This is a genomic window from Streptomyces sp. NPDC052496 (genome assembly GCF_040679095.1).
Classification (GTDB): domain Bacteria; phylum Actinomycetota; class Actinomycetes; order Streptomycetales; family Streptomycetaceae; genus Streptomyces.
Window position 1 is genome coordinate 1 of record NZ_JBFAUH010000001.1, and the last position, 110,328, is coordinate 110,328.

Here is a 110,328-nt window from a genome sequence, read left to right on the forward strand (position 1 = left end):
GTCCCGATTCCCGGGACGCTGAGGGCCCTCAGCGTCCCGGGAATCGGGACGCTGAACCGCCTTCTCAGTGTCCCGAAAACCCTGACACTGACCCGTCTCAGTGTCAGGAAACCCGGGACGTCAGTGTCCCGGAATCCGGGACGCCTACTCCTCTATACCCCTCCTCTACTACCCCCTCTAGCAAGCAAGAGGGGCTGCGGAGCCAGCCCGCCGACGTCACGTTCGGCATCCCGCCCGATGCTCGCCCCCTCACCGACGCCATCCGCGCCGCCGGCCTCAACGTCAGGTGGCCGTTCAAGGGCAATGGCTGGTTCCCCGTCCTCGCCCTGATCAACAAGGTCGGCGTGCACGCCATGACCGACTACGCCGTCACCGTCGCCCAGCGCACGCGCGTCGAATCCGCGAAGTACTTCCTCAAGGGCTGGGCCGAGCTGGCCCCCCTTCCCGCAGCCGACACCCCGCGGCCCGCCCTGCGCGCCATTCCCGGTGGCGGCTGGCAGCCCTACCGCAACCCCGCAGACCCGTCCGTGTATGAGAACGGATTCTGACCATGCCCTACAAGATCGACAACGCGGCGGCCATGGCCCGACTGCGCGCCGGCCTTGCGCAGCGCGGCCTGTCCACTGTCCCGCCGGGCCCGACCGACATCGCGCCCCGCCCCGACGAGCCGGGCCACCCCGAGTACCACCGCCGCATCCGAACCGAGTGGGCGCTCGCCCGCTGGGAGACCGCGACCCCGCCGCGCTACCGTCGCGCCGTCGCGGACCACCCAGCCGTCATCGCCTGGGCGGACCAGACGGCACAGGCCCCCGAAGAGGCCACGGCCCTGCTGCTGACCGGCACCACCGGCACCGGCAAGACCCACCAGGCGTACGGCGCGCTTCGCCGCATAGCCGAGTCCGGCCCGCACCAGTACGAGGTCATCGCGACCACGGCGGCGGACATGTACGGCCTGCTCCGCCCCAACGGCAGTCCCCGAGGCCCGGAAGCCGAGCTGCGTCGGCTATGCCGGGTGCCGCTGCTGCTCCTCGATGATCTCGGCTCGGCCAAGGCCACCGAGTGGACAGAGGAAGTCACCTACCGGCTGATCAACGAGCGGTACAACCGCTGCCTGCCGTCGATCTTCACGAGCAATCTGCCACCCCGCGTGTCCTGCGACGAGTACGGGCAGCCCACCGGCCCGGACCTCGCCAGTGTGCTCGGCGAGCGGATCGTTTCTCGCGTCGCCGAGATGACGACCGTCGTCGCGATGACCGGCGCCGACCGGCGCCTGACCTCACGCCAGGAGGACCAGCCGTGACCCGTCGCATCCCCGGCGCCCCGATGCCCGACGTCGTACGCCACGCTCTCCGCGCCCGGCAGCACCCGGCCCGCGCCGTCGAGTGCCCGCACTGCGGCGCCCACCCGCACCGGCCGTGCACCACCATCTCCGGCCGCCGCCGACTTCCCCAGCCGCACCCGAAACGGATCGCGGCCTGGGCCCGCACCGTCGCGTGCTGCCCCACCTGCCAGGTCGAGCCTGGCGTCCCCTGCCACCGCGACGGCCGCCAGCTCCCCGGCGGCACCGTCCACGCCCGCCGGTACGCGGAAGCCGAGACCGCGGCATGAGCGCGCTGGAGCGGTTGCTCGCCGAGGAGTTGCCGACCGGCCGGTTCGGTGACGCCCTGCCCCCGCGGCCGCCCGCCGTACGGCCGGCCCGCCCGTGGCTGCCCGCCGAGCAGGCCGCGCACTACGCCGCCCTGGCCGCCGCCGTCGGCGAACCGCACCTGACCCTCCTGCCCGCCCCTGACGACCGGAGCGCCGCATGAACTGCCTTGCCTGCACTCAAGCCCTCGACGGCCCCGGCCGCCTGTGCCCCGGCTGCACCCGCGGTCTCGACGCGCGGCTGGCCGACCTGCCCCGCCAGTACCTGCTGCTGGGCCTGGCCGAGAACCTGCAGCGCCGCCGCAGCGGCGACGGCGGCCCGGTCGCCGTCGTACGCGACGCGCCCCTGCCGCTGTCCGAGGCCGCGCTGACTCTGCGTGCGGAGGGCGGCATCGTCACCGTCCTCGAAGGATGGCGCCGCCAGATGCAGGGCGCGCGCGGCTGGGGCCCGCCGGCCGAAGGCGGGCCGTACGCCCAGCGGGTGCGCGATGCGGCGCGCGGGCTGCGCATGAGCCTGGAGTGGATCGCCGGCGAGTGGGACGACGCCGGCGACCTGGCGCACGAGGTCCGCGACCTGGCCGCGCGGTGCCGGGCGGTCACCGACCCGGCCGATCCGGCGCAGCGCGCGCGGCTGCTGGGGTGCTGCGTCGCGCCGTACGGGGACGGCTCTCCGTGCGGCGGCGAAGTGCGGCTGTCTCACGGCGAGAAGGTCGCTGAGTGCCGGTGGTGCGGGTGCGCGTATCCGTCGGCGACGTGGCTGGGCCTGCGGGCCGGACAGCCCGAGTTCGTTGATGCGGCCGGGACGGGAGAAGCCGCATGATGCCGCGAGGGGCTCTGTACGCCCCGTTGACGGCCGTACGGGTGATCCTCCGGCTCACCGGACGTCAAGCGCGCCGTGAAGCCGCCGTACAGGCGGAGAGAGTCGCACGCCCCCGCCGCCCGGCTGAAAGGGCGCCGCTGCTCACCGCGTGCTGCGAACGGTGGTGGCTCACCCGGGGCCGCGCGCACGAACGCACCTGCCGGATCATCACCGAGGGGATCGACCAGTGAGCGCCTGCATCACCCTGCACTGCGATCAGCAGTGGCAGTACGGAACGTGCGCCACCGTCCTCTGGACAGGTGCCCGTGCGGTCGACGATGCGCACGCCGCCGGCGCACGCATCGGCTGGCGCATCCTCCCCGATGGCCGCACGTACTGCCCTCCCTGCTCCGGCTACCAGCCGACCACTCCGCCCGTCGTCCGCCTCCGTTCAGCCAAGGGAGCCGACCGTGCCTGAACTCACCGAGCAGCAGCGCACCAAGCGCCGTGTCCAGGCGCTCGCCGCCATCGAACGCGGCCTCCGCGAGAACCACCACCTGTGGCACCAGGCCCCCGCCCGCCTCGACTGGGCCGCCGCCTACGCCCTCGAGGCACTCGGCGATCTGGCCGCCGAGATCCTCACCGACGGCACCCTGATGAAGAACCTCAGCATCAAAGACGGCGTGGTCACTCTGGAACTGGAGCCCGCGCGCGAACTGCTCCTGGCCCTCGTCGCGTCCATGCGCACGATGCTCGACGGGTACGGCGCGCAGAACTACCTCGAAACCGAGATCACTGGTCCGCCCCCGTCGGTCTCCCTCGACCTGCGCGACGGCCGGTGCCCGGACGAGGCGTACACCGTCACCATCCAGCGCCGCACCCGCCCCACCCCGCACGCATTCCGGCAGCAGGCCGAAGCGGCACGCGACGAGGTACTGCGCATCGTCTCCGCCTGGTGCGTGAAGGCGAACGAGGTGGGCGGCGTGGACGCCGGGGACCTGGCCTGGCGGCTGGAGCAGGCCGGCCACTGCCTGCCGAGCGGAGACGGCAGCTGATGCACCAGGTGCTCCTGCTCAGCGCCCTGATCTGGATATGGACCAGCGCTCTCGTCACCCCGCCCAACCGGTCCCGCCTCACCGGGCGGTTCAAGGAGAAGTTCCGCGATGACTGACCACCGCCCCATGCCGCCGTCCCACAGTACCTGCGAGTGCTGCGACTCCATCACCAGGAACGACGGCGGCGCCCCATCGTCACCATCCCCGGCCCCGACACCTGGCCCCGCCCCGGAGGAAACGACTATGCCCACTGACCCCGTCCACGAGATCGCCCGCGCCGTCGACCAGCTGATGACGCAGGTCAAACACATCGCCGACCACCTGGCGCCGCCCGTCATCAACGTGTCGCCGGACACCGCCGTCGTCACCGGACCTCACGCCGACGCCCCTACGACGCGGGACCGCTGCGATGCGCCGGACGACACCGCGACCCGCGACGCGCTGCTGGTGCTCCTGTCCCGCGCCGCCCGCGGCGTCCTAACCCCGGATGAGGGGCTGCTCCTTCGTCAGCATGTGGAGCACCTGCTCCGCGACCGCTGCGCCGAGGATGCGCACCACCATGCCGAGCAGGCTAAGGCCGAGCGTGACGGGGCGTACCGCGAGCGCGCGCAGCTGCTCGCCTGGCTCGCCACCGCACACCCCGCCGTCCTCGCCCCGGCCCCCGACGTGGACGAGCCCGGCTGGCAGATCCTGTACCTCGACGCGCCGTGCGGCCAGCTCTCCTGGCACATCGCACCCCGCGACGCCGAGCTCTTCGGGCACGTCGAGCGCGTGCCCGCCGATGACCCGCGCGCCCAGTGGGACGAACACACCACCGAAGAGAAGTACCAGCGCATACGCGCGGCGATCAGCACGGCCGCCACCCACCCGGCCGCCAGCGGGGCCCCGACCGCGTGACCTCTGTCCGGGGGACGCCCGCAGCAGCACAATCGACCACCACGAAGGGGAGGACACCCATGACCACCTATAAGACCTCGGCCGTGCCCGGCCAGCTCCTGCCGCCCGCGCCGCTGGACCCCCAGGCCGTGCGCCAGCTCGCTCGGCACGCCCTGGACGTCCTGATGCCCGCGGCAGTCGGGCCCGAGGCCGAGACGCTGGGGGAGGCCGCCGGGCAGCTCGCCATCGCGCTGTGCGCGTTCGCCCGGCTGGTAGAGGCCAACGCCGATGACCAGCTCGCTGAGGGCGAGGACGTCGTGGAGCGGCTGCGCAGGGCCTCGCTCCACGTCCACGAGCACATGGCCGCCAAGGTGCCGGCCTCCGAGCTGGAAGCCCGCACCACCGGGTTGGTCGACAGCAGCCTGGAGGGCCTGCCGGTGGTCGGGGCGCTTTCGGCGGAGTTGCTGCTGGCGGACGGCCGGTCCTCCACCGTGCGGCTGACGCACGAGACCGCGCACCAGGACGTCGAGCTGGAGGACGGCCGCACTGCCCAACTGGCCGCCGCCGATCACCTGATCGTCCGCGACGGGCTGCATGAGCTGGCACGGCTGCTCGCCCCTCTGGCCCAGGAGAGCAGGCCCGGCGGCGGGCAGTAGCAGACGTCGGCCGCCTCGTCGTCGCCCAGATCGCCACCATCCGCTGAACGCCGAAGCCCCCACCCAACGATGCCGACTGGGTGGGGGCTTTCTGCTGCTCACAAATCGCACCGCTACAACCCGAAGGGATCAACCGATGCCCATCATCGGCCCCGGACCCGACGACCCCGAATACGACAACCACGACCCCGCCTGGCGACACCAGGACACCCCGTTCCGAGCCTGGCTGGTCGAAAAGCTCACCGCAGCCAACTTCCCCCACGCCGCCGACATCGCCATCGGCTACGCGCCCGCCAACCGGTACCACGGACTCGACGACCTGGAGATGGGCACCATCGCCCTTCTCACCGACACCAGCTTCGACGAAGTCCGCGCCGCCCACAAAGCCGATATCGCTGCCTGGATGCGTGAACAGCAACTGTACGATCACCCCGATCTCGCGGTCGTTGACGCCGACCTCAACCGGATCGCCGAACGACACTGAGCAGCAGCAAGCCCCGCCCGATCACCGAGCGGGGCTTCTGATGCTCTCAGGCGGCGAGGGCGGCATAGCGCGCGTTGCTGTGCCGAGCATCCCGCACACCGACCTGCCGCTCCCACAGGCGGCACGTACCCGTGACGAGCGCCTGAACGGCCCGCGGGTCCGCTGCCTCCCAGCTGGGGAACTGCGCCGCCCACTCCAGCGCTTCGCCCGCCGGGCAGTCGGCTTCCATCAGCCGCACCGTCGTGTACGCGACGTCCACCCACGCCGGGCCAGCTGCGGGCATCGCCCAGTCCACCAGCCACGCCCGGTCGCAGCCGACAAGGAGGTTGTGCGGGTTCGTGTCCGTGTGCAGCAGCACGTCACCGCGCAGCAGCCCCAGCTGCTCGGGGGGCAGGACGTCGGCGAACCGGTCGGCGAACGACGGGAGGCCCTCTGGCGCCCGGGCGGCCTGAGCCGCGCGCAGCACGTCGGCTACCAGCACCAGGTCCGCCGAGCCGGCCGCCAGGTCCGCATGCCGACCCTCGACGTACTCGAAGCCGAGCAGGTCCCAACCGCCGGCCGTGACCTGCCACAGCAACCGCGGACCCACGCCGCACACCGCCGCGTTCACCACGGCCTCCATCGCCTGCGCGGCCCGACCGCGCGCGTCACCGGCCGGCACACCCTTCATGAACACATGACCCGCCTCGGTCGACAGGACGGCCGCCGTCGAGCACGTCAGGCCGTCCGCGACATCCCACGCGCCGGTCACCGGCCCCATGCGCTCTTCGACGGCCGCCCATACCCCGGCCGACAGCTCCCACCACCCACTACGCGACATCCGACCCCTTCAGACGAGAAGAGGGGCCGCAGGCGCGACCCCTCACCAGCTCAACGAGCAACTTAGCTCTGTGTGGCGCCGCATTTGCGGCAACGCTGAGCGCCGCTCCACTGCACCCACTCGTGATCACATTCGGCCATCGTGCACCCCTTCCGTCCTCGTTCGACCGTGCGCCAGACGAGGTGGGCCGGCGACGGCGCACACGACGCGCACGGAAGCGTCGTACGGCGTAGACGCTGACCATCCGCACGGAGACGCCCCGCTGTGAGGACTCCTCAGGGGGTACGGTTTTCCCGTCGCATGCTCCGCAGGGGAGGCCACCGTGACACCACCGTCGGATGCCGAACACCGGCCCGACTACCCGCCGAAAGCCCCGCCGCCCCCGAAACGACCGGTCGAACCCCCGCGCCCCAACGAGCCGAAGCACGCGCCAGCGGCCCGGCGTCGGATCAGCATGGCGAACCGGCGCGGCGCGAACTGGCCGCTGGAATCCCAACCGTGGGCCTCGGGCGGAGCCCGCAAACGCGTCGTAGAGCAGCTGGAGGAATGGGGGTACCGGCCCGACGGCGAGGCCGTGGGTGCCGTGGTCCCCCTCATGGTGGAAGCCGCGGTCAGCGACGGCGGCCGACGCATCAGCCTTCACCTCGCCGATCAGAGCCAGCAGGCCCTCGTCCTCGTACTCAGCCACCAGCCCGACCCCGCACCCGACGAGACCATCCTGCCCCGCCTCGCCGAGCTCGGCGCCTCCAGCTGCGGCACCGACAACGCCCCCGACGGCCGCCGCCTGTGGGCCTTGCTGGACTTGTAAGTGCACCAGGCTCTTACCGATTTCGAATGACGACGCACCACAAATCCATTAACCACCCGTTACGAGGACTCAGAGCCCAACCACCCTCACGGCTCCATCAAGCGGCTTCGCCTTCAGTAGCGGACCTTGGTTCATCGACCTTCAATATCGAGTAAAGCGAGTCACCCCACTCTGACCATTTCTTAAGAGTCTGACGATCCACTAGGTGAATCTTCTGCGACCGGGCGAACTCGCGCGCCGGCTTAGAGAAATCCCCACTAGTGACCATAACAACCTCGTCAGCTCTGTGAACCGGTCGCGCAGTGCCGTTCAAGCGCTGCACCGCCGCAGAGTCCACCGAACGCCGCCCACTCGTATGCTTACACTGAAAAACGAACCTGCGCCCATCGGGCGCCTCTGCAATAACATCAGCCCCGAGGTCGCCCGCCCCACCAGTCCGCCAAGACTTCATACCATCACGTCCAGCGAGCCACGCAACGAGCACTTCGAAATTTTTATGGTCGAATGAGTCCACGTTGGCGAGAGTGTACTTCTTGCCCACCTTAGAGAACTCACTCCGCCTATCATTCAGCCTACGCACATCACCCAGTGCCGCATCAAGCTCTTTGCAGACCTTTTGCGCCTTCTTCCGCAACTCCAACGCGCCATCCCAGGCAACAGCAATAGCTTCAAGGGGTGAATCCTGCTCGCACCCCCGGCGCCACAGCGCAGTATGCGAATCGGTACCGAACTGCGAACGCATTTCGTCAACAAGAGCCTGCACCTCGCGTAGAGCGTCGCCCATTTTCCAGTGCAGGGATTGGAGTTTCCACAGGGCATCTTGTATGACCTTTTTGTACTCCTCCTGCGCAAAGGGAAGGGCTTTCAGGTTCTCATCGTTTTGCAGCTGGATGCCCAACGTTGAGCGCCAATCTTCCACCTGTTCAAGGACATTCGCTATCGCCCTGCAGGCCGATGAACCGATCCGCCCCTCCTGCGCCCAAAGAAAGCAAGCCAGCAAATCGTCAGGACTGGCCTTGCCGATGAGGTCTCCCATCATCTGGCGCAATTCCTTGTCCTTGTAGCGCCGCGGGGCTACCTGGGAAGTGGCGTCAATGATCACTGCGGGAGAGTACCGACCTCCCCTTCAATTCCCAAATTGACGCATCGCCCATCAAGATCAAATAGCCCCCTCGCTCCAGCCATGCACTGCTGGCGATCAGTCATGTTTGAACGTCACGGGCGCAGTTGAAGGGAGAGCGTCCTGCGCTTGCAACCTCAACAGGCAAGCAAAGCAAAGAGGGCATAGCTCGATTCGAAGCGCCGCACGGACTCCCGCTCACCACGGGAACCTCACGCGGAGCACCTCGCACCCTCCCAGCCGAAAGAAGCGGCGAGGGAACGAGAGTACAGGGCGCCATGAGGTTCCTACAGGCAGTGACGGCCTGACGCTGCATGCACGACGTATCTCTCGCCCGGATCTCCGCGCTTATGCCGGAATGCCACTTTTGGGCAACTATTCGATCGACCTTCGCAGATCAGTGCGCTGCCCCTGCTTCGACTTCCGCTTCGCGAAGTATGGACGGGCTGCCCGCCAGTCAACCGCCTTGGACCGCCCCACCTGCACGACAGGCGGAAAGTCCGGATCATCACGACTCAGCTGGCTCACACGCTGGTGGCTGATTGACGCGACGACGCCTTCAGCCACGAGTCGCCGCGCCAGTTCGCGGAACGACAGCATCTCGGCAGGCCCTCCTCCGACGTCGTCGGCCATGGATACCTATCTTCCCAACTTCCTAGCCATATGGCTAGGAAGTTGCTACGCTCGATCGGGCAACGACAACGGCCCCGGCCGGCAGTGCGAATGCCATATGGCCGGGGCCAGACCAACTCCTCAGCGACAAGGAGCGGTCCGCCATGGATCGTATCGCCCGACCTCCCACCCAGATCAGCCCCGCGCAACACCCCACCCGCCGCCTCCTGGCCGCCGGAATCCTCGGCCGCCGCGCCGGACGCACCATCGCCACCATCCGCACCGCCGACGGAACCACCGGCCACATCACCCCGCGCCACCAAGCCGCGCCCCTCGTGCTGCTCCTCACTACGGCCGCTGACCGGCTCGCCGCGCACAACCCCGACACGACCCTCACGCCCGAGCGGCTGCTCACCGAAGCTCACGTCACCGTGTGGGACTGGCACGGCACCTACACCTATACCGACACCGCGCCCGTACGCTCCGACCTCGACGCCCTCACCCGCGCCCTCGACGAGCTGCCCCTCGACGGCGCCACCCGCGGCGAGTACGCCACCCGCCTGCGCCTGGCTGCGAGCGGGGTGACGCTGTGAACGCCACGACCGCCGAGCAGCAGCTCGCCGCCGCCGTCCGCGAGCTGGAGAGCCTGCTCCCTCACGAAAGCCTCCTTGCCGGGCAGATGCTCATCGCGCGCATCGTCTCCATCATCGAGGAGCGTGTCGACGCGCGCCCGGCCGAGCCCGGCCCGCTCGGGGCCCTCGCCTCCATGGCCCGCCACCTCAACGACGCCCTCACCCACCCCGAGGTCTGGCCAGCCGCCGGTCTTGGCCTGCACTGGACCGCCAGCCAGTACCTGCTCGGCGACCACGCCCGCGTCACCCTCACAGCCCGCATCACCGACACGGGCGAGGCAGGTGAGCAGCGGTGACCACCACCGAGGAGCGCACCACCACGGACCAGACCCGGCAGACGCGCCACGCTCTCACCGCCCTCGTCCGCACCAGCGCAGGAAGGCAGCGCCTCATCCGGGACTGCGCAGAGCGGTACCTGGCACAGGTCGACCGGCGGTGGCTGCCCGCCGGGTACAGCCACCCGATCGACGACGACCGCGACAACCGGATCGATGCCTTCCTGGAACGCAGGGGGGACCAGCTCGCCCGGATGCTGGGGCTGGCCCTCCGCCCGGACGACGAGCACCTGCCCGCCACGGCCCGCGCGGTGATCGCTGCCTGCGACGAGCCCGTGATCGCCCTCACCGAAGCAGCGCACCTCAGCGGCGACCCGGTCGGCATCGCAGTCGCCTACGTCGTCGCCGGCACCCTCGCCCCCTCTCCCCTGGCGTACTGACCCGCCCCATCCGGCCGGGCCCGCCAGCTCCAGCAGCGGGCTCGGCCCCACCCCGGAGACATCGTGGACCTCACCGACGAGGCGATCCGGTGGGCGTACGCCAACCCGTACCCCGCCGCCATTGCCACCGCCACCATCACCTCCGCGTTGGCCGTCGCCGCCTGGCGCGTCGGCCGTGCGCTGAGCACCATGACCCGGCCGCCGGCCGCGGTCCTCATCGCGTCCTTCGCCGCTGCGGCCTGCACCGCTTACAGCGCCGATACATCGTGGCGCTTCGCCGCGCACCGCCTCGGCATGACCGACCACAGCGAGCGCCTCGCGATGTTCGCCGCGGCCGAAATCGCTCTGCTCGCCTGCGGCCTCCTCGCCCGCGCCAACAAGAAGGCCACCGGCGTCGACGGCACCGCGGGGACTCCCGGCACTCCCGGCGTCCTCGTGTGGGTCATCACCGGCGTGCAGATCATCCCGGCGTACGCCGAGTCCGGCGTCGTCGGCGGCACCGTCCGCGCCGTCATCGGCCCCGTGCTCGCCGGCCTGCTCTGGCACTTGGCCATGGGGCTGGAGGTGCGGATCATCCGGCCGGGCGCGCTGTCCAGCGGCCTGCCCGCGCAGATCGCCCGTGCCCTGCGCGAGCGGCTGCTGTCCCGGCTCGGTCTCGCCGTGCGCGACCGTACCGCCGAACAGATCACCCGAGATCGCGCCCTGGCTCGTGCCGTACGGCTCGGCTCCCGCCGCCGTCTGCGCGCCTGGGGCAGCCGCCGTCTCGCCGCCGCCGTCGCCCGCGCGCACGTCGCGACCGATCCGGTCCAGCGCCAGCGGCTCATGCTCGAACTCGCCGCCCGGCGTGGCGCCACCGAACTCAACACGATCAAACTGCCGTCCGCCTGGGATCCGCCGCAGCCGCCCGCGCAGCCGCGCACCCCGGCCGCGCTCGCCCGCCAGCAGCTCACCGAGATGCACCCCCTCGACGCCATCCGGCGCGTGCACTCCGCGCATCCGGATGCGCATCCCGCCGCACTCGCCAGCCTGCTGACCGAACACGGCGTTGTCGTCTCCGAGCAGCAAGTTCGCGTCGCTATCAGGGCGGGCAACCCGCCCGCCGCACCCCGCCCTGATGCGCACGTGACCGCCGCCGAACAGCCAGGCACGCTCGTCCTCGACGTCGCCACCGCACCCGAGGTGCACCCCGACGTGCGCGCCCCTGCGCTCGCTATCGCCGCAGGCCAGCGTCGAGATGCAGTCCATGCCCGTATCCCCGAGTGCGCATCCGACACGGGCCGATCACATGACGATGAGACCGAGCAGGAGGCCCCCGGCACTGGCCAGCCGGGGCCGTCGGCGGGGGAGAGCGGCGGCGCCCCGGATGCGCAGCCGGATGCGCTCCCCGCCGACCTCATCGAGCGTGCCCGCGCTCTTGGCCGCCCCGCTCCCCTGCGCACCCTCCAGCGCGAACTGCGCATCGGCCAGGCGAAAGCGCAGCGGCTCCAAGAAGCGACGAGGGAGAGCTGAGATGCGCGCACTCGCCGCGATCACCTACGGCACGCTCACGCTGCTCGCCGCACTCGGCCTCGCCGCCATCGGCCGCCGCGAGCCGCGCCCCGTGCTGCTGCCGGTCGTACGCACCACTGCCCTGATCGTCTGCGTGGCCGCCGTCGCCGCCGCCCTCCTCCGCCTCTGAGGACGCCATGACCGACAACCAGAAACCGATAACGCCGACCCGGATCATCCCGGCCGCCGGCCAGCCCTGGCCCCCGTTCCGGCAGCCGTCCGCCGCCCCGGCATCGCCGCCCGTACCGCCCGCACCACCCGTGCCTCCGGTCTCGCCTCCCGCCCCGCCTGGGGGCGGAGGGATGACGCCCTGGCTACCGCCGCAGGCGCCGGCCCCGTGGAACGGTCCGCAGCAGATCGACCTGCACGTCACCGTTCACCCCCCGGTGCCGGTAGAGCCGGACCTGCGATGGTGGCAGCGCCTCGGCCGGGCCGTCCCGTACCGGGTCTCGCCGCTGGTCGCGGTCGCCGCCGTCGCGGCCGCGAGCATCCCGGTGCCGCGCGTCGGCTACGGCGTCGGCCGTATCTGGGGATCGCTGCTGGACCACCTCGGCACGGGCGTCCACCCCGCGGCGTCCCACGCCGCGGCGGCCGTCGCGCTGGCGGTGGTGGCCGCGCGCATCCACCGGCCCTGCCGCCTGCGGACCAACCTCGCCGGCGACCTGGTCCGCCGCTTGAACTGGCTCGACGCGTTCGGTGTGGCCGTGACCGTCATCGGCGGAACCTGGGGTGTGCTCTGGCCCGACCTGGTCGCAGCAACCACAGGAGTCCGCGCATGAACACCGTTGCGATGACCGTCGCCGGAGCGGTCCTCTCCGTCGTCATCTTCATCCTCAACGTCCGCAGTTGGTGGAAGGGCAACCGCGAGCTGAAGGCGCTCATGCCGTTCGGCGGCGGGTTGATCACCGGCGCAGGCTGGACCATGTGCGTCGGCGGCATCTTCGGGTGGGTCGCCACCCAGGCCGTCGAGGCGAGCAACAAGATCGGCGACAAGGCCGTCAGCACCACGACCGGCGCCAAGGGCGGCGGCGGCCTGGCCCATGGCTCCCTCGGATCACTCACCTACCCGGGGGCCTGCGCGGTCCTGGTGGCTGCGCTGATCGGCGCGGTCGTCCTGAAGGCTGCCGGGAAGGCTGACACGAAGCGGATGCTGGGAGGGCTGTTCACGGGGCTGACGCTGTGCGCGACGGCCGGTTTCGCCCAGGGCATGCAGTGGGTGCCGGACCTGTACAACTGGCTCGGCGACAGTGCCGTGAGCATCTTCGACGGGAAGGTGTCGCTGTGAGCGCCGACACCACGCCCGAGGCCGACGCTCTCGCCAGCCGCGCCGACGAGCTGAAAGCGAAGGCGGCGCAGGCGCAGGAGAAAGCCAAGGCCGCCAGCGCCTGGGCCATCCGCCTGATGAGCACGCTGGGGGAGGGGACCGGCCTGCTGGGCAGGCGCCTTGCCGACCGGCTCAAGGGCTGGTGCCTGGAGGCCCACCGCTCCGACCTCAAGGGTCTGTCGGCCGACCTGGGCATCTACATGCGCGGCGCGCTGCTCCTCGGCGCCGGGGCGGGTCTGTGCTGGCTGGTCTACCGGCACAACGCCCTGATGTGGCCGCTGGCCGTCGGCTGGTCGCTCGCGGCCCTCCGCACCAAGGTCAGCGCCGACAAGGCGAAGGCCGCCACGGAGGCCCCGGCCGACGGCGGGCCGGAGGACGCTGGCAAGCGGGCTCCGGGGCCCTCCCCGGAGGCGTTCGTGCACCTCCTGCACGACCTCGTCCAGGAGCACTCGGAAGGGGCCCGGCCGACCCCCGGTCTGCACTGGTCTCAGGTGGTCGCCGGCCTCTCCTCCCGCTACCCCGGCGGGGGGTCGTCCGGGGGGTGGTCCGCGGCCGACTGCCGGGCCCTGTGTGAGGCCGCCGCGGTGCCCGTCTCCCGGGGCACCCGGGCCCGCGGTCAGGGGGCCCGCCCGGGGGTCTCCACAGGGGTCCGCACTCAGGACCTCCCGGCCCGCCCGCCGACCCCCTCCCCTGGCCCCTCTTCGGAAGGGGCCCCGGCCCCGGGCGTTGCTGTTGTTTCCGCAGGTCAGATCGAGCAACAGGGCCAGCAACAACAACAGCAACGCGACGGCAGCAACACGGTCGCGTTCGTCCAGGACCAGCACAACCCCGCGCGCTGGCACGTCGCCTGAGGCTGCCTGTCCGCCCCGAGCCAGTCGGCCCGGAGCGGGCGGGGAGCAGTCAGGCGACTGCCCCACAACAGCGCGGAGCGGCCGCCCCTACCGCCAAGCAGATGCGACCGCCCCGCTCCCATCTCGCAGGAGACAGGAGCACCATCATGGCACTGCCCTCCATGCCCACCCGCGCCCCCGGACGCCCCGGCGAGCGCCCCGAGGACGTTCGCGAGTACGCGAGCAGCACCGGCGGCTGGACCACCAACCCGAACGAGAAGCCGGTCCCTGGCACTCCGCAGGAAAACCGGCGATGAGCGAGAAGCCGTGCCCCGGCTGCGGCGAAAGCAACGAAAGCGGCGCCTGCAAGAGGTGTGGACTGCCGGTGCCCGTGGTCGGCGTGCCCGTACCCGTACTCGCAGGTCAGCGGCCGTGATCTGCAACGAGCAGTCGTGCCTGCCAGGTCAGCAGCGCCGGCGAGCAAGCCGGTCCCCGGCTTCCCGAAACAGCACGACTGATCGCCTACCCTGCCGAGACTTCTGAGGGGCGGCCCAGACCGACTGGCGGGCGCGGCTGCCCCAACGGAACCCACCGATACGACACTGAGAGGACGAAAGATCATGAGCGAGCGAGTAGCCGTGAAGGTTCTACTACTGGTCGGCGACCAGGCCGAGATCGTGGCTGACGCCGACGACGCGGCAGAGCCCGTGCGGTACCCGGCGGCGGAGATCGCAACGGCCGTCAACCTGCCGGAGAAGCATCTGCCGGGCACACGCCTTACCGCTGAAGTCGGCCCGGGCGACCGGCTGAGCGGATGGCAGATTGCCTGATCGTTGAAGCCCCGGGCCCAAGCGGATCCGGGGCTTCCATTGCCGATAGGTGTTGTAAAAGGATGCGTGGCGCCTTACGATGGAGACGCGAGGCCGGGGCCGCAAACCCCGCACCTCACCACCAATCACCCACCGGAAGGGACCAACCGTGTCAGATGAACGCGAGCGCACCACCGAAGAGTTGACGACCCGCCTGGCCGTCCTCTACATCGGCATCAGCAAGGTGTGCGAACAGCTCCCCGTCCCGATCGCCCTGCCGCCCGCCAGCGGCACCGTCGGCGGACTGATGGGCAGCATCGACCGTTGCTACAAGATCGCCCCCGATCAGCCCATCCCTGCCGAACAGGTCGCTACGCTCCAAGTGGCCTGCCTGTTCTGGCTCATGGCCGCCGACATGATCGGCCTGTACGACGCGGAAGCCGCAGGTACCACCATTCGGAACGAGGCAGCCCAAGCCGCCATGTTCCACACGGAGGCATGCATCGGCGACCTGATGCACTGGCTCCGCGACGCCTGACCTGCCAGCCACCGCCCCCCCCGGGAGCCATCCGGGGGGCGGTTCGCCTTTCCATGCAGCGGGGCGTTGCAATTAGGTGCCTGCTTGTTGTAAAGTGATGCACGCAAGGAAGGGGCCGCAAACCCCAACCACCACCAACAGGAAGGGCAAGCAATGTCCGACTACCAGGACGAGCAGATGGGCGACATCGCCCGAATGCTGGGCCAGTCGTACGCCGCACTGGCGACGGTCTGCCTCAACCTCCCCGTCCCCGTCACCCTGCCGACCGGGGCAGTCAACAGCGAGGACGCCGCCCCCGCCGTCCGCCGGGTCGTGGAGATCGTCAAGGAGATGCCCATGCCGGAGCGGACACAGGCGGACCTGTTCTCCGCGTGCGTCTACTGGCTCGGAGCGCTCGACATCTACTCGATCATGGCGAGCGACTACCACTCGGTGCGCGGCTACTCGGCGGTCGCCAACATTCTCGCAGCCGAGAGCGCCCTGCAGGATCTTGCCGAGTGGCTGCACGACCAACAGCACCCGGGCGAGCAGCAGTAACCACCCAGCGCGCCCGCCCGGCAGTCAGCCGGGCGGGCGCCCCACGGGTGTTGCGAATAGGTGCCTACGTGTTGTAAAGTGGTGCACGCGAGGGAGGGGCCGCAAACCCCGAACTCACCACCAACAACTCCAGAGAGGACGGACCACATGTCCGACGAATACGACGACGAGGTCTACGAGCTCGGCAGCCACCTCATGAAGGCTTACCAGCGCCTCGTGAAGGTCTGCGCACTGCTCCCCGTACCGATCACCCTCCCCGCAGGGCCGGTATACGACAGCCGCCAGATCATCCCGGCGGTCAACCGGATCGTCACCATCATCGATGACCAGCCGGTACCCACGGAGGTTCGATCTGGCATCTGGGGCAGCTCACTCCACTGGCTCTCAGCGGCGAACCTGTACACCCAGTACATCGCCACCGAAGGAGACGAAGTCCTGGCCATGCAGATCAAGCTCAACGCGGCCACAGCAGGTGAAATCCTCCACTACATGGAAGAACTGCTGACGGACGACGAGTAACACCCACCACGCCCCCGGCAGCCAGCCGGGGGCACCCCCATACGCAAAAGACCGGCGAGGGCCGGGCCGAAACCCACAGGCACCCGAAAGTACCCGTCGCAAAACCCTCGCCGGTCACCACCAATCCAGAAAGGACTGGAACCCCCCATGATAGACGCACCCGCCAGCGGCGAAACGATGGAAGAGATCGCCGCCCGCCACGGCCGCTCATACAACACCGTGCGCAACAAATGGTCCCGCCGACCCGACTGGCCCGCCCCCAAAGGCAAGCGAGGCCACCACAACGTCTACGACCCCAAAGAGGTAGACGACTGGGTCCGAGACCACCTCAGCCGCTCCACACCGGGCCTCCAGCCGAACCGGCTCTACACCGGAGCCGAGATCGCCACGGCCGCCGGCATCTCGCCGGCCACCATCCGCGCCGACCGCAACCGTGGCCGCTGGCCCGAGCCAGACGACACCCACGGCGGAGTCAACCGCTGGTACGGCCGCACCGCCACAGCCGCGCTCGCCAAACGACGCGGGTACCGTCGCTCGACCACGGCATGAGCTACCAGAAGCAGCCCGCTGTCAGACCTCAGCCCTACTGTGGGTGCGTCCCTATTCGAGCTGCTGGCACGCTCTCGGACCCGCGTCGCCCCGCCCCGGTGCTTCATCACCGGTGGCGGGGCGATGCCGCATCATGGGCCACATGCGCCCCGTGATCACCGACATATACGCCGCCGCCGCGCACAGCGGCATCAGACCCGGCACCCTCCGCCAGCGCCTCCGACGCGGCACGCTCACCCACCACGGCTATGACCGCCACGGCCGCGCCCTCGTCGACCTCAACGAACTCGTCACCACCCCGACCAACGAGCAGCACACCGACGCTGCTTGACCACCGCCCCGACCTGCTGTAACACTGAGGGCGCGTTCAGCGTGTCCGCATACCGTTGAACACCAGGCCCCAGCCGCAACGGCGGGGCCTTTGCCGTTGCAGCTCACGCCACGCGGAAGATCAACAGAACCATCGGGCGAGCGTGAGCCGCCAGCGCAGCCGCCTCCACCCGATCCAGATGCCATCCCTGGCTCTCCACCTGCTCGATCACGTCCGACAGATCAGGTGCAGCGCCTGCCCGCGCACTCTCCAACTCCACCACCACCGAGTACACGTGGCTGCCTCTCGCCCGCCGATCAGCCGCCTCCGACGCTGCCTGCTCTGCCGCTCGCGCACCGAACCGCATCGCTCCTCCTCCGCCTCGTTGAGGCGATCACCGTACGAGAGGAGGCAGGCCATGCCCAGACGTACGGCCTGGCGGGTGTGCTCCGTCCCCGGCTGCCCCGAGTACACCGACCAGGGCGGACGATGCGAGAGCCACCGGCAAGAAGCCGAGCAGCGGCGCGGCAGCGCACGGCAGCGCGGGTACGGGCGCGAGCACGAGCAGCGGTTCCGGCCCGGTGTCCTCGCCCGCGATCCCGTGTGTGTGCTCTGCGGCCAAGCCCCGAGCGCGCATGCCGACCACCACCCGCTGGCTCGACGCGAGCTGCTCAACCGCGGCCTCGATCCCGACGATCCCCGGCACGGTCGCGGACTGTGCGGCCCCTGCCACAGCAGTCAGACCGCACGGCACCAGCCCGGAGGGTGGAACCGATGAGCCGACACCAGGTCGAGATCAAGAGCGACGGACCATACCACCACCAAGTACTGATCGACGGGGCCAACATCGCCCACGCCCTGTCCGGCCTGACCCTCCACATGCGCAGCTGCATGGTCCCCCGCCTCGAACTCGACGTGCAGCTGGTCGACGTCACCCAGCTCGGATCCGTGGAGGCCGAGGTGGTGCTCGGCGCAGGCGTGACCGACATGCTCACCGCACTCGGATGGACACCACCCGAAGGGCACGAGCCATGAGGATCACCGTGGTCAGCGGCAACCGGCAGGTGGTCATCCACATCAAGGACGAGAGTGCCGACGCCCTGGCGCGCGCCGAGGCGGCAGCCCACCGGCTCATGGCCGCCGGCCCCGGTTCCGAACCGCCGACGCCCTTCGGCTACACGGTCACCTCCGACCACGAGGTGGCCGACCCCGGCGACGGTGACTCACAGTCATGACCCCTGGGGGGTGACCCCATGATCATGATCCACGCCGGACCGCCGGGGAGGTCGCTCGCAGCGTGTACGGGTCTGGCGATCCCCGACGATCATGGTCCCTTGACTCTCAGTAGCTGCCGACGGTCGCAACGACGGTCGGCTTGATGCCGCAACGGCATACGGTAAGAGGTGATCCCTATGGCAGGCACCGGCCCCCTCCCCAAGGACCCGTCCCAGCGGCGCCGGCGCAACGCCGACCCGGTCGCGGGGACCGTGCTCCCGGCGGGCGGACCCGGCGGGCCGACTCCGGAGCTTCCGGGCGGCCACGACACCCGCACCCTGGCCTGGTACGAGACGTGGCGCAGCAGCCCGCAGGCCGCGACTTTCCTCGCTACGGACTGGCAGCGGCTGCACATGCTGGCCCAGTTGGTCGAGCAGTACTGGCAGGAGCCGAAGAAGGAACTGCTCTCCGAAATCCGCCTGAACGAAGCCGCCCTGGGCGGCACGGCGGCGGACCGGGTCCGGCTGCGCTGGACCGTCGCCGAGGAGGAGCCCGCCGACCAGCGGCGGCCGGCCGCCAAGAGCAAGGCGGTGACTTCCCGGCGGGACCGGGTACTGCGGGTGGTCGATGGCCAGGCGGAGAACTGACCCGGCCCCGGACCGGTTCGTCTCCCTGGGCTTCACCGCGATCGAGTGGATCGAGACCTACCTGTGCCACGGTCCCGGTGACATCCAGGGCGAGCCCCTGGTCATCGACGACGAGATGGCCGCGTTCATCGTCCGGGCCTACCGGCTCGACGCCGTCACCGGCCGCCGCCGCGTCAACCGCGCCTTCCTGTCCCGGCCCAAGGGCCGCGCGAAGTCCGAACTGGCCGGCGCCCTGGTGTGCTTCGAAGCGCTGGGCCCCTGCCGCTTCGACGGCTGGGACGCCGAGGGCGAACCGGTCGGCCGGCCGATGGTCTACCCGTTCATCCGGTGCCTGGCGACCGAGGAGAACCAGGCCGGCAACACCTACGACAACGTCACGGTGATGCTCGATCACCTCAGCGAGCACTTCGGCGACGAGTTCCCCGGCCTGGACCTGGGGCGCAGCGCTCAGACCTCCAGCCGCGTCTACATCGAGGGCGGCGGGGAGATCGTCCCGTCGACGTCGTCGGGGGCTGCGAAGGACGGCGGCAAGGAGACGTTCGCTGTCTTCGACGAGACGCACTTGTACGTGCTGCCGGAGACCCGGGCCATGCACAAGACGGTGCGCCGCAACCTGGTCAAGCGGAAGAGCGCCGAGCCGTGGGGGCTGGAGACGTCCACGATGTACGCGGTCGGCGAGAACAGTGTGGCGGAGGCCACCCACGAGTACGCCAAGGCCGTGAAGGCCGGCCGGACGCGGGACGGCGGGCTGCTGTTCGACCACCGCGAGGCGCCGCACGTGGAAGACCTGCACGACGACGCGCAGCTGATGCCCGCGCTGAAGCACGTCTACGGCGATGCGGCCGGCTGGATGGACCTGGAGCGCATCGCCGCGGACATCCGGGAGCCGGACACCGACCCGGCCGACGCGCGCAGGTACTTCCTCAACCAGCCCGGCACCGCCTCCGCGCGCGCCTTCGACAAGGGCCGCTGGGCCGAGCTGGCCCGGCCCGACTTCGTGGCGCCGGACGGGGACGCCATCGCCGTAGGGTTCGACGGGGCCCGCTGGCGGGACGCGACGGCGCTCGTGGCGACACACCTGGAGACCGGGCACCAGTGGCCGCTGGGGCTCTGGGAGGCGCCCCCGAACAAGAGAGAGGCGGAGCAGTGGGAGGCACCGGAGCGTGAGGTGACCGACAAGCTCGCGAACGCCTTCGGCACCTGGCGCGTGGTGCGCGTGTACGCGGACCCGCCCTGGTGGGAGGAGACCATCGCGGCCTGGCAGGGACGGTGGGGCGAGAAGGTCGTCACCGAGTGGTGGACCCACCGCGACCGACCGATGGCCTTCGCGCTGCGCGCCTACAAGACCGCCCAGACGGCAGGCGAGCTGTCGCACGACGGGCACGAAGGGTTCGCCCGGCACATCGCCCAGGCCGTCAAGCGCGACGCCCGCGCCCGGGACGACCAGGGCAGACCGATGTGGACCATCCAGAAGGACCGGCACGACTCCCCCCGGAAGATCGACGCTGCCATGGCGGGCTGCCTGTCCTGGGAGGCCCGGCGGGACGCCATTGCTGCGGGTCTGGCCCGGCCCCGTAAGAAGTCCAAGATGATCGTGATGCGGTAGGGGGTGAGCGGTATGGAGCGCACCGAGCTGCAGTGGCTCACCCACCTGATCCGGTGCCACGACCGGGAACTGCCGGAGCTCAAGAAGCTGAACAGCTACTACGAGGGCAAGCAGCCCCTGTCGTACATGGCGCCGGAGCTGCAGCATGAGCTGGACGACCGGGTGCGCCAGGTCGTCATCAACTGGCCGCGGCTGGTCGTCGACAGCATCGAGGAGCGTCTCGACGTCGAAGGCTTCCGGTTCCCGGGGCAGCCGGCGGCGGATGAGGACCTGTGGCGGATCTGGCAGGCGAACGACATGGACAGCCAGAGCCAGCAGGGCCACCTGGACTCTCTGATCATGAAACGCGCGTACGTGGTGATCGGTTCGCGTGACGGGGACGACGCCACGCCGCTGATCACCGTGGAGTCCGCGCTGGACATGTACGCCGAGCACGATCCGCAGACGCGGCAGGTGCGGGCGGCGGTCAAGCGCTGGGAGGAAGAGGGCGAGGACGGCAAGGTGTGCCACGCCGCCCTGTACCTGCCGGACGCGACCAGCTGGTGGGTGAAGGTCAAGGGCGAGTGGGTCGAGGATGCGCAGCACGAGCGGGACGACCACGGCATCGGTGAAGTCATGGTGGAGGTGCTGGCCAACCGGCCGCGCCTGAAACAGCCCAACGGCGTCAGCGAACTGGCGGACGTGATCCCGCTGTCGGACGCCGCATGCAAGATCGCCACCGACATGATGGTGTCCGCCGAGTACCACGCCACACCGAGAAGGGTGGCCTTCGGCTTCGGCGAGGAGGATTTCCAGGACGAGGCCGGGCGCAAGGTCAGCGCGTTCAGCCGGATCATCGGCCGGATGTGGGCCACCGAGAAGGATCGGAAGAACGACGGCGCCGACGTCGTCCAGTTCCCCGAGGCGTCGCTCACCAACTTCCACGACACTCTCAAGCTGCTGGCCGTGCTGGTGGCCAGCATCTCTGGGATGCCCCCGCACTTCCTGGGACAGGCCACCGACAACCCGGCTTCCGCAGACGGCATCCGGTCGGCGGAGACCCGGCTGATCAAGCGGGCCGAGCGCAAGCAGCGCGCCGGCGGGACGACATGGGAGCGCGTGATGCGGAAGGTGCTGCGCATCCGCGACGGCGTGTGGAACGACGCCGCGCGGTCGATGGAGACCTTGTGGCGGGACGCGGCGACCCCGACCGTCGCTCAGCGCGCGGACGCCGCGGTGAAGCTGTTCACGGCCAAGGTCGTGCCGCTGCGCCAGACCCGCGAGGACATCGGCTACACCCAGGCGCAGATCGAGCGGATGGAGGAGCAGGACCGCCAGGCGGCCGACGATGCCCTGCAGCGGGTGATGGCCGGGGACTTCGCCGCGCTGGAGGCCGGCCCGAAGCCGCCGCAGGTCGGCGAAGCCGAGCCCGAGCATGAGCCAGCGGTCGCTTGATGGCTGCGGACGCACGCTCCCTGAGCGCCGAGGAGTTGGCGGCGGCGTACTACGTCGCGCAGGCCCGGCACGCTCGTCGCACCGCGGACCGCGTACAGGAGCTGTGGGGCGAGCTGGACCGGCGGAATCTGACCGGGTCGTGGCAGTCGCTGGTCGGCCCCGCGGTGGTGCGGGCCGTGGCCGCGGGACAGGTCGCCGCGGCGGCGGGCGCGGATGCGTATGTGGACGCGGTCGCCACAGCTGACGGCGAGCGATCCCAACGAGTGGGGCGGACCGTGGTGGGCGCGTTCGCCGGGCAGGCTGCGGACGGCCGGTCGCTGGAGTCGCTGCTGTACCTGCCGGTGATCAGCAGCAAGCAGGCCCTGGCCGCAGGCGCTCGTGACGTCGAGGCGATGCTCGTCGGGCTCAAGCAGTTGCTGCGGATGGCTGCAAGCGAGGTCGCTGACGCAGGCCGCAGCGCCACCGGCACCTCGATGGTCGGGCAGCGGCTGATCAACGGGTACGTGCGTGTGGTGAACCCGCCCGCGTGCGCGCGCTGCATCATTCTGGGGGGCAAGGAGTTCGGTTGGAACAAGGGCTTCCAACGGCATCCGCGGTGTGACTGCGTGCACCTGCCGACGAAGTTGGTGGCCCGCGGTCGGCACCGCCCGGGAGTCTTCGACGCGCGGGCGTACTTCAACTCGCTGTCTCGGGCGGAGCAGAACCGAATTTTCACTGCGGCGGGTGCGACGGCGATCCGGGACGGCGCGAGCATCAGCAGCGTCGTCAATGCCCGCCGCGGCATGACCACGATCGCGGGGCAGGCGGGGCGCCGGCCGCGGGCGACGTATGCGGGCACCACCCGGCGTTCCTTGTACTTCCAGATGGAGCGGGCCCGCGCCTACCGCGCTGGCACCGCTGACCCTCGGTACCCGCGGCGCTTTCGCCTCCAGGGGCCGCGGCTCCTGCCAGAACAGATCTACCGGGTGGCTCGCTCGCGCGACGGGGCGATCGATCTGCTGCGGCGCTACGGCTACATGGGCTGGAGCGTCTGACCTGCGGGCCCAGGGCTCGCCCTTGACCTGGTCGTGCGCAAGGTACGGCCACAATCCCGCAACGGGAGAACACATGAAGCACACCCGTACCGGCTGGTTCCGGCTGGACAGGCACGACGACCCCGAGCCGAAGGTCGACATCGGCCCGGAGACGCCCGCACCGGACGAGCCGGACCCGCAGACGCCCGACGAGGGTGACGCGCCGGACCTGGACGGCGCCGACCAGCTCGGCGACGCCGGGAAGAAGGCCCTGGCCCGGATGAAGGCGGAAAAGGCCGCGGCGAAGAAGGAAGCGGCCGATGCCAAGAAGGCCGCGGCCGCCGCACAGCGCAAGGTGCAGGAGTTCGAGGACCGGGACAAGTCCGAGCTGGAGAAGGCCAACACGAAGGCCGAGCAGCTGGCGGAGCTGGCGGCCAAGGCCACCAGGCGGGCCGTGCTCGCCGAGGTGAAGGCCGCGGCATCCGACTTCGCCGACCCGGAGGACGCCGCGGTGTACTTGGACCCGGCCGCGTACACCGACGACGACGGCGATATCGACACCGCCGCCATCGCCGCGGACCTCGAAGCGCTGCTGGAACGCAAGCCGCACCTGCGACGCCCGGCCGCCGAGCCTGAGAAGAAGACGCCGAAACCCGACCCGGCTCAGGGCTCGCGCCAGGCCGCGCCGGCCACCGACTTCCGCACCGCCGACCGGGCCGAGCTCGAAGCTGAACTGGCCAAGAGCGTGCCGGGCTTCCGTCTGCGCACGTGATCCGTGTCCGCGCCCGCCTGGGCGACGGCCGCACTGTGATCGAGGTGGACGGTCACGAGGAGCACGCGGAGAACGGCCGGGTCTGCGCCGCCGTGTCGGCCATCACCCACACCGCGCTGCTGGGCCTGGAACAGATCGCCCGGCAGCACCCGGACCTCGTGTCCGTCGACATCACACAGGAGTGACCATGACCCAGACCGCTGTGCGGCCGTGGTTCCGGCTGGACCGGCACGACGTCCGCGGCACGATCCCGGCCGCCATCCGCGCCATGATGCAAAACGGTTTGCTCGACAGGGTGTTCCAGGAGGCGCTCAAGCCCGAGTTCATCTTCCCGGCCATCGCCGACAACGAGCCCTGGCAGGGCGGCCTCGGTGACACGAAGATCATGACGCGCAAGGGGCTGCTGACGCCGTCCACGACGCCGATCACCGGCAACGACACCTCGCCTGCGACGTACGGCATCGAGCAGTGGTCGGTGACGATGGACCAGTACGGTCTCGCCGTCGACACCAACATGCTCACGTCGAAGATGGCGCTGGCCAGCAAGTTCCTCGCCGACGTGCAGACGTTGGGCATCAACGCGGGGCAGAGCTTGAACCAGATCGCCCGCAACAAGCTGTACACGGCCTATTCGGGTGGCCGGACCTGGGTGACCACCGCCGGGTCCTCCGACACCTCCATGGTCGTCAACAGCGTGTCCGGGTTCACGCACGTCATGGTGAACGGCGTGCTCACCGCCGTATCGGCCGCCGCTCCGCTGGCGGTCACCATCGAGGGCACGCCCAACACCGTGACCGGCGTAAACACGGCGACGAACACGCTGACGCTCGGTACCGCGCGGGCCGACACCGCGGGCGACTACGTCGTGGCGGCGAACGCGCCGACCACGATCCGCCCGACCGGCGACACCGCCTACGACCTCACCACCTCGAACATCGCCAGCTTCGCGATGTTCCGGGCCGCCGTGACGCGTCTGCGGAAGATGAATGTGCCCACGGTCAACGGGTACTACATCGCGCACATTGACCCGGACACCGAGGCCCAGCTGTTCTCGGATCCCGACTTCAAGCAGGCGTTGCAGGGCCGCGTCGACAGCCCTGTCTACACCGACCTGTCGATCGGGCGATTCGGCGGCATCGACTGGGTCCGCAACAACGAATGCCCCACCATCGCCGGCGGTTCGACCGGGACGGTGCCCGTCCACCGGCCGATCGTTGTCGGCGCTGGCGCGCTGATCTCAGCGCCGTTCGACGGGATGGCCGACCTGCTCGGCGAGAGCAGCGTGGGGGACGTGCCGGACATCGCCATGGTCGATGTCGCACCGACCATGCAGGTGGCCCGGATCGTGCGTCCGCCGCAGGACCGTCTGCAGCAGATCATCTCCACGTCGTGGAGCTGGGTGGGCGACTTCGGTGTCCCGTCCGACGCGCTGGCCAACAGCGACCCCGCCCTGTACAAGCGCGCGGTCGTGCTGGAGCACGCCTGACGAGCCGGCCGGGCCCGCGCGGTCCGGCCGCAGGACGGAGGACTCATGCGCGTACGCGCACGTACGGCCCTGCGGCCGTACTACAACTACCGGCTCATCGACATTCCTGCGGGCACCGAGGTATCGGGCGGCCTGGCCGTGCACCTGCTGGAAACCAGGTCGGACGTCGAACCCGCCGACGAAGCCGCCGCCCTCTGGGGGAAGCCGGGCGCCGATGACCAGCCGGAGGAACCGGGCGGCGGATCGGAGCCGGAGGCGGACGGCACGGCCGACGACATCCTGACGTGGGTGGGCGACGACCCGGATCGGGCGGATACAGCGATCGCACAGGAGACGGCACGGGACAAGCCGCGGTCGACTCTCCTGAAGAAACTCCAGAAGATCGCGGAGCAGTAAGGGGGCATCATGGCGTTGCCGCCCCTGGCCACGGAGGCCGACCTCGCCGCAGCCGGTGCCACCGCCACCGGCCCGGCGGCGGCACTCGCTCTGCGGCGAGCATCCGCGCGAGTCCGCCGTTACACCCGCCAAACGATCACCTTGGTCGAGAACGAGACCGTGGTGCTCAAGGGCGGTGGGCGCATCCTGGCCCTGCCGGAGCGGCCCCTGCTCGTGGACGCTCAGCACCCGCTGGTGGTCACAGAGCTGTCGGGCATGACGGGCATCGAGCTGGTGTGCGTCGAGGGCCGCGACTTCACGCGGCTCGGTGCCGAGCTGACCCGAGGCGAGCCCTGGTACCAGCCGACTCGGCTGATGGGCTGGCCGTGGAACCGGCCGACCGGCGTCTGGGCACCGCAGGTGCGGGCCGTCTACTCCCACGGGTACGCGGAGATCCCGGACGACATCGTCGATGTGGTGCTGGACCTGGCCGTGCTCAGCCTCTCCAACCCGGAAAATTTGCGCAGCGAGGCCATCGACGATTACCAGCGCACGTTCGCGTCCGAGACGATCGGCGGGGCGACGCTCTCCCAGGAGCACAAGGACGCCCTGCGCCCGTACCGCCGCGCGGCGTTCACGGTGGCACCGTCGTGAGCGCACTGGAGGCGCTGCTGGCCGCGGGCCGTGCGGCGGCCGCGAGACTGGCACGTGAGACGGTAGCGCTCTACCGGCCCGGCGCCGGGGACTTCGACTGGTCGACGGGCGCGACTACGCCGGCCCCCTCGACGGCGCTCTACAGCGGCCCGGCACGGGTCAAGCCGTTGACCGCGGAGGGCCGCGAGGTCGACGCGGGCGAGCAGCCGCTGACGCTGAGCCGCTTCACCGTGTCGCTGCCGTGGGCGGCCCCGGTGCCGTCCGTGCGGCCCCGGCCGGGCGATGTGGTCGATGTCCTGGCGTCGCCGGATGCGCGGATGGTGGGCCTGCGGCTGTGGGTGACAGGCGCCGAGTACAGCTCTACGGCCACGGCGTGGCGGATCAGCGCGGAGGACAGATCATGACGGCAGACGTACGCGAGCTGCAGCGCACCGCGGTGGCGCTGCGGATGGCGCCGGCGCGGGCGGAGCAGCAGATGACGAGCATCGTCACCCGCGGCGCCCTGAACATCAAGACCACGTGGGCGGCGAACGCCGCGGCATCGTCCGGGCGGCACGCGCGGCACTACCCGCGCAGCATCTCCTACGACGTGCTGCCGATTCCGGGCGGCGCGACCGCGGAGATCGGCCCGGACAAGGCCCGCAAGCAGGGTGCGCTGGGCAACCTGCTCGAATTCGGGTCCGTGCACAACCGGCCGCACAACGACGGCGGGAGGGCGTTGCTGGCCGAGGCGCCGCGGTTCACCGCGCACGTGGTGGCTCTTACGCTCCGGGCGCCGTGGCAGTGACCACGGTTCCGGACATCGGCCCGCACATCGAGGCGGTGCGGGCGGCGCTGGTGGGCGCGGGGCTGGCGGTGGGGCTGGGCGGAGCCCCATCGCCAGTGCCCGCCAACAGCCGGTACGCGGTCCTGTACCCGGACCCTGGCACGGTCGGGTGCGAGTCGCTGGCCGACCGCCGCACCGACCTCGTCGTCCTCTTCCAGCTCACGTGCGTGGCACCGACCGCCGTCCAGTGCCTGTGGGTGGCGCAGCAGGGCCGCCGCGCCCTGCACGCGCCGCTCGCGGTGCCCGGTCGCAGTACCTGGCGGCCGGAGGAACTGGGCGGCCCGCCGGTCGACCGCGACGACGACGTATCCCCGCCCCTGTACTTCCTGCCGGTGCAGTACCGGCTGAAATCCACTGCCTGACCGGGAGGGTCCATGGCCACGCTCACTGTCCAGCCGCTGCTGGCGGCCGGCACCACGTCCACTCTGTCCAACGCCGCGTCCGGCGGCGACAAGGTCAAGCCGGGCGGCGACCGGGTCTTCGTGGAGGTCGCCAACGGCGGCGCCTCGTCGGTCACCGTGACCATCGCCTCGTACGCCTCGGTACGCGGCCAGCAGGCCGCCGACCGCACGGTCACCGTCCCCGCCTCGGCAACGAAGAAGATCCCCATCTACGAGGACCTGAACACCAACCCGGCCGATGGCCTGGCATCCATCAGCTACTCGTCCACGACATCCGTGACCGTCGGAGCCTTCCGCAGCTGACACCGCCCCGCTCCGCCGCCCCGCCCGACGGGGCTTTCTTTATGCCCCGAGGAGGCACCTCATGTCCGATCTGATCTCCGATGGCAAGACGAAGGTGATCTGGCTGGCGTCGATCAGCTCCCAGAGCGCACCGCCGGCCCCCGAGCTGAACGCCGCGCCCGACATCACGGGGCGCATCACCCCGGACGGTCTGAAGATCGACCCCGACACGGCATCGGTGGACACCAACTCGCTGGCCAGCCGCTTCGACACGGCCGAGCCGGGCCGCGTGAAATACGACATCGAGGTGACATGCAAGCGGGGCACCACTCCGCAGGAGGACCTGCCCTGGCGCACCTTGACCTACGGCACCCACGGGTACCTGGGAGTCCGCCGCGGTATCGACTACGAGATCGCGTTCGCCCCGGGACAGGAGATCGAGGTCTACCCGGTCGCCTGCGGTGAACCGGCCTCCGCGCCGCCCGCCGCGAACGAGGTCAGCAAGTTCACCTCGAAGATGATGCTCACCAACGCCCCGCAGACCCGCGCGGTGGTGGCCTGATGCCGGACATCACCGAGATCCTCAAGCGGGCCAAGCCGCGTGAGAAGACCGTGCCGCTGTACCTGGCCGGTGACGAGGCGGCCGAGGTGGAGCGGCTGGAGGCGGAGCTGGCCGGGCTGTCGGACACCTGGCAGCCGGACAGCCTGGGGGCCAAACATCCGGGTGAGAAGCTGGCCAAGCAGATCGCCGCTGCCCGCGAGCGGCTGAAGAAGTCCAAGGTCGACTTCCGGCTGCGGGCGCTCGGCCGGCTCGCCTACTCCGACCTCGTGGCCGCGCACCCGTCGAAGGACAAGAACCAGCTGTGGGATCCGGCCACTTTCCCGCAGGCCCTTCTCGCGGAGTGCTGCATCGAGCCCGTGATGTCCGCTGAGCAGGTCGCCGAGCTGTTCGAGGTCCTCAACGAGGGCCAGCGGACTGAGCTGTGCCAGGCGGCGTACGACGTGAACGCGGAGGCGACGAGCGTCCCTTTCTCTGTCAGCGCCTCCTCGATCCTGGCCTCCCTCACCGACGGGAAGTAGAGACCGCGCGGGCCTGGGGCGTCCCACGCTCGATCTTCATGGGGCGCCCCATGCCGCAGCCCGGGGAGCCGCTGTGGACGGAGGAGGACCGGGCCTGGGCTCTGGCCCTGGCCCAGGTGGAGGCCGACACCTGCCCGGACTGCGGCCAGCCGTGGTCCGAGGTCTCCACGATCGAAGCCGAATTCGCGTACGACGCAGAGCTGCTGCGCTGCCACGCATGCGCCACCGGTGCCCGAGCGGCGCACCGGTACCAGGAGTCGGGGGGTGATCCCCGCGGCCTTCACGTCTCGATCCTGAAGAGGTGACGCCGTGGCCGACCGTACCGTCCGGGTTGTCCTGACCGGCACCGTCACGCCGTACCAGGCCGCGATGCGGCAGGCCGCCCGCGTCACCCAGCAGACGGCCGGGCAGATCGCGGCGAGCACCCGCGCCGGCACCCAGCGGGCGCAGGCGTCGCTGACGTCGATGGCCCGAGCCGCCCAGGTGCAGTCCGGCCGGGCCAGCGCCGCGGTCAACGGCATGGCCCAGCGCGCCTCCGCGTCGATGTCCCGCATGGGGGCGCGGGGTGCGGCGGCGTTCTCGCCGATCAGTGCGGCCTCCAGCCGGGCAGCGGCGCAGGTCTCGGCCCGGTGGCAGGCGGCCACGCAGGCGGTGCAGTCCCGCATCGCCCGCACGGCGGCCGCCGCCCGCACGGGCGGGGCGCTGATGGGCGCGGGCCTGGCGTCCGGTGCCGACCGGGTCGCGCTGCGCTGGAACGCGGTGCTCAGCGCGACGCAGGCTCGGTTCCCGCGGCTGGCGGCCCTGGCCACGGCCGCGGGGTCGCGCGCGGCGGCGGGCCTGTCGGCCGGGGCGGGCGCGGTCGCGTCGCGGTGGTCCGCCGCGTCGTCGGCGGTGGCCGCGCGCTGGCAGGCCGCGATGGCGGCGGTCGGCCGGGGCGCCGCGGGCGTCCAGGGCGCGGCTGGAGCCGGTGCGGCGGCGGTGTCGGCGCGCTGGTCGGCGGCTGCCGGGGCCGTGGCGGCGCGGTGGCGGGCGACGTCGGCGGCGGTCACCGGGTCGATGGCGGCCGCGCGTACGGCTGCCGGGACCGCGGCGGGCTGGGTGGCGGCCCGCTGGTCGGCGGCTGCCGCGGCGACCGGCCGGGCGCTCGGGTCCATGCACCTGGCGGCCGTCGCGGCGGGCGCCGGCATCATGGGCGTCGCCACCAACGGCACCCGCGCGCTGAAGGCGGTCCGCCTCGCGAGCCTTGGGCTGGTGGGCGCCTTCGTCGCCGCCGCGCTGGCCGCCGCGAACTTCGAGAAGGGCATGTCCGAGGTCCGGGCCGTCACGGACGGCTCAGCGGCCGAGATGCGGCAGCTCTCCCAGGCCGCGCTGGACGCGGGCAACGCCACCAAGTACTCCGCCTCCGAGGCGGCGAACGCTGAGGCGGAGCTGGCGCGCGCGGGCGTGTCGACGGCCGACATCATCGGCGGCGCTCTGAAGGGCTCGCTGGACCTGGCCGCGTCCGGGCAGCTGGAGCTGGGCGAGAGCGCGATCATCAGCGCCCAGGCGATGAACGCCTTCGGGCTGAAGGGCGCGGACGTCGCGCACATTGCCGACGTCATCTCGGCCGGCGCGGGCAAGAGCGCCACGAACGTGCACGACATGGGCATGGCCTTCCGGCAGTCCGCCCTGCTCGCCAACCAGACCGGCTTGTCGCTGGAAGACACGGTCGGCACGCTGGCGATGTTCGCCCAGAACGCGTTGACCGGCTCGGACGCAGGCACGTCGCTGAAGGTCATGCTGCAGCGGCTCACCCCGCAGTCCAACGAGGCCCAGGCCGCGATGGACGCGGTGGGCTTCTCGGCGTACGACTCGCAGGGCGATTTTGTGGGCCTGAGCGAGATGGCGCAGAGGTTGCACGACAGCTTCGGGAGCCTGACTCCTGAGGCGAGGAATGCGGCCTTCGCGACGATCTTCGGCTCGGACGCGGTACGTGCGGCCACGATCCTCTACCAGGCTGGCGCGATCGGCGTCGACACCTGGCGGAAGGCGGTCTCAGACTCCGGCTACGCGACCCGGGTCGCCGCGACGATGACCGACAACCTCGCCGGAGACTACGAGAGGTTGACGAGCGCCCTGACGACCGGGCTGATCTCCTCTGGCTCGGCCGCGAACGGGATGCTTCGGGGAATGACGCAGGCGCTGACCAGCGCCGTGAACTGGTACAACCAGTTGTCGCCGTCCGCTCAGCGCAGCGTGACGGCCGTCGTCGGCATCGTGGGTGCGGTCGGTCTGGCCGGGTCGGCGTTGCTGCTGATGCTGCCGCGCATCATGGCCGTACGCCGGGAACTGGTGGCGATGGGGCTGACGGCGGCTCGGGCGCGGGCCGCGATGATGATGCTCGGCAAGGTCGGCCTGGTCGTCGGTGCTCTCGCCGCGGTGAAGGTCGGCGTTGACTCGCTCGGCCGGAAGCTGCTGGACGCCCCGCCCAACGTCACCAGGCTGACGAACTCGCTGGTTGACCTCGCGGTGCGGGGGAAGGCCGCCGGCGAGGTGGCCGACGCGTTCGGTAAGAACCTGGACGGGTTCGGGGACGCGGTGAAGCGGATCACCGACCCCGAAGGGCTGACCGCTTTCACGGATGCCCTGGGCAAGGTGCCGTTGATCGGCGGCGAGGCTGGTGGCCTGACGGAGGCCAAGGACAAGGTCAACGCCTTGGACGAGGCCCTGTCTCAGATGGTGCAGTCCGGCAGCGCGGACGTGGCGCAGCGAGCCTTCTCACGGCTGGCTGCAGAGGCCGAGAAGCAAGGCGTCTCCGTGAACGCGGTCAAGGGCCTGCTGCCGCAGTACACGGACGCGCTGGCGGGCGCGGACACGCAGGCCAAGCTGTCGGCCCAGGGGCAGAAGAGTTTGGGCGACCAGGCCGCGATGACGAAGGAGCAATTCGAGGACCAGCGGACCGAAGCTGAGAAGCTGACCGATGCGCTGAACGCCCTGAACGGGGTCAACATCGGTGCGGCGCAGGACGAGATCGCGTTCCAGGCGTCGCTGCACTCGCTGACGGAAGCGGTCAAGGACAACGGCCACTCGTTGGACGTGACCAGCGAGAAGGGGCGCGCGGTCAAGTCGGCATTCTTGGACGCGGCCAAAGCGGCGATGACGCATGCCCAGAGCGTTGCCGAGCAGAAGGGCTCGGTGGCCGCGGGCAACGCGGTGCTCGAACAGAACATCGCCGCGTTGAAGCGCACGATGCGGGCGGCCGGGTTCACCGAGCCGCAGATCCGGCAGCTCACGGCGGCGTACGCGCAGCTGCCGTCGTCGAAGACGACCGACGTCAAGGCGAACACGACGAAGGCGATCCAGGACCTGCAGCAGGTCCAGAACAAGGTCCGCAACACCAAGGGCAAAGAGATCCCGATGCGCGCGCTGACCGGCGCGGCCGAGGCGGCCCTCAAGCGGCTCGGGTTCAAGGTCACGCACATGAAGGACGGGTCGGTGCGTGTATCGGTCCCGCCCGGTCCTCCGTCCGTGCAGGTCGCCCGCATTCAGAGCGTGATCAACGGTCTGCAGGGCCGCACTGTCACCGTCAGCATCTTCAAGACCACGTACGTCGATGAGGTCAAGCGGAACACCTACGGGCCGTACGCGGACGGCTACCGGTACGGGCGCGCCCGCGGCGGCCCGGTGCCCGGCTACGCGGGCGGCGGCGACGTCCAGGCGTTCCCGCAGGGCGGATACGTGCGAGGTCCCGGCACCAGCACGAGCGACAGCATCCTCGGCCTGTTCGCTGCCGGACCCGCCATGGTCTCGGACACGGAGTACGTCGTCAGGGCGTCCGCGGTACGGCGGTACGGGCTGCCGCTGCTCGACGCGATCAACGCTGAGCGGCTGCCCAAGTTCGCGCAGGGCGGCGTACCCGGCTTCGCGGGTGGCGGGTTCACGTACCAGCCGACCGGCGGCGTGGTCATGACCGGTGAGGGCGGCGACCCGAAGGCCCGCTACGACACCCTGATGGGCAAGCTGAAGGAGGCGTACAGCGAGTATCAGACGGCCGTCGCCGAGCTGAACAAGATCAAGAAGGGGAAGCACACCAAGGCCCAGCTGAAGGCCGCGCAGAACAAGGCCAACAAGGAACTGGCCGACGTCAAGGCGCTCGACAAGCAGCTGGGCCTGCCGTCCGGCGCGAAGCCGCCGTCGGGCTTCAGCCTGGCCGCGTACCGCAAGCAGCTCGATCAGTCGCTGGCGGCCACGAACTGGTGGAAGCGCAACTTGGACGTCATCTCCAAGCGCGGCGGGCAGGACATCCGGGAACTGCTGGAGGGCATGGGCTCGGAGGGCTACGCCCTGGTGGAGCAGCTGGCGAAGGCGTCCGACAAGCAGTTCAAGGACATCGTCGGCAAGCTGCAGAAGGTCGGCGGCGTTGCCAAGGCGACCCTGGCCGATTTCACCAAGCAGCTCGACTCCAGCACCTCGAAGAGCCAGCAGTTCGCCAGTGACCTGCAGACCCTCGCTGCGCGCGGGTTCGGTGATCTGGCGGCGCAACTGGCGGCGCAGGGCGATGCCACGGCGATGGATCTGGCCCACCAGGCCGTCACCGGCAAGGCCAGCGACGTGGCCGCGGCGAACAAGGCCGTCGGCAAGAACGGCAAGGTGCTCACCGGCGAGGAGTTGTCCGCGTCGCTGACCGTGTTGGCCGCGCTGCGCTCGAAAGCGGGCGCGGGCATCGCCGACGTCATCGGCGCTGGCGTGGATTTCAGCACGCTGAAGACCCTGATCCCGAAAATGCTGAGCCAGATCAACAAGTTGCCCGACGCGTACAAGAAGGTGTTTCTGGCGCAGTGGGCGGGGCAGGGCGGGGTCACCGCGATGGCGCGCGGCGGCATCCTCACCCGGCCGACCGCCGTCCTCGCCGCCGAGGCCGGCGCGGTCGAGTCGTGGATTCCGGTCGACGGCTCGGCCCGGTCGCAGGGCCTGCTTTCGCGGACGGCTGGGCTCATGGGCTACCAACTGGTGCCCGCCGGCCGGTACGGGGCCGCCCGCTCCGAGCCGTCCACGGTGGTACGCGAGATTGCCCGGCACACCACGGTCAACCTGCACGGCGCCAAACAATCCAGCGCGGCCCAGGCCGCCGACATCGCGCGCCATCTGACGTTCGTGGGATAGGAGGTGCGCGGTGCCGTACGCCGCAGGTGACAGCCTCGGCGGGCTGCGGGCCGATCTCGGCCCGCTTCCGCTCGGGGCCGTGGACGGGTCCGGGATCGCCTGGTCCCTGGGGAAACTTGACGGGTGGGGGTCCGCGTCGGTGCGGGCGGAGTACCAGCCGCGCGAGGGTGACCACGGCGCGTGGGCATCGCCGGTCTACCTCGGGGAGCGGCCGATCACGCTGGCCGGCACCATCACCGCGCCGGACCTGGCCGCGCTGGACGACGCGATGGAGCGGCTGCGGTCCGCGGCTGCGCTGACTGACACCCCGCTGGTCGTGCACGAGAGCACCCCGAAGCAGGCCACGGTGCGGCGCGCGGGTGAGCCGCTGCTGGAGTACGTGACGGACCGGATCGCGTCGTACTCGGTGCTGGTCACGGCGGCCGACCCGCGGCGGTACGCCACGGTCCTGCAGCAGGGCAGTACCGGTCTGCCGGTCACCACCGGCGGGCTCACGCCGCCGTACGCCGTGCCGTACACGCTGGCGGCGACGACCGTGGCCGGACAGGTCGACGCCTACAACGAGGGCTCGTTCGACACCCGCCCGACAATGACGATCAGCGGCCCGGTGTCCCAGCCGGCCGTGTTCGGGCAGATGCCGGACGGCTCGGTGCGGATGCTGCGGTACGGCCTAGACCTCGCCGACGGCGACCATCTGGTCATCGACACCGACGCCCACACCGCAATCCTCAACGGCAACGTGTCCCGACGCCGTTACCTGACCACGCCGCAGGGCTGGCCCACCATCCCCGCCAGCGGGGCCGTCTCGTACCAGTTCCGGGCCGCCGCCTACTCGGCCACCGCACTGCTGACCGTCCGCTGGCGCTCGGCCTGGATGTAAGGAGGCCCCGTGCCGTTCGACCCGCTCGACATCAACACGATCACCTACGACGAGACGGAGCTACGCCGCGCCGCGCTCCTCGGCGTCATGGGCAACGGCCAGGCGCTCGGCGGCCGCTCCGGCGTCCGGCCGGGCGATCCGGGCCTGACCACCACTCTCTCTGGCACCACGATTAACGTCAGCCCCGGCGCGGCGTGGGTCTGGTACACCGGGCAGGGCACCTACCGGGCGGCGCTGCCCTCGGCCTGGTCCGGCACCCTGCAGGCCGCCCACGCCACCCTGTCCCGCATCGACCTGGTGTACCTGCGGGTGTGGGACACCACCGTGGACGGCACCGGGCTGCGCCAGGCCGATGTCGTCTACCTGCCCGGCACCCCCTCCTCGACGCCGGTGGCGCCCACCCCGGCCGGCACCGTCATCTACGTCGCCCTGGCCACAATCGCCGTGCCGCCGGTCGGCGGCGGCTCCCCCTCGGTGTCCCTGGCCGTCCGCCCGTACACCGTGGCGCCCGGCGGCATCCTGCCGGACGCCAACGCCTCGGGCCTGTACGTCGGCATGTTCCGCGACAACGGCACTGACCTGCAGCGCTGGAACGGCAGCTCGTGGGACACCTACCAGAAGGTGCAGACGGTCGGCTGGACCGTTCCGACCCTTGGCTCCGGCTACACCCAGGGCGACCTGACGACCAACGGGAACTCGAACGGGCCGATCCGGTACCGCAAGTTCAACGACCGCGGTACCGACTACATGGAGTGGGACGGCGGCGCCAGCCGCGCGAACGGCGCGCAGACCACCAACATCCTCTCTACGGCGCTCCCCGGGGGAGCAAATGGGTTTCGCCCGGCCGGCCGTGCCTCCTTCACCATCGCCCGCAACGCCACGTCCGCCGCAGGAGAAGCCGCAGCGATCAACAGTCTGAAGGTCGACTTCAACGCTGACGGCACGGTGTCCTTGGTGTCGGCCACCTCCGGGCCGACCGAGACGAACTGGTTCAGCTTGCGCGGCATCCGGTACGCCCTCGCATGAGCACGCCGACCGTGCTGCCCGCCGCTCCTCTCGGCCAGCCCGACCCGCAGGTGCCCGTCACCCTGGCCTGGTACGGCTGCGATCTGCGCACCGGCGCCATCATCGAGGATCTGCGCACCCTCAAGCCGGGCGGCGCGCTCGGCCGCAAGCTGGGCGAGACCACCACGCTCAGCGCCAATCTCGGCCTGGCCGGGGCGCCGGCCGACTGGGAGGCCGCCACCGCGCCCGGCACCGCGCTGCTGGTCGCGGTCGACACCGCGACCGACACCCCCGTCTGGCCGGGCATCGTCCTGACCCGCGACGGCGGCAGCGCCACCGACATCAGCCTGCAGTGCGCCACCCCCGAGCGCTACCTCGACGCGCGCTACACCGGCACCGTCACCGCCGTCCAGCAAGACCAGGCCACCGTCCTCACCAGCCTCTTCAGCAACGCGATGAGCGACGGCCCGCCGTTCGTCCTGGACGCGCCGCCGACCGGCCGGCCGCTGGACTACTCGGTGCTGGACGGCGACGACCGGACGATCCTGTCGGCGGTGCAGGAGATCATGGGGATGGAGGGCGGGCCCGAGTGGACGGTCGATGTCGCCTGGAACGCGGACCACAGCGGGTTCGTCCTGCCGGTCCGCGTCCGGCCGGCGATCGGCACCCAAGCCGTCCAGCCCGAGGGCGTGTTCGACTACCCCGGGTGCGTCAGCTCCTACACCCTCGCCGAGTCTTACGAGTCCGGCAAAGGGGCCACCGTCGTGCAGGCGCGCGGTGAGGGCGAGTCCGCCGGGCGCCTGACCAGCCAGGTCTACACCGCCGACGCGCTGATCGCGGGCGGTTGGCCGCGCTGGGTTCACCGCTTCACCCCCGCCTCGGGCCTCACGGACCCGGTCCAGCTCAACGCGCACGCCGCCCGCGCTCTGGCGCTAATGCAGACCGGCGCGAAGGTGTGGTCGGTCGAGGCCGTCGCCTCCGTCGCGCCGCGCATCGGCCGGGACTGGGGCCTGGGTGATTCCGTCCGCATCGCCGTCGAGTCCTCGCCGCGGCACCCGCGCGGCGCCGAGACCGTGGCCCGCGCCTGGGCCTGGGAGCTGGACCCCGGCGCCGACCGAATCCGCCCGATCCTCGTGGAGGACTGATGCCCACCCCCGCCAGCCAGCTGCCGCCCGACGCGACCACCCTTGCACGCCGCATCGCCGCACTGGAGCGCGAGGTCCGCGAACTGCGCGCGGCGCGGCGCCTGGAGGCCGCGACGGTCGGCGCCGGCGGTATGCGCGTCGTCAATGGCGGCCGCCTCGCGATGGACACCCCGCCCGGCGTCCGCGTCGTGGACGTCGGGGCGATCCACGACAGCCGTTTCGATCATCCCGACGGCACTCCTCAGCAGGCGATTTGGATGCGCCGTGAGGACGGCAGCGACGTGTTCACCTGCTTCGCGGGCATCGAGGACGCGACGCAGGCGTGGGCGTTCTGGGACCGCCAGGACAACCCCGTGATCGCCGACGACACCGTGTCCGGCTCCGGCCTGGCGCGTCCCTACCTGCCGGTGCAGATGGCGCCGGCGTACCAGGGGGGCTGGGATTACTGGCCCCGCACGTCATCCACAGCCGCGCAGGAGCTGTGGATCGGCCGCATCTACAAGCAGCAGCCCAAGTTGGTCGTGGTCATCCGGGCGGCCATGGACACCTCGGGCGCGACCGGCGTCGTGGACCTGATCGTCGGCAACACCGTCGTGGCCACCGGCAACGTCGTGTTCGCGGCGGACTGGTTCACCTTCGGCCCCGTCGACCTGACCGGCTACGCGCACATGCAGCAGGTCGACATCCGCGTGCGCGGTCGCCGTGTCACCGGCACCGGCACCCTCCGCGCCTCTCTGATTTCCGCGTACACCGTCCAGAGCTGAGGAGCAGCACATGAGCACACCGATCGAAGAGCGGCCGCCGGACACCCCGCAGCCCGAGGGGCCGCTGCTGCCGCCCCCGCCGCCGGGCCCCACGATGCCGGATCAGCCCCCGCCGGACCGCCCGGCCGACCCCGACGGCCCCCCGGCCACCTGACCCGCCCCCAAGGTCCCGTGCACGCGGGGCCTCTCGTACGTCTGGAGGACCGTATGCCCCGCACACGCCCCCGCCTGTTCACCCTGCAACGCGACACCGACGTCACGGGCGTCTCCGGTACCGGCACCGTGTCCGTCCGCTGGCGCGGCGACCGCCCGTCCACCGTGTTCTGGGACTCCCTCACCGACGCTGTAGCGATTCACGGCCACGGCGGCGCCACCCGCATCGTGTGGGACGACCGCACCCCCGAGGTGAGTTGACCATGACGAGATCCGGACCGCAGCGATACCCCGGCGCATCGATGGCGTACTGGTACCAGGGCCGGTACGGCGGCGACGCGATGGAGTCCAATGTCATCGTGTGGCACACCACGGAGGGCACCAGCGTGCCGACATACGACGGTGGATCGTCCGCCCCGAACTTCACCGCCGCGCCCGACTGGTCGGCGAAGCGCCTGCGGTGGTACCAGCACTTCGACTTCGACACCTCCAGCCGCGCACTGGTCAACCGGTCCGGTGGAGTGGAGACGAACACGTTGAACACGTGCCAGGTGGAGATCGTCGGCACGTGCGACCCGGCCACCCACCGCAGGTGGGGCAGCACACCGCACCTCTACACGCCGGAGCTGCCCGCCTGGGTGATCCGGGACCTCGGCGCCTTCGCGCGGTGGGCGCACGACCAGCACGGTGTGCCCCTGACCTGCGGCGTGCAGTGGCGGGCGTACCCCGGTTCGTACGGCGCGAGCAGCGTCCGCATGAGCTACGCCGCGTGGAACCGGTACCGCGGGCACTGCGGCCACCAGCACGTACCCGAGAACGACCACGGCGACCCGGGCCAGCTCCCGATGGCCGCCATTCTCGCCGCCGCCAAGGGCGGCCCGACCCCGGAGGACGACGTGTCCCTCACCCCCCAGCAGGCCCAGCAGCTCGCCGAGGTCCACCGAGACCGTGTGGTCGGGCCGTGGACGTACAAGGGCACCGACGAGCCGCGCGACGCCTACGCCTACCTCCGCGACACCAGCGCCGCCGTCAAGGCGGTCGACGCCAAGGTCGCCGCGCTCAAGCCCATCGACCTCACCGACGAGCAGATGACCAAGCTCGCCGAGAAGGTGGCCAGTGCCCCCGGCCTCGCCTCCGCGATCGCCGAGGCGGTCGCCCAGAAGATCGCGGACCGGCTCGCCGAGTGACCGCGCTGCGGCCGCTCCCAAGACCATCACCGACCAGCTCGAAGCCCCCTGAGAGGATCACCATGAACACTGCCGCCTTCTGGCGCGCGACCTTCGAGCGCGTCATCAGGACGTTCGCTCAGTCCCTGCTCGCCGTCCTCGGCGCCGGCGCGACCGGCGTCATCGACGCCCCGTGGCTCGGCGCGCTCTCGGCCGCTGGCCTCGCCGCGGTTCTGGCCCTGCTCACCGCCATAGCCAGCAGCGGCGGCAGCACGGTCGGGCCCGGCATCACGGAGTCCGCGGTCGACCGGACGCCGAGACTGATCCCGTAGGAGGTGCTGATGACGACGCATCCGTCGCCGTCGGACCCGGCCGCCGTGGCAGTCGAGTTGGAGCGCCTGCGTAGCTCTGTCGACGTGGGGTTCGCCCGCGTCGACGGATCACTGGCTCTGCTGGTACAGCGCTCCGACCAAACGGACCGGCAACTCGCTGACCACGAGACCCGGCTTGATGCGCTTGAACGGTCGCGTTGGCCGCTGCCGTCGATCGCTGTGCTGGTGTCGGTGGTCGGAGCGGCTGTGACGATCTGGACCGCGGCCGGCCGCTGAACGCCTTTTCCCCTTCCGGCCAAACGCCGGAAGGGGCGGTGACGAACCCCCGAGCCCTCGACATCGACACATGGTTCCTCTGGCGGAGGCGTGGGACTCCAGAGCCTCGCAGTGGACCGCGGCGCGCGCGAGGCGTACGCCAACGACCTTGGCGCCGAGCGTGGTCTCGTCGCGGTCACCGCGAAGACCAACCGGTCCAAGGCCGACCAGGCCCCAGCCCAGTGGCTGCCGCCGCTGGCCGACGCGCGCTGTACGTACGCCGCCGACCGGGTCAGCACCAAGCTGCGCTGACCGTGGACCGGACCGAGCGGGACGCGCTGCGCCGCCTGGCCGCGGGCTGCGGTCACACCCGCGTCGAGTACCAGCCAGCTTAGGGACGGCTCCGCGCCTCGCCCACTGCTTCGGCAGGGGCGGGGCGTTTTTCGATGTCTGCCCAGTCGGCGAATCGTTCGGCCGCCGTACAGGGGCGTGTGGGGACGATGCCGGCGGGCGGAGGTGACCTTGCGCTCTCCTCCTGTGTTCCGGATCGGTCGACGGCAGATCGTCGAGGGCTACGCCAGTGTCGAAGTGATGCGTGCTGCGAGGCATGGAGCACCACAGTTCCGGACAAAGCGGCGCCATCGGGGCTCAAGTGACGCGCCGTGGCGAAGTTGGCAGGGATCGATTGGTTAATTGGTGAATCTCCATTTAAATCGGACTTTGGCGGCGCGAGCCGGACCGTTAATCGGGTGTTTTGCTCGGTATCTAAATGATCTTTACTGGGCGTTTGCTTGATTTGTGACTCGCGCCATATGGGTGGGTCTTTTTGTCAACAAGGGTGGGTGTGTCCCCGGTTATGGGGGCGGAAGATGATTGAAAGGTAAATGTTTATGCGCTTCGGCGTGCGTTCGGCCCTCGCCACCACCGTGGCTGCCGCCGCGATCGTGACCTCTATGGCCGCTACTGCCACGGCTGCTGCTCCGGCTTCGCAGGGCAAGCCCGCAAATCCCTTTGCCAAGGGTGGTGAGGTGGCGAAGTTCGCGGCCACTTCCACGTTCAAGCTCAACCTGCCCAAGGGGGACCACGCGGTCCTTACCGACCGCGGCGTCCGATTCCTCAAGGCCGACGGGACGCTGGATGGCGGCATGAAGCGGGTCGACATCAAGGACAAGGCCGGGAAGGTCCACAAGGTCACCTGGACCCTCAAGGGTGACCAGCTCACGCAGAAGATCGCTGACGTGAAGGGCTCCACGATCGAAGGCACCGTGGTCCCTGCGACGACCCAAGGTAAGGTGCGCGCCAAGCGCTCCAACTCGAACTGCTTCTGGGATGGTGTGGCAACCATGGGGGCTGGCCTTGGCGTTATTGGTAGCGTTGTAGCGGCTCCGGTCAGCGGCGGGACGACGCTGGCCGCTACCGGAGCCCTCATGGGCGGAGCGGCAGTGGCAGCCCACGGCGTCCAAGACTGCTTTTAAGGATTGCTGATAATGCTTATCGGACGGATACTCCTCGCCATCTCGCTTGTTCTTGCTCTCATTGTGATGGCTAGCGGTTTTTGGCGTGGTGACGCGTGGGGCATCGTCATTGGTGCCCTGCTGACATGCACCACGGCGAGTGGCGCGGTCTCAGCCTGGCGAGCCCGCCGATAGGCCCTGCGCCTCGGTAGCTACACCGGCATGCTGGTAACCCGTTATGGGGATCGCGCCCTCAGCGCGAGATGCAGCGTGCCGGCGTAGCTCCGAGGCGCTTCCGTTCATTTCGGAGCTATCGGAACCAGGGCGGGATCTCGTTTAACCTTCGGTAGCCCAGGCAGCATCCGTCCCGGTCCGATGGCGCTGCTTAGAGTTCGACACCGGCCCCGACGCAAGGAGCGGGCCGTACGACCGCGGGCTGGGCCATATCCCGTCCCATCAACTATCAGCCCGTGCGGCGACACGACCCCCGTGCCGCAACCGCCCCGGCGAGGGCGGGGCCTTCCGGCGTTGCTATCCGGCTCGTCTGCCGGTGGTCTTCTTCCCCGCGGTCTTCTTGGCCGTCTTCTTCGTGCTGGTGGATGCCTTGCCGCCAGTGGCCTTCGGGGCTCGCGTGGACTTCTTGGCGGTGGAGCCCGTAATCTTCCTGGCGGGCGGCGTCTCCTCCGGAGCGACGGCCTTCTGGACAGCTCGCAGCGGGGTGACGGTGGCCTCCTCGCCGGTGTCGCCGCGGGACTGACGGGCCGAGCGCACACTCTCCTCCAACGCGGCCATCAGGTCCACGATCTTCCCGCCCGGCGCGGGCTTCTCGGCCTCGACCTCGGGCTCGCGCTCCTCCAGCTTGGCTTGGATGATCTCTTCCAGCTCCTCGCGGTAGTGATCGCGAAGGTCTTCCTCGTCCAGCGGGCCGTACGAGTCCATCAGCTCCTCCGCCGCCTGAAGCTCCTGCGCGGTGATCTCTACGGGGCGGTCGGGGACCACGCCGGCCGGGGAGCGCAGTTGGTCGGGCCAGAGCAGGGCGTGCATCACCAGCATGTTGTTCATGGGGCGGATCATCGCGAGGGTTTCCCGGTCCCGCAGGGCCACCTTCCCGAGCGCGACCTGCCCCTGGTCCTCCATCGCCCGGCGCAGCAGCTCGTACGGCTTCGCGGACGGGCCTTCGGCGTGGACGTAATACGGACGGCCGATCTGGAGCGGGTCGACCTCCGAGGAGTCGACGAAGGACAAGATCGTCAGCACTTTCGCCGTCGGAAGGGGTAGCCGGTCAAGGTCCTCGTCGGTGACCGGCACGACGCGGTCGCCGGTGACATAGCCTCGGCCGATGTCCTCGCGGGGGACCTCTTCACCATCGAGGCTGCAAGTCGGCAGATTCCGGACCCGGCCGCCGTCCTTGGTATGGATGCGGTGGAAAGAAATGGCGGGGCCGTCATCCGTCGCCGGGGTCAGAGAGACGGGGATGGTGACCAGGCCGAACGAGATGGTGACCTTCGCTGAGGGCATGGGGCTCGCCTTCCTGCGGGAGTACGAGCGTACGGCGCGGGCTGCTGGCCGGCACCTCAGCCGAGGATGCCCAGCTCTGTGTCCGGCCGGCAGTAGGGGCACGGCTCGACACCCTGGACGAGCGCCTGCATGGCCTCTTCACGCGTGATCGCCTTGCCCTTGCCGGCCCGACACGCGCCGTCGTGCACGTACAGGGGATCGCCGCGGCGCCCGCTCAGCCGCGCGGTCTCCAGCAGCCAGTCGGGCTGCGCCGGCCGGATCGGCTCAGGGCGGTGGCGTTCCTGCTGCTCGACTTGCTGAATACGGGCCCGAACGTCCGCCAGCTGGATGCCGAGCCACGTCTCCAAGGTGCGGAGGCGTGTCAGGTCCGGCGGCAATTCGGTCATGAGTTCGATTCTAAAATGAGCGCCGCCTCGTTCCGCTTCCAGGGGCCTGCGTCACAGTAAGGACGGCTTCGCCGCGTTCCCCCCGGCGCGGCGAAGCCGCCCCTTTCACTCACCTTCAGGACTCGGGTGCCGCACGACCCTTTTCAGCTCCCGCTCGACCTCGTAACGGCCCTGCCCGGTCGCCTCGGCGTGGGCGGTGATGGCGGCCTGGACGGCCGAGGCGGTCTCGATGGTGAGCGTCCCCGCCTGGATCTCGGCCCAGGCGGCCGTCTCCAGCTTGATCAAATCGTCTGTGAGTTCGATAGCCACTGGCCGATTTTACGCGCTCGTGGCCAAATCTCCTCGCGCTGCTGCCGCCCAAGCCTCCAGCAGACGCTCGTACGCCGTCTGCTCCTCCGGCCACAACGGGCGTCCGGCCCGCGCCGTCATGAAGTCGCGTATCTCCTGGTTCACCTCGGCCACGGACCGCGGTGCGGTTGGGGAGGGAACGCAGAGGCTGGCCATGACGCTGATGATACGAGCGCGCACTGACAATCTCCCCGTAATTCCGGGGCCGTAGGATGCGCGCATGATTCGCGCTGTGGTCTTCGATGTCGGTGAGTGCCTGGTCGACGAGACGCGGGAGTACGGGACATGGGCCGACTGGCTCGGCGTCCCGCGTCACACGTTCGCGGCGATGTTCGGAGCGGTGATCGCGCAGGGACGCGACTACAGAGAGACTTTCCAGGAGTTCCAGCCGGGCTTCGACCTGTACGAGCAGCGAGAGGCGCGCGCGGCGGCCGGCCAGCCGGAGCACTTCGACGAGAGCGACCTGTACCCGGACGTACGCCCGGCCCTCGCGCAGCTGCGAGCGGACGGGCTGTGGCTCGGCATCGCTGGCAACCAGACCGTACGGGCAGGCGGCATCCTGCGGGAGCTGTTCACCGAGGACGTCGACCTGATCGGTACCTCGGACGACTGGGGCGCGAGCAAGCCCGACCCGTTGTTCTTCGAGCGGGTCGCCGAGGTGGTGCCGTACGAGAACCGGGAGATCTTGTACGTCGGCGACCGCGTCGACAACGACCTGCGGCCGGGCGCCGCGTGCGGGATGCACACGGCGCTCATCCACCGCGGTCCGTGGGCGACGATCCAGTGGAACACCGCGGAGGCGCGCGAGCTGCCCACGTTCCGGATCGAGTCGCTCGCCGATCTCCCGGAGTCGATCAAGAAGTTCAACGCGCCAGGGCACTGACCGTCGTCGTCCATCCGTACAGCCGCTCGTCCAGGTCCCGCACACACTGCTCGTGCTGGTGCGGGGCCAGGGCACGGCGGACCTCCCGTATGCGGTCCATGCCCATCGCGTACCAGGTCACCTCCAACTGCTCCAGAGCCCGGCGTGCATACTCGCAGGCCGCTTCGGGCTGGCCGGCTGCGGCCTCTACGGCGGCCAAGTCGCCGAGGACCACGGCGCCCTGCTTCATCTCGGTCGTTGGCAGGTCGTCCAGGACGCCAAGGAGAGTGGCCCGCGCCTGTGGAAGGTGCCCGGCCTTCCACAGGGTGTTGCCCTTGAACGCAGCCAGCCTCGTGGGGCTGAACCAGTCCATCCATTCGGGCATCACCGCGTCGGCCTCCGCGTCTGCGGCGAGGGTGTCCTCTGCGTGCCGGAGGAGGTGCAGGGCTGTGCGTACGTTCCCGCAGCGCGTCTCGCACTCAGCTTCTACGGCGTCGAGCCACGCCATCAGCAGAGGCGGAGCTGAGCCGCGTCGGGCGTAGGTGCGTGCCGCGACCATGCGCTCCACGGCAGCGTCCCGATCGCCGGCCCAGCCGGGGATGAACGCGGTGTGAGCGAGCACAGCCGCACCAAGCAGGTGGTCATCAGCCTCGCCAGCAGCCTGTAGAGCCTGCAGCAGCGTTGGGCCAGCGCTGTCGGGCAGGCGCAGGTCGAAGAATTCCACGCGCCCGGCGAGCAGATACGTCTCTGCGAGTGCGGCGGCGACGGCCCGGCGGGTCTCCCCGGCAGTCTCGGGCAGGAGCGCGCACCCGAGGGTGGCGTGTGCGAGGGCCGCTGGGTGAAGGGTCGCCGGAGCGACCGACCAGTACATCCGCCGGTGGGCCCGCGTCACGGTGGCGAAGTCCACCGCGACGCTGGGCGGTTGCATGGTGATGGGTGGCTGCGACGGCACGACCGAGAGGCGGCCGCCGGTGGGGATGTTCGCTGGGCTCTGGCGCTCGGGGGCTGGGCCCTCGTGTCCTTCAGGCGGTGTGAAGCCGAGGGCCCGCATGTCCTGCCCGAGGAGCCGTACCAGCTTGCTCTGCAAGGGGCCTTGCGGCCATGGCGGAGTGTCGGACTCCCACCTGCGCACCTGCCGAGGGTCGACGCCGAGTGCTTCGGCGAGCGCGCGCTGCGAGCGGTATCCGGCCGCCACGCGAGCGGCCCGGAGGCGGAGGTTGCCCGGCACAATGCACCTCTCTCTTCAAGGGGTGGCGCCAGTGTCCCTTGGAAGTCCCCGAGAGGGCCAGCCGTCACCCGTGAGGCTGTAGAGAAGTCCTCTTTGGTGCCGCAAGAAGTCCCCTTCAAGTCCTCGTCAAGGGAAGCCGAGGCGGCCATTCTTGGCCACATTCCACTTCCGAGCGCTGAGGTCGAGGAGCCGCGATGTCGCCGCCGAGCTGTCTGGGGCCTGACCAGAGCTTGTCAGAGGTCGGCGCCAGTTGGGATGCGGTTCGAGTGCCGCACTCCATTGGCGGTCCCGCCATCGGGATCCTCGGCACTCGGTGCGGCGCCGTCATCGACGACCCCCAGTGCGCCTTGTACTGGTTCATCGCGCCAGGCTCCGCCAACCAGTGGGACGTTCCTGACACCCGCCTCCTCTCCGTTGGAGCTGTCCTCGCGGTACCGCCTGCTCGTCGCACAGCGGGACCGGGCGTGCACTGGAAGGTCTGCCCCGGCGATGGCGACTGGCTCACCGAGGCGGACGCCCTCCGCGCTGCGCTGGAGGACTCGATCAACCTGCGATCCCGAGGGATGCACTCATGAACACGCCTCTCGTCTTCATCTACGACCGCAACGCCACGAGAAGCAGCCCCTATCTCGACATGCGTCTCACAGGGTGCAGGAACTACGCCGACCGCCGGGGCTGGCAGATCGCGGACCAGTGGATCGACCGCGGCGATGACGCGTTGGGCACCGACCGTCCTCGGCTCGCCGCCCTCCTGGAGATCATGCGGACGCAGGCCCCCCGCCGGCAGGTGATCTGCCTGGTGCACACGTGGGATCGCCTCGCCCGCGATAGCGAGCTGCGCAGCACGCTGCAGCAGCGCGTCGCGCAGGCCGGTGGGTACTGCGCGACCACGTTCGACGAGTCCGACGAGCGGGCCCACGCCGCGCTCGTCGGCCGTCCCGATGCCTGACGGGTGGCGTCAGGCCGTGTACGTCCTCGTCGTCGCGGCGCTGATCATGGCACTCGTCTACGGCGTCGCCTCGGGAGGCGACGGTGGCTGACACATGCAGCAACCACTGCTCCGCAACCGACAGGACCGACAAGCTGGCCGAGGTGCACGAGGCCGACCTGACCGGTCCCGGCTGGACGCTGCTCCTATGCCAGCCCTGCGCGAGGCAGCCGCCGTGGTCGCTCACGGACACAGAGTGGCAGCAGTTTCTGTCGAAGAGCCGGAGGTGCCCCACATGAGCGAGCCGTGGATGGCTTCGCCCGGCGACGGCACAACTGTGATGCCGATCGGGGACGCCTGGGACGTGGTCGAGGTCCCGGCCGAGACGGCCGCCTGGGTCCTTCGGCTGCGGCACGTGGAGGCGCCCGCGATCGTCGATCCGCGGCATCACCGGGCCTGGTGGCTCGTTCCCCGTGGCAGCGCCGACCCTGCCGCCTGGTTGTGGCAGCGCCTCCAGCCGGCGGTCGTGGTGCGTACGTCTGGGTCCTTGATCGTGCCCCACGCCCGCCGTATGGAGGGGGTGCGGTGGGCGAAGCCTCAGCCGTGGCGCGGCGCCTACTTGGCGCAGCCGCAGCGCCTGGCGGCGGTGCTGAATGTCGTCCGCACCGCTACTGAGACCGTACGCAGAACTTCCGTGCCAGCCTCTCAGGCTGGCACGGACGCGGGTTCCGGCTGGCAATCACGGAGCAGTCCAGGGCCCCGCGGCGGCTGCTCGGCGTAGCTACGGCGCCGGGCAGCCGCTCCTTACGTCCCTCGCCACAGCGATCACCCCCGTGGGTGGGCGTGGGACGGGCGGGCCGGCCGTCACTTCCTGACGGCCGGCCCGCACCCTTTGAGCGGTTCGTCGGCTTGGCCGCGTAAAGCCGACGACCTCCCGAAGGTGCTCCCGGCCTCAGCTCTGGGGATACCGCACAGACGTTCGGCATATGACAATCGGCCACACCGACATGAGGGCAGGTGCCATGAGCAACCCAGCCGGGGCGAGAAGATTCGGGGAAGTCCTAAAAACCCGCAGGTCAGCGGCCGGGTACTCGTGCCGTGGCCTGGCGCGCGCGCTGTCCTACACGCCTGGCTGGATCAGCCGCGTCGAGAACGGCAAGGTCGCCCCCGGGCTGGAATTCGCCGAACGGTGTGACGGTCTCCTCGGTACGGGTACGGAACTCACCGCGCTCGCCCAGGCCGCACAGCCGGACGTGCATGGGCTGCTCCGCCCCTCCCAGCTCCCTCCCGTCGCTGGACACTTCGTCGGCCGCGTCCGCGACCTGCGCGACCTGGACAGCTCCCTGGAGGACCCGGCCACCGCCGCCGGCTCGTGCATCGTCGCCATCGACGGGCCAGCCGGTGTCGGCAAGAGCACGCTCGCCGTGCAGTGGGCACACAAGGTTGCCCACAAGTTCGCCGGTGGCGTGTTCTTCGCCGACCTGCAGGGCCACGCGCTGGACGGCAGGCCGGTCGCTCCGGCTCAGGTCCTGGAGCGATTCCTGCTCTCGGTCGGCGTCGCAGCAGATCGTATTCCGCCCGGCCTCGAAGAGCGCGCCGCCATCGTGCGTACGCTGGCAGAGGGGCGGCCCTCCCTCTTCGTTCTGGACAACGCGGCTGACGCTGACCAGGTCGAGCCGCTGCTGGTCGGGGCACCTGCGAGCGTCGTCATCGTCACGAGTCGGCGCCGCCTCACCCGCTTGACGTTGCGGACTGGGGCTCATCGCGTCTGCCTCGGCCCGATGACACCGGACGAGTCCGGTGATCTACTGAGGGCGGTGCTCGGCCCCCGAGCCGACGCGGACCCGGACGCCAGCCGCGCTCTGGCCGAGCGCTGTGTCCACCTGCCGATCGCTCTACGGATTGCCGCGGAGCGCCTGGCTGCTCACCCGCATCGCACCGTGGCCAGCACCGTCGCTGAGCTGGATGCTGACAGGCTGGACGCGCTGGCGGACGCGGACGACCCGCACCTGGCGGTCCGGCCCATACTGGCCGCTTCCTACCGGGACCTGGCGCCTGATGTCGCACGCGCTTTCCGTCTGCTTGGTCTCTATCCCGGGTCCACGATCAGCACCGATGCGGCGGCGGCCCTGCTCGGTCGTGCCGCTGCTCGTGCACGGCGGCAGCTCGACGCGCTGGTGGCGGTGCACCTGCTGGAGGAGGTCGGGGCGGACCGCTTTCGCGCGCACGACCTTCTGCGCGAGTACGCCGCGGAGCTGGCCGCCGATCTGAGCGAGGAGAGCCGTACGGCGGCAGTGAAGCGGCTCGTGGGCTGGTACGCGCACACCGTGGACCGGGCCGCCTACGTCATCGCCCCGCAGCGCCCGATCGACCTGCTCACCGATCCGCCCACCGGGACGCAGCCTCTGGGATTCGTCGCCCCCGAGGATGCGTCGCAGTGGTGCGATGACGAGGTCGACAATCTCCTGCCCGTCATCCGGCTGGCCTCGCGTCACAGCATGCCCGCTGCCTGGCAGATCCCGACGAGGCTGTGGAACTGGTTGCTGATCAGGAAGCCCTGGACCCTGTGGATCGACAGCCATGAGATGGGCCTACAGGCCGCGGTCGCCGCTGGCGACCGTGCGGCGGAGGCGTGGACCGCCCTGAACCTGGCCGACGGCCACAGGCAGGCCGGCGACACCGACCGCGCCCGACACTACGCCCAGGACGCCCTCCGTATTCGAGAGCAACTCGGCGACCGCCACGGGCAGGGCTGGTGCCAAGCGTGCTTGGGCTTCATCGCCACCGACGAGACCGAACCGGCGCAGGCTCTCAGACACTTCAAGGCGGCCCTCGGGCATTTCGAGGCGTCGGGCGACCGCCATGGCCAGAGTGTGCTTCTGGCCTGCCTCGCCGAGACACACGCCCACCTCGGCGACCGCGACCGCGCGCAAGAGGCCTTCGACGCCTCCCTCACCCTCGCCCGAGAGCTGGGGGACCACTACGGCGAAGGCATGCTGTGGGCCCGGCGCGCCGGCGCCCACCGGACCCGTGGCGAGTTGGACGACGCCCTCACGTGCCTGGGGCACAGCATCGCCAGCCGCCAGGCCGCGGCGGACGAGTGGGGAATCGCCGACGCGCACGAGCAGCGTGGCGACCTTCTGGCCGAGTTGGGGCGGCAGGACGAAGCCCAGGAAGCGTGGCACCGCGCTATCCGGATCTTCACGATGCTGGAGGATCCCCGGGCGGCCGCGCTTCGGGAGCGGCTCGGGGCTACGAGGCCGCCGGAGCCGTGAGGGCCTGGCGGACTCGCTCCATCGCGGTGACCGCGTCTGCGGTCATCGCGATCCGTATGGGCCGGCGCCCGTCGGTGATGCTGGACATCTCCGGCGGGAAGCCGACCCGGGCATCGACGAGAGTCGCGCCGCGGGCGTGGCCCACCAACTCGACGACGACCTGGCGCTCCTCGTACGTGGCAAGCGCGGGGTCGAGCATGATGGCGGCGGTGAGAGGGTCGTGCATCACGCAGCCACGACGGCCGTCGTTGACCCTCGCGTGCATGGCCAGGTAGTCGTCGAGGACCTGCGTGGCGTACCGGGCCGCGGGCGTGCCGGACGCGGCGACCTCGTCCAGCCAGGCCCCGTCCACCCATGCGCTGGCGGTCGTACCCATCGGCACCAGCGTCAGATTGAAGCCCGCGCGCAGGACAGTCTCGCCGGCCTCGGGGTCGTGACCGATGTTCGCGTCTGCCCACGCGGTCAGATTCCCGGGGCTGCCGATGGCTCCGCCCATGACCACGACGTGCCGAAGCAACTGCGGCAGGCGGGGTTCCAGCCGGAGCGCGATCGCGACGTTGGTGAGCGGGGCGAGCGCGAGCAGCGTCAGCTCGCCCGGCCGCTGCCGGGCCAGACGCACTAGCTGCTCGGCGGCCGACTCGCCGACCGGCCGGCGGGTGGACGGTGGTCCGGCGTGGCCGCCGAGCCCGTCCTGCCCGTGCACGAACTGTCCGGTCTGCAAAGCCTGCTGGAGCGGCCCCGGTGCGCCAACGGCCACGGGTACGTCAGTGAGGCTGGCTACGTCGAGGATCCGCAACGCGTTCGCGGCGGCAATGTCCGTGGGCACGTTCCCGTGAATGGCGCCGACGGCGACGATGTCGACGCTCGGCTGGGCGGCGAGGTAGAGGAGGGCCCAGCAGTCGTCTACGCCGGGGTCCGTGTCGATGATGACGGGCAGGCGCGCGGGGGTGGGCTGTGCCATGGAGGCTCCTCAAGATCGTTTGATCCCTAGACCCCGCAAGCCTTACGCACGGTGAAAACGGGCGCCAGTGTTTCTTACGTTGCTCAACACGTAAACACTGGCCCGTGGCGGCCTGGTGATCGAGAGTTGTGGGTGTGCTCAGCCGGGCGTCGTCGAGGGCGGCACCTTCACTGCCGCCCGGCTCGCAGTGGGCCCCTCCTCCAGGAGGGGCCCTCGTACTTTCGGTCCCGACCTGCAGTAACGCCTTGATCATTTGGGAGACGTCTGGGAGACACGCCCCCGTACGCAGGCCGTATTGAGAGCGGGCGCAGAGCGGGCGCAGAACGGGAGATCATGACGAAGGCCCAGGTCGGGAACCCCCGTGACCTGGGCCTTTACGCCCGTACCTGCTGGTACGGATGGTGGGCACAACAGGATTTGAACCTGTGACATCTGCTTTGTAAGAGCAGCGCTCTACCGCTGAGCTATGCGCCCTGGCTGAGCCGACAGACTACCTTGCTTTTGGGGCTGTACTGCAAACCATGGGCGCCGGCCCCGGGCGGGAGCGGTGAACCGGGCCCCGGGATCGCGAACCAACCGGCCGCTGTGTTCGTTCCTACTGGGTGGGAGAATGGCAGCCGGGCCTGGGGCGATGCGATCGGGAGAGGGATGTGACGGCGACATACACGCAGCCGCACGAGCAGCGAGCACGCCGTGCAGTACGCCGTCGCCCTCGGAGGGGAGCGTTCCGGGACGCGATGACCCTGCTCCTGTTGCCGTTGCCGTTGCTGGCGGCCACGGTTCCGGCTGCCTTCGCGGGCGGGGGTACGCGGCGCTGGTTCGGGCGTGGGGAGAGCCAGCGTGCGGACGCGCAGGCCGCGAAGGATGCCGCGGCGGCAGCTTTCTACGAGCTGGACACGGCGCAGCGCGATCTTCGGATCTCCATAGAGACGATCACGGCGGTCGACAGTTCGCCGGCGGCCAGACGGGCCGCGGAGGACTACGAGAACTTCGGGCGGCGGATCGACGAGGTCAGCCAGGGCTACATCACCGCCGTCGACGCTCATGACCTCGACCGGGACGACCTCGATGCCGGCGCCGCCTCCCGGGCCCGCGCCGACCTGACCCGGGCCAAGGAGGAGCTGGAGCGGGTCAAGGCCGACCTCGACCGTTTCGCGCAGGGGCTCGGCCCGCTTCTGCAGACGGCGGAGACCCAGCTGGCACGGCTCGCGCCGGCGGTGGAACGGGCCCGGCAGGCCCTGCTCGCCGCGAGCAACGCCCTGGACGCCGTCCGCGCGCAGGGCTACAAGGCCGATGACCTGGCGGCCCGGCTGGCCGCCCTGTCGCCCGAGCTGACCAAGCTGAACCAGGGCGCCGGGCAGCACGGCGTGCAGGAGACGATCCGGCGCGCCGACGACGTGTTGCGCCAGGCCGAATCCGTACGGACCGAGGCGGAACGGCTGCCCGAGAAGGCCGCGGAGATCGACAAACGGCTGGTGTCCCTGCGCACCCGGGCCCAGGCCATCACGACCCGCGCCGGCAACGTCGACCCCGTACTGAGCGAACTGCGCCGGCGTTACAGTGCGGCCTGCTGGCAGGACCTCCAGCACGTACCGGACCAGGCCGCGGACGCCGTCGCGCAGGCCGAGATCAAGGTGCGGGAGGCCCAGCGGGCCCGGGACGAGCAGCGGTGGGCCGACGCCACGAGCCTGCTGGCGACCGTACGGGCCCTGCTGAACACGACCGACGAGGCGGTCTCGGCAGCCGGCGACCGGCTGCGGCGGCTGGACGAGGTGTCCTTCGACCGCGAGAAGGAGGTCGAGCGTACGCGCTTCGCCGTACGGGACGCCCAGCGGCTGGCCATGGCGGGGCGCAGCACGCCCGACCCGCGGCACGCGCGACCGCTGGACGATGCGGTGGCGCGGCTGGAGCGTGCGATCGCCGGTCTGGAGGGGCGGCATCCGGACTGGTGGCACTTCCTGACCGAGACGGAGGCGGTACGGCAGACCGCGGCCCGGGTCGTTCAGGAGATCCGCGATGAACGGGGCGGTGGCGCGGCGGGCTGAGCTGGCGCGGCGGGCTGAGTTGGCACGGCGGGCTGAGTTGCCTCGGGCCGGCCGACGGGAACCGTCCGGCCCTTCCCCGGCCCCAGCCTCCGCCGTTCCGCCCGACGCTCAGACTGTCCCCTCCCGCTGTCCCCTCCCGCCTCCAGCGTTCAGGCTCTTCCCTCCCGCCTCCAGCGTTCAGGCTCTTCCCTCCCGCTTCCGGCGCCCACGCCGCCCCTCCCGCCTCCCACGCTCAGGCTCTCCCTCCGCCCTCCGGCCCTGCCCCACCTTCTCTCCTCCCCTCTCCTCCCCTCTCCTCCCCTCCCTTCCTGCGCCTCTGACCTGCCACTATGGCGTCCCGTCGAGTACAGGCGGATGCTGGAGTCAAGCACGGCCCAGGCGGTTCATCGCGCTAAGGAGGCCGGACATGGACGCTGGCCAGGCTCTGCACGGGCCCTCCCGGACGCTCCGCGGCAAGGTGCGGCACACGCGGCTCGACGATCACCTACCTGTCGATCACCGGCTCAGTACGGTCTACCGTTTCGGTGCAGGACTGATGGGCCTGGTCCTGGTCGCATTCGGCACCCTCGGGCTGATCGACAAGATCGGATTCTTCGACACCGGCGGTGACACCGTCGCCGGGCTGAACACCAACGGGGCACTGAGCGTGCTGTCGATCATCGTGGGCCTGGTGCTCTTCGGCGGCATGGTGGTCGGCGGAAACTTTGCCTCCACTCTCAACATCGTGCTCGGCATGGCGTTCCTGCTGAGCGGCTTCGTCAACCTCGCCATCCTGGAAACCGGCTTCAACTACCTGGCCTTCCGCCTCCAGAACGTCCTGTTCAGCTTCGTCCTCGGACTGATGCTGCTGGTCTTCGGCATGTACGGGCGGGTCTCCGGCGGCCTGTCGCACGACAACCCGTACTGGCGCGCCCGCCACCCGGAAGTAGCGCAACGTCAGCCCCGCCGCCCCCTCCCGCCCCACACCGGCGCCCACGCGACACCTCGGTACACGACCGCCACGGGCGCCCATCACCGCCACCCGAAACACCGCAGGCACGCCGTGTGATGACGGTACGCCCGGCATACGGCAATTTCCGCCGCCGCCTGCCGCCCCCTGTCCCCACATGCCGGCCCATGCCAACCCAGTGCCAGCCTCTGAGCAGTCACAGTCAGAGGAAGGGTGGCGGCCTGTGAAGATCAACCGTGTCGAAACGTTTCTGGCCCCTCCACGCTGGATGTTCGTGCGCGTGGAGACCGACGAGGGGCTCGTCGGCTGGGGTGAGCCGGTGGTGGAGGGCCGGGCCGAGCCGGTGCGCGCCGCCGTCCAGGTCCTGTCCGAGTACCTCCTCGGCCAGGATCCGTCACGCATCGAGGACCACTGGCAGGTCATGACGAAGGGTGGCTTCTACCGCGGCGGCCCGGTGCTCTCCTCCGCCGTCGCCGGGCTGGACCAGGCTCTGTGGGACATCAAGGGGAAGCAGTACGGCGTACCGGTCCACCAGCTCCTCGGCGGCCCCGTACGGGAACGTGTCCGCGCATACGCCTGGGTCGGAGGCGACGCACCGGACGAGATCCGCGACGCGCTGACCGCCCAGGTCGAGGCAGGCTTCACCGCAGTCAAGATGAACGGCTGCGGACCGATGACACCGGTCGCCACCCGCGCCGAGGTACGTGACTGCCTGCGCCGCGCCGAGACCGCCCGTGAGGTGCTGGGGGACGAACGGGACTTCGGCCTGGACTTCCACGGCCGCGTCTCCCCCGCCAACGCCCGACGCCTCCTTCCCCTACTGGCCGAGCACGCTCCGATGTTCGTGGAGGAACCCGTCCTCTGCGACCACCTGCACGCCCTCCCCGACCTGGTCAACGCCTCCAACATCCCCCTCGCACTGGGCGAGCGGCTGTTCACCCGCCAGGAATTCCTGGCCCCTCTCCAAGCCGGCGTAGCCATCCTCCAACCGGACATCTCACATGCGGGCGGCATCTCCGAACTGCGCCGGATCGCCGCTCTCGCAGAGACGTACGGAGCCCAGCTCGCCCCGCACTGTCCACTCGGCCCGGTCGCCCTCGCCGCCAGCCTTCAAGTCGCCTTCACCACCCCCAACTTCCTCATCCAGGAACAGTCCATCGGCATCCACTACCACCAGGGCGCCGAACTGCTCGACTACGTGGCCGACCCGGAACCCTTCCGCTTCCACGACGGCTCTCTCCTGCGCACCGACCGCCCGGGGCTGGGTGTGACGGTCGACGAACCGGCCGTACGAGCCGCCGACCGACGGGGGCACACCTGGCGCAACCCGATCTGGCGTCACGCGGACGGTTCCTTCGCCGAATGGTGAACGCCGACCGTCCGCGTCACCCCAGGGCCCCGGAGCAGCAGGCACGCCACGCACCGCGCTGCCTCGCATCGCCTCGCATCGCCTCGCACTGCACCGCCTCGCACTGCACCGCCTCGCACCGCACCACATCGCCTCGCACCCGCCATGACGCTCCAGTAAGCGAGCGGTCCACCCGAGCGGTGGCTGTCGGGGTCGGTGCGCCCTTGACCAAGGGCGCCGGGGGTCGGCTTTCCCAGTCGCCTCCTCGACCAGCGGCCGGGGAGGCGCACGCCCACCCGTACCGAACTCGTCCTGCTCAGCGCTCCTTCCGGCACAGTCCTACGCTGACCCGGTTGTCTTCCGTCTCACGTCCCACCCCCTAACTCCCGCTCGCGGGCTAATCTGTCGCCATGCCTCGTTACGAATACCGCTGCCGTTCCTGCGGCTCGACCTTCGAGCTGAACCGCCCGATGGCTGAGTCCTCCGCCCCGGCCACCTGCCCGGACGGTCACGAGGACACGGTCAAGCTGCTGTCCACGGTCGCCGTCGGCGGCACCGCCGCGGCCCCCGCCCAAGCGCCCGGCGGCGGCGCAGGCGGCGGCTGCTGCGGAGGCGGCTGCTGCGGTTAGTACCGTCGACGCCAGCAGCACCGGTGGCGGCAGTAGCGCCGTTAGCGCCGGCAGTGCGGTGGTGGCCGTAGTCCCGACGATCGATCCGGGGGCCGGGGCTTCCGCCCGCACCAGCCGCCGCACCGCTCACAACCTTCGCGCCACCGTCAGTCCGTCTGCCACGGTGAGCATCACCGCCTCCACCCGCTCGTCCGCCTTGACGTGCTCGTTAAACTTTCTGATCGCCGCGGCGGCCCCTTCCGCCTGTGGGTCGACGACAGCCCCGCCGAAGAGGACGTTGTCCGCGACGATCAAGCCCCCGGGCCGCAGGCGCGGGATCAGCTCGTCCCAGTACGGGATGTAGTTGTCCTTGTCCGCGTCGAGGTACGCGAAGTCGATGTGCGGCTCGGCGGGCATCGCCCGCAGTGTGTCCAGTGCGGGGGCGATGCGCAGGTCGATCCGGTCGGCCACGCCGGCCTTCTCCCACGCCTTACGGCCGTACGCCGTCCATTCCTCGGAGATGTCGCAGGCAATCAGCTCGCCGTCCTCGGGCAAGGCCTGTGCGAGCGCCAGGGCCGAGAAGCCGGTGAAGGTACCGACCTCCACGATCCGGCGCGCCCCGCACAGGCGAGCCAGGAAGGCCAGTAGCGGGGCCTGTTCCTGAGCCGACTGCATCTGTGCCTGGTCGGGGAGGCGCTGATGTGTGGTCTCCACCAGCTCTCGCTGCACGGCGTCCAACGGCGGATTGTGCGCGAGGACGTAGTCGTACAGCTCCTCCGTGATCGTGGTGGTCTTGTTCTTGGTCACCGGTGCTCCTCAGGTCCCCAGGTAGCGCAGTACGGCCAGGACGCGGCGAGAGTAGCCCGAAGTGCCGGTCAGACCGAGCTTGTCGAAGATTGCGTTGGTGTGCTTCTCCACCGCGCTCTGCGAGATGTGCAGCCTCCCGGCGATGGCGGCATTGGTGTGCCCCTCGGCCATCTGGGCGAGTACCTGACGCTCGCGGGCGGTGAGCGAGTTCAGCGGGTCGGTGCGGCTGCTGCGGGAGAACAGGACGCGTACGACTTCCGAGTCGAAGGCCGCCTTTCCGGAGCCGACCCGTTCCAGCGCGTCCAGGAACTCGTCCACCTGTACGACTCTGTCCTTGAGCAGGTAGCCGACTCCCTCGCTGTCCTCGGTCAGCAGCTCGGTGGCGTACCTCCGCTCGACATACTGCGACAGGACGAGCACACCGACATCCGGCCAGCGCTCACGGATCTGCACCGCCGCCCGCAGCCCTTCGTCCGTGTGCGTGGGCGGCATCCGTACGTCCACGACCACCACGTCGGGCCGCTGCGCCGCCGGCGCGCGCTCCAGTACGGTCATCAGTTCAGCGGCGTCTCCGACCGCGGCCGTCACCTCGTGCTCCTCCTCCGTCAGCAGTCGCACGAGGCCCTCCCGCAGCAGGGTCGAATCGTCTGCAAGTACTACGCGCACGGCAACTCCGCGGTGATAGTGGTGGGTCCGCCGACCGGGCTGTCCACCCGTAACCGGCCGTCGAGGGCGGCGACCCGGCGGGCCAGACCGTACAGACCGCTCCCGGAGGCGTTGGCACCACCCCAGCCGTCGTCCTGGATCCGGACGGACAGGATGTTCTCCTCTCGGTCGACGGTGACGGCTATTCCTTCCGCGCACGAGTGCTTGACGGCGTTGGTCACCGCCTCGGAGACGACGAAGTAGGCGACGGTCGCCACGGCGGTCTCGGGCTCCTGTGTGAGGCGGTAGGTCAGCCGGACCGGGACCGCGGAACGCTCCGCGACGGTTTCCAGCGCGGCCTGCAGTCCGGCCTCGTCCAGCACCGTCGGGTAGATACGCCAGGCGACCTCACGCAGCTGGGTCAGCGCTTGGCGGCTTTCCGCATGAGCCTGGCGCAGCAGCCCGGCCGCGTGCGCTTCGTCCTTGCTGCGCAACGCGCGCCCGAGCAGCATCCCGAGAGCCACCAGCCTCTGCTGGACACCGTCGTGCAGGTCGCGCTCGATACGGCGGCGTTCGTCGTTGACCGCGGCGACGACCCCGGCCCGGCTGGAGGCCAGTTCGGCGACCCGGCGTTGCAGTTCTCTCTCGTGCGTGGGCCCGAGGAAGTGGCGGGCCAGCCGGGCCTCCAGGGTCGCCACCCCGAACACCGCCTGCAGGCTGAGGAAGAGCAGGAACAAGGCGCCCACGCCGGTCTCCGCGACATCGACCGGATGCTCGACGTGGGAGAACATCCAAGCTGTCGACGCCCAGACGACGACGGTCGCCCCCATGAGAACAGCGAGCACCACCCCCGCGCCCAGGAGCCCCAAGAGCCAGCGCACCGCCAGGTACTTGAGCGCCCGCTCGTCGTCGTACCCGTAGGAGAAGTCGGCTCCGCCGAACCGCAGCCGGCGGCGCGCCGACTCGGTGAGCCACCGGGCTATGGCCGTCACCGGCTCCAGCACCTTGCGTCTCCCGCGCGGCCAGACGAAGACGCAGAGCAGCGCGAGCCCCGAGAGCGCGATGAACGGAAGCTCGACCGCCACCGTGCCCGCGCCGACCAACAATCCGACCGTGAGGCGCATCCCGCGCCGTGCCATCCCCCGCATGATCGAGACGCTAGTGGCTGCGCCGACCCCACCGCACTGCGGAAAACCGCAGTGTTCCGTGCGGTTTTCCGCAATGTGGCGGCGGGCGCGAATTTCTAGCGTCGAAGCATGAACGAACACGCGGAAACCAGCTGGATCACCGGACTCATGGACGTCCTCGGCGCGCCCGGCGCGGGCCTGGCGATCGCCGCCGAGAATCTCTTCCCGCCGCTGCCGAGCGAGCTGATTCTGCCCCTCGCGGGCTTCGCGGCGGGACAGGGCCGGATGACCCTGTTCTCCGCGCTCTTGTGGACGACGCTCGGATCGGTGCTCGGTGCCCTGGCTCTCTACGGCGTGGGCGCGTTGCTCGGCCGGGACCGGATGCTCGCGATCGCGGCCAAGCTGCCGCTGGTCAAGGTCTCCGACGTCGAGAAGACGGAGCGCTGGTTCCAACGGCACGGCAACAAGGCGGTGTTCTTCGGCCGGATGGTGCCGATCTTCCGCAGCCTGATATCGGTCCCGGCCGGCATCGAGCGGATGTCGATACCGGCCTTTCTCGTCCTGACCACACTCGGCAGCCTGATCTGGAATTCGATCTTCGTCCTCGCCGGCTACGCGCTCGGCGAGAACTGGGAGGAAGTGACCGGCTATGTGGATGCGTACTCGAAGGTGGTGTTGGTGGCCGCCATGCTGGCCGTCCTGGCCTTCCTCGTCGTACGGCTCAGCAAGAGCGGTCGGGGGCAGCGGCGCCGCGGGTGAAGGCCCGCAGGATCTCCTCGCCTGCCGCGGCTCCGCGCTCTTCCAGCGCGGTGACGTGCGGCGCGCTCCACCCCGAGTCCGCCAGCTCGCCGTGGCCGGGGCGCCAGCCGCGGTCCGCCGCCAGCAGCAGATCGGCGTCCAGCAGGGAGTCACCGGCGGCGAGCACCTGCGCGGCTCCGGTCCGGCGGACCACCTCGGCCACGGCGGAGCTCTTGGTCAGCGGCTTCGGTACGGCGTAGATCTTCCGGCCCTGGAGCGAGACGGTCCAGCCGCGGGTGTCCGCCCACTCGGCGAGTTCCTTGACCCAGGTCTGCGGCAGCAGCGAGCGCTCGACGACGAGGTAGGCGAAGAGGTCCTCGGCGACGCGTTCCTTGAGCAGCCATGCCGGGTCGGCGGTCCGCAGAAGGTGGGTACGGACCTCGGCGAGCGAGGCGCACTCCGCGCTCAGCCGGGTGGCGACGGTGCGCTGCCAGTCACGGTCGGATTCTCCGTCGACGAGCAGATGGCCACCGTTCGCGCAGATGGCGAACCGCGGGGCGCGGCCCGGGAGGTGGATGCGTCCGTACTGCTCGCGGGTGCGCGTGGTCGTGGGGACGAACGTGGTGGCGTCGGCGAGGCCGGCGAGCAGGTGCGCCGCCGTCTCCGTCATGTAGGAGAGCGGTCTGTGTTCGTAGACCTCGACGCAGAGCAGGCGGGGCGCCTCGGAGTCGGGCTGGGCCAGGTCCAGGGCGGCGGCCGAATAGATGAGGGTGCGGTCCAGGTCGCTGGCGACGATCGTGCTCACGGCGCGGTCACCGCCTTGCCGTCCGCACCCGTCGCGCCCCGCGTGAAGCGGGGGTGAATCAGACCGACACAGGTGTAGGGGAGTTCGTCGACCTCTTCGACGGGCACGCCTCGCTGTTCAGCCAGGAGACGCACATGATCCAGATCCGTTCCGGCGCCGCGCCGGGCAAGAATCTTCCAGGGGACGCGCCGGAGCAGTACCCGCGTGGTCTCACCGACGCCAGGCTTCACGAGGTTGACGTCGTGGATGCCGTAGGACTCGCTGATCCGCTCGACCGCGGCCCAGCCCGCCCACGTGGGCGTCCGGTCGGCCGCCGCCAGTTCCTTCGCATCGGCGGCGACCTGCTCGGCGACCTCGTCGAACCGCGCGGCGACCGTGTCGATGAGCACCCGCGACAGGTCGGCCGGCGCGAGGTCGCGGTAGAACTTGGCGCCGTGGAAGTCGTCGGGCCCCACCAGGTCGTCGCGGAGCACGGTGCGCGAGATCAAGCCCGAGACGGTCGAGTTGAGGCACGCGGAGGGGATGAGGAAGTCGTCGCGGGTGCCGTAGGTGTCCACACAGCCGCCGGGATCGGCGAGCACGGCGATCCGCGGGTCGAAACCGGAGAAGTCGCGCAACGCCTGGGTCAATTCACGGGTGATGGCGCCCTTGCCGGTCCAGCCGTCCACGAAGACGACGTCAGCCGGGTCGTGGTGGGCGGCGAGCCAGCGCAGCGCGGTGGTGTCGATGCCGCGTCCGCGCACGATCGAGACGGCGTAGTGCGGCAGGTCGAGCCCGTGGGCGTGCAGGGCCCAGCGGCGCATCAGGACGCCCACCGGAGTGCCGGCGCGGGCCAGCGAGACCAGTACCGGGCGGGGGGAGCGTTCGGCGATCACCGTCTCGGTGACGGTGCCGACCGCCCGCGCGATGCGGTCGGCAGACGTCTTCAGGGCGCTGTGGAAGAGCGCCTGGTAGTCCTCGCTCGGCTGGTACTCGACGGGCAGCGACTCGGCGTAGTGCGCGCCACCGGCCTGTATCGCCTCTTCGCGCTCCTCGGTCGGCGCTTCCAGGCTGATCGAGGACAGGTCCTGGAGCAGCCAGCCGACCTCGTCGGGGGCGTAGGAGGAGAAGGCGGGGCCGCGCAGCGGCTCGGGGAGGGGCATCGGTCAGACCTGTCGTCGCGTGGCGTGGGGCATGGGCTTCGGGGCGGGCTCCGGCGTCTGCGGCAGCGGGTACGCCGGTGTGTAGGACGGGATGACGGCGAGCAGCAGCCGGTCGGTGTGGGGCGCGAGTCGGCTCAGGAGCCCGTCGGTGCCGTGGAGTTCCGGGGTGTCGCCGTGCGAGTCGGTGACGGCGACGATCGCGTCGAAGCGCCGCTGGGGGTCCGCGCCGGCCGCGACGTTGTACGCGTACCGCTCCCCCGGCCCGTCGGCCGGCCGGTCGTGGGCGGGGAAGGCCAGCCGGGTGCGGATGGCGTAGCCGGGATCGTCGACGGCGAGTACCGGCGAGCGGGTGGTGGTCGAGAAGTACACCTCGGCCGGTACGGAGTCGTCCAGGGCTCCGGCGAGGCGCAGCGGCGCGTACATCAGCTCTTCGTTGCCGAGAACCAGCACCCGGCGGGCGCCGGCGAGACCGGCGGCGATCCGGGCCGCCATACCGGGGAGCGCGGCCTCCAGCCGGGCTCGGTGGCCGGGGGTGAAGCCGTGGCGTCCGCCGTCCGGTACGCCTTCCGGCCAGCCGAGGTCGATGCGTACGGCTCGCGTCGGGCCGCCCGGCGCCGCGGGCTCCGCAGCCTGGCCGGCCGGCGTGGGGCCGGCCGTCGGCATGGGTGTCGCGCTCTGATGGGCGGCCACGAGGGCCTGGCCGCGTTCGAGGACGTCGGCGGGGAGCCGTACGCCTCCGGCGGCCAGGGATATGAGGTCGACCCGGGCGCCGAGGTCCGCGGCGAACTTCTCCAGGTGGGCGCGGTCCGCGTCCGAGCGCATGTCGACCAGTGCGACGACGACGTACCGCTCGCGGGGGAAGCGGGCGTGCAGGGCCTTGATGGTGTTCAGGACCGTGCGGCCGGTGGAGAACTCGTCGTCGACCAGGACCAGGGGGCCGTCGCCGGCCAGCAGCGCCGGGTTCTCCGGCAGCAGCAGGTGCGAGGTCGCGTGGCTGTGCTCCTCCTCGAAACCGCCCGCCTGCTCGACACCCGCGACCGGCCGCCGGGTGGAGTGCAGATACGGCGCGAGACCCAGGCCGTCGGCGACACTGTGCCCGAGGCCCGTGGCGGTCTCGGCGTATCCCAGGACGACGGCGCGCGCCGCTTCGGTGTCGCCCAGCAGGTCACGGACCTGGCGCCCCAGCCCGAGGCCGGCGCCGTGGACCATGTCCGGTCGCTGCGGCACGTGCTTGCCGAGCACGTTCGACACGAGCAGGTGAGCCCGCTTGGGGTTGCGCCGCAGCGCCAGGCCCAGCAGCCGGGGCAGCTCTGCGCCGCCGCTCAGCGAGACCCCGAGCCGCTGGGCGACCCACTCTCCCGTCCACACCACTGTGCCCGTCTCCTTCGTCTCTTCCGCCGTCGTCATCGTCCGTTGCTTCCTGGGCGTCGTCGGCCCGGTGGGGCGGTAACCGCCAGGTCTCCTGAACCGTTCGCCGTCTCAGGTGTGCGGAAGGCTGGCCGCCAGCAGCTCCACGAAGCCGACGCCCTCGCGGGCGACACCGAAGGCGTCGGCGCGCAGCAGGGTCCGCTCGGCCCAGGCGCGGTGCGGCTTGATCTCGTTCATCTTGTTCGTGTAGGCGGAGCGCAGTACGCCGCCGGCGCCCCGCTCCGGCCGCAGGATGTCCACGGCGTCGCTGAACTCCTCGTGGCTGACGACCGAGAGCGCGTGCACCGGTGCCACGTGCGAGGGGTGGATGCAGGTCTTGCCCTGCAGGCCGTTCGCGCGGTCGAGTTCGATCTCGCGCAGCAGCCCGTCCATGTCGTGCTCGATCAGGGCGGTCCGGAGTTCCTCCGCCCGGCCCAGGAAGGGGCTCTGCCGCAGCTGCGGCTTGAACATCCGCTCGTGCAGGCGGAAGTACTCCCACACCGGGCCGGTGACCGTGAATCCGGTACCGTCCGCCCGGCCGAGCACGTTCACCACGTCGGCGATCACGGAGGCGACGATCTGCACGTCGTACGCGGTCATGTCGGGGGCGCGGCGCAGACCGTAGGCCGAGCAGAAATCGGTGACGCCGAGCCGCAGCGCCAGGATGCGGTCGCGGTATTTGTCCACCGTGCGCGCGATGCCCCGCAGTGTCTCGCCGCGGCTCTCCAGGTGGAGCAGGTCGGGCGATTCGAGCACCGGCATCGCGAACAGCCGCCGCCCGCACTCCGCCTCCGCGCCGGTCAGCGCCTCCAGGAACGGGACACCGCGCTCTTCGGTGAATTTGGGAAGCACAAATCCGGACAGCAGTTGCACGTCACGGCCCAGTCGGCGCACCAGGTCGGGTATCTGCGCAGCCGCGCGCACCCGGATGAACAGCAGCGGGAGGTCCGTGCCCTTCTCGGCCTCCTCAGCGAGGACCGCGAACTGCCGTACGAGGTTCTCCTCGCCGGCGACCACGTCCGCGTCGCTGATGGAGTCCTCCAGGCACAGCACCATGGAGATCACTCCACGGCCGGCCTGTTTGACGATGTCCTCGGCGAGCCGTGGACGGGTGGCAGGGCTGTAGAGCGTCGCGCCGAGGGCGGCCGCGAGCGTGGCGGGCGGGGAGTCGGCGGTGAACTCGACCGGCTCCTGGTGGAACAAAGCGTTCCGGATATCGGGCGCAAGGTGCCCAAAGTGACGCATAGAACTCCCCGTGAGCAGGCGGGGCCGGGGCCACCCCGCGGCGACTCGCTGTCTGGATCCGGCCGGTAATCGTACGTGCGGTCGCGGCGGGAAAGTTCCCGCCCAGGTGAAAAGCGCGTAACCCGCATGCGACGCCCAGGGGGCGCGAGCGCCGGGCGGGCCACGCCGGGAAGGCCCCCGCGTTGTCCCCCCGACCTTCGGGAAGGCAGGATTACGAACATGACGCACGCGATGCTGAAAGGGTCGAACGTACCCCTCGACACCACGGCGGTCCGGGCCGTACTGCGCTGGACCCCCGGCGCCGGAGTGCGCGATGTAGATGCCTCGGCCCTGCTTCTCGGCGCCGACGGACGCGTGCGTTCCGATGCTGATTTCGTCTTCTACAACCAGCCGCGGCACCCCAGCGGCCTGGTGCGGCACCTGCCGAAGGTGCAACTGGCCGACGGAGTGGCGGACACGATCGAGGCGGACCTGTCCGGGCTTGAGGCGTCGGTGGACCGCGTCATGCTCACCGCGTCGGCGGACGGCGGGACCTTCGCCCAGGTACGGGATCTGCGCGTATTGCTGCACGACGCCTCCTCGTCGGACGACGAACCGGTCGCGGTCTTCGACGTGGTCCCGGAGACGGGCAAGGAGACGGCCCTGATCTGCGGCGAGTTGTACCGGCGCGGCGATCAGTGGAAGTTCCGTGCGCTCGGACAGGGGTACGAGAACGGGCTGATCGGCCTGGCCACCGAGTTCGGGATCTCGGTGGAGGAAGAGGACGAGTCCGCGGCTTCGGGCGCCGGCACGGCCGCGTCCGAGCCGGCCGTCGCCACGGCTTCGCCGGACCGATCCTCGTCGGACCGCTCCTCGTCGGACCGCTCCTCACCGGACGGTTCCTCGTCGAACGGTTCCGGGGAGACGGAGGCGCTGTCGCCCCCAGCGGATCCTGAGGCCGCGACGCAGCACCTTCCCGACCCGGGCCCGAACCCGGGCCCGAACCCGGACCAGGCACCGGCCCCGGCGACGCCGCCTGCGGCGGCAACGCCCCCGGCCTCGGCCCCGGGCCAGGCACCGAACCAGGCGCCGAACCAGCCCCCGGCCCCGACCTCTGCCCCGGTCCCGGGCTCGAACCCGGCACCGTCCGCACCCCCGGCCCCCGCCCCGCAGGCGGACCCGGACTCCTTCCCGCTGCCGCCGCCCGCCGCTCCGCCCGCGACTGCCCCGCACGCGGCCGCGCCGGCCGCCGCGTTCCCGCCTCAGCCGTCGCCCACCGGCGGGGGCTACGGCTATCCGCAGAACGCTCCAAACATCCCGCCGCCTCCGACGCAGCCCCCGGCCCAGCCCGCGTACGGGTACCCCGGGCCGATGCCGCAGCAGCCGCAGCCCTCGTACGGCTATCCGCAGCCGCCGCAGCAGCCCCAGCACCAGCCGTATCCGACGGGCCCCGTGGCCCCGGCCGTACCGGCGCCCCCGGGCTACGGCTACCCGCAGCAGCCGCCCGGCCCCGGACCCGGACCGGCCCCCGGATTCGACCCGAACTTCGTCCTCCCGCCGCAGGGGCCGCAGTTCCAGCACCGTTGACGGAGGGGGAACGGCCGACCATCACAGCCGAGGAGGTCGTGACGCCTGGCAGGCGCAGTCGCTGAGCGACCATGGCGCGCGGCGCCGGCCAAAGGTCACGCCGCTGCGCGGCCATGGCCATGGCCGTGGCCGCACCCCAAGCCCAGGGCCCCAGGACCCCGGGCCCCCGGGGGCGCCCCCCCCGCCCCCGCGCCCCACCCCTCACACCTTCGACTTGTACCCCCGCCCCCACTGCAGGCCCCAGCCGTAGAGGCGGTCCAGTTCGGACTGGAAGCCGTAGACGTACTTCACCTCGCGGCGGACGGTGAGTTCGCCCTTGTTGTTCTCCAGCATGAAGATGGCGCAGGAGCGGGCCTGTGGCGCGCGTTCGTCGAGGCTGATCTCCACGCGGGGGCCGTTGCTCGGGTAGAGCGTCACGACGGCGTGGGTGCGGTCGAAGGCCGGTGTGCCGTCGTAGATGTAGACGAAGATCAGCAGGCGCTTGATCTCGTCGCGGTGGTCGAGGTTGATGTAGAGCGTTTCACCGGAGGGCGAGCCGAACCGGTCGTCGCCGCTGAGCTTCACGTACGGCGCGGCGTTGATGTCCCCCAGGAAGTTGCCGAGGGGCTGCACCACGCCCTTGGTGCCGTCCTTGAGCTCGTACAGGCAGGCCAGGTCCAGGTCGATCTTGACGACCGCCGGCCCCTGCGCCTGCACCACCTCCGGCTTGAACATCTTGACCGGGTTGCGCAGCAGGCTCCCGCCACGCTGCGAACCGCGCATCCCGATGTCGGACGTACGCATCTGCCAGGACAGGTTGACCCGCAGGTGCCCGGAGGCCGCGCCCTGCTTCGTCAGCGAGACGACCGGATTGCGCTTGGTCAGCTCGACCACGTACGACGCGCCACCGGCTTCGAACTTCGGCGTCCCGCCCCGACGCCAGTTGTCCAAGAACGACACCTTGCCCCACCCCATCGATCCGACCCGAAGGCCGCCCGCCCCGATGGCCCGACGGCCCGACTGCTGCTGGTCCCGGCTGTCCCGGCCGCCCCGTGGCCCGGTACGGCCGCGGGGCGGCCATGGAGTGAGCACTCCATGGCCGCCCCGCTGAGAGCGTTCCTCAATCGGACCCTCGTCACACTCCGGAGGCAACTTCCGACTTTGCCGCGGAGTCCTGCTCCGGTTTGCCTTCCTTGCGGTTCTTGCGCACGGATGACCAGAAGGACAGCCCGATCAGCACGATTCCGACCAGGCCGGTGATGACCTCGTTGATCTCGTACTTGATCGTGGCGAGCAGGATGACGGCCAGCGCGCCGATGGCGTAGTGCGCGCCGTGCTCCAGGTAGACGTAGTCGTCCAGGGTTCCCTTGCGGACCAGGAAGACCGTCAGCGAACGGATGTACATCGCGCCGATGCCCAGACCCAGCGCCATCTCGAAGATGTCGTTGGTGATGGCGAAGGCGCCGATGACGCCGTCGAAGGAGAAGGACGCGTCGATGACCTCCAGGTAGAGGAACAGGAAGAACGCGGCCTTGCCCGCGAGCCCCACGCCGGAGACGGCGCCGCGCTTGCCCGCCGCACCGTTCGCGCCGGCTTCCGAGGCGGCCACGGCCTTCTTCGACGGGGCGTCCTCGTCTTCCTCGTCCTCGTTCTCCTCGGCCTCCTCCAGCTTGTCCTCGAAGTAGCCGGAGATACCGCCCACGATCAGATACGTGAGCAGGCCCGCGACGCCGGACAGCAGCACCGTGGCGCTCTTGTCACCGCCGCCGTGCGCGACGTCGGTGGCCACCGTCATCGCGCTGACGAGCAGGACGATCAGCGCGACGATGACGGACAGCATGTCCAGCTTGCCCATTTTGGCCAGCGGCCGTTCGAGCCAGCCCAGCCACTTGTGCTCGCGCTCCTCGAAGATGAAGTCGAGGAAGATCATGAGCAGGAACATGCCGCCGAAGGCCGCGATGGCCGGGTGGGCCCCCGTGACCAGGTGCTCGTACTGCGGCTTGTCGTTGATCGCCAGGTTGACGGCCTCGATCGGCCCGATCTTCGCGGTGACCGCGACGATCACCACCGGGAAGACCAGCCGCATACCGAAGACGGCGATCAGAATGCCGACAGTCAGGAAGATCTTCTGCCAGAAGGCGTTCATCTTGCGCAGGATTCCGGCGTTGATGACCGCGTTGTCGAACGAGACCGAAATCTCCAGGATCGACAGGATGCCGACGATCGCTAGCCCCTGCCACCCCCAGAGGACGCCGGCCAAAGCCAGACCGGCCGCCGTGACGGCGAACGACCAGCCAAAGGTTTTCAGGAGCACTGCCTAACCCAATCCCTCGCTGTATGGGGTGTCCCCCGCGCAGTGCGCGGCGCTTTACGAAACGTTGACCCCGAAGTCTAGAGCGATGCCGCGCAGACCCGACGCGTACCCCTGGCCCACCGCACGGAACTTCCATTCACCGCTGTACCGGTAGACCTCACCGAAGATCATCGCGGTTTCGCTGGAAGCGTCCTCGCTGAGGTCGTAGCGGGCCAGCTCACTGCCGTCCGCCTGATTGACGACCCGGATGAAAGCGTTGCTGACCTGGCCGAAGCTCTGACCGCGGACATCCGCCTCGTGGATCGAGACCGGAAAAACGATCTTGTCGACCTCTCCGGGGACCTTGCTGAGGTCGACCAGGATCGACTCGTCGTCCCCCTCACCCTCACCGGTGAGGTTGTCGCCCGTGTGCTCGACCGAGCCGTCCGGGCTCTTCAAGTTGTTGTAGAAGACGAAGTACTCGTCGCCGAGCACCCGTCCCGACCTACACAGCAGCGCGCTGGCATCCAGGTCGAACGGCGCTCCCGTGGTCGAGCGCGCGTCCCAGCCGAGGCCGACCATGACCTGCGTGAGATTCGGAGCGGCCTTGGAGAGGGAGACGTTGCCTCCCTTGGCGAGCGTGACGCCCATGGTGTTCGTATCCTCCCCGGTGACGGTGGTGCCGCGGTTGCCCACGGCTTTCATACGGGTTCGTACAGGGCCCCTACGAGACGGACACGGCCTCGGATACGCCACCTTTACGGCGCGCGCGTGGACCGTGCGCGGTGCGCGCACGCCGTGCCTCGGGCCCGCGTCCCGTACGGACCGCGTACGGGCCCTGTGTACGGGCTGCAAGCGCGCCCGGCGCCGTACTCCCCGGACAGGGGTGTACGGCGCCGGGTACGGAAGGGTTACGGCTCGGCTCAGACGTTGACGCCGAAGTCCTGCGCGATGCCGCGCAGGCCCGAGGCGTACCCCTGGCCGATGGCCCGGAACTTCCACTCCGCGCCGTTGCGGTACAGCTCGCCGAAGACCATGGCGGTCTCCGTCGAGGCGTCCTCGCTCAGGTCGTAACGGGCCAGCTCGTTGCCGTCGGCCTGGTTGACGACGCGGATGAACGCGTTGCGCACCTGGCCGAAGCTCTGCTGGCGGTTCTCGGCGTCGTAGATGGACACCGGGAACACGATCTTGGCGACATCGGCCGGCACGCCGGCCAGGTTCACCTTGATCTGCTCGTCGTCGCCCTCACCCTCACCGGTGATGTTGTCGCCGGTGTGCTCGACCGAGCCGTCCGGGCTCTTCAGGTTGTTGAAGAACACGAAGTTCTGGTCGTTGGCGACCTTGCCCTGGTCGTTCGTCAGCAGCGCGCTGGCGTCCAGGTCGAAGTCCGTACCGGTGGTGGTACGGGCGTCCCAGCCCAGACCGACGACGACCGCGGTCAGATTGGGGGCTTCCTTCGTCAGCGAGACGTTTCCGCCCTTGCTGAGGCTGACTCCCACGAGTCCTCCCTGGGTTCGAGGGGTACGAAATGCTTTGCGCCCCCATCGTGCATGGCATCAGATCAACGATTTGATCCTAGTGACCGGTTCCCACCGATTACAGGTACCGGTACGGACACCGCGCGGATGTCGCCGCGACGGCCGCCCGCGGCGGACCGGGCCGCCGCGCACGGCCCCGGAACCGTCCGCACACGGCGACCGGAGGCCGGTCAGAGCTCGCCGAGCGCCTTGAGGTAGTCGTTGAGGTCACGGGCGTCGGGCAGGCCGTTGACGACCGTCCAGCGCACCACGCCCTCCTTGTCGATGATGAAGGTGCCGCGCACCGCGCAGCCCTTCTCCTCGTCGAAGACGCCGTACGCCCGCGAGGCCTCGCCGTGCGGCCAGAAGTCCGACAGCAGCGGGTACTCCAGGCCCTCCTGCTCGGCGAAGACGCGCAGCGAGAACGGCGAGTCGTTGGAGACGGCCAGCAGCTGCACGTCGTCGTTGACGAACTTCGGCAGCTCGTCGCGCAGGGCGCACAGCTCGCCGGTGCACACGCCGGTGAAGGCGAAGGGGTAGAAGAGGAGGACGACGGCCTTCTCGCCGCGGAAGTCGGAGAGCCTGACCAGCTCGCCGTGCTGGTTCTTCAGCTCGAATTCCGGAGCCTTCGTGCCGACCTCGATCGCCATGGGGACCGTTCCCTTCGCAGACACCGTACGCGGCCGTCCTCGCCGTGCCCGGCGCCGGCACGGCGTGCGGCGCGGGGCACCGCCGGCGGCGGCCGCCCCGGCGGATTCCAACAGGTTGCGGCCAACCCTACGCGCCGGGGCGCACACGCCGAGCCCCCCACCGGATCGGGCGGCGGGGGGCTCGGTACGGAACGTGGGGGCGCAGCTCAGCGCTTGCCCGACTTCGCATTCTTGGGGGTGACCAGGCGGCTGCCGCTCCAGTCCTTGCCCGCGTTGATGCTCTTGGTCTGGGCCAGGCCCGCGGTCTGCGCGGCTTCATTGATGTCGCTCGGCTCGACGTACCCGTCACGGCCGGTCTTGGGGGTCAGCAGCCAGACCTCGCCGCCCTCATCGATCAGACCGATGGCGTCCACCAGCGCGTCCGTGAGGTCGCCGTCTTCGTCACGGAACCACAGCAGGACGACGTCAGCGACGTCGTCGTAGTCCTCGTCGACGATTTCCTGGCCGGTCACGGCCTCAATGCCTTCGCGGAGCTCCTGCTCGACGTCGTCGTCGTAGCCGATCTCCTGGACCACCTGTCCGGGCTCGAACCCCAGCCTGGTGGCAGGGTTGGTCCGCTCCTCCGCGTGGTCCGCGGTCGCGCTCACGGATTGCCTCCTGTCATGTTTCGGTAAATGGCTTGCACCCACGCGTGCGCGGGGCATTGGGCGTAGTCCACACGGGCCGGGCGGATCGCGCAAGTACCCGGCGGCCGAGACCGTCGAAACGGTGACGTTTACCGCCGTCTCGCCGCAACTGCGACCCCGCGCACGCGGCGGGAAGTGATTCACCCCACACTGTTTCGCCGCCTTTATCAGGTTTTGTCTGGGGACTGGGCTCTTTGGGGGGCGCCACCCGGGGTGCGGACCTCTTCTCGGGGTTCGCACGACCGTACGGCAACCGGTTCCGGCGTGGGCGTATGGTTGCGATTTGGCCGACCTGAAAAACCGGCCTTACAGCGCCCGTCTCTTAGGGAGTGGTTACCCACCGGTAGAGATGACGTATCCCGGCGAGCCGGTACACGATGGAAGACGGCGCGACACCAAGCAGAGCAAGACCGAACAGCGAAGGAACAGCGTGGCTTCCGGATCCGATCGCAACCCGATCATCATTGGCGGCCTTCCCAGCCAGGTCCCGGACTTCGATCCCGAAGAGACCCAGGAATGGCTCGACTCGCTCGACGCAGCCGTCGATGAGCGAGGCCGGGAACGTGCCCGCTACCTCATGCTCCGCCTGATCGAGCGTGCCCGCGAGAAGCGCGTGGCCGTGCCCGAGATGCGCAGCACGGATTACGTCAACACCATCGCGACCAAGGACGAGCCGTTCTTCCCCGGCAACGAGGAGATCGAGCGCAAGATCCTGAACGCGACCCGGTGGAACGCCGCGGTGATGGTCTCCCGGGCGCAGCGCCCGGGTATCGGCGTCGGCGGCCACATCGCGACCTTCGCCTCCTCCGCCTCCCTGTACGACGTGGGCTTCAACCACTTCTTCCGGGGCAAGGACGACGGCAAGGGCGGCGACCAGATCTTCTTCCAGGGCCACGCCTCCCCCGGCGTGTACGCCCGCGCGTACCTGCTGGACCGGCTCACCGAGAAGCAGCTCGACGCCTTCCGCCAGGAGAAGTCGAAGTTCCCCGACGGCCTGTCCAGCTACCCGCACCCGCGGCTGATGCCGGACTTCTGGGAGTTCCCGACCGTCTCGATGGGCCTCGGCCCGCTCGGCGCGATCTACCAGGCCCGGATGAACCGCTACATGGAGGCGCGCGGCATCGCCGACACCTCCGACTCGCACGTATGGGCCTACCTCGGCGACGGCGAGATGGACGAGCCGGAGTCGCTCGGCCAGCTGTCCATCGCGGCACGTGAGGGCCTGGACAACCTGACCTTCGTGGTCAACTGCAACCTGCAGCGTCTGGACGGCCCGGTCCGCGGCAACGGCAAGATCATGCAGGAGCTGGAGTCGCAGTTCCGCGGCGCCGGCTGGAACGTGATCAAGCTGGTGTGGGACCGGAGCTGGGATCCGCTGCTGGCCCAGGACCGCGACGGCATCCTGGTCAACAAGCTGAACACGACACCGGACGGCCAGTTCCAGACGTACGCGACGGAGACCGGCGCGTACATCCGCGAGCACTTCTTCGGTGACGACCACCGCCTGCGCGCGATGGTCGAGAACATGACCGACCAGCAGATCCAGCACCTGGGCCGCGGCGGTCACGACCACAAGAAGATCTACGCGGCGTACGCGGCGGCCAAGGCCCACAAGGGCCAGCCGACGGTGATCCTCGCGCAGACCGTCAAGGGCTGGACCCTCGGCCCGAACTTCGAGGGCCGCAACGCGACCCACCAGATGAAGAAGCTGACGGTCGACGACCTGAAGATGTTCCGCGACCGGCTGCACCTGCCGATCCCGGACAAGGACCTGGAGGACGGCCTGCCGCCGTACTACCACCCGGGTCGCGACTCCGAAGAGATCCAGTACATGCACGACCGCCGCAAGGCGAACGGCGGGTACGTCCCGACCCGTGTCGTGCGCGCCAAGCCGCTGCCGCTGCCGGACGAGAAGGCGTACGCGGGCGCGAAGAAGGGCTCCGGCCAGCAGAAGATCGCCACGACCATGGCGTTCGTGCGGGTCCTGAAGGACCTCATGCGGGACAAGGAGATCGGCAAGCGCTTCGTGCCGATCGCGCCGGACGAGTACCGCACCTTCGGTATGGACGCGTTCTTCCCGTCCGCGAAGATCTACAACCCGCTGGGCCAGATCTACGAGTCGGTCGACCGCGAGCTGCTGCTGGCGTACAAGGAGTCGCCGACCGGCCAGATGCTGCACGACGGCATCACCGAGGCCGGCTGCACCGCCTCGCTGATCGCGGCGGGCTCCGCCTACGCGACGCACGGCGAGCCGCTGATCCCGGTCTACGTCTTCTACTCGATGTTCGGTTTCCAGCGGACCGGTGACCAGTTCTGGCAGATGGCCGACCAGCTCGCGCGCGGCTTCGTGCTGGGTGCGACCGCCGGCCGTACGACGCTGACCGGCGAGGGCCTTCAGCACGCGGACGGCCACTCCCAGCTGCTCGCCTCGACCAACCCGGCGTGTGTCGCCTACGACCCGGCGTACGGGTACGAGATCGCGCACATCGTCAAGGACGGTCTGCGCCGGATGTACGGCGAGAACAGTGAGGACGTCTTCTACTACCTCACCGTCTACAACGAGCCGATCCAGCACCCGGCCGAGCCGGCGGACGTGGACGCCGAGGGCATCCTCAAGGGCCTGTACCGCTTCAAGCAGGGTGAGAAGGGCGAGCACGCGGCCCAGATCCTCGCCTCCGGCGTGGCGGTGCCGTGGGCGCTGGAAGCCCAGCAGATCCTGGCCGACGAGTGGAACGTCAAGGCGGACGTCTGGTCGGCGACCTCCTGGAACGAGCTGCGCCGCGACGCGGTGGAGGCCGAGGAGCACAACCTGCTCCACCCGGAGGAGGAGCAGCGCGTCCCGTACGTGACGCGCAAGCTCGCCGACGCGCAGGGTCCGAAGGTGGCCGTCTCCGACTGGATGCGTGCGGTTCCGGACCAGATCGCGCGCTGGGTGCCGGGCACCTACCAGTCGCTGGGCGCCGACGGCTTCGGCTTCGCGGACACGCGGGGCGCGGCCCGCCGCTTCTTCCACATCGACGCCCAGTCGATCGTCCTCGGCGTGCTCACCGAGCTGGCCAGGGAGGGCAAGGTCGACCGCTCGCTGCTGAAGCAGGCCATCGACCGCTACCAGCTGCTGGACGTCGCGGCGGCGGACGCCGGCGAGGCGGGCGGCGACGCGTAGTCACCCGTAGGGTCAGCCGAACACCACGAGGCGCCCCCGGCCGGAGAGATCCGGTCCGGGGGCGCCTCGCGTCGCTGTTCCGGTGGCCCTGCCCGCCGGTGGCTCCGGAGGCGGGCAGGTGATCGCGTACGGCCGTGACGGGGTCCGCTCAGAACGGGGCCCCGACGGCCGTGGTGGTGATCCGGATGATCGCGAATACCGTGTCGATCACACCGAGGACGACAGCCACCAGCGCCGGGAGCGCCTGGCTCCCGCTGCTCCACCGGCGGCCCATCGCGAGCCAGCCGAGGAGCACGGACACCGGCCCGAGAACGATGCTCAGGATGAAGAATCCGGCGACCGCGCAGATCAGTCCGATCACGCCCAGCGTGGCGCGGTCCGGCCCGGTCCGAGGCCCCGTCCGGCCTCGTGAGCGGGGGTTGCTCCGCAGGTGGGTACGCCATCGGGTACGGCTGTGCTGTCCGAGGCCCGCCATCATCCCTCCCGAGGGTCGTGTGGTTCGGGCTCGGAACCCGGGTACCCCGCGTCGCCGTACCCACTCCCCCCGTCAGCTCTCCCAGATTTTGAACGCCCTGACCTGGTAAGGGGATTCGGGAACCCAGCTGCCGCCGCCCGGATAGGTGTCGAACTCCCCGGTCTCCGCGCACTCGGCGCTCTGGTACGTGGTGACGGGCCGACCGGTGCGGTTGGCGAAGGAGACGGCGCGGACCCCGGCGGGCAGCGTGACGCAGCTTTCGATGTCGGTGCCGGACAGTTCGTAGGTCAGCCTCTTGCCGCCGAAGCCGCGGCCCGGCCAGACGCAGAACTGGCCGGTGGCGCAGTCGCCCGCGGCCGGTCCCGTGTGGGCCCGTGGCCGGTGCTGCGGCGCTCCGTGCGCGGCCGGTACGCCGAGGTGGGCGGCGGCCAGGGCGGCGGCTCCGGTCAGCAGCGCGGCGGCGTGGATCGTACGCATGTGCATCTCCCCCGTGGAGTACGAAGTGGCCTGTCACGGCGGGCGGTTGTCCGCCGCGGGTCGGTGATCCGAGCTTGGCCGCGTGCGGGTGCCGGAGCCAAGCCTTCGCCGGGCGGCCCACCCGGATAGGCGACGCGCCGCCGATGGGCCGTCAACCACGCTGCCGGGGACGGACGTTGACGCCCGTTGTGCCTGCGTACGGCAGGGCGACGCGTCCAGGGGGTACGGAAAGCCGCAGGCCCGTACGGGGGACCGGGGGCCTGTGGAGAAACGAAACGCGCGGCCGGCCGGAGCGGGAGGCTCCGGCCGGCCGCGCGTCGATGCGCCCCGGTTGTCCGACGGACGGCGGACGGCTGACGGCGGACGGCAGGCAGCAAGCGGCAAGCGGTCAGATGTGCCCGACGCCCGCGCCCGCCTCCGCGTTGGCACCGCGCTTGGTGAACAGCGCGACGACGGCCGCGACGACCGCCACCGCGCAGGCGACGGTGAAGGCCAGGCCCATGCCCGAGACGAAGGTGTCGTGCACCGCGGTGCTGATCCGGTCGACGATCTGCGGCGTCATGCCGGGAGCCTGGGCCACCTGCGGCGGCACCGCGCCGACCTCGGCCGCGGCCTTCAGCGCCGGGTCCGGGGCGCCCGGCAGGCCGGCCTTGGTCCAGTTGCCCGCGAACTCCGAGCTGACCTTGCTGGACATCACCGCACCGAGCACGGCCGTACCGAGGCTGCCGCCGACCTGCATGGCGGCCTGCTGCAGGCCGCCCGCCACGCCGGACAGCTCCAGCGGCGCGTTGCCGACGATGACCTCGGTGGCACCGACCATGACCGGCGCGAGACCCAGGCCCAGCAGCGCGAACCACAGGGACATGGTCAGCGTGCCCGTGCTGGTGGACAGGGTGGTCATGCCGAACATGGCGACGGCGGTGCACACCATGCCGCCGACGAGCGGGATGCGCGGGCCGAACTTGGTGATCAGCGCGCCCGCGGCCGGCGAACCGACGATCATCATCGCGGTCAGCGGCAGCAGGTGCAGACCGCTGTCCACGGGGCTCAGGCCGTGCACGTTCTGCAGGTAGAAGGTGACGAAGAACAGGCCGCCCATGAAGGCGAAGGCCATCAGCACCATCAGGACCGTACCGGCCGTCAGCGGTACGGAACGGAACATCCGCAGCGGGATCAGCGGCTCGCGGACCTTGGTCTCCAGCACCGCGAAGGCGGCGAAGACGACGACCGCCGCGGCCAGGAAGCCCAGCGTCTTCGCGTCGCCCCAGCCCCACTCGCCGGCCTTGATCAGCGCCCAGATCAGGCAGAACATGGCGCCGGAGAGCAGCACGATGCCGGGGATGTCGAAGGAGCGCGGGGCGTTCTGGGCGCGGTGGTCCTTCAGGATCGCCAGGCCCAGGACGAGGGCGAGGACGCCGACCGGCACGTTGATGAAGAACACCGACTGCCAGTTCACGTGCTCGACGAGCAGGCCGCCGACGATCGGGCCGCCGGCGGTGGAGGCGCCGATGACCATGCCCCAGATGCCGATGGCCATGTTGAGCTTCTCGGCCGGGAAGGACGCGCGCAGCAGGCCGAGGGCGGCGGGCATCAGGAGCGCGCCGAAGATGCCCTGGAGCACGCGGAAGGTGATGACCAGCGAGACCTCGCTGGACAGGCCGATGGCTCCGGAGGCGAGCGCGAAGCCCACCACGCCTATCAGGAACGTCTGCCGGTGGCCGAAGCGGTCACCGAGCTTGCCGGCCGTGATCAGCGAGACGGCGAGGGCCAGCAGATAGCCGTTGGTGATCCACTGGACGTCGGCGAGCGACGCCTTGAGGTCCGCCTGGATGGCCGGGTTGGCGATGGCCACGATGGTGCCGTCGAGGGCCACCATCATCACGCCGATCGCGACGGAGAACAGGGTCAGCCACGGATGGCCCCGGAGTCCCTTGCGAGGCTCCGGTACGGAAAGGTCCGGCGCGGCTTGGGCAACCGGGGTCTTAGAGCTCATTCCACGAGGCTAATGTCAGCCACTGACAGTTGACAAAGTAATTCAACAGTCGGTAACTGTCATTTAGCTCACAGGTATCCTGAGCAGCGGCAACAACGAGAAAGGCGGCGCAGGATGACCGGCTCCACGCCGCAGGTGACCCGACCTGAAACTGTCTGGCCCCGCGGAGGCGGACCCTCCGCCGGCACCGGGACCGGCGGCCTGCGCGAGCGCAAGAAGCAGCGCACCCGGGACGCACTGATCCGCTCCGCCCTCGAACTGTTCACGGCGCACGGCTACGACGAGACGACGATCGACGAGATCGCCGAGGCCGTCGACGTCTCGCAGCGCACGTTCTTCCGCTATTTCGCGAGCAAGGAAGAGGTCGTCTTCGCCGTTCAGGAAATGGTGGAGGCACGCTTCATCGAGGAGCTGGAGCGGCGACCGGCGACCGAGGCGCCCCTGGAGGCGCTGCACAGCGCCGTGATGACCTCGTGGGACGACATCGGTGGCGCGATCCAGTCGGTGATCCCGCTGGAACTGCACATGCGGACGTACCGCATGATCGAGTCGACGCCCGCGCTGGTCGCCGCCCACTGGCGCCGCTACTCGGACCTGGAGGAGCAGATCGCCCGGCTCATCGCACGGCGCGAGGGGCTGGACGTGGCGGCCGACCCGCGGCCGCGGGTGGTGGTCGCGGCGTTCAGCGGCGTGATGCGGGTCGCCGGGAAGGTCTGGGGTGAGGGCGAGGACGTCAGCGTGGAGTCGATCCGCGAGATCACCGAGGAGTACCTCGCGAAGATCGGCCCGGCCGTGTGCGGGGAGTGGCGCGGGCGCGGGGACGGCTGAGCCGGGACGGCCGGAGCGGAGTAGCCGGACCGCAGCCGGACCGGGGTGGCCGGACCCGGGTGGCCGGACGCGGGTGGCCGGACCTGGGTGGCCGGACCGGGGCAGACGGACCGGAGTGGCCGAAGCCGCTCCCAGGGCGCCTTCAGGAGGCGGACCGTACGGGTTCTCCGACGTGCAACCCCGTGCCTGCGTGAGTGCGTTTCTGCACGTCTGAGCGATGCACCGGTCCATACCGTGTCCGATGTGGTCACAAATGACCAGCGTCAAACGTGACATCCCTCACCTGCTCAGCGGGCGCCGCGTCACTTCTCCTAGGGTGGCCCGCGGTGACTTCTTCTTTTCCGGGGCTCGGCGCCCCCTCCTTCGGTTTTCTGCAGTCCACCGCCTGGCGCGCCGCGCTCGCCCTGGTGGTGGTGTTCGTGATGCTCGCGATGACGGGCTGGACGGCCGTCAGAGGCAGTAAGGACGACGCGAACCCGCTGGCCACCGCGCGAACCGCCTGGGAGCACGCCTCCTTCCGCGGCCACCGGCTGCCGGACACCGACGCCGCGCCCGGCACGCTCGCCGCCTTCTTCCGGAAGCTGACCCGCGCCGACCGGGCCGCGCTCGCCGACCGCTACCCGCTGGTGGTCGGCAACATGGGCGGCGCCCCCGTGGACCTGCGCTATCAGGCCAACGAGAAGGCCCTGCGGCAGGCGGGTGAGGTGGCACAGCAGCGGATGCACGACCGGCGGCTGACGCCGGTGGGCCGCCGCGAGGCGAGCCGGCTGCTGCACCGTTTCGAGTCGATGCGCAGTCCGGGCCGGCAGATCCTCGCGTTCGACCCGGCCGGCGGCGGCCGGGCCGCCGAGGTCTTCGGCGACCTGCGGCAGGCGCGCCGCGTCTCCGTGGTGGTGCCCGGCGTGGACACCAACCTCGCGACCTTCGAGCGCACCGCGCGCGCGACGAGCGCGCCCGCCGGGATGGCCAAGTCGCTCTACGACGCCGAGCGGGACGTACGCGACGGCGACTCCCGTACGGCGGTGATCGCCTGGGCGGACTACACGGCACCCGCCGGGCTCGGCGTCGGCGCGGCCACCGGGCAGCTCGCCGAGGCGGGCGCCGTCCGGCTGAACGCGCTGGTGCGGGCGCTGCCGAAGTCGGCTTCCGTCTCGCTGATGTGCCACAGCTACGGCTCCGTGGTGTGCGGCGTGGCGGCCCGCCGGCTGCCGTCCAGCGTCAGTGACATCGCGGTGGCGGGCAGCCCCGGGATGCGGACGCAGACCGCCGCCGGGCTCGGTACGCACGCCCGGGTCTGGGCGATGCGGGACGCCGACGACTGGATCCAGGACGTGCCGTACATGGAGGTCGGCGGGCTCGGCCACGGCGCCGACCCGGTCACCGAGGCCTTCGGCTCCCGGGTGCTGTCGGCCGCCGGCGCCGAGGGGCACGCCGGGTACTTCGTGCCCGGCACGCAGAGCCTGCGCAACTTCGCGAAGATCGGGGTGGGCGCGGTCGCCTCGGTGGACTGCGCCGCGCAGGACCAGGACTGTTCGGCCGACCTTGTCTGAGCGGCGGGGTGCGCGGGGGCGGGCGCCGGGGTGCCGGGGCCGGATTGCGGGAGGCCGCGTCCGCGCGGCGCGCTGCCGGGCACCGGTGGCGCGTGTCAGTGGCGCGTACAGGCCGGACCGGGCGCGGGAGCGGACACGCCCCTGGGGCAAAAGCGGCTTGACGCGCGTAGCGCATGATGTCCGGAAGGGGGACGGGCGGGCGACCGCCGCTTACGATGAGCCGCATGGGTGATGTGCTGGCCGGTTTTCACGCCGTCTGGGAGTTCGACACGGACTCCGTGCTCATCCGCTTCGAACGGGGGATCCGCAGGCCGAAGCTCTTCCAGGCGCTCGGCGAGCGGCGCATCCCCTACGAGGCGCTGAGGTCCGTCGAGCTGTCGCCGGGCAGACGCGGCACGGTCGTGCTGCGCGCGGTGCCGCGGCCGGGCGCCGATCCGCTGATGGAGGCCGCCGACGGCCAGCTCAAGGACGATCTCGACCCGTACCGCCTGGCGCTGCCGGCCGACCGCGAGACCCTCGCGGAGTACTACCGCGACGAGCTGCGCGCCGTGCTCGGGCCCGCCGCCGCGCTCCCCGCCGACGAGCATCTGGTGGCCGCGCCGGAACCGCCGCTGACCTTCAAGGCGTACGACGGCAAGGCGTCCTTCGACGGCAGTTCGGTCGCCTTCCGCTGGTTCTGGACGGGCGCGTCCTCGGCCAAGTGGAAGTGCGGTGACCAGCACTTTTCCGTGAGTGAGCTGGCCGGGGTGGAGTGGCGCTCACCGGAGAGCGGCGCCGGAGTGCTGTCGGGCAACGGGTATCTGCGGCTGGTGGAGCGCGGCGCGGCGGACCGGCGGCCCGGTGAGGCGGACCAGGACCCGGCCTCGGTGGTCTTCGGGCTGGGGTACGGGCCGGTGCACGAGTCGCTGCCGTTCGCCGCTTCGGTGCTCCAGGCGGTACGGGCGGCCGCCCCCGGTTCCGACGCGGCGCCGTGCCGGCCGGTGCGGACCCGTACCGACGAGCGCCGCGATCCGGCCGACATCGCCGACCGCATACGGCAGCTGGGCGAACTGCACACGGCGGGCCTGCTGACGGACGCCGAGTTCACGTCGAAGAAGGCCGAGCTGCTGGCGGAGCTGTAGCGGGGCACCGGACCGGGACGCGCGGCAGCGGTACGGGCCGCTCCTCGGCACGGGGCCCGCCCCCCGTACCGGGGTATGACAGCAGAGCCCAGCCCCGGTATGACGCCCCGGCACCCGGCCGCCGCTTACGCTGACCAGGCCATGCAGACCACACCCCGCCCGCCGGGCGACCACCGCGCCACCCGCGCCCGCCTCCTGCGGGCCGGGCAGCAGGCGCTGCGTACCCTCGCCGAGGACCTCGGGAGACCGACCGGTCCCGGCGCCCCGCTCTTCGGCCAGGTGCAGAACCGCTGGCTGCGCCTGCTGCCGTACGTGGTCGCCTTCACGTTCATGGTCTCCCTGCTGCCCTCGTCGGTGAACGTCCTCGTCAACGATTACGGGCTCGGTGGCGGCCCGGCCGGCGCGCTGGCCACCGCCCAGACGGTGCCGCTGATGCTGGCGGTGACCAGGCCGCTCCAGGCGTGGTGGGTGATCTTCGCGGCGGACATCGTGGGAGCGGTCTTCCTGGCCACCGTTCCGGCGGGCGAGCACCGTATCTGGCCCTGGCCGCCCGTCGTCATCATCGGTTATCTCGTGCTGATGCTGGCCCTCTCCCTGCGCGAGCGGCGCCGCACGCTGATCGCCGTCTGGGGAGCGACCGGCGCCGTGAGCCTCCTGTTCGAGCTCGCCAGGCCGGACCGCAGCGACGGCACCTGGGTGCTGATGTTCGTCCTCGCCGGTGTCGTGCTGCTGGTCGGCGGCGCGCTCCGCGAGCGCGGGGCGGCCCAGCGCAAGCTGATCGAGCAGGAGAACATCAGTGAGGCGGAGCGCGCCATGCGCACGCTCCTGGAGGAGCGCACCCGCATCGCCCGTGAGCTGCACGACGTCGTGGCCCACCACATGTCGGTGATCACGGTGCAGGCGGACAGCGCGCCGTACCGCATCAGCGGCATACCGCAAGCCGCTCAGGAGGAGTTCAGCTCGATCGCCGCCACGGCGCGGGAGTCGCTGGCCGAGATGCGGCGGCTGCTGGGGGTGCTGCGCAGCGAGGAGACGGAGCGGCACGGCGGCCCGGAGAAGGCGCCGCAGCCCGGTCTGGCGCAGCTGCCGAAGCTGGTCGAGGGGACGGTGCGGGCCGGGGTGCCGGTGGAGTTGGCGATGCCGGGCGAGCCGGTGGTCCTGGCGCCCGCGGTGGACCTGTCGGCGTACCGCATCGTGCAGGAGGCGCTGGCCAATGTCGTACGGCACGCGCCGGGCGCGCGGACCCGCGTCTCGGTCACGGCCGACGGGGACGGCGGCCGGCTGACCGTACTGGTCGTCAACAGCGCGCCGCCGCGCGCCGCCGCGCCCCTGGAATCCTCCGGTACGGGCCACGGGCTGGTCGGAATGCGCGAGCGCGTACGGCTGGTGGACGGCACCCTGGACACCGGGCCGCTGCCCGACGGCGGCTTCCGGGTCGCCGCCCGCCTCCCCATGACAGCAAAGGACCGCCACCCCGCATGACCACTCGGGTGATCATCGTCGATGACCAGGCCATGGTGCGCGCCGGCTTCGCCGCGCTGCTCGCCGCGCAGAGCGACATCGACGTCGTCGGTGACGCGCCGGACGGCGTGCAGGGCGTCGAACTGAGCCGCCGTACGCACCCGGACGTGGTGCTGATGGACGTCCGGATGCCGGAGATGGACGGGCTGGAGGCGGCCCGGCAGCTGCTGGATCCGCCGCCCGGCGTCGTGCACCGGCCGAAGGTGCTGATGCTCACCACGTTCGACGTGGACGATTACGTGTACGAGGCGCTGCGGGCCGGGGCGTCCGGGTTCCTGCTCAAGGACGCGCCGCCGGCCGACCTGATCTCGGCGGTACGGGTGGTGGCGGCGGGTGAGGCGCTGCTCGCGCCGTCCGTGACGCGGCGGCTGATCGCCGACTTCGCCCGGCAGCGGCCCGCGCCCCGTAAGGACCGCACCGCGCTGCGGCTCAACGGGCTGACCCCGCGTGAGACGGAAGTGCTGGAACTGATCGCCCGGGGCCTGTCGAACCAGGAGATCGCCGATGCGCTGGTGCTCGCCGAGCAGACCGTGAAGACGCACATCGGCCGGGTGCTGGCCAAGCTGGAGCTGCGCGACCGCGCGCAGGCGGTGATCTTCGCGTACGAGTCGGGGCTGGTGGCTCCCGGCGTGAACTGAGGGCGCGGGCGCACGTCTGCCCGCCCCTCTCCCCTCGGCCGGCCCCGGTGGCGCCGGTCGGCGCGACCGGGGGTGGGGATAACCCCCGGCACTGCCTGGGGGTGGCCGGTCGTGCTGAAGGACGAGCAGGTCAGCCACCCCCTACCCCGGTATCAGCGGACAGTTGGCTCCGCGGTGTGACGTCCTGTCATACACCCGCTTTTTACGTTTCCCTCCGTCACGCCGACGGAAGAGGGAGACCCCACCATGTCCAAGCTGCGCCGGTTCACTCCACGCGGCAGGCGCACGCTCGTCGCGGTCGCGCTGGCAGCGACGGTCGTCGCCGGTACCGGCGGCTGGGCGGCGGGATCCTCGCAGGAGGCCGTCACCGGGCCCCCTCCCGGGGCCGCCGCCTGGCGGGCGGACCACTCGCTGGGCGAGCGGCTGCCGGACCCGGCGACCGCCGCCCCGGCGGACGTCGCCCGGTTCTTCGCCGCGCTGAGCGAGACCCAGCGCCAGGAGCTGGCGGCCCGGCACCCGTTGACCGTGGGCAACCTGGACGGCGCGCCCGTGGCCCTGCGCTACCGGGCCAACGCCCTCGCCCTGAAGGCGGAACGCGACCGTCAGACGGCCCGCGCCGCCGATCCGGCCGGCACCCTCCAGGACCACCAGGAGGCGCGCCGGCTGGCCGGCCGCTACACCGAACTGCTGCGCCCCGGGCGGCAGATCCTCGCCTTCGACCCGCGCGGCCGCGGCCAGGTGGCCGAGGTGTTCGGGGACCTGACGACGGCGCGGCATACGTCCGTTTTCGTGCCGGGCTCGGACATCGACCTGGCGTCGTTCGACCGCGAGCGCGACCCGTACGGCACGCCGTCCGGCATGGCCACGTCGCTGCGGGCCCGGATGGCCGCCGAGGCGCCCGGTGTCCGTACGGCCGCGATCGCCTGGACCGGCTACACCACGCCGGTCGGCCTCGGCCCGGACGCCGTGACCGGCCGCCTGGCGGAGGCCGGCGCCCCGCGGCTGGCCCGCTTCCTGGACGGGCTGGCCGCCGCCGGGGTCCGCGCGCCCGCCCTGCTGTGCCACAGCTACGGATCGGTGGTGTGCGCCCAGGCCGTACCGCTGCTGGAGCAGGGGCGGATCGCTGACCTCATCGTCTTCGGCTCGCCCGGTATGCGGACGGACAGTGCGGCGGCGCTGCGCACCACCGCCCGGGTGTGGGCCGCGCGCGACGCCTCCGACTGGATCGGTGACGTGCCGAACGTCGAGTTCCTGGGCCTGGGCCACGGTACGGACCCCACCGATCCGGAGTTCGGCGCGCGCCGGGTGCCCGCGCGGACGGCCGAGGGGCACACCGGATATCTCGCTCCCGGCACGGACTCGCTGCGCAACTTCGCCGACATCGCGCTCGGCCGCTACGACCAGGTGCGCTGACCGGCGCCGGCCGTTCCCCCTCGGCTCAGCCCTCCCGACCATCCGAAGAGAGGCCCTCATGGCCGCCGCACTCCTGGCTCCCGTCCGCAAGGCCGTCCGCACCATAGAGGACCGCACACCCGCCCACCGCGACCGTGCCGTCGACGGCCTGCGCGCGCTGGCGCTGCTCGCCGTACCGACCGGGCACTGGCTGATCGGCGGCTTCACCCTCGACTCCGGCGGCGCGCTGCACAACACGAGCCTGCTGTCCTCCTTCGCCGCCCTGGCGCCCGGGAGCTGGGTGCTCCAGATGCTCGGCATCTTCTTCCTGGTCGGCGGGTACGCCTCGGTGCTCTCCTTCCACCGGGCCGCCGCGCGCGGTGAGTCGACGGGCCACTGGCTGCGGGCCCGCCTGGCGCGGCTGGGCCGTCCGGTTCTCGGGGTGACCGCTGTGTGGGCGGCGCTGATCCTCGTACTGTCCGCGTTCGGCGTGCCCGAGGCCACGCTGCGTACGGGCGCGACGCTGGTCATCCAGCCCCTGTGGTTCGTCGGCGTCTACGCGGCGATCACCGCGCTCACGCCGTACTGCGTCCGCGCGGCGCGCCGCATGGGTGCCTGGGCCGCGGCCCCGCTGCTGGGCGCCGTCGCTGTCGTCGACTTCCTGCGCTACGGGCCGTACGCCGACGCCATGCCGTCGTGGCTGAGCCTGCTGAACCTGCTGCCGGGCTGGATGTTCGCGTACCAACTGGGCGTGGCCTGGGGGGAGAAGCGGCTCGGCCGGCGCGCTGCGTGGGTGCTGCTGCTCGGCGGTACCGCCCTGTTCGCCGCGCTGCTGCTGTTCTTCCACTACCCGGCGAGCATGGTCGGCGTCCCGGGCCAGGACCGGACGAACTCGCACCCGCCGTCGCTGCTGGTGCTCGCGCTGGCCGCCGCCCAGTCCGGCGCCGCGGTCCTGCTGCGCGACCGCATCGCCCGGCTGCTGCGCCGCCCCGCCCTCTGGGCGCCCGTGGTCGTGGTCAACCTCTGCGCGATGACGGTGCTGTGCTGGCACCAGACGGCGATGCTCTCGGCGGCCGTCCCCGCGTCCTTCCTGGGGTCCGTGCCCGGCCTGACCGCCGCGCCGGACACCGCCGGCTGGGTCCTGGCGCGCGTCGCCTGGCTGCCGGTGTTCGCCGTGGCGCTGCTGCTCATCGGCCGCCTGGCCCGCCGCTTCGAGGCGCCGTGGACCGGCGTACCGGCGGCCCGCCGGGCCGTGGCGGGAACCCTGGCGGCGGCCTTCGCGGTGTTCGCGCTGGGGCTCGCCTGAGCCCCGGCGCGGGCGGGGGCCGCGGGGATGCGGCGGGTGGAGCCGGCCGGGGGGACGGCTCCGCCCGCCGCACCTCCGGGGGTTACTCCCGGCCCGCCGAGGTGAACGTCATGTCCGCGTACCGGTCGCCCGCGACCTTGCCCGCGACGGGTGCCAGCAGCGCCAGCTCCTCGTCGCTGAGCACGATGCGGGTGGCCGCGGCGTTCTCCTCGATGCGGCTGCGCTTGCGCGTCCCCGGGATGGGCACCACGGCCAGGCCGTGCACCTGCGCCTGCTGCTGCACCCAGGCCAGCGCGACCTGCCCGAGCGAGGCCCCGTGGGCCGCGGCGACCTCGCGGACCGGCTCCAGCAGGGCCGCGTTGGCCTTCGCGTTGTCGCCCGTGAAGCGGGGCTGCTGACGGCGGAAGTCGTCCTCGCCCAGCTCCTTCTCGGCGCTGACGAACGAGCCGGTCAGGAACCCGCGGCCGAGCGGCGAGTACGGCACGAAGCCGACGCCGAGTTCGCGTGCGGCCGGCACCACGCCGTTCTCCACGTCACGGCTGAACAGCGACCACTCCGACTGCACGGCGGCGATCGGGTGCACGCCCTGGGCCGCGCGCAGCTCGCCGCCGGTGACCTCGCTCAGGCCCAGGTGCTTGACCTTGCCCTCGGTCACCAGCTCGGCCATCGCGCCGACCGTCTCCTCGATGGGGACGGCCGGGTCGCGGCGGTGCATGTAGTACAGGTCGATCTCGTCGACGCCCAGGCGGCGCAGGCTCGCCTCGACGGCCTGGCGGATGTACGGGCGGTCGTTGCGTATGGAGCGCTTGGCCGGGTTCAGCGGGTCGGCCGGGTCCGCGGCGATCGCGAACTTCGTCGCCAGCACGACCTCGTCGCGGTGCGCCTGGATGAACGGCGCGATGAACTCCTCGTTGTGCCCCATGCCGTACATGTCGGCGGTGTCGAAGAGCGTCACGCCCAGTTCGAGCGCGCGCTCCAGCGTGGCCCGCGCCTCACCCTCGTCGTCCGTGGGCCCGTACGCGAAGCTCATGCCCATGCAGCCCAGGCCCTGGACCCCGACCCGCGGTCCGGAGGCGCCGAGCTGAACGGTGGCGATTTTCTCGGTGGTCATGCCGTCCTCAGACTCTCTCCGACGCCCGGCGGGCGTCGGCGTAAACGTCGATCTTGTAGTCGAGGATCTGGAGGGTGCTCTGCAGCTCGGCGATCCGCTGCCGTACGTCCTCGCGGTGCGCGGTCAGCAGCCGTTCCCGTTCGGGGAAGGTGTGCCGGCCCTCGCGCACCAGCTCGGCGTAGCGCACCATGTCCGCGACCGGCATGCCGGTCAGGCGGAGCTTGGTCACCAGGTCCAGCCAGTCCAGGTCGCGGTTGCTGAAGCGGCGCTGGCCCGTGTGCGTACGGTCCACGTGCGGCATCAGCCCGATCCGTTCGTACCAGCGCAGGGTGTGCGCGCTCAGTCCGGTGTGCTCGGCGACCTCGCTGATCGTGTACTGGTCGCGGCCGTCGGGCCGTGGGTGCAGGACCGGGGTCCGGCAGCCTTTGGGCCGCGCCAGTTCCTGGGCCGCCGCGGTCCTGTCCTTCGCCGTCCGGTCCGTCGCCGTCACCGTCATGCCGCGCCTCCCGTAGTCGCCGGAGCCCCGGTGCCGGGGTGCTTTCTCCGGATCTCTCACGACGGCTTCAACGCTAGAGACCTGGAGTGCACTCCAAGCAAGCGAAGTCTTGACCCGGTCTTGGGAAGTTCCACGGCCCGGGGCCCGCGTCACCGGCCCGTCCCGGCTCCGTCACCGGGAGCGTTAGGCTCGTGCCCATGCCCTTGCAGAGCCTTCGGATGATCGAGAACTGGCCCGTGCCGACCGCGGCCGCCGCTGTCGTACGGACCGACGGGACGGTGGCCGGGACGTACGGCCCCCAGGAGCACCGCTTCCCGCTGGCCTCGGTCACCAAGCCGCTCGCCGCGTACGCCGCGCTGCTCGCCGTCGAGGAAGGGGCGGTGGAGCTGGACGAACCGGCCGGGCCGCCGGGCTCGACCGTCCGCCACCTGCTCGCGCACACCGCGGGCCTGGCCTTCGACGAGGACCGGGTGCAGGCCGCGCCGGGCGAGCGCCGCCTGTACTCGAACGCCGGCTTCGAGGCGCTCGGCGACCACATCGCCAAGGCCACCGACATCCCCTTCCCGCAGTACCTGCGCGAGGCGGTCCTCGAACCGCTCGGCATGACCGCCACCGACCTGCCGGGCTCGCCCGCCAAGGACGGCGTCTCGACCGCCGCCGACATGGCCCGCTTCGGCGCCGAGCTGCTCGCGCCGCGGCTGCTGGCGCCGCAGACGCTCGCCGAGGCGACGTCGGTGGTCTTCCCCGGGGTGCGGGGTGTGCTGCCCGGCTACGGGATGCAGGACCCGAACGACTGGGGTCTGGGCTTCGAGCTCCGCGCCAACAAGTCGCCGCACTGGACGGGCGCTTCGTCGTCGCCGCGTACCTTCGGGCATTTCGGGCAGTCGGGCACGTTCCTGTGGGTGGACCCGGACGCGGGCGCGGCGTGCGTCGCGCTGGCCGACCGGGCCTTCGGCCCCTGGGCGATCGAGGCGTGGCCGCCCCTCACGGACGCGATCCTCGCCGAGCTGCGCTGAACACCCGCAGCGGTGCCACGGGGGCCCGGGCCGTAGAGCGGTCCGCGGCCCCCTCAGCCGTACGACGGTTCGCCCGGCATCTCCCACAGCAGGCACTCCGTGGCGCCCTCCGCGGCCAGCTCCAGGTCCGCCGCGTCGGTGATCCGCGCCGCGTCCCCGGCCGCCAGGCGCTCGCCGGCCAGCCGGACCGCGCCGCGCACGACGTGTACGTACGCCCGCGGCGCGTCCGGGACGGCGGAGCGTTCGCCGTCGGCCAGCCGCCGTACGTGCAGCAGCGAGGCGGCCCTGGGCAGCGCGTACGGCGTGCTGTCGGCGATGCCGCGCACCACCTCGTACTCCGGTTCGCCGCCGGGCCCGGTGGGCGCGAGCCACATCTGCACGAACCGCAGCGGCCCGTCGCCGTCGTTGCGCTCCTCGTGCCGCACGCCGTCCGCCGAGCTGAGCCGCTGCACGTCGCCGGGGCGCACCACCGTCTCGTGGCCGGTGGTGGAGTCGCGGTGGGTCAGCTCGCCCTCGACGACCCAGGTGACGATCTCGGTGTCGCGGTGCGGGTGCTCGTCGAAACCGGAACCGGGTGCCAGCCGTTCCTCGTTGCAGGCGATGAGCGCGCCGAAGCGCAGGTTGTCCGGGTCGTAGTGCGGGCCGAAGGAGAAGGCGTGCCGGGTCTCGATGCCGGCTGCCGCGTCACCGCCCGGATAGCGTTCGTCGCCTCTGTGTACCTGGATCACCCGACCACCGTAGTCCCCGCCCCCTCCGGCCCACCGCGCCATCACACCGCCCCGATAAGGCAGGCTTGTCCCCGTGTCTGAACCCGCACCGCGCGACCCGCACCCGCATCCGCACACCGCGACCCTCCGCCGCCTGGAGAAGTCGTCCGGAAAGCTGGCTGCCAACGCCATCGCCCGCATGGACGCGCAGCTGCCGTGGTACCGCGCCATGCCGCCGGAGAACCGCTCGTGGATCGGGCTGGTCGCCCAGGCGGGCATCGCGGCCTTCACCGAGTGGTTCCGGCATCCGGAGACGCCGCAGGCGATCAGCACCGACGTGTTCGGTACGGCGCCGCGCGAGCTGACCCGAGCGATCACATTGCGCCAGACCGTGGAGATGGTCCGTACGACCATCGAGGTCATGGAGTCGGCGATCGACGACGTGGCGGCCCCCGGCGACGAGGGGGTGCTGCGCGAGGCGCTGCTCGTCTACGCCCGCGAGATCGCCTTCGCGACCGCCCAGGTGTACGCGCAGGCCGCCGAGGCCCGGGGCGCGTGGGACGCGCGGCTGGAGTCGCTGGTGGTCAACGCGGTGCTCTCCGGGGAGGCCGACGAGGGGGCGGTCTCGCGGGCCGCCGCGCTCGGCTGGAATTCTCCCGAACACGTGTGCGTTGTGCTGGGTACGGCCCCCGACGGGGACAGCGAGCTGACGGTGGAAGCCATCCGCCGGGCGGCCCGCCACGCCAAGCTCCAGGTGCTCACCGGCGTCCTGGGCAGCCGCCTGGTGGTCATCGCGGGCGGCTCGGACGATCCGCTCAAGGCGGCGAAAGCCCTGATCGGGCCGTTCGCGGCGGGCCCGGTGGTGGCCGGCCCGGTGGTCGCGGACCTGCTGGCCGCGACCCGCTCGGCACAGGCCGCCGCGGCGGGCCTGAAGGCGTGCGCCGCTTGGCCGGACGCGCCCCGTCCCGTACTGTCCGACGATCTGCTGCCGGAGCGGGCGATGGCGTCCGACCCGGCAGCGCGTGAACAGCTGGTGGAGGAGATCTACAGACCGCTGGAGGAGGCAGGCTCGGCACTCCTGGAGACGCTGAGCGTGTATCTGGAACAGGCCAGCAGTCTGGAGGGCGCGGCACGGATGCTCTTCGTGCATCCCAACACCGTGCGCTACCGGCTGCGACGTGTGACCGACGTCACCGGATGGTCACCTTCGGACGTACGCTCCGCCTTCACGCTGCGCATCGCGCTGATCCTGGGGCGTCTGGCCGACGGTGACAGTCAACTCTAGGCTTTTGTAGAACACCGACAATTCCCCTGATGGTTCTTCGTCCCTGTCCCCACGGGCGGGCGGGACCTCCCACAAGAGAGAGTGTGAGGGTGCTCGTACTCGTCGCTCCCGGCCAAGGCGCTCAGACGCCCGGCTTCCTGACCCCCTGGCTCGACCTCCCCGGAGTCGAAGACCGGCTTCGCGCGTGGTCGGCCGCCATCGACCTGGACCTGGTCCACTACGGCACGAAGGCCGACGCGGACGAGATCCGCGACACCGCGGTGGCGCAGCCGCTGCTGGTGGCGGCCTCCCTGGTCTCCGCCCGGCAGCTGTTCGCGACCGCCGAGGACTTCTCCCGGCTGGTCGGCGCCGCCGCCGGGCACAGCGTCGGCGAGCTGGCCGCCGCGGCCCTGACCGGCGCGCTGTCCGAGGACGACGCGCTGACGCTGGTACGCAAGCGGGGTCTGGCCATGGCCGACGCCGCCGCCGTCACCGAGACCGGCATGGCCGCCCTCCTCGGCGGCGAGCAGGACGTGGTCCTGCCGCACCTGGAGAAGCTGGGCCTGACCCCCGCCAACGTCAACGGCGCGGGCCAGATCGTCGCAGCGGGCACCGCCGAGCAGCTCGCCGCGCTGGCCGCCGACAAGCCCGAGGGCACCCGCCGCGTCGTCCCGCTGAAGGTGGCCGGCGCCTTCCACACCGAGCACATGGCCCCGGCCGTGACGGCGCTGGAGGAAGCGGTCGCGCAGGTCACGGCCGCCGACCCGCACACCCGGTACGTCTCGAACAAGGACGGCCGCGTCGTCACCGACGGGCAGGACGTCGTACGGCGCCTGGTGGGCCAGGTGGCCAACCCGGTGCGCTGGGACCTGTGCATGGAGACGTTCAAGGAGCTGGGCGTCACCGGCATCATCGAGGTGAGTCCCGGCGGCACCCTCGTCGGCATCGCCAAGCGCGCCCTGCCCGGAGTGCAGACCCTCGCGCTGAAGACCCCGGACGACCTCGACGCGGCCCGCACGCTGATCGCCGAGCACTCTGCCCAGGCCGAATAGGAGCCCCGAGAGCATGACCTCGAAGATCAAGCCCGCCAAGGGCGCCGCGTACGCGCGCATCATGGGCGTCGGCGGCTACCGCCCGACCCGTGTGGTGCCGAACGAGGAGATCCTCAAGCACATCGACTCCTCCGACGAGTGGATCCGCTCGCGCTCCGGCATCGCCACCCGCCACTGGGCGGGACCGGACGAGACCGTCGCGGCCATGTCGGTGGAAGCGGCCGGCAAGGCCATCGCGGACGCCGGCATCACGCCCGAGCAGATCGGCGCAGTGATCGTCTCGACCGTCTCGCACTTCAAGCAGACCCCGGCCATCGCCACCGAGATCGCCCACAAGGTCGGCGCGGGCAAGCCCGCCGCGTTCGACATCTCCGCCGGCTGCGCCGGATTCGGTTACGGCCTGACCCTCGCCAAGGGCATGGTCATCGACGGCAGCGCCGAGTACGTGCTGGTCATCGGCGTCGAGCGGCTCTCGGACCTGACCGACCTGGAGGACCGGGCCACCGCGTTCCTCTTCGGCGACGGCGCCGGCGCCGTGGTCGTCGGCCCCGGCAAGGAGCCCGCGATCGGCCCGACCGTCTGGGGCTCGGAGGGCGACAAGGCCGACACGATCAAGCAGACGTTCGGCTGGGACATCTACCGCCGCACCCCGGTACCCGGCGGTAACGGCCCGGACGCCCTCGTGGCGCTGGACGAGATCCGCTACCCCGCCATCACCCAGGAGGGCCAGGCGGTCTTCCGGTGGGCGGTGTTCGAGATGGCGAAGGTCGCCCAGCAGGCGCTGGACGCGGCCGGAGTCAGCCCGGACGACCTGGACGTCTTCATCCCGCACCAGGCCAACATGCGGATCATCGACTCGATGGTGAAGACTCTGAAGCTGCCGGAGAGCGTCACGGTCGCCCGTGACGTGGAGACCACCGGCAACACCTCGGCCGCCTCGATTCCGCTCGCCATGGAGCGGCTGCTGGCGACCGGGCAGGCCAAGAGCGGGGACACCGCGCTCGTCATCGGCTTCGGGGCGGGTCTCGTCTACGCCGCGACGGTCGTTACCCTCCCCTAGGCAACATTCGCGCAGCTCCACCGTGTCCCAGCGTCCCGGTGGCCGTGCGGAGCTTGCCCCACAACTCGGAACTGCAGACTTTTCTACCGTTCCGCCGACCCATTACCGAAGGAGCGCCATCATGGCCGCCACTCAGGAAGAGATCGTCAAGGGTCTCGCCGAGATCGTGAACGAGATCGCCGGGATCCCCGTCGAGGACGTCAAGCTGGACAAGTCCTTCACCGATGACCTGGACGTCGACTCGCTGTCCATGGTCGAGGTCGTCGTCGCCGCCGAGGAGCGCTTCGACGTGAAGATCCCCGACGACGACGTCAAGAACCTCAAGACGGTCGGCGACGCGACCGACTACATCCTCAAGCACCAGGGCTGATCCAGCTCCGGCGCATGTCGCCACCCCGCGGTGGCGCCGTCGATTCTCAACCCCTCTACCTGTGGAGTAGGAATTTCCGTGAACGCGACCAATCGCACCGTGGTCGTCACCGGTATCGGCGCAACCACACCGCTGGGTGGCGACAGTGCCTCGACCTGGGAAGGGCTGCTCGCCGGACGCTCCGGTGTGACCGCCCTCGACCAGGACTGGGCGGCCGACCTCCCGGTCCGCATCGCCGCGGCGGCCGCCGTCGACCCGGGCGAGATCATCCCCCGGGCGCAGGCCCGCAAGCTGGACCGCTCGGCGCAGTTCGCGCTGATCGCGGCCCGTGAGGCGTGGGCGGACGCCGGTTTCCAGGCCCGGGCCGGCGAGGACTCGTCGGTGGACCCGGACCGGCTCGGCACGGTCATCGCCTCCGGCATCGGCGGCGTGACCACCCTGCTGAACCAGTACGACATCCTGCGGGAGAAGGGCTCGCGCCGCGTCTCCCCGCACACCGTGCCGATGCTGATGCCCAACAGCCCGTCGGCCAACGTCGGCCTGGAGGTCAACGCGCGGGCCGGTGTGCACACCCCGGTCAGCGCCTGTGCCTCCGGCGCCGAAGCCATCGGCTACGCCATCGAGATGATCCGTACGGGCCGTGCCGACGTCGTCGTCGCGGGCGGTACGGAGGCGGCCATCCACCCGCTGCCGATCGCCGCGTTCGGCAACATGATGGCGATGTCGAAGAACAACGACGACCCGCAGGGCGCGTCCCGCCCCTACGACGCGGACCGCAACGGTTTCGTGCTCGGCGAGGGCTCCGGCGTGATCGTCCTGGAGTCGGCCGACCACGCCGCCAAGCGCGGCGCGAAGGTCTACGCCGAGGCCGTCGGCCAGGGCATCTCCGCCGACAGCCACGACATCGTGCAGCCCGAGCCCTCCGGCAACGGCATCGCGCACGCGCTGCAGAACCTGCTCGCCAACACCGACCTCAAGGCCGCCGAGGTCGCGCACGTCAACGCGCACGCGACCTCGACCCCGCTGGGCGACCTGGCCGAGATCAAGGCGCTGCGCAAGGTCTTCGGCACCGACGTCGACCACATGGCGATCTCCGCCACCAAGTCGATGACCGGCCACCTGCTGGGCGGCGCGGGCGGCGTGGAGACCGTCGCCTCGGTGCTGGCGATCCACCACCGGGTGGCGCCCCCGACCATCAACATCCAGAACCTCGACCCTGAGGCGGACGCGGACATCGTCCGGGACGAGAAGCGCGCGCTGCCCGCCGAGGGCACGATCGCGGTGCTGAACGACTCGTTCGGTTTCGGCGGCCACAACGTGGTGCTGGCCTTCCGGACCGTCTGACCGGGGCGGGCCCGCGAGCCCGTGCTACGTGAGAAGGGGCCGTGCCGAGTGGCGCGGCCCCTTCCGCATGCCCCGGGGCCGTACGCGCGGCCGCTTTCGGGTACGCGGGGCCGTCGGCCTCAGAAGCTGGCGAAGTACGCCGCCGCGCCGTCCTCGTCGCCGTGCCCCTGCGCCTCCGCCCGCCGGAACCGCTCCGCCGCGGCCGCCACCAGGTCCATGTGCACCCCGCCCGCCGCGGCCGCCTCCTCGATCAGCCGGGCGTCCTTGCGCGCGGCGGAGACCGTGAAGCTCGCCGGGTACGCGCCGGACAGGATGAGTTCCGACTTCATCCGCAGGTAGGGCAGGTCCAGCGGCCCGCCCTGGACGGCTTCGAGGAAGGAGCGGGGGTCCACGCCGAGGCCCTGCGCGAGGGCCAGCGCCTCGCCCGTGCCGTTGATGACGGTGAGCACCCAGCTGTTGACGACGAGCTTGAGCCGGCTGGCCGCGCCCGAGGACCCGTCCTCGTCGACCCACAGGGTGCGCTGTCCGACGACGTCGAGGATCCGCGCGGCCCGCTCCCGTACGTCCTGCGGTCCGGCCGCGAGAACGGTCAGCAGGCCCTTCTCGGCGGGTTCCTTGGTGCCGACCACGGGCGCGTCGACGAAGTCCAGGCCGTGTTCGCGGGCGAAGGCGGCGAGCGGGACGGTTCCGTCGGCGCCCACGGTGCTCATCTGGAGCCAGAGGGTCCGCGTGCGGAGGCCGGGGGCGCTGTGCCGCATGGCGTCCAGGACGGCGGGTCCGTCCAGCAGGACGGTCAGGACGGCGTCCGCGCCGTCCACCGCCTCGGCCGGGGTGCCGGCGACCCGTACACCGTCGGCGGCCAGCGGTTCGGCCTTGGCGCGGGTGCGGTTCCAGGCGCGTACGTCCAGGCCGGCGGCGGCGAGGTTGCGGGCCATCGCCGAGCCCATGATTCCGGTGCCGAGCACCGCCACTGAGGTCTTGTCAGGCATGCCCGCACGCTACGGCTTGGAGCTCACTCCAGGGCAAGCGTGACGCGGCCGGCCTCAGACGACCTGGTGCAGCCAGCGGACGGGAGCGCCCTCGCCCGCGTACCGGAACGGCTCCAGCTCGTCGTCCCACGGCTTGCCGAGCAGCTTGGCGACCTCGGCCGCCAGCTCCGTCTCGCCGCCCGCCGAGCGGGCCAGCGCGGCGCGCAGCCGGTCCTCGGGGATCAGGATGTCGCCGTGGATGCCGGTGACGGCGTGAAAGATGCCCAGCTCGGGCGTGGCGCTGTAGCGCTCGCCCTCGGCGGTGGCACAGGGTTCGGCGGTCACCTCGAAGCGCAGCAGGTGCCAGCCGCGCAGCGCGGAGGCCAGTTTGGAGGCCGTACCGGCCTCGCCCTGCCAGGAGAACTCGGCTCTCCAGGTGCCGGGAGACGCCGGCTGGCGGATCCAGTCGAGGTTGACGCGCACACCGAGGACGCCCGCGACGGCCCATTCGACGTGCGGGCACAGCGCGCGCGGTGCGGAGTGGACGTACAGAACTCCACGTGTCGTCACCGGGACCTCCAGTACGGTTCGAGGTTCGCCTTCCCCAGCGGCCTCGTGCCCGTTCCGGTCGCGGCCGGGACAGCTGCAAGCATTCTGCCCCAGTGATCACGTCGGCACCAGCATCCGAGGTTACCTACAGTAAACACCATGAGCCCCAATTTGCCGCAAAAGGGACAGTAAATGACGTGATGTAATACACGCGTGCCGACTGTGCCGGTGCCGTCGGGCGAGGACCCTACGGGTCACGGCACAAGCTACCGCGCGGCAGGCGTCGGGGGGTGACGTACCGTCGGTACCGGAACAGATATCACTCGCACGCCGGAGGGGGACAGAGGATGACCGTGGTCAATCAGCCCTTTCGGCCAATCCGGGCCCGTACCGCCGCGGCCGCCGTCCTCACGGCGGCCGCGCTCGCCGTCTCCCTGACCGGCTGCGGCAGCGACCCGGACGACGGCGGCGGCTCGGCCCCGCGCCCCTCCCCCAAGCCCTCTTCCGCCTGGCGCACCGACCCCGCGTCGGTGGCCGCGGTCGGCGACTCCATCAGCGTCGGCTTCGACGCCTGCTCGGTGCTGTCCGACTGCCCCGCCGTCTCCTGGGCCACCGGCACGGACCCCGGGGTGAACAGCGTCGCCCGGCGGCTGGTGAAGGACCCCGCCACGCACAGCTGGAACTTCGCGCGGACCGGCGCGCTGATACGTGACCTGCCGGCCCAGATCGACCAGGCCGTACGCAAGCGGCCCGAGCTGGTCACCGTCCTGGTGGGCGCCAACGACGCGTGCCGTACCGACGTCGGCGCAATGACGTCGGCGGACGACTTCCGCGCCGGCTTCGAGACGTCGCTGCGCAAGCTGCGGCGCGCGCTGCCCACGACCCAGGTGTACGTCGCGGCCGTGCCCGACCTGATGCGCCTGTGGTCGCAGGGACGGCAGAACCCGCTGGGCAAGGAAGTGTGGAAACTGGGGATATGCGGCTCGATGCTGCGCGACCCCGACGACCTGTCGAAGGCCGCGGACACCCGCCGGCAGAGCGTGCGGGACCGGGTGATGGCCTACAACAAGGCCCTGGAATCGGTCTGCGCGCGCGACAAACTGTGCCGCTTCGACCGGTCCGTCTTCGACTTCCGCTTCACCGGCGCGGAGTTGAGCACCTGGGACTGGTTCCACCCCGGCCGCGAAGGGCAGCGGGAGCTGGCCCGGATGGCGTTCCAGGAGATCACCCGTAAGGGGACGTAGCGTGCCTGACGGGGCGGTACGGGCGCACCCCCAAGGGGTGTGCAATGAGCCCCCGGCCATGACCCGCCGGGCACCCCCTAAGGGGGACGGTGGCGAGATCGTTCCTGCTGGGGATCCGGGCGGGACGCGGGCCACGAGAGGATGGCAGCCGACCCGAGCGGTGCGCGCGGGCCGCGTACGCCGCCGCGCACCCTCGCACACCGCTCTTCCGTCTCCGGGGGAACCCGCCATGACCGCACGCCGCACCACCGGACCGGGCCACCGCACCACCCGTGTCGCCCTCGCCTCGGCCGCCCTCGTCACGGTGACCGTCGCGGTCACCGGCTGCGAGCTGACCGAAAAGGTCACCGAGAGCGAGCGGAGCTACACCGTGGACGGCCGGACCACCACGCTGAACGTGACCACGCCGGGCGGCGACATCGAGGTCGTCGCCGGCGACGCGGCGGGCGGCAAGGTCACCGTGACGGAACGGCTCGTCTACGGCGAGCGCAAGCCCGCCACCCGGCACGCCCTCGAAGCCGGCGAACTGAAGCTCGCCGCCGACGACTGCGGGGGCTTCCGGAGCCAGTGCGGCGTCTCCTACCGGGTCACGGTCCCGCGGTCGGTGGCCGTGAAGCTGAAGACCGACGGGGGCGACATCGACGTCAAGGGGCCCTCGGGCGCCGTCGACGCCAGGACGAGCGGCGGCAACATCGACCTCCGGGAGTACGCGGGCAAGCAGGCGACCGTGCACACCGACGGCGGCGACATCGACGCCCGCTGGACCGCCGTACCGGACCGGGTGGACGCCCGGAGCGGCGGCGGCACGGTCTCGGTCCGGCTCCCGCAGGGCCGTTACGCCGTCGACGCCACCACGTCCGGCGGCAACCGCCGCGTCACCGCCACCGTGGACAGCGGCTCGGCACACAAGGTCAAGGTGCACAGTGACGGGGGCGATGTGGAGGTGCTGGCGGGGCGGTGAGGCGCGGGGATTTTCGGGGGCTTCTCGGGGAGGCTCCTCGGGGCGGGGGCCTCAGGCCACGGTGACCTGTGCGGTCAGCCGCCGGTCGGCGACGCTGCGGGCCGCCTCGATCGCGTACGTACCGTCGACGAAGCGGCGGGCGCCGGCCGCCTCGTCCCAGATCTCGAACGCGCGGCGCGGCAGCGCGATCACGGCCTCGGCCGTCCCCCCCGGGGCGGCCTCCACCGTCGCGAAACCGGCCAGCCAGCGGTCCGGACGGTCCGCCGGCGTCCCGCCCGCGACCCGGTGCAGGGGCGCCAGGTAGACCTGTACGACCTCGCGGCCGTGGCGCGTGCCGGTGTTGCGCACCCGGACCGTGGCACGCGCCGGGGTCGCCTCCAGGGACTCGTAACTCCAGTCGGTGTAGCCCAGTCCGTGCCCGAAGGGGTACGCCGGTGCCGGGCCCGCTTCCTCGCGCGCCCTCCGCTGCCAGGCCCGGTAGCCGATGAACACGCCTTCCTCGTAGGCCAGCTCGCCGTCCACCGGGGTGACCTGGGTGACCGGGGCGTCCGCCAGGCGGGCGGGCCAGGTGGTCGGCAGCCGGCCGCCCGGTTCGTGCACCCCCAGCAGCACGTCGGCCAGCGCGGCTCCCGCCTCCTGGCCGGGGAACCAGCCGAGCAGGACGGCGGGCACCTCCGCGCGCCACGGCAGCTCCACCGGGGAGCCCGCGTTGACGACCACGACGGTGTGCGGGTTGGCGGCGGCCACCCTGGAGACCAGCTCGTCCTGGCGGCCCGGCAGGGCCAGGCCCGTCCGGTCGGAGCCCTCGGACTCGGTCTCCTCGGTGGTCGCCACGACCACCACCACGGCGTCCGCCTCCGCGGCGGCCCGTACCGCCTCCTCGATCCCGGCGTCCGGGTCGGGCTGCGGCTCCGCGTGGCCGAGCGCGAAGGTCAGTGCGGGCAGGTCCGCGCCGAGGCCGGTGCCGCGCGGCACGAACCGCAGCGCCACGTCCAGGGTCTGGCCTGCCGTCAGCTCCGCCTCCAGGCGGTGCTCCGCGGGGTTCATGAACGCCTCGAACGGGTCGTCCGTGTCCGGGGCGCAGGGGGCGTCGAACAGCACCCGGCCGCCGACGGTCAGGCGCAGCTCGCCGGTGCCGGAGACGGCGAAGGTGTGCGCGCCGCCGGTCTGCGGGGTGAAGGTGCCCGCCAGCTCCACGCTGTGCAGATCGCGCTGTGTGACGCCGTCGGGGAAGCAGCCCATGGCCAGCACCTTGCCGTCGGACTGCGGCTGTTCGGCGAGCAGCGCGCCGTCCGCGCCGTAGTAGCGGGCGCACAGTTCGAAGCCCGCGCGGGCGTGCGGGACCTTCGTGCGCGGGTCGGCGCCGACCGCGAAGGTGACCTCGGTGCCGGGCAGGGCGGCACGCAGGCCCTCCAGCGGGGAGACGACCCGCTCGGGGAAGACGGTGGCGGAGCCGCCGCCGAGCACCCGGGCGTCCTTGGCCGCGGCACCGATGACGGCGAGCTTGCGGAGGGAGTGGGGGGCCAGGGGGAGGGCGGGGGCGGGCGTCCTGGCTGGGGGCCGGCCGTTGCGTGCGGCCGGTTCGCTGCTGACGGCCGGCTCGCTGCTGACGGCCGGCTCGTTCCGTACGACCGGCTCGTTGCGCAGGAGGACGAAGGCGCGGCGGGCGATCTCGCGGGCCAGGGCGCGGCCGTCGATGTCCGGCGGCACGTCCTCGGGGGCGACGGCGGCCGGGACGCCCTCCAGGCAGCCGGTACGGGCGGCGAGCAGCAGCACGCGGCGTACCGCGGCGTCCACCTCGGCCTCCGTCACCCGCCCGGCGCGTACGGCCGCCGCGAGCGGGGCGCCGAAGACGGTGTGCGGCCCCGGCATCGCGATGTCCAGGCCGCCGCGCAGCGCCCGTACCGTGTCGCGCGCCGCCGTCCAGTCGGAGACGTTGATCCCGTCGAAGCCCCACTCGCCCCGTAGGACGCCGGTGACCAGCTCGCGGTGTTCGGTCATCGTCACGCCGTTGACCTGGTTGTAGGCCGTCATGACGCCCCAGGGGCGGGCGGTTTCGACGATGTGCTCGAAAGGGGCGAGGTACAGCTCGCGCAGCGGGCGCGGGGCGATCCGGTTGTCCACCGTCAAGCGCTCGGTCTCGGCGTCGTTGCCCACGAAGTGCTTGACGGCCGTACCGACCCCGCCGTCCTGGACCCCGGCGACGTATCCCGCACCGATCACGCCCGTCAGGTGCGGGTCCTCGGAGAAGCACTCGAAGTGGCGGCCGCCGAGCGGCGAGCGGTGCAGGTTGACGGTGGGCGCCAGGAGGACGTGCACGCCCTTGCGGCGCGCCTCCTGGGCGAGCAGCTGGCCCGCGCGGCGCGCCAGCTCCCGGTCCCAGGTGGCGGCCAGCGCGGTGGGGCTGGGCAGCGCGACGGACGGGTCCTCCGCGCCCCACCCCCGGCCGCGCACGCCGACCGGCCCGTCCGACATGACCAGCGACCGCAGCCCGATCTCCGGGACGGCGGGCAGCGTCCAGACGTCCTGCCCGGAGAGCAGCCGGGCCTTGGTGTCGAGGTCCAGCTTTCCGAGGGCCGCCTCGACGGCCTGGGCGGCTGCCGTGGCGTGGGCACTTCGGTGGTCGGTCATACGGCTCTCCCTGGCGTGGACGTACGGATCCGAGCCCCCTGGCCCGATTGTGACGCGTTCACCTGGTGGCCGGTAGGTACTGTTATCGTCACGTGATCTTACGGGCGGGGCGTACCGCGGAGTTACGCTCGGCCGGTGACTGCACGACACGAGGTCCGGCCGGACGGCCGTCGCCGCGGCGGCGGGGGGCGGGAGGCGCAGCGCGCGGAGCGGCGGGCGGCGATCCTCCAGGCCGCCATGGAGCTGATCGCCGAGCGTGGCTACCGGGGCACGTCGCTGGCCGCCGTGGCCGAGCGCGCCGGACTCACCCAGCAGGGCCTGCTGCACCACTTCCCCACCAAGGAGCTGCTGCTCGTCGGCGTCCTGGAGGAGCGCGACCGCTGGGACTCGGCCGCCGCGGCGGCGGCCTCCGGTGTCCGGCGTACGGACACGCTGGCCGCGCTGGTCGAGTACAACGCCGGGCGGCCCGGCGTCGTGCAGACCTACACGGTGCTGGCCGGGGACAGCGTCACCGAGGACCACCCGGCCCGGGACTTCTTCGAGCGGCGCTTCCGCCGCGTACGGGAGACGCTGGCCGAGGCGCTGCGGACGGAGTTCGGCGACCGGCTGCCGGGCGGGCTGACCCCGGAGCGGGCGGCGCCGTTGCTGGCCGCCGTGATGGACGGGCTCCAGTTGCAGTGGCTGCTGGATCCGGCGGAGGTGGACATGCCTGCCGCGTTCCGGGACTTCCTGTCGCTTCTGGGGGAGCCGGAGGAGGGCGGGGGGCGGACGTGAACGGCGCGGTCGCGGGTCGGCGCTCCGTCCTGGGCGGCGCGTGCACGGTGTCCGCGCTCGGTCCTGAGCGGCATGCGCGCGGCGTCGGCGCTCCGCCCGGGCGTGCAGCCGAACTGGATCTCCCCCTTCCGCCGCGGGCACCGCGCCGGTTTACTCACCCCATGAGACGCATACGTACCACGGTGGGCGTGCTCGGCGCCGCGCTGCTGACCGCGGCCCCGCTCGCCCTCACCGCCCCGTCCGCCACGGCTGCCCCCTCCGCCACTTCCCTTGCACGGGAGCAGGCCACCACCACGCCGACCGTCGAGGAGCAGCGGCTGACGCAGCGCGCGCCGCAGGAGATCCTGCGGCGCAGCGGTTTCGCGCCGGTGGCCGGGACGTTCGCGGACGGCTTGGGGCACGTGCACTCGTACGGGGCGGCGAAACGTTACGTCACGGAGGCCGGGCGTGGCCTGTGGCGACGCGCGGTGGACCGCGTCCAGGGGCGCGGGCCGCGGGGCGGTGACCTGAGCCGGGACGACGACCGGCCGCTGTACTGGGCCCGGCTGGGCATGACCAAGGCGCTGCGCGAGTGGAAGCCGCAGTTCCGGCTGACCGCCGGCCAACGGGACGCCCTGCTGGGCACGCTGGAGCGCGGTTCGCGCGGGCAGGACTCGATCGACCTGCCCGGCGGCGGGCACACCGGCACCCGCACCCTGCGCGTCGTCGTGACCGGATTCGACCCCTTCCAGCTGGACGCGGACGCACGGCGCAGCAACCCGTCGGGCGCCGCGGCGCTCGCGCTGGACGGCACCACGGTCCGTACGTCCTCGGGGCGGCTCGCCCGGATCGAGACCGCCGTCTTCCCCGTACGGTGGGCCGACTTCGCGGCGGGCACGGTGGAACGGACGCTGCTGCCGCACTTCCGGCGCGGGCCGCGGCAGGTGGACCTGTTCACCACCATCAGCCAGGGACGGCCGGGCCGGTTCGACCTGGAGCGCACGAACGGTGCCTGGCGAGGCGGATATCCCGACAACGCGCGGGAGTCGCGGACCGAGACGGTGCCCGTCCCGAAGGGCGTGCCGACCGTACGGCCGCAGCCGCAGTGGACCACCACGACCCTGCCGTACGCGCAGCTCACCTCCGCCGTCACCGGGCCGTTCCCGGTGCGGGACAACACGGCGGTGACCGAGATCCCGGCCGGCGGCGGGGAGCCCGTCGAGCGGCCGGACGGGCCGACGCCGGGCTCGACGGCCCGTGCGGGCGGCGGCGGTGACTACCTGTCCAACGAGATCGGCTACCGGGCGACGCTGCTGCGGGACGCGGTGAAGTTGAAGGTGCCGGGCGGCCATCTGCACACGCCGGTGCTCCAGTTCGGCGCCGGGAACACCGACCCGAAGACCGGCGAGGTCACCGATCCCGACTTCGTACACAACCGGACCGCCATCACCGGGCAGGTGCGGAACATCCTGACCGCCGCGTTGTCAGTGGCACCGGGCATGATGGAGAAATGATCGCCGCAGCAGCGCAATTCGCGTCCACACCGTTGGACATCGAGGCCAACGCGGCCCGCACGGCCGAGCTGATCGCCGAGGCCGCCGGCCGCGGTGCCGAGCTGGTCGTCCTCGCCGAGCTGGCCCTGACCAACTATGAGCTGGACGCGATAGCCGCCGACCCCGGGCGGTACGTCCTCGCGCCGGACGACCCGCGGCTCGCCCCCGTCCGGGACGCCTGCCGGGCGGCGGGCGTCGCCGCGGTGGTCAACTGCCCGGGCAGCGGCCCGTCGGGCACGGCGGACGGCATGACGATCGCGTCCTTCGTGTACGGGCCGGACGGCGCCCTGCTGACCCGCTACGACAAGCACCACCTGCACGGCCCGGAGAACGACCTGTTCACGCCGGGGCCTCGCGCAGGTGGCCGCTTCACCCTCGGCGGCCTGCGGTTCGCCCTCGCGACCTGCTACGACAACACCTTCAGCGAGATAGCCGAGCTGGCCGCGGCCGACGGCTGCCAGGTGTATCTGGCCAGCTCCTTCCACGACAGGGTGGAGCGCACGGAGCAGTACGCCGCCAAGGCGCGGGACCACGGGCTCGACGTGCTGCTCGCCAACGCCATCGGCACCGGGAGCGCGGGCGTCGCCTGCGGGCACAGCGGCATCTGGGCGGCGGACGGGACGAGCCTCGCGCGGCTGGCCGGCGGGACCGGCCTGGCGGTGGCCGAGGTCGGCCGGACCGTTGGACGCACAGCGGCGGATGCGCAAGGGGACGCGATATCCGGCGGGCGGGAGGTGCGCCGGTAGTCGCTCCGCGGCCGGTACCGCCGGGTACGGGCCACGGCGGGCACGGGCCACGGCGGGCACGGCCGGCCCGGGTGCGCCGTGCCCGCCGTGGACTCCGCGTTCCGCGCTCAGGAGGGCAGTTCGTCCAGTGTCGGGTAGGAGGGCTGGGCGCCCGGCTTGGTGACGGCGGCGGCGCCCACCCGTACGGCGAAGCGGGCCGCGTCCGTGAGGGAGTCGCCGCGGGCCAGCCGGGTCGCGAGGGCGCCGGTGAAGGCGTCGCCCGCGCCCGTGGTGTCGACCGGCTCGACCTTCACGCCGGGGACACGGTCGCTCTCGCCGTCGCCGTCGACGACCAGCGCGCCGTCACCGCCGAGGGTGACGACGACCGAGCGGGCGCCCTGTTCGCGGAGCGCCCGGGCCCAGTCCTCCGGGCCTTCGCCGCGCGCCGCGAGCTGCTGCGCCTCGTGCTCGTTGACGACGAGCGGGTCGGCGGCGCCGAGGAGTTCGCGGTCGAGGCTGTCGGGGGTCGGGGACGGGTTGAGGACGACCCGGGTGCCGGTCTCCGCGGCGGTGGCGGCGGTGGCCCGTACGGTCTCCATCGGCACCTCGAACTGGAGGGACACCGCGGCGGACGCGGCGATGATGTCGCGGGCGGCCGCCACGTCGTCGGGGGTCAGCGCCGCGTTGGCGCCCGGGGAGACGACGATGCTGTTGTCGCCGTCCGGACCCACGATGATCATCGCGGTGCCGGTGCGGGCACCGGACTCGACGATCACGTGCGCGACGTCCGTGCCCGCGGCGCGCTGCGCGTCCAGCAGCAGCTCGCCGTACGCGTCGTCACCGACCCGGGCCAGCAGACCGACCCGGCCGCCGAGCCGGGCGGCGGCAGCGGCCTGGTTGGCGCCCTTGCCGCCCGCCGACTCGACCAGGTCGGAGCCGTGCACGGTCTCGCCCGCGCCGGGCCGCCGCGCCACCCGGACCGTCAGGTCCGCGTTGGCCGAGCCCACTACCAGTACGTCGTACATCTGCTTCTCACCCATCGAATTCCGCCGCGTTCTTGCCGGTCACCAGGACCACCGGCACCTTCACCTGTTTCGGCAGCCGCTCGCCGCGCGCCGCCTTGAGCGCCTGTTCCACGGCCCGCCTGCCCAGCAGTCTGGGCTGCTGGGCGACCGTGGCGGTCAGCGTTCCGCCGCGTACGGCCGCGACACCCTCCGGTGTGCCGTCGAACGCCACGATCTTCACGTCCTTGCCCGCCCGGGCGCCCAGCGACTTGGCGGCGCCGAGCGCCATCTCGTCGTTGGCCGCGAAGACGCCGCCGATGTCCCGGTGTACTTGGAGCATATTGGACATCACGTCCATGCCCTTGGCCCGGTCGAAGTCGGCGGGCTGCCGCGCCACCACCTCGATGCCCGGGTACGCCTTGATGCCCTCCTCGAAGCCCTGCCCGCGCTCGCGGGCGGCCGACGTGCCGGCCTGGCCCTCCAGGAAGGCCACCTTGCCCTTGCCGCCGAGGGACTCGGCGAGCGTCTTCGCGGCGAGCCGGCCGCCCGCGACGTTGTCCGAGGCGAGGGCGGAGCCGACCCGGCCGCCGTTGACGCCGCGGTCGAGGGAGATCACCGGCACGTCCGCCCGGTTGGCGACGCCGACGGCCGGCACGGCGGCGTCGGAGTCCACCGGGTTGATGATCGCCGCCTTGACGTCCTGACTGGTGAACGTCTCCATCTGGTTGATCTGCTGCATGGGGTCGTTCTGCGCGTCGGTGATGTTGATCTTCAGGCCGCGCCGGTCCGCCTCGGCCTGCGCGCCCTCCCGGACGGCGACGAAGAACGGATTGTTCAGGGTGGACAGGGCCAGGCCCAGGTCCGTGTCACCGCCGCGGTCGCAGCCGGACAGGACCAGGGCCCCGGCCAGGACGGCCGCGCCGAGCACACCCGTACGCCTGCGGAACGTACCCGTACGCCTGCCGGTCGGATACGTGCGCCCGTGCGACATATCCGTACGCCCGCCGGTCAGTTCCGCACGCCCGCCGGTCAGTTCCGTACGCCCGCGCAGCGGACCCGTCAGCTCGCGCAGCGGACCCGTACGCCGCCTCATCGTGTGCTCCGGCGCCGCAGCGTGTCCAGGAGGACCGCCAGTGCGATGACCAGGCCGGTGGCCACCTGCTGCCAGAACGCGGAGACGCTCAGCAGGTTCAGGCCGTTGCGCAGGACGGCGAGGATCAGTGCGCCGATGAGCGTGCCGGACGCCTTGCCGGAGCCGCCGGAGAGGCTGGCGCCGCCGATGACGACGGCGGCGATGGCGTCCAGTTCGTAGCCGACGGCGGCCTGCGGCTGGGCGGAGGTCAGCCGGGCCGCGAGGACGATGCCCGCGACCGCCGCGAACACCCCGGACAGCGCGTAGATCACCAGCTTGCGGCGCTTGACGTCGATGCCGGAGAGCCGCGCGGCCTCCTCGTTGCCGCCGATCGCGAACATCGCGCGGCCCGCGTACGTACGGTTGAGGACCAGCGCCGCCACCAGCCCCAGTGCGACCATGACCAGGACCGGGACCGGCAGCCAGCCGCCCAGGGTGTCCCCCAGCCTGCTGACCGGGGCCGGGAAGGGGATCGGCGTACCGCCGGTGATCACCAGGGCGAGGCCACGGCCGACGGAGAGCATCGCGAGCGTGGCGATGAACGCGGGCAGCTTCCCGTACGCGACGAGCGCGCCCGAGATCAGGCCCGCCACCGCGCCGACCGCCAGGCCCAGCAGGACGGCGGCCCCCACCGGCAGGCCCGCGTCGGTCGCGGCCCAGGCGACCACGGTGGCGCTGAGGGCGGCCACCGAGCCGACCGACAGGTCGATGCCGGCCGAGACGATCACGAAGGTGACGCCGAAGGCGAGGACGGCGGTGACGGACGCCTGCACGCCGACGTTGAGGAGGTTCTGCCCGTTCAGGAAGTCGCCGGACAGCAGCGCCATGACCACGACGAGGGCGATCAGGCCGCCCAGCGGACCGTTCTTCAGGACGGCCCGGGTGAACCAGGGGCCGGGGCCGGCACCGGACGGAGCGGTGCCGACCGCCTCGGCGGCCGCGCCCGTCTTCACCTCAGCGGACATCGGAGCCCTCCCTCACGTTCTCGTTCGTCGAGTGGTGCGGTGACTTTCCGTCCGGTGCCGCCCGGTGCGGTCCGGACGCGCCCTCGGGGGGCCGTACCGCCAGTTCCATCACCGCGTCCTGCGTCGCCGCGTCGCCGGAGAGTTCACCGGCGAGCCGGCCCTGCGCCATGACCAGCACCCGGTCGCTCATGCCGAGCACCTCGGGCAGGTCGCTGGAGATCATCAGCACCGCGCGGCCGGCTGCCGTCAGCTCGTTGACCAGCTGGTAGATCTCGACCTTGGCGCCCACGTCGATGCCGCGCGTCGGCTCGTCCAGGATCAGCAGCCGGGTGTCGGCCAGCAGCCACTTGCCGATGACGACCTTCTGCTGGTTGCCGCCGGAGAGGGTGCGCGCGGGCTGTCCCAGGCCGCTCATCCGCACCTTCAGCTGCGCGGCCACGCCGGCCGCCGCCCGCCGCTGGCCGCGCCGGTCGACCAGGCCGCCGCGGGTGTCCCGGTCCAGCCGGGCCAGCGTCAGGTTGTCCTGGAGCGAGGCGTCCAGCACCAGCCCCTGGCCCTTACGGTCCTCGGGGACCAGGCCGAGCCCGGCGCGCATCGCGGCCCGTACGTCGCCGGGGGCCAGGACCCGCCCGTCGACCTCGACGGTCCCGGCGTCGTACCGGTCCACGCCGAAGACCGCCCGGGCGACCTCGGTACGGCCCGCGCCGACCAGGCCCGCGAGGCCGACGACCTCGCCGGCCCGCACCTCGAAGCCGATGTCCTCGAAGACGGGGCTGCCGCCAGGACCGTGCCGGGTCAGGCCGCGGACGCGCAGCAGGGGCGCGCCGGGCTCCTCCGGGCGCTGCCGCGGGTACTGCTCGGCGATGTCCCGGCCCACCATCAGGCGGATCAGCTCGTCCTCGTCCGTACCGGCGGGCACCTCGGCGACCGAGCGGCCGTCGCGCAGCACGGTGACGCGGTCGCCGAGGGCGCCGATCTCCTCCAGGTGGTGGGTGATGAAAATGATCCCCACCCCTTCGGCGCGCAGTGCGCGCACGATGGCGAAGAGGGTCTCGACCTCCTCGGAGGTCAGCACGGCGGTCGGCTCATCCATGATCAGGACGCGGGCGCGCAGGCTCAGCGCCTTGGCTATCTCCACCATCTGGAGGCGGGCGATGCCCAGTTCGGCGACCGGGGTGTCCGGGGAGACGTCCAGGCGTACCCGGCGCAGCAGTTCGGCGGCGCGGGCCCGCATGGTCTTCTTGTCGATCAGGCGGAGCGCGGTGCGCGGCGGCCGGCCGAGGAAGATGTTCTCGGCGACGGTCAGGCCGGGGACGAGGTTGAACTCCTGGTGGATGGTGGCGATACCGAGCCGTTCGGCGTCCTGCGCGGAGCGGATGTGCACTTCGTGGAGGGCGGCGGGCGGGGGGTCGGTGTCGGGGCTGCCGTCGGGGCTGCCGTCGGGGCTGCCGTCAGGGCCGTCGGCGGTCGGGCTGGTCACGGCCGGTCCGGTGCCGGCCGGGCTGCTGACGGCCGGTCCGCCCTTGACTGAGCCGGTGCTGCTCGGGGCGGTGGCGCTGGAGCCGGTGCGGCTTCGGCCGGTATCCCTCTGGCCGGTGCCGCTCGGGCCGGTGCCGCTCGGGCCGATGCTGCTCGGGGCAGGAGCCGCGAGGATGCGGCCGGCGTCCGGCCGGTGGGCGCCGGAGAGCATTTTGATCAGGGTGCTCTTGCCCGCGCCGTTCTCGCCGAGCAGGACGTGCACCTCGCCCGCGCGCAGGCTCAGGTCCACGCCGTCCAGCGCGCGCACACCGGGGAACGACTTCGTCACCCCCTCCATGCGCAGCAGTTCGCGGCCGGCCGGTGCGTCGTCCCGAACGTCGTCGTTGACGTCGGTCATGCGCTGCCCTCCTCCTCTTGGGTGTCCTCTCGGGCGATGCCCGGTTCGCCGCAGGAGCGGCGGGTGACGAGGCGGGCCGGCAGCAGTACGGAGCCGGGCGCGCGCCCCTCGATCCGTTCCAGCAGGGTGTGCAGGGCGGCCCGGCCCAGCTCGCGGGTGGGCTGCGCGATGGCGGTGAGCGGCGGGTCGGTGTGTGCGAACCACGGCACGTCGTCGTACACGACCAGTGCCACGTCGTCCGGCACCCGCAGCCCGCGCGCGCGGATCTCGTCCATCGCGCCGAGCGCCATCAGGTTGTCGGTGGCCAGTACGGCGTCGGGCGGCTCGGGCAGGTCCAGGAAACGGCGCATCACCTGGCGGCCACCGGTGTGCTGGAGGTCGGGCGTGGAGCCGACGCACTCGTCCGGCAGCGCTATGCCGTGCGCGGCCAGGGCCGTACGGAAGAGTTCCAGCCGCTCGTCGCCGGTCGGTGTGCCGGCCGGGGCGACGATGACGGCGGGGCGCCGCCGGCCGAGGGCGGCGAGGTGCGCGGCCAGCTCGGTGAGCGCCGCGGCGCCGTCGGCCCGTACGCACGGCGCGTCGATGCCGGGCACGATCCGGTCCAGCAGCACCAGCGGCGTGCCGGAGTCGACCACCTCGCGCAGCATCGCGGAACCGGTACCGGCCGAGCTGACCAGCAGGCCGTCGATACGGCGGTCCAGCAGCGTACGGATGTAATCGTCCTGCTGGCCGGTGCGTTCGGCGGCGTTGCCGATGATCAGGCTGTAGCCGAGGCCGCGCGCCGCGTCCTCGACGGCGTCGGCCAGCTCGGTGAAGAACGGGTTGGTCAGGTCGCTGATGACCAGGCCGAGCGTGCCGGTACGGGCGGTACGCAGGGCGCGGGCGACGTTGTTGGGCCGGTACCCCAGCTCCTCGACGGCGGCGAGCACCCGCTCCCGCGTCTCGGCGACCGGGCTGCGCCCGTTGAGCACCCGCGAGACGGTCGCCACGGACACCCCGGCCCGCGCGGCCACATCCTTGATCTTCGCCATGCTGCCCCAGCCCTTCCGTGCGGGTCCGCGCAGGCAGGTCGAGGACACCGCGGCGCATGGCGTCTCGATCGCACATCGGCGTGTAATCGATTTCGTGTGGGCTTACGCAATCGATTACACGCCCATGCCGTCAAGATGCCGTACGAGTGGCCTGCGTCACAGGCGAAGCTGCGGGCGAAGTTGCAGGCGAAGTTGCAGGAGGTGGCGACCGCCGATGGAGAGCGACACTCGGGCTGCGGGAGGTGGCGACGGCCGAGCGGAGGGCAACACACGGGCTGCGGGAGGCGGCGACCACCGAGCGGAAAGCGACAGCCGAGGCACCGGAGGCCGCGACCACCGAGCGGAAAGCGACAGCCGGGCCGCGGGAGACGGCGACCACCGAGCGGAAAGCAACACGGGCCGCGGGAGACGGCGACCACCGAGCGGAAAGCGGCAGCCGGGGCACGGGAGGCGCGGGAAGCGGCAGACGGCAAGCGGGGGGCGGCGGGGGCGCTTCGCCCGGCCCCTCCGCGCCATGTGGCGCGAACCTGACAACGAACCCCAGTGCCCTCCCGGTGAACTCCAGCGCCCCCACCCCCACCAACACCCGAGGGCCACACCCCCTTCAGGAGTGCGGCCCTCGGCGCGGAGCATCGCGCGGGCGTCAGTTCACGCTGAGCTTGACGTCGATGTTGCCGCGGGTGGCGTTCGAGTACGGGCACACCTGGTGGGCCTTCTCGACCAGGTCCTTGGCGGTGACCTCGTCCACGTTCGGGATGGTGGCGGAGATCTCGACGGTGAGGCCGAAGCCGCCGGACGGGGTCTTGCCGATGCCGACCTTGGCGGTCACCCGGGAGCCGGAGACGTCCGCCTTCTCCTGGCGGGCGACGACGCTGAGGGCGCCCTGGAAGCAGGCGCTGTAGCCGGCCGCGAAGAGCTGCTCGGGGTTGGTGCCGGCGCCGCTGCCGCCCTGCTCCTTCGGCGGGTTGACGACGACGTCCAGCTTGCCGTCGTCGCTGGCGACGCGGCCGTCCCGGCCGTTCTCAGCGGTGGCGACGGCGGTGTAGACGACGTCAACGGGCTGGATGGACATAGCTATCCTCCTGTGGTTCGCCGCGACTCGCGCCCACGATCGCGACGGCTCGGGCCGAGCCTAGTGGCCCGGCGGGACCGGCTCCGCCGGTGGTCAGTCCGTGAGATCGACGATCATCTTGCCGGTGTTGTCGCCGCGCAGCAGGCCGAGAAACGCCTCGAACCCGTTCTCGATGCCGGAGATCTTGGTCTCGCTGAACTTCAGCTCACCCGAACGCACCCAGGCCGACACCTCGGAGACGAACTGTTCCTGGAGGTGGCTGTGGTCGGCGACGAGCAGGCCCTGGATGCGCAGCCGCTTGCCGATGACCTGCGCGAGGTTGCGCGGCGCGGGGGTCGGCTCGGTGGCGTTGTACTGCGAGATCATGCCGCAGACGGCGACCCGGCCGTGCACGTTCAGCGAGTCGAGGGCGGCTTCGAGGTGGTCGCCGCCGACGTTGTCGAAGTACACGTCGATGCCGTCGGGGGCGGCGTCACGGAGCTGCTCCTTGACGGAGCGGTCGGACTTGTAGTTGAAGGCGGCGTCGAAGCCGTACTCCTCCGTCAGGAGCTTGACCTTCTCGTCGGAGCCCGCGCTGCCGATGACCCGCGAGGCGCCCTTGAGCTTGGCGATCTGGCCGACCTCGCTGCCGACCGCGCCGGCCGC

117 protein-coding genes, 1 tRNA gene and 3 pseudogenes (1 of these 121 only partly in view) are annotated in these 110,328 nt (G+C 71.2%); 84 read left to right on the forward strand and 37 right to left on the reverse strand.

All coding sequences use genetic code 11. The features are described from left to right. Positions 1-353 precede the first annotated feature (353 nt). The 9 genes from AB0L45_RS00005 to AB0L45_RS00045 all read left to right on the forward strand — a co-directional run bounded on the left by AB0L45_RS00005 (position 354) and on the right by AB0L45_RS00045 (position 5,514). Entirely contained in the window at positions 354-548 is a 195-nt protein-coding gene (locus AB0L45_RS00005) for a hypothetical protein (protein ID WP_365834389.1), read from the forward strand. 2 nt (positions 549-550) lie between these two features. Next, positions 551-1,300, forward strand: coding sequence for an ATP-binding protein (locus AB0L45_RS00010; RefSeq protein WP_365834391.1), 750 nt, complete (start codon positions 551-553; stop codon positions 1,298-1,300). Beyond that, entirely contained in the window at positions 1,297-1,608 is a 312-nt protein-coding gene (locus tag AB0L45_RS00015; RefSeq protein ID WP_365834393.1) for a hypothetical protein, read from the forward strand. The genes AB0L45_RS00010 and AB0L45_RS00015 overlap by 4 nt, the downstream gene beginning before the upstream one ends. Then, positions 1,605-1,808: a hypothetical protein gene (locus AB0L45_RS00020; RefSeq protein WP_365834394.1), complete on the forward strand. Its 204-nt coding sequence runs from the start codon at positions 1,605-1,607 to the stop codon at positions 1,806-1,808. Before AB0L45_RS00015 ends, AB0L45_RS00020 begins: the two co-directional genes overlap by 4 nt. Further along, positions 1,805-2,464 (forward strand): hypothetical protein, encoded by a 660-nt coding sequence (locus AB0L45_RS00025; protein ID WP_365834396.1) that lies wholly within the window; start codon positions 1,805-1,807, stop codon positions 2,462-2,464. The genes AB0L45_RS00020 and AB0L45_RS00025 overlap by 4 nt, the downstream gene beginning before the upstream one ends. Positions 2,465-2,913: 449 nt before the next feature. After that, positions 2,914-3,498 carry a hypothetical protein gene (locus AB0L45_RS00030; protein ID WP_365834398.1) on the forward strand — a complete coding sequence of 195 codons (585 nt, stop codon included), beginning with the start codon at positions 2,914-2,916 and terminating at the stop codon, positions 3,496-3,498. A 243-nt stretch (positions 3,499-3,741) separates the two neighbouring features. Beyond that, positions 3,742-4,395, forward strand: coding sequence for a hypothetical protein (locus tag AB0L45_RS00035; RefSeq protein ID WP_365834400.1), 654 nt, complete (start codon positions 3,742-3,744; stop codon positions 4,393-4,395). A 59-nt stretch (positions 4,396-4,454) separates the two neighbouring features. After that, entirely contained in the window at positions 4,455-5,030 is a 576-nt protein-coding gene (locus tag AB0L45_RS00040) for a hypothetical protein (protein ID WP_365834402.1), read from the forward strand. A 136-nt stretch (positions 5,031-5,166) separates the two neighbouring features. Then, the gene (locus AB0L45_RS00045) at positions 5,167-5,514 is read left to right on the forward strand and encodes a hypothetical protein (RefSeq protein ID WP_365834404.1); all 348 of its coding nucleotides are present in this window, start codon (positions 5,167-5,169) and stop codon (positions 5,512-5,514) included. Between the two features lie 46 nt (positions 5,515-5,560). Here AB0L45_RS00045 and AB0L45_RS00050 read toward each other — a convergent pair whose 3' ends face one another. After that, the gene (locus AB0L45_RS00050; protein ID WP_365834406.1) at positions 5,561-6,334 is read right to left on the reverse strand and encodes a phosphotransferase; all 774 of its coding nucleotides are present in this window, start codon (positions 6,332-6,334) and stop codon (positions 5,561-5,563) included. 454 nt (positions 6,335-6,788) lie between these two features. Between AB0L45_RS00050 and AB0L45_RS00055 the strand changes: the two genes are divergently transcribed. Continuing rightward, positions 6,789-7,142, forward strand: a complete 354-nt coding sequence (locus AB0L45_RS00055; RefSeq protein WP_365834408.1) for a hypothetical protein — start codon at positions 6,789-6,791, stop codon at positions 7,140-7,142. A gap of 97 nt (positions 7,143-7,239) precedes the next feature. Here AB0L45_RS00055 and AB0L45_RS00060 read toward each other — a convergent pair whose 3' ends face one another. Continuing rightward, the gene (locus tag AB0L45_RS00060; protein ID WP_365834410.1) at positions 7,240-8,244 is read right to left on the reverse strand and encodes a restriction endonuclease; all 1,005 of its coding nucleotides are present in this window, start codon (positions 8,242-8,244) and stop codon (positions 7,240-7,242) included. A gap of 393 nt (positions 8,245-8,637) precedes the next feature. Then, positions 8,638-8,895: a hypothetical protein gene (locus AB0L45_RS00065; RefSeq protein ID WP_365834412.1), complete on the reverse strand. Its 258-nt coding sequence runs from the start codon at positions 8,893-8,895 to the stop codon at positions 8,638-8,640. Between the two features lie 143 nt (positions 8,896-9,038). Here AB0L45_RS00065 and AB0L45_RS00070 point away from each other — a divergent pair, with 143 nt between their 5' ends. The 15 genes from AB0L45_RS00070 to AB0L45_RS00140 all read left to right on the forward strand — a co-directional run bounded on the left by AB0L45_RS00070 (position 9,039) and on the right by AB0L45_RS00140 (position 17,206). Next, positions 9,039-9,467, forward strand: coding sequence for a hypothetical protein (locus AB0L45_RS00070; protein ID WP_365834414.1), 429 nt, complete (start codon positions 9,039-9,041; stop codon positions 9,465-9,467). Then, positions 9,464-9,802, forward strand: a complete 339-nt coding sequence (locus AB0L45_RS00075; protein ID WP_365834416.1) for a hypothetical protein — start codon at positions 9,464-9,466, stop codon at positions 9,800-9,802. Before AB0L45_RS00070 ends, AB0L45_RS00075 begins: the two co-directional genes overlap by 4 nt. Further along, entirely contained in the window at positions 9,799-10,221 is a 423-nt protein-coding gene (locus AB0L45_RS00080) for a hypothetical protein (protein WP_365834418.1), read from the forward strand. Before AB0L45_RS00075 ends, AB0L45_RS00080 begins: the two co-directional genes overlap by 4 nt. Before the next feature lie 63 nt (positions 10,222-10,284). Then, positions 10,285-11,730, forward strand: a complete 1,446-nt coding sequence (locus tag AB0L45_RS00085; RefSeq protein ID WP_365834420.1) for a hypothetical protein — start codon at positions 10,285-10,287, stop codon at positions 11,728-11,730. Between the two features lies 1 nt (position 11,731). Then, a complete protein-coding gene (locus AB0L45_RS00090) occupies positions 11,732-11,899 on the forward strand; it encodes a hypothetical protein (RefSeq protein WP_365834422.1) in 168 nt (55 codons plus the stop codon). Positions 11,900-12,071: 172 nt separating this feature from the next. After that, positions 12,072-12,548 (forward strand): hypothetical protein, encoded by a 477-nt coding sequence (locus AB0L45_RS00095; RefSeq protein WP_365834424.1) that lies wholly within the window; start codon positions 12,072-12,074, stop codon positions 12,546-12,548. After that, positions 12,545-13,054, forward strand: a complete 510-nt coding sequence (locus tag AB0L45_RS00100; RefSeq protein ID WP_365834426.1) for a hypothetical protein — start codon at positions 12,545-12,547, stop codon at positions 13,052-13,054. The genes AB0L45_RS00095 and AB0L45_RS00100 overlap by 4 nt, the downstream gene beginning before the upstream one ends. Then, positions 13,051-13,944: a hypothetical protein gene (locus AB0L45_RS00105; protein WP_365834428.1), complete on the forward strand. Its 894-nt coding sequence runs from the start codon at positions 13,051-13,053 to the stop codon at positions 13,942-13,944. The genes AB0L45_RS00100 and AB0L45_RS00105 overlap by 4 nt, the downstream gene beginning before the upstream one ends. A 146-nt stretch (positions 13,945-14,090) precedes the next feature. Then, the gene (locus AB0L45_RS00110) at positions 14,091-14,240 is read left to right on the forward strand and encodes a hypothetical protein (RefSeq protein ID WP_365834430.1); all 150 of its coding nucleotides are present in this window, start codon (positions 14,091-14,093) and stop codon (positions 14,238-14,240) included. Positions 14,241-14,543: 303 nt separating this feature from the next. Then, complete coding sequence (locus AB0L45_RS00115; RefSeq protein WP_365834432.1) at positions 14,544-14,753, forward strand: hypothetical protein; 210 nt, start codon at positions 14,544-14,546, stop codon at positions 14,751-14,753. Between the two features lie 148 nt (positions 14,754-14,901). After that, positions 14,902-15,270, forward strand: coding sequence for a hypothetical protein (locus AB0L45_RS00120; protein ID WP_365834434.1), 369 nt, complete (start codon positions 14,902-14,904; stop codon positions 15,268-15,270). 153 nt (positions 15,271-15,423) lie between these two features. Further along, positions 15,424-15,807: a hypothetical protein gene (locus AB0L45_RS00125; RefSeq protein WP_365834436.1), complete on the forward strand. Its 384-nt coding sequence runs from the start codon at positions 15,424-15,426 to the stop codon at positions 15,805-15,807. Between the two features lie 147 nt (positions 15,808-15,954). Further along, the gene (locus AB0L45_RS00130) at positions 15,955-16,326 is read left to right on the forward strand and encodes a hypothetical protein (protein WP_365834438.1); all 372 of its coding nucleotides are present in this window, start codon (positions 15,955-15,957) and stop codon (positions 16,324-16,326) included. 147 nt (positions 16,327-16,473) lie between these two features. Continuing rightward, positions 16,474-16,875, forward strand: a complete 402-nt coding sequence (locus tag AB0L45_RS00135; RefSeq protein ID WP_365834440.1) for a hypothetical protein — start codon at positions 16,474-16,476, stop codon at positions 16,873-16,875. Between the two features lie 142 nt (positions 16,876-17,017). Further along, positions 17,018-17,206, forward strand: a complete 189-nt coding sequence (locus AB0L45_RS00140) for a hypothetical protein (RefSeq protein ID WP_365834442.1) — start codon at positions 17,018-17,020, stop codon at positions 17,204-17,206. Positions 17,207-17,309: 103 nt separating this feature from the next. Here AB0L45_RS00140 and AB0L45_RS00145 read toward each other — a convergent pair whose 3' ends face one another. After that, positions 17,310-17,552: a hypothetical protein gene (locus tag AB0L45_RS00145; RefSeq protein ID WP_365834444.1), complete on the reverse strand. Its 243-nt coding sequence runs from the start codon at positions 17,550-17,552 to the stop codon at positions 17,310-17,312. A 51-nt stretch (positions 17,553-17,603) separates the two neighbouring features. Here AB0L45_RS00145 and AB0L45_RS00150 point away from each other — a divergent pair, with 51 nt between their 5' ends. The 31 genes and pseudogenes from AB0L45_RS00150 (at position 17,604) to AB0L45_RS00300 (ending at position 41,293) form a co-directional block, all read left to right on the forward strand. Next, positions 17,604-17,963: a holin gene (locus AB0L45_RS00150; protein WP_365834446.1), complete on the forward strand. Its 360-nt coding sequence runs from the start codon at positions 17,604-17,606 to the stop codon at positions 17,961-17,963. Then, entirely contained in the window at positions 17,960-18,220 is a 261-nt protein-coding gene (locus tag AB0L45_RS00155) for a hypothetical protein (RefSeq protein WP_365834448.1), read from the forward strand. Before AB0L45_RS00150 ends, AB0L45_RS00155 begins: the two co-directional genes overlap by 4 nt. After that, on the forward strand, positions 18,217-18,420 hold the full coding sequence (locus tag AB0L45_RS00160) for a hypothetical protein (protein WP_365834450.1): 204 nt from the start codon (positions 18,217-18,219) through the stop codon (positions 18,418-18,420). The genes AB0L45_RS00155 and AB0L45_RS00160 overlap by 4 nt, the downstream gene beginning before the upstream one ends. Before the next feature lie 177 nt (positions 18,421-18,597). Beyond that, positions 18,598-19,047, forward strand: coding sequence for a hypothetical protein (locus AB0L45_RS00165; protein WP_365834452.1), 450 nt, complete (start codon positions 18,598-18,600; stop codon positions 19,045-19,047). Beyond that, the gene (locus AB0L45_RS00170) at positions 19,028-20,653 is read left to right on the forward strand and encodes a terminase (RefSeq protein ID WP_365834454.1); all 1,626 of its coding nucleotides are present in this window, start codon (positions 19,028-19,030) and stop codon (positions 20,651-20,653) included. Before AB0L45_RS00165 ends, AB0L45_RS00170 begins: the two co-directional genes overlap by 20 nt. 12 nt (positions 20,654-20,665) lie before the next feature. Next, positions 20,666-22,087: a phage portal protein gene (locus AB0L45_RS00175; protein WP_365834456.1), complete on the forward strand. Its 1,422-nt coding sequence runs from the start codon at positions 20,666-20,668 to the stop codon at positions 22,085-22,087. Further along, positions 22,087-23,121 carry a hypothetical protein gene (locus AB0L45_RS00180; protein WP_365834458.1) on the forward strand — a complete coding sequence of 345 codons (1,035 nt, stop codon included), beginning with the start codon at positions 22,087-22,089 and terminating at the stop codon, positions 23,119-23,121. Before AB0L45_RS00175 ends, AB0L45_RS00180 begins: the two co-directional genes overlap by 1 nt. Before the next feature lie 73 nt (positions 23,122-23,194). Next, on the forward strand, positions 23,195-23,872 hold the full coding sequence (locus AB0L45_RS00185) for a hypothetical protein (RefSeq protein ID WP_365834460.1): 678 nt from the start codon (positions 23,195-23,197) through the stop codon (positions 23,870-23,872). Then, a complete protein-coding gene (locus AB0L45_RS00190; RefSeq protein ID WP_030024903.1) occupies positions 23,869-24,057 on the forward strand; it encodes a ribosomal-processing cysteine protease Prp in 189 nt (62 codons plus the stop codon). The genes AB0L45_RS00185 and AB0L45_RS00190 overlap by 4 nt, the downstream gene beginning before the upstream one ends. Before the next feature lie 2 nt (positions 24,058-24,059). Continuing rightward, positions 24,060-25,358 carry a hypothetical protein gene (locus AB0L45_RS00195; RefSeq protein ID WP_365835578.1) on the forward strand — a complete coding sequence of 433 codons (1,299 nt, stop codon included), beginning with the start codon at positions 24,060-24,062 and terminating at the stop codon, positions 25,356-25,358. Between the two features lie 45 nt (positions 25,359-25,403). Next, positions 25,404-25,754 carry a hypothetical protein gene (locus AB0L45_RS00200; protein ID WP_365834463.1) on the forward strand — a complete coding sequence of 117 codons (351 nt, stop codon included), beginning with the start codon at positions 25,404-25,406 and terminating at the stop codon, positions 25,752-25,754. A 9-nt stretch (positions 25,755-25,763) separates the two neighbouring features. Continuing rightward, on the forward strand, positions 25,764-26,387 hold the full coding sequence (locus AB0L45_RS00205) for a hypothetical protein (RefSeq protein ID WP_365834465.1): 624 nt from the start codon (positions 25,764-25,766) through the stop codon (positions 26,385-26,387). Next, entirely contained in the window at positions 26,384-26,791 is a 408-nt protein-coding gene (locus AB0L45_RS00210) for a DUF6093 family protein (protein ID WP_365834467.1), read from the forward strand. The genes AB0L45_RS00205 and AB0L45_RS00210 overlap by 4 nt, the downstream gene beginning before the upstream one ends. Next, positions 26,788-27,174, forward strand: a complete 387-nt coding sequence (locus tag AB0L45_RS00215; RefSeq protein WP_365834469.1) for a hypothetical protein — start codon at positions 26,788-26,790, stop codon at positions 27,172-27,174. The genes AB0L45_RS00210 and AB0L45_RS00215 overlap by 4 nt, the downstream gene beginning before the upstream one ends. Beyond that, complete coding sequence (locus AB0L45_RS00220; protein ID WP_365834471.1) at positions 27,165-27,575, forward strand: hypothetical protein; 411 nt, start codon at positions 27,165-27,167, stop codon at positions 27,573-27,575. Before AB0L45_RS00215 ends, AB0L45_RS00220 begins: the two co-directional genes overlap by 10 nt. 12 nt (positions 27,576-27,587) lie before the next feature. After that, complete coding sequence (locus tag AB0L45_RS00225) at positions 27,588-27,917, forward strand: hypothetical protein (protein WP_365834473.1); 330 nt, start codon at positions 27,588-27,590, stop codon at positions 27,915-27,917. 61 nt (positions 27,918-27,978) lie between these two features. Next, the gene (locus AB0L45_RS00230) at positions 27,979-28,458 is read left to right on the forward strand and encodes a hypothetical protein (protein WP_365834475.1); all 480 of its coding nucleotides are present in this window, start codon (positions 27,979-27,981) and stop codon (positions 28,456-28,458) included. Beyond that, positions 28,458-28,976 carry a hypothetical protein gene (locus tag AB0L45_RS00235; protein ID WP_365834477.1) on the forward strand — a complete coding sequence of 173 codons (519 nt, stop codon included), beginning with the start codon at positions 28,458-28,460 and terminating at the stop codon, positions 28,974-28,976. Before AB0L45_RS00230 ends, AB0L45_RS00235 begins: the two co-directional genes overlap by 1 nt. 50 nt (positions 28,977-29,026) lie before the next feature. Continuing rightward, positions 29,027-29,281 carry a hypothetical protein gene (locus AB0L45_RS00240; RefSeq protein WP_365834479.1) on the forward strand — a complete coding sequence of 85 codons (255 nt, stop codon included), beginning with the start codon at positions 29,027-29,029 and terminating at the stop codon, positions 29,279-29,281. Positions 29,282-29,285: 4 nt separating this feature from the next. Further along, on the forward strand, positions 29,286-34,118 hold the full coding sequence (locus AB0L45_RS00245; RefSeq protein WP_365834481.1) for a phage tail tape measure protein: 4,833 nt from the start codon (positions 29,286-29,288) through the stop codon (positions 34,116-34,118). Between the two features lie 10 nt (positions 34,119-34,128). Then, positions 34,129-34,998: a hypothetical protein gene (locus AB0L45_RS00250; protein ID WP_365834483.1), complete on the forward strand. Its 870-nt coding sequence runs from the start codon at positions 34,129-34,131 to the stop codon at positions 34,996-34,998. Between the two features lie 9 nt (positions 34,999-35,007). Then, complete coding sequence (locus AB0L45_RS00255; protein WP_365834485.1) at positions 35,008-36,024, forward strand: hypothetical protein; 1,017 nt, start codon at positions 35,008-35,010, stop codon at positions 36,022-36,024. After that, positions 36,021-37,148 (forward strand): hypothetical protein, encoded by a 1,128-nt coding sequence (locus AB0L45_RS00260; protein ID WP_365834487.1) that lies wholly within the window; start codon positions 36,021-36,023, stop codon positions 37,146-37,148. Before AB0L45_RS00255 ends, AB0L45_RS00260 begins: the two co-directional genes overlap by 4 nt. Beyond that, positions 37,148-37,912, forward strand: a complete 765-nt coding sequence (locus AB0L45_RS00265; RefSeq protein ID WP_365834489.1) for a hypothetical protein — start codon at positions 37,148-37,150, stop codon at positions 37,910-37,912. Before AB0L45_RS00260 ends, AB0L45_RS00265 begins: the two co-directional genes overlap by 1 nt. 10 nt (positions 37,913-37,922) lie before the next feature. Further along, positions 37,923-38,066 (forward strand): hypothetical protein, encoded by a 144-nt coding sequence (locus AB0L45_RS00270; protein ID WP_365834491.1) that lies wholly within the window; start codon positions 37,923-37,925, stop codon positions 38,064-38,066. 53 nt (positions 38,067-38,119) lie between these two features. Continuing rightward, positions 38,120-38,326, forward strand: a complete 207-nt coding sequence (locus AB0L45_RS00275) for a hypothetical protein (RefSeq protein WP_365834493.1) — start codon at positions 38,120-38,122, stop codon at positions 38,324-38,326. Between the two features lie 2 nt (positions 38,327-38,328). Further along, on the forward strand, positions 38,329-39,252 hold the full coding sequence (locus AB0L45_RS00280; protein ID WP_365834495.1) for a hypothetical protein: 924 nt from the start codon (positions 38,329-38,331) through the stop codon (positions 39,250-39,252). 62 nt (positions 39,253-39,314) lie between these two features. Next, entirely contained in the window at positions 39,315-39,563 is a 249-nt protein-coding gene (locus AB0L45_RS00285) for a holin (protein ID WP_365834497.1), read from the forward strand. Between the two features lie 9 nt (positions 39,564-39,572). Continuing rightward, a complete protein-coding gene (locus AB0L45_RS00290; protein ID WP_365834499.1) occupies positions 39,573-39,839 on the forward strand; it encodes a hypothetical protein in 267 nt (88 codons plus the stop codon). A 38-nt stretch (positions 39,840-39,877) separates the two neighbouring features. Continuing rightward, positions 39,878-40,213, forward strand: a pseudogene (locus AB0L45_RS00295) (HNH endonuclease family protein); the annotation flags it as partial. 495 nt (positions 40,214-40,708) lie between these two features. Beyond that, a complete protein-coding gene (locus tag AB0L45_RS00300; protein WP_365834501.1) occupies positions 40,709-41,293 on the forward strand; it encodes a hypothetical protein in 585 nt (194 codons plus the stop codon). A gap of 510 nt (positions 41,294-41,803) precedes the next feature. Here AB0L45_RS00300 and AB0L45_RS00305 read toward each other — a convergent pair. From AB0L45_RS00305 to AB0L45_RS00315, 3 genes are all read right to left on the reverse strand, one after another. Further along, entirely contained in the window at positions 41,804-42,790 is a 987-nt protein-coding gene (locus tag AB0L45_RS00305) for a Ku protein (protein WP_365834503.1), read from the reverse strand. A gap of 56 nt (positions 42,791-42,846) precedes the next feature. Continuing rightward, positions 42,847-43,176 (reverse strand): DUF6233 domain-containing protein, encoded by a 330-nt coding sequence (locus tag AB0L45_RS00310; RefSeq protein WP_365834505.1) that lies wholly within the window; start codon positions 43,174-43,176, stop codon positions 42,847-42,849. Positions 43,177-43,281: 105 nt separating this feature from the next. Then, entirely contained in the window at positions 43,282-43,485 is a 204-nt protein-coding gene (locus AB0L45_RS00315; protein WP_365834507.1) for a hypothetical protein, read from the reverse strand. Between the two features lie 259 nt (positions 43,486-43,744). Between AB0L45_RS00315 and AB0L45_RS00320 the strand changes: the two genes are divergently transcribed. Continuing rightward, positions 43,745-44,407 (forward strand): HAD family hydrolase, encoded by a 663-nt coding sequence (locus tag AB0L45_RS00320; RefSeq protein ID WP_365834509.1) that lies wholly within the window; start codon positions 43,745-43,747, stop codon positions 44,405-44,407. Here the strand turns inward: AB0L45_RS00320 and AB0L45_RS00325 are convergent. Next, positions 44,388-45,614, reverse strand: coding sequence for a helix-turn-helix transcriptional regulator (locus AB0L45_RS00325; protein ID WP_365834511.1), 1,227 nt, complete (start codon positions 45,612-45,614; stop codon positions 44,388-44,390). The two genes, AB0L45_RS00320 and AB0L45_RS00325, sit on opposite strands and share 20 nt — an antisense overlap. 571 nt (positions 45,615-46,185) lie before the next feature. Between AB0L45_RS00325 and AB0L45_RS00330 the strand changes: the two genes are divergently transcribed. Together AB0L45_RS00330 and AB0L45_RS00335 are read left to right on the forward strand one after the other, a co-directional pair. Beyond that, positions 46,186-46,563 carry a recombinase family protein gene (locus AB0L45_RS00330; protein WP_365834513.1) on the forward strand — a complete coding sequence of 126 codons (378 nt, stop codon included), beginning with the start codon at positions 46,186-46,188 and terminating at the stop codon, positions 46,561-46,563. A 1,001-nt stretch (positions 46,564-47,564) separates the two neighbouring features. Next, positions 47,565-49,817 (forward strand): helix-turn-helix domain-containing protein, encoded by a 2,253-nt coding sequence (locus AB0L45_RS00335; RefSeq protein ID WP_365834515.1) that lies wholly within the window; start codon positions 47,565-47,567, stop codon positions 49,815-49,817. On the opposite strand, the gene AB0L45_RS00340 is transcribed toward AB0L45_RS00335, so the two are convergent. Next, a complete protein-coding gene (locus AB0L45_RS00340; RefSeq protein WP_365834517.1) occupies positions 49,795-50,778 on the reverse strand; it encodes a nucleoside hydrolase in 984 nt (327 codons plus the stop codon). The two genes, AB0L45_RS00335 and AB0L45_RS00340, sit on opposite strands and share 23 nt — an antisense overlap. Positions 50,779-51,177: 399 nt before the next feature. Then, positions 51,178-51,252: transfer RNA gene (locus tag AB0L45_RS00345), tRNA-Val, on the reverse strand. A gap of 263 nt (positions 51,253-51,515) precedes the next feature. On the opposite strand from AB0L45_RS00345, the gene AB0L45_RS00350 reads away from it, so the two are divergent. The 4 genes from AB0L45_RS00350 to AB0L45_RS00365 all read left to right on the forward strand — a co-directional run bounded on the left by AB0L45_RS00350 (position 51,516) and on the right by AB0L45_RS00365 (position 55,749). Further along, a complete protein-coding gene (locus AB0L45_RS00350; RefSeq protein ID WP_365834519.1) occupies positions 51,516-52,823 on the forward strand; it encodes a hypothetical protein in 1,308 nt (435 codons plus the stop codon). Positions 52,824-53,229: 406 nt separating this feature from the next. Beyond that, positions 53,230-53,871: a DUF4383 domain-containing protein gene (locus tag AB0L45_RS00355; RefSeq protein ID WP_365834521.1), complete on the forward strand. Its 642-nt coding sequence runs from the start codon at positions 53,230-53,232 to the stop codon at positions 53,869-53,871. Positions 53,872-53,995: 124 nt separating this feature from the next. After that, positions 53,996-55,141 carry a galactonate dehydratase gene (gene dgoD, locus AB0L45_RS00360; RefSeq protein ID WP_365834523.1) on the forward strand — a complete coding sequence of 382 codons (1,146 nt, stop codon included), beginning with the start codon at positions 53,996-53,998 and terminating at the stop codon, positions 55,139-55,141. A gap of 389 nt (positions 55,142-55,530) precedes the next feature. Further along, a complete protein-coding gene (locus tag AB0L45_RS00365) occupies positions 55,531-55,749 on the forward strand; it encodes a zinc ribbon domain-containing protein (protein ID WP_365834525.1) in 219 nt (72 codons plus the stop codon). A gap of 126 nt (positions 55,750-55,875) precedes the next feature. Here the strand turns inward: AB0L45_RS00365 and AB0L45_RS00370 are convergent, their stop codons facing one another. The 3 genes from AB0L45_RS00370 to AB0L45_RS00380 are packed head-to-tail and all read right to left on the reverse strand — an operon-like array spanning position 55,876 to position 58,328. After that, the gene (locus AB0L45_RS00370) at positions 55,876-56,535 is read right to left on the reverse strand and encodes a class I SAM-dependent methyltransferase (RefSeq protein WP_365834527.1); all 660 of its coding nucleotides are present in this window, start codon (positions 56,533-56,535) and stop codon (positions 55,876-55,878) included. A 9-nt stretch (positions 56,536-56,544) separates the two neighbouring features. Beyond that, the gene (locus AB0L45_RS00375; RefSeq protein WP_365834529.1) at positions 56,545-57,201 is read right to left on the reverse strand and encodes a response regulator transcription factor; all 657 of its coding nucleotides are present in this window, start codon (positions 57,199-57,201) and stop codon (positions 56,545-56,547) included. Further along, complete coding sequence (locus AB0L45_RS00380; RefSeq protein WP_365834531.1) at positions 57,192-58,328, reverse strand: histidine kinase; 1,137 nt, start codon at positions 58,326-58,328, stop codon at positions 57,192-57,194. The genes AB0L45_RS00375 and AB0L45_RS00380 overlap by 10 nt, the downstream gene beginning before the upstream one ends. A gap of 108 nt (positions 58,329-58,436) precedes the next feature. Between AB0L45_RS00380 and AB0L45_RS00385 the strand changes: the two genes are divergently transcribed. Further along, complete coding sequence (locus tag AB0L45_RS00385; protein WP_365834533.1) at positions 58,437-59,066, forward strand: DedA family protein; 630 nt, start codon at positions 58,437-58,439, stop codon at positions 59,064-59,066. On the opposite strand, the gene AB0L45_RS00390 is transcribed toward AB0L45_RS00385, so the two are convergent. The 3 genes and pseudogenes from AB0L45_RS00390 to AB0L45_RS00400 all read right to left on the reverse strand — a co-directional run bounded on the left by AB0L45_RS00390 (position 59,029) and on the right by AB0L45_RS00400 (position 63,644). After that, complete coding sequence (locus AB0L45_RS00390) at positions 59,029-59,850, reverse strand: HAD family hydrolase (protein ID WP_365834535.1); 822 nt, start codon at positions 59,848-59,850, stop codon at positions 59,029-59,031. The two genes, AB0L45_RS00385 and AB0L45_RS00390, sit on opposite strands and share 38 nt — an antisense overlap. After that, positions 59,847-62,399, reverse strand: a pseudogene (locus AB0L45_RS00395) (phosphoribosyltransferase). The gene AB0L45_RS00390 and the pseudogene AB0L45_RS00395 overlap by 4 nt, the downstream one beginning before the upstream one ends. A 72-nt stretch (positions 62,400-62,471) precedes the next feature. After that, a complete protein-coding gene (locus AB0L45_RS00400; RefSeq protein WP_365834537.1) occupies positions 62,472-63,644 on the reverse strand; it encodes an HpcH/HpaI aldolase/citrate lyase family protein in 1,173 nt (390 codons plus the stop codon). A 219-nt stretch (positions 63,645-63,863) separates the two neighbouring features. Between AB0L45_RS00400 and AB0L45_RS00405 the strand changes: the two genes are divergently transcribed. Further along, entirely contained in the window at positions 63,864-65,210 is a 1,347-nt protein-coding gene (locus tag AB0L45_RS00405; protein ID WP_365834539.1) for a TerD family protein, read from the forward strand. A gap of 201 nt (positions 65,211-65,411) precedes the next feature. On the opposite strand, the gene AB0L45_RS00410 is transcribed toward AB0L45_RS00405, so the two are convergent. The 6 genes from AB0L45_RS00410 to AB0L45_RS00435 form a co-directional block, all read right to left on the reverse strand. Then, positions 65,412-66,149: a Tellurium resistance gene (locus tag AB0L45_RS00410; protein ID WP_365834541.1), complete on the reverse strand. Its 738-nt coding sequence runs from the start codon at positions 66,147-66,149 to the stop codon at positions 65,412-65,414. A gap of 175 nt (positions 66,150-66,324) precedes the next feature. Then, a complete protein-coding gene (locus AB0L45_RS00415) occupies positions 66,325-67,503 on the reverse strand; it encodes a DUF475 domain-containing protein (RefSeq protein ID WP_365834543.1) in 1,179 nt (392 codons plus the stop codon). A gap of 54 nt (positions 67,504-67,557) precedes the next feature. Continuing rightward, on the reverse strand, positions 67,558-68,133 hold the full coding sequence (locus AB0L45_RS00420; protein ID WP_365835580.1) for a TerD family protein: 576 nt from the start codon (positions 68,131-68,133) through the stop codon (positions 67,558-67,560). 272 nt (positions 68,134-68,405) lie between these two features. Beyond that, positions 68,406-68,981 carry a TerD family protein gene (locus AB0L45_RS00425; protein WP_365834545.1) on the reverse strand — a complete coding sequence of 192 codons (576 nt, stop codon included), beginning with the start codon at positions 68,979-68,981 and terminating at the stop codon, positions 68,406-68,408. A gap of 209 nt (positions 68,982-69,190) precedes the next feature. Then, positions 69,191-69,649: a peroxiredoxin gene (locus tag AB0L45_RS00430; RefSeq protein ID WP_365834547.1), complete on the reverse strand. Its 459-nt coding sequence runs from the start codon at positions 69,647-69,649 to the stop codon at positions 69,191-69,193. Between the two features lie 206 nt (positions 69,650-69,855). Next, positions 69,856-70,296, reverse strand: coding sequence for a DUF3052 domain-containing protein (locus tag AB0L45_RS00435; protein ID WP_365834549.1), 441 nt, complete (start codon positions 70,294-70,296; stop codon positions 69,856-69,858). 469 nt (positions 70,297-70,765) lie between these two features. On the opposite strand from AB0L45_RS00435, the gene aceE reads away from it, so the two are divergent. Then, positions 70,766-73,498: a pyruvate dehydrogenase (acetyl-transferring), homodimeric type gene (aceE, locus tag AB0L45_RS00440; RefSeq protein WP_365834551.1), complete on the forward strand. Its 2,733-nt coding sequence runs from the start codon at positions 70,766-70,768 to the stop codon at positions 73,496-73,498. Positions 73,499-73,646: 148 nt separating this feature from the next. Here the strand turns inward: aceE and AB0L45_RS00445 are convergent, their stop codons facing one another. The 3 genes from AB0L45_RS00445 to AB0L45_RS00455 all read right to left on the reverse strand — a co-directional run bounded on the left by AB0L45_RS00445 (position 73,647) and on the right by AB0L45_RS00455 (position 76,443). Then, positions 73,647-73,976, reverse strand: coding sequence for a small hydrophobic protein (locus AB0L45_RS00445; protein ID WP_365834553.1), 330 nt, complete (start codon positions 73,974-73,976; stop codon positions 73,647-73,649). A 69-nt stretch (positions 73,977-74,045) separates the two neighbouring features. Continuing rightward, on the reverse strand, positions 74,046-74,450 hold the full coding sequence (locus AB0L45_RS00450) for a peptidase inhibitor family I36 protein (RefSeq protein WP_365834555.1): 405 nt from the start codon (positions 74,448-74,450) through the stop codon (positions 74,046-74,048). Between the two features lie 388 nt (positions 74,451-74,838). After that, a complete protein-coding gene (locus AB0L45_RS00455) occupies positions 74,839-76,443 on the reverse strand; it encodes an MFS transporter (RefSeq protein WP_365834557.1) in 1,605 nt (534 codons plus the stop codon). A gap of 114 nt (positions 76,444-76,557) precedes the next feature. On the opposite strand from AB0L45_RS00455, the gene AB0L45_RS00460 reads away from it, so the two are divergent. The 7 genes from AB0L45_RS00460 to AB0L45_RS00490 all read left to right on the forward strand — a co-directional run bounded on the left by AB0L45_RS00460 (position 76,558) and on the right by AB0L45_RS00490 (position 84,799). After that, complete coding sequence (locus tag AB0L45_RS00460) at positions 76,558-77,271, forward strand: TetR family transcriptional regulator (RefSeq protein WP_365834559.1); 714 nt, start codon at positions 76,558-76,560, stop codon at positions 77,269-77,271. A 326-nt stretch (positions 77,272-77,597) separates the two neighbouring features. Continuing rightward, on the forward strand, positions 77,598-78,821 hold the full coding sequence (locus AB0L45_RS00465) for an alpha/beta hydrolase (RefSeq protein WP_365834561.1): 1,224 nt from the start codon (positions 77,598-77,600) through the stop codon (positions 78,819-78,821). Between the two features lie 224 nt (positions 78,822-79,045). Beyond that, positions 79,046-79,942, forward strand: coding sequence for a DUF4429 domain-containing protein (locus AB0L45_RS00470; RefSeq protein WP_365834563.1), 897 nt, complete (start codon positions 79,046-79,048; stop codon positions 79,940-79,942). Between the two features lie 141 nt (positions 79,943-80,083). Then, positions 80,084-81,424, forward strand: coding sequence for a sensor histidine kinase (locus tag AB0L45_RS00475; RefSeq protein ID WP_365834565.1), 1,341 nt, complete (start codon positions 80,084-80,086; stop codon positions 81,422-81,424). Continuing rightward, positions 81,421-82,101 carry a response regulator transcription factor gene (locus tag AB0L45_RS00480; protein ID WP_365834567.1) on the forward strand — a complete coding sequence of 227 codons (681 nt, stop codon included), beginning with the start codon at positions 81,421-81,423 and terminating at the stop codon, positions 82,099-82,101. Before AB0L45_RS00475 ends, AB0L45_RS00480 begins: the two co-directional genes overlap by 4 nt. A 246-nt stretch (positions 82,102-82,347) precedes the next feature. Beyond that, complete coding sequence (locus tag AB0L45_RS00485; RefSeq protein WP_365834569.1) at positions 82,348-83,514, forward strand: alpha/beta hydrolase; 1,167 nt, start codon at positions 82,348-82,350, stop codon at positions 83,512-83,514. Positions 83,515-83,572: 58 nt separating this feature from the next. Continuing rightward, positions 83,573-84,799 carry an acyltransferase gene (locus AB0L45_RS00490; protein ID WP_365834571.1) on the forward strand — a complete coding sequence of 409 codons (1,227 nt, stop codon included), beginning with the start codon at positions 83,573-83,575 and terminating at the stop codon, positions 84,797-84,799. Positions 84,800-84,881: 82 nt separating this feature from the next. Here AB0L45_RS00490 and AB0L45_RS00495 read toward each other — a convergent pair whose 3' ends face one another. After that, a complete protein-coding gene (locus AB0L45_RS00495) occupies positions 84,882-85,910 on the reverse strand; it encodes an aldo/keto reductase (RefSeq protein ID WP_365834573.1) in 1,029 nt (342 codons plus the stop codon). A 7-nt stretch (positions 85,911-85,917) separates the two neighbouring features. Continuing rightward, entirely contained in the window at positions 85,918-86,406 is a 489-nt protein-coding gene (locus tag AB0L45_RS00500; RefSeq protein ID WP_365834575.1) for a MerR family transcriptional regulator, read from the reverse strand. Positions 86,407-86,603: 197 nt separating this feature from the next. Between AB0L45_RS00500 and AB0L45_RS00505 the strand changes: the two genes are divergently transcribed. Beyond that, positions 86,604-87,422, forward strand: a complete 819-nt coding sequence (locus AB0L45_RS00505) for a serine hydrolase domain-containing protein (protein WP_365834577.1) — start codon at positions 86,604-86,606, stop codon at positions 87,420-87,422. 53 nt (positions 87,423-87,475) lie between these two features. Here the strand turns inward: AB0L45_RS00505 and AB0L45_RS00510 are convergent, their stop codons facing one another. Next, a complete protein-coding gene (locus AB0L45_RS00510) occupies positions 87,476-88,150 on the reverse strand; it encodes a pirin family protein (protein ID WP_365834579.1) in 675 nt (224 codons plus the stop codon). Positions 88,151-88,223: 73 nt separating this feature from the next. Between AB0L45_RS00510 and AB0L45_RS00515 the strand changes: the two genes are divergently transcribed. The 5 genes from AB0L45_RS00515 (at position 88,224) to AB0L45_RS00535 (ending at position 93,219) form a co-directional block, all read left to right on the forward strand. After that, positions 88,224-89,414, forward strand: coding sequence for a helix-turn-helix domain-containing protein (locus AB0L45_RS00515; RefSeq protein WP_365834581.1), 1,191 nt, complete (start codon positions 88,224-88,226; stop codon positions 89,412-89,414). Positions 89,415-89,503: 89 nt separating this feature from the next. Continuing rightward, positions 89,504-90,445, forward strand: a complete 942-nt coding sequence (locus AB0L45_RS00520) for an ACP S-malonyltransferase (RefSeq protein WP_365835582.1) — start codon at positions 89,504-89,506, stop codon at positions 90,443-90,445. 13 nt (positions 90,446-90,458) lie between these two features. Next, a complete protein-coding gene (locus AB0L45_RS00525) occupies positions 90,459-91,505 on the forward strand; it encodes a ketoacyl-ACP synthase III (RefSeq protein WP_365834583.1) in 1,047 nt (348 codons plus the stop codon). A gap of 121 nt (positions 91,506-91,626) precedes the next feature. After that, the gene (locus tag AB0L45_RS00530; RefSeq protein ID WP_361143792.1) at positions 91,627-91,875 is read left to right on the forward strand and encodes an acyl carrier protein; all 249 of its coding nucleotides are present in this window, start codon (positions 91,627-91,629) and stop codon (positions 91,873-91,875) included. A gap of 78 nt (positions 91,876-91,953) precedes the next feature. Continuing rightward, positions 91,954-93,219 (forward strand): beta-ketoacyl-[acyl-carrier-protein] synthase family protein, encoded by a 1,266-nt coding sequence (locus AB0L45_RS00535; RefSeq protein ID WP_365834585.1) that lies wholly within the window; start codon positions 91,954-91,956, stop codon positions 93,217-93,219. A 119-nt stretch (positions 93,220-93,338) separates the two neighbouring features. Here AB0L45_RS00535 and AB0L45_RS00540 read toward each other — a convergent pair whose 3' ends face one another. Both AB0L45_RS00540 and AB0L45_RS00545 read right to left on the reverse strand, forming a co-directional pair. Continuing rightward, positions 93,339-94,208 (reverse strand): NAD(P)-dependent oxidoreductase, encoded by an 870-nt coding sequence (locus AB0L45_RS00540; protein WP_365834587.1) that lies wholly within the window; start codon positions 94,206-94,208, stop codon positions 93,339-93,341. Positions 94,209-94,262: 54 nt separating this feature from the next. Further along, on the reverse strand, positions 94,263-94,757 hold the full coding sequence (locus AB0L45_RS00545) for a DUF3145 domain-containing protein (RefSeq protein ID WP_030597503.1): 495 nt from the start codon (positions 94,755-94,757) through the stop codon (positions 94,263-94,265). 326 nt (positions 94,758-95,083) lie between these two features. Here AB0L45_RS00545 and AB0L45_RS00550 point away from each other — a divergent pair, with 326 nt between their 5' ends. After that, entirely contained in the window at positions 95,084-95,980 is an 897-nt protein-coding gene (locus tag AB0L45_RS00550) for a GDSL-type esterase/lipase family protein (RefSeq protein WP_365834589.1), read from the forward strand. A gap of 229 nt (positions 95,981-96,209) precedes the next feature. Then, positions 96,210-96,941, forward strand: a complete 732-nt coding sequence (locus tag AB0L45_RS00555) for a DUF4097 family beta strand repeat-containing protein (RefSeq protein ID WP_365834591.1) — start codon at positions 96,210-96,212, stop codon at positions 96,939-96,941. 51 nt (positions 96,942-96,992) lie between these two features. Here AB0L45_RS00555 and AB0L45_RS00560 read toward each other — a convergent pair whose 3' ends face one another. Next, on the reverse strand, positions 96,993-99,572 hold the full coding sequence (locus tag AB0L45_RS00560; protein ID WP_365834593.1) for a glycoside hydrolase family 3 C-terminal domain-containing protein: 2,580 nt from the start codon (positions 99,570-99,572) through the stop codon (positions 96,993-96,995). Positions 99,573-99,707: 135 nt separating this feature from the next. Here AB0L45_RS00560 and AB0L45_RS00565 point away from each other — a divergent pair, with 135 nt between their 5' ends. The 3 genes from AB0L45_RS00565 (at position 99,708) to AB0L45_RS00575 (ending at position 102,624) form a co-directional block, all read left to right on the forward strand. After that, positions 99,708-100,346 carry a TetR/AcrR family transcriptional regulator gene (locus AB0L45_RS00565; protein WP_365834595.1) on the forward strand — a complete coding sequence of 213 codons (639 nt, stop codon included), beginning with the start codon at positions 99,708-99,710 and terminating at the stop codon, positions 100,344-100,346. 161 nt (positions 100,347-100,507) lie between these two features. Then, the gene (locus tag AB0L45_RS00570; RefSeq protein WP_365834597.1) at positions 100,508-101,839 is read left to right on the forward strand and encodes a pyroglutamyl peptidase; all 1,332 of its coding nucleotides are present in this window, start codon (positions 100,508-100,510) and stop codon (positions 101,837-101,839) included. Beyond that, positions 101,836-102,624: a carbon-nitrogen hydrolase family protein gene (locus AB0L45_RS00575; RefSeq protein WP_365834599.1), complete on the forward strand. Its 789-nt coding sequence runs from the start codon at positions 101,836-101,838 to the stop codon at positions 102,622-102,624. The genes AB0L45_RS00570 and AB0L45_RS00575 overlap by 4 nt, the downstream gene beginning before the upstream one ends. Before the next feature lie 107 nt (positions 102,625-102,731). Here AB0L45_RS00575 and AB0L45_RS00580 read toward each other — a convergent pair whose 3' ends face one another. The 6 genes and pseudogenes from AB0L45_RS00580 to AB0L45_RS00605 form a co-directional block, all read right to left on the reverse strand. Next, entirely contained in the window at positions 102,732-103,628 is an 897-nt protein-coding gene (locus AB0L45_RS00580; RefSeq protein ID WP_365835584.1) for a ribokinase, read from the reverse strand. A gap of 7 nt (positions 103,629-103,635) precedes the next feature. Beyond that, positions 103,636-105,566: pseudogene (locus tag AB0L45_RS00585) on the reverse strand (substrate-binding domain-containing protein). A 127-nt stretch (positions 105,567-105,693) separates the two neighbouring features. Beyond that, complete coding sequence (locus AB0L45_RS00590) at positions 105,694-107,580, reverse strand: ATP-binding cassette domain-containing protein (RefSeq protein WP_365834601.1); 1,887 nt, start codon at positions 107,578-107,580, stop codon at positions 105,694-105,696. Then, complete coding sequence (locus AB0L45_RS00595) at positions 107,577-108,611, reverse strand: LacI family DNA-binding transcriptional regulator (RefSeq protein WP_365834604.1); 1,035 nt, start codon at positions 108,609-108,611, stop codon at positions 107,577-107,579. Before AB0L45_RS00595 ends, AB0L45_RS00590 begins: the two co-directional genes overlap by 4 nt. A 643-nt stretch (positions 108,612-109,254) precedes the next feature. Further along, the gene (locus tag AB0L45_RS00600) at positions 109,255-109,683 is read right to left on the reverse strand and encodes an organic hydroperoxide resistance protein (RefSeq protein ID WP_365834606.1); all 429 of its coding nucleotides are present in this window, start codon (positions 109,681-109,683) and stop codon (positions 109,255-109,257) included. A 93-nt stretch (positions 109,684-109,776) separates the two neighbouring features. Next, a protein-coding gene (locus tag AB0L45_RS00605; protein ID WP_365834608.1) for an NADP-dependent oxidoreductase crosses the window boundary here: on the reverse strand, positions 109,777-110,328 show its 3' portion. Its footprint extends 471 nt past the window's final position; the window shows 552 of its 1,023 coding nt (coding positions 472-1,023); its start codon lies beyond the right edge, outside the window; its stop codon occupies positions 109,777-109,779.

Coding starts and splice junctions, on each gene's coding strand:
- AB0L45_RS00005 (WP_365834389.1), top strand. CDS start 354: ATGACCGACTACGCCGTCACCGTCGCCCAGCGCACGCGCGTCGAATCC.
- AB0L45_RS00010 (WP_365834391.1), top strand. CDS start 551: ATGCCCTACAAGATCGACAACGCGGCGGCCATGGCCCGACTGCGCGCC.
- AB0L45_RS00020 (WP_365834394.1), top strand. CDS start 1,605: ATGAGCGCGCTGGAGCGGTTGCTCGCCGAGGAGTTGCCGACCGGCCGG.
- AB0L45_RS00025 (WP_365834396.1), top strand. CDS start 1,805: ATGAACTGCCTTGCCTGCACTCAAGCCCTCGACGGCCCCGGCCGCCTG.
- AB0L45_RS00035 (WP_365834400.1), top strand. CDS start 3,742: ATGCCCACTGACCCCGTCCACGAGATCGCCCGCGCCGTCGACCAGCTG.
- AB0L45_RS00040 (WP_365834402.1), top strand. CDS start 4,455: ATGACCACCTATAAGACCTCGGCCGTGCCCGGCCAGCTCCTGCCGCCC.
- AB0L45_RS00045 (WP_365834404.1), top strand. CDS start 5,167: ATGCCCATCATCGGCCCCGGACCCGACGACCCCGAATACGACAACCAC.
- AB0L45_RS00050 (WP_365834406.1), bottom strand. CDS start 6,334: ATGTCGCGTAGTGGGTGGTGGGAGCTGTCGGCCGGGGTATGGGCGGCC.
- AB0L45_RS00055 (WP_365834408.1), top strand. CDS start 6,789: ATGGCGAACCGGCGCGGCGCGAACTGGCCGCTGGAATCCCAACCGTGG.
- AB0L45_RS00065 (WP_365834412.1), bottom strand. CDS start 8,895: ATGGCCGACGACGTCGGAGGAGGGCCTGCCGAGATGCTGTCGTTCCGC.
- AB0L45_RS00070 (WP_365834414.1), top strand. CDS start 9,039: ATGGATCGTATCGCCCGACCTCCCACCCAGATCAGCCCCGCGCAACAC.
- AB0L45_RS00090 (WP_365834422.1), top strand. CDS start 11,732: ATGCGCGCACTCGCCGCGATCACCTACGGCACGCTCACGCTGCTCGCC.
- AB0L45_RS00095 (WP_365834424.1), top strand. CDS start 12,072: ATGACGCCCTGGCTACCGCCGCAGGCGCCGGCCCCGTGGAACGGTCCG.
- AB0L45_RS00100 (WP_365834426.1), top strand. CDS start 12,545: ATGAACACCGTTGCGATGACCGTCGCCGGAGCGGTCCTCTCCGTCGTC.
- AB0L45_RS00110 (WP_365834430.1), top strand. CDS start 14,091: ATGGCACTGCCCTCCATGCCCACCCGCGCCCCCGGACGCCCCGGCGAG.
- AB0L45_RS00115 (WP_365834432.1), top strand. CDS start 14,544: ATGAGCGAGCGAGTAGCCGTGAAGGTTCTACTACTGGTCGGCGACCAG.
- AB0L45_RS00125 (WP_365834436.1), top strand. CDS start 15,424: ATGTCCGACTACCAGGACGAGCAGATGGGCGACATCGCCCGAATGCTG.
- AB0L45_RS00130 (WP_365834438.1), top strand. CDS start 15,955: ATGTCCGACGAATACGACGACGAGGTCTACGAGCTCGGCAGCCACCTC.
- AB0L45_RS00135 (WP_365834440.1), top strand. CDS start 16,474: ATGATAGACGCACCCGCCAGCGGCGAAACGATGGAAGAGATCGCCGCC.
- AB0L45_RS00140 (WP_365834442.1), top strand. CDS start 17,018: ATGCGCCCCGTGATCACCGACATATACGCCGCCGCCGCGCACAGCGGC.
- AB0L45_RS00145 (WP_365834444.1), bottom strand. CDS start 17,552: ATGCGGTTCGGTGCGCGAGCGGCAGAGCAGGCAGCGTCGGAGGCGGCT.
- AB0L45_RS00150 (WP_365834446.1), top strand. CDS start 17,604: ATGCCCAGACGTACGGCCTGGCGGGTGTGCTCCGTCCCCGGCTGCCCC.
- AB0L45_RS00155 (WP_365834448.1), top strand. CDS start 17,960: ATGAGCCGACACCAGGTCGAGATCAAGAGCGACGGACCATACCACCAC.
- AB0L45_RS00160 (WP_365834450.1), top strand. CDS start 18,217: ATGAGGATCACCGTGGTCAGCGGCAACCGGCAGGTGGTCATCCACATC.
- AB0L45_RS00165 (WP_365834452.1), top strand. CDS start 18,598: ATGGCAGGCACCGGCCCCCTCCCCAAGGACCCGTCCCAGCGGCGCCGG.
- AB0L45_RS00170 (WP_365834454.1), top strand. CDS start 19,028: ATGGCCAGGCGGAGAACTGACCCGGCCCCGGACCGGTTCGTCTCCCTG.
- AB0L45_RS00175 (WP_365834456.1), top strand. CDS start 20,666: ATGGAGCGCACCGAGCTGCAGTGGCTCACCCACCTGATCCGGTGCCAC.
- AB0L45_RS00180 (WP_365834458.1), top strand. CDS start 22,087: ATGGCTGCGGACGCACGCTCCCTGAGCGCCGAGGAGTTGGCGGCGGCG.
- AB0L45_RS00185 (WP_365834460.1), top strand. CDS start 23,195: ATGAAGCACACCCGTACCGGCTGGTTCCGGCTGGACAGGCACGACGAC.
- AB0L45_RS00195 (WP_365835578.1), top strand. CDS start 24,060: ATGACCCAGACCGCTGTGCGGCCGTGGTTCCGGCTGGACCGGCACGAC.
- AB0L45_RS00200 (WP_365834463.1), top strand. CDS start 25,404: ATGCGCGTACGCGCACGTACGGCCCTGCGGCCGTACTACAACTACCGG.
- AB0L45_RS00205 (WP_365834465.1), top strand. CDS start 25,764: ATGGCGTTGCCGCCCCTGGCCACGGAGGCCGACCTCGCCGCAGCCGGT.
- AB0L45_RS00215 (WP_365834469.1), top strand. CDS start 26,788: ATGACGGCAGACGTACGCGAGCTGCAGCGCACCGCGGTGGCGCTGCGG.
- AB0L45_RS00225 (WP_365834473.1), top strand. CDS start 27,588: ATGGCCACGCTCACTGTCCAGCCGCTGCTGGCGGCCGGCACCACGTCC.
- AB0L45_RS00230 (WP_365834475.1), top strand. CDS start 27,979: ATGTCCGATCTGATCTCCGATGGCAAGACGAAGGTGATCTGGCTGGCG.
- AB0L45_RS00235 (WP_365834477.1), top strand. CDS start 28,458: ATGCCGGACATCACCGAGATCCTCAAGCGGGCCAAGCCGCGTGAGAAG.
- AB0L45_RS00240 (WP_365834479.1), top strand. CDS start 29,027: ATGCCGCAGCCCGGGGAGCCGCTGTGGACGGAGGAGGACCGGGCCTGG.
- AB0L45_RS00260 (WP_365834487.1), top strand. CDS start 36,021: ATGAGCACGCCGACCGTGCTGCCCGCCGCTCCTCTCGGCCAGCCCGAC.
- AB0L45_RS00265 (WP_365834489.1), top strand. CDS start 37,148: ATGCCCACCCCCGCCAGCCAGCTGCCGCCCGACGCGACCACCCTTGCA.
- AB0L45_RS00270 (WP_365834491.1), top strand. CDS start 37,923: ATGAGCACACCGATCGAAGAGCGGCCGCCGGACACCCCGCAGCCCGAG.
- AB0L45_RS00275 (WP_365834493.1), top strand. CDS start 38,120: ATGCCCCGCACACGCCCCCGCCTGTTCACCCTGCAACGCGACACCGAC.
- AB0L45_RS00280 (WP_365834495.1), top strand. CDS start 38,329: ATGACGAGATCCGGACCGCAGCGATACCCCGGCGCATCGATGGCGTAC.
- AB0L45_RS00285 (WP_365834497.1), top strand. CDS start 39,315: ATGAACACTGCCGCCTTCTGGCGCGCGACCTTCGAGCGCGTCATCAGG.
- AB0L45_RS00290 (WP_365834499.1), top strand. CDS start 39,573: ATGACGACGCATCCGTCGCCGTCGGACCCGGCCGCCGTGGCAGTCGAG.
- AB0L45_RS00300 (WP_365834501.1), top strand. CDS start 40,709: ATGCGCTTCGGCGTGCGTTCGGCCCTCGCCACCACCGTGGCTGCCGCC.
- AB0L45_RS00305 (WP_365834503.1), bottom strand. CDS start 42,790: ATGCCCTCAGCGAAGGTCACCATCTCGTTCGGCCTGGTCACCATCCCC.
- AB0L45_RS00310 (WP_365834505.1), bottom strand. CDS start 43,176: ATGACCGAATTGCCGCCGGACCTGACACGCCTCCGCACCTTGGAGACG.
- AB0L45_RS00320 (WP_365834509.1), top strand. CDS start 43,745: ATGATTCGCGCTGTGGTCTTCGATGTCGGTGAGTGCCTGGTCGACGAG.
- AB0L45_RS00330 (WP_365834513.1), top strand. CDS start 46,186: ATGAACACGCCTCTCGTCTTCATCTACGACCGCAACGCCACGAGAAGC.
- AB0L45_RS00335 (WP_365834515.1), top strand. CDS start 47,565: ATGAGCAACCCAGCCGGGGCGAGAAGATTCGGGGAAGTCCTAAAAACC.
- AB0L45_RS00340 (WP_365834517.1), bottom strand. CDS start 50,778: ATGGCACAGCCCACCCCCGCGCGCCTGCCCGTCATCATCGACACGGAC.
- AB0L45_RS00350 (WP_365834519.1), top strand. CDS start 51,516: ATGACCCTGCTCCTGTTGCCGTTGCCGTTGCTGGCGGCCACGGTTCCG.
- AB0L45_RS00355 (WP_365834521.1), top strand. CDS start 53,230: ATGGACGCTGGCCAGGCTCTGCACGGGCCCTCCCGGACGCTCCGCGGC.
- AB0L45_RS00365 (WP_365834525.1), top strand. CDS start 55,531: ATGCCTCGTTACGAATACCGCTGCCGTTCCTGCGGCTCGACCTTCGAG.
- AB0L45_RS00380 (WP_365834531.1), bottom strand. CDS start 58,328: ATGCGGGGGATGGCACGGCGCGGGATGCGCCTCACGGTCGGATTGTTG.
- AB0L45_RS00385 (WP_365834533.1), top strand. CDS start 58,437: ATGAACGAACACGCGGAAACCAGCTGGATCACCGGACTCATGGACGTC.
- AB0L45_RS00400 (WP_365834537.1), bottom strand. CDS start 63,644: ATGCGTCACTTTGGGCACCTTGCGCCCGATATCCGGAACGCTTTGTTC.
- AB0L45_RS00405 (WP_365834539.1), top strand. CDS start 63,864: ATGACGCACGCGATGCTGAAAGGGTCGAACGTACCCCTCGACACCACG.
- AB0L45_RS00420 (WP_365835580.1), bottom strand. CDS start 68,133: ATGGGCGTCACGCTCGCCAAGGGAGGCAACGTCTCCCTCTCCAAGGCC.
- AB0L45_RS00430 (WP_365834547.1), bottom strand. CDS start 69,649: ATGGCGATCGAGGTCGGCACGAAGGCTCCGGAATTCGAGCTGAAGAAC.
- AB0L45_RS00445 (WP_365834553.1), bottom strand. CDS start 73,976: ATGATGGCGGGCCTCGGACAGCACAGCCGTACCCGATGGCGTACCCAC.
- AB0L45_RS00450 (WP_365834555.1), bottom strand. CDS start 74,450: ATGCGTACGATCCACGCCGCCGCGCTGCTGACCGGAGCCGCCGCCCTG.
- AB0L45_RS00455 (WP_365834557.1), bottom strand. CDS start 76,443: ATGAGCTCTAAGACCCCGGTTGCCCAAGCCGCGCCGGACCTTTCCGTA.
- AB0L45_RS00460 (WP_365834559.1), top strand. CDS start 76,558: ATGACCGGCTCCACGCCGCAGGTGACCCGACCTGAAACTGTCTGGCCC.
- AB0L45_RS00470 (WP_365834563.1), top strand. CDS start 79,046: ATGGGTGATGTGCTGGCCGGTTTTCACGCCGTCTGGGAGTTCGACACG.
- AB0L45_RS00475 (WP_365834565.1), top strand. CDS start 80,084: ATGCAGACCACACCCCGCCCGCCGGGCGACCACCGCGCCACCCGCGCC.
- AB0L45_RS00480 (WP_365834567.1), top strand. CDS start 81,421: ATGACCACTCGGGTGATCATCGTCGATGACCAGGCCATGGTGCGCGCC.
- AB0L45_RS00485 (WP_365834569.1), top strand. CDS start 82,348: ATGTCCAAGCTGCGCCGGTTCACTCCACGCGGCAGGCGCACGCTCGTC.
- AB0L45_RS00490 (WP_365834571.1), top strand. CDS start 83,573: ATGGCCGCCGCACTCCTGGCTCCCGTCCGCAAGGCCGTCCGCACCATA.
- AB0L45_RS00495 (WP_365834573.1), bottom strand. CDS start 85,910: ATGACCACCGAGAAAATCGCCACCGTTCAGCTCGGCGCCTCCGGACCG.
- AB0L45_RS00500 (WP_365834575.1), bottom strand. CDS start 86,406: ATGACGGTGACGGCGACGGACCGGACGGCGAAGGACAGGACCGCGGCG.
- AB0L45_RS00505 (WP_365834577.1), top strand. CDS start 86,604: ATGCCCTTGCAGAGCCTTCGGATGATCGAGAACTGGCCCGTGCCGACC.
- AB0L45_RS00525 (WP_365834583.1), top strand. CDS start 90,459: ATGACCTCGAAGATCAAGCCCGCCAAGGGCGCCGCGTACGCGCGCATC.
- AB0L45_RS00530 (WP_361143792.1), top strand. CDS start 91,627: ATGGCCGCCACTCAGGAAGAGATCGTCAAGGGTCTCGCCGAGATCGTG.
- AB0L45_RS00540 (WP_365834587.1), bottom strand. CDS start 94,208: ATGCCTGACAAGACCTCAGTGGCGGTGCTCGGCACCGGAATCATGGGC.
- AB0L45_RS00550 (WP_365834589.1), top strand. CDS start 95,084: ATGACCGTGGTCAATCAGCCCTTTCGGCCAATCCGGGCCCGTACCGCC.
- AB0L45_RS00555 (WP_365834591.1), top strand. CDS start 96,210: ATGACCGCACGCCGCACCACCGGACCGGGCCACCGCACCACCCGTGTC.
- AB0L45_RS00560 (WP_365834593.1), bottom strand. CDS start 99,572: ATGACCGACCACCGAAGTGCCCACGCCACGGCAGCCGCCCAGGCCGTC.
- AB0L45_RS00570 (WP_365834597.1), top strand. CDS start 100,508: ATGAGACGCATACGTACCACGGTGGGCGTGCTCGGCGCCGCGCTGCTG.
- AB0L45_RS00575 (WP_365834599.1), top strand. CDS start 101,836: ATGATCGCCGCAGCAGCGCAATTCGCGTCCACACCGTTGGACATCGAG.
- AB0L45_RS00580 (WP_365835584.1), bottom strand. CDS start 103,628: ATGTACGACGTACTGGTAGTGGGCTCGGCCAACGCGGACCTGACGGTC.
- AB0L45_RS00590 (WP_365834601.1), bottom strand. CDS start 107,580: ATGACCGACGTCAACGACGACGTTCGGGACGACGCACCGGCCGGCCGC.
- AB0L45_RS00595 (WP_365834604.1), bottom strand. CDS start 108,611: ATGGCGAAGATCAAGGATGTGGCCGCGCGGGCCGGGGTGTCCGTGGCG.
- AB0L45_RS00600 (WP_365834606.1), bottom strand. CDS start 109,683: ATGTCCATCCAGCCCGTTGACGTCGTCTACACCGCCGTCGCCACCGCT.